This is a genomic window from Atlantibacter subterraneus (genome assembly GCF_007570865.1).
Classification (GTDB): Bacteria; Pseudomonadota; Gammaproteobacteria; order Enterobacterales; family Enterobacteriaceae; genus Atlantibacter; species Atlantibacter subterraneus.
Map to the genome: position 1 here is coordinate 1 of NZ_VLPS01000005.1, position 115,343 is coordinate 115,343.

A 115,343-nucleotide genomic window follows, 5' to 3' on the forward strand; every position below is an offset into this window, starting at 1 on the left:
TCGGGCTCATAACCCGAAGGTCGTCGGTTCAAATCCGGCCCCCGCAACCAACATCTAACACCCGTTCGGGTGTTTTTTTGTTTCTGACGTCTGAAAAAGTCAATTACCGCAGCGCAAGCGCCGCGGCATCAGGGTTTAACCGCGTCGCGCCAGCGTCGCCTCGCTGGTAAAGTAGGCTTTAATTCCCGCCAGAATCGACTCCGCCACTTCCTGCTGAAAGGCTGCGGTCTTCAGTTTACGCTCTTCTTCAATGTTGCTGATGAACGCCGTTTCCACCAAAATTGACGGAATATCCGGCGCTTTTAACACCGCAAACCCGGCCTGATCGACACGATTTTTGTGTAGCCGATTCACTTTGCCCATTCTGCTCAGCACTTCTTTGCCAAACTTCAGGCTGTCGGAAATCGTCAGCGACTGCACCATATCGAACATGGTGTGATCAAGATAGCGGTCGCCGCTTTTACTCACCCCACCCACCAGGTCAGCGGCGTTCTGGGTTTGTGCCAGATAACGCGCGGCGGTACTGGTCGCGCCTTTAGTCGATAGCGCAAACACCGAGGAGCCGCGCGCCGCACGGCTGGTAAACGCATCGGCGTGAATGGAAATAAACAGGTCGGCACGCTGCTTTTGCGCCTTAGCGACGCGCACTTTCAGCGGGATAAACACGTCTTCGTTGCGCGTCATATAAGCCTTCATATTCGGCTCTCTCTCGATGAGCGTGCGCAGACGACGGGCGATTTGCAGCACCACGTCTTTTTCCCGGGTTTTATATTTACCGATAGCGCCGGGATCTTCCCCACCATGGCCGGGATCGAGCATGATAACAATCGGCCTGTCGCGCCCGGCTTTACCGGGTTGTGGCCCGGTGTTGCTGGTTCCGGCTGGGGGGACTTTCTTGTCCAGCTCGCCATTGTTGTAATCTTCCAGCAATGCCAGCAGCGGATCCTGCTCGCTGTTGGAATTGACCGGATACAGGTCCATCACCAGTCGCTCTTTAAATTCTGCCACCGGTGCCAGCGCAAACAGATGCGGCGTGACGTTCTGTTTTAATTCGAACACCATGCGTACGGTTTTAGGATCGAACTGACCGACGCGCGCTGACTGGATAAACGGATCGTCAGTACGGATCTGGTTGCCGACCCCCTTGAGTACCGAGTTCAGGTTAACGCCTTCGAGATCCACCACCACGCGCGACGGATTACTCAGTGCAAACTGACGGTATTTAATTTGCCGGTTAGATTCCACCGTGACGCGGGTATAAGAAGACGCTGGCCACACGCGAACGGCGATCACCTGGCTGCTCGCGGCAAAGCCCGGCTGGCTTACGCTTAATAACCACATCGCGCCAGCCCCTTTGATTAACTGGCGGCGACTGAATAATTTACTGGAATCCGACATGCCTCTCCCGAGCACTAAAAAACTGTCACTGGCATAACAACTTAAAATCTGGACCAAAAACTTTAGCGAATGGCGTCCGGCCTGTCATCTATAAAAGGGTAAACATTGTGAGCACAAGGCCTGTTTAAGAATAACGTTGGCATGGTCTGGGCAAAAAAGCCGCTTGCGCCAGCGCCAATAAAAGAATAAAAATACACTATTTACGAATAAACATGCATTGAGAGGGTTTGCCGTGGTGAAGGAACGTAGAACCGAGTTGGTCGAGGGTTTTCGTCATTCTGTCCCTTATATTAATACCCACCGGGGTAAAACGTTTGTCATCATGCTGGGCGGCGAAGCCATTGAGCATGAGAATTTCTCCAGTATTGTTAATGATATAGGTCTGCTCCACAGTCTGGGCATCCGCCTGGTGGTGGTGTACGGCGCGCGCCCGCAAATCGATGCCAATCTGGCTGCGCATCACTGTGAACCGGTTTACCACAAGCATACCCGCGTTACCGACGCCAAAACGCTGGAGCTGGTTAAGCAAGCGGCCGGGCTGTTACAGCTTGATATCACCGCGCGCCTCTCTATGAGCCTCAGCAATACGCCGCTTCAGGGCGCGCATATTAATGTGGTCAGCGGTAATTTTATTATCTCCCAGCCGCTGGGTGTGGATGACGGCGTGGATTACTGCCACAGCGGGCGTATTCGCCGTATTGATGATGAGGCGATTAACCGTCAGTTAGACAACGGCGCGATTGTGCTGATGGGTCCGGTTGCCGTCTCCGTGACCGGTGAAAGTTTTAACCTCACCTCTGAAGAAATCGCCATGCAGCTCGCCAGCAAATTAAAAGCGGAAAAAATGATCGGCTTTTGCTCATCCCAGGGCGTGACCGACAGCGAGGGAAATATCATTTCCGAACTGTTCCCCAACGATGCCCAGGCGCGGATCGATGAGCTGGAAGCCGCAGGCGATTACCATTCCGGCACGGTGCGTTTCCTGCGCGGCGCGGTGAAAGCCTGCCGCAGCGGCGTGCGCCGCAGCCATTTGATTAGCTATCAGGAAGACGGCGCGCTGTTGCAAGAGCTGTTCTCCCGTGATGGCATCGGTACGCAAATCGTTATGGAAAGCGCCGAACAAATTCGTCGCGCTACCATCAACGACATCGGTGGCATCCTTGAACTGATCCGCCCGCTGGAGCAGCAGGGCATTCTGGTGCGCCGTTCGCGCGAACAACTGGAAATGGAGATCGACAAATTCACCATTATCCAGCGTGATAACCTGACTATCGCCTGCGCGGCGCTCTACCCGTTCCCGGAAGAGAAAATCGGCGAAATGGCCTGCGTGGCGGTGCATCCTGATTACCGAAGTTCGTCACGCGGTGAAGTTCTGCTGGAGCGCATCGCCAGCCAGGCGAAACAGATCGGCCTGAGCAAACTGTTCGTGTTGACCACGCGCAGCATCCACTGGTTTCAGGAGCGCGGCTTTACGCCGGTGGATATTGATTCGCTCCCGGAAAGCAAAAAAGAGATGTACAACTATCAGCGCCGTTCAAAAGTGCTGATGGCGGACCTGACATAAACTATTGCGAGAAATGCGTCAGCAGCCCGCTGCGCCGTTCGGTACGGGCGGCAACGGCCTGGCGCAGCACCCGTTCATCGCCATACAGCGATAGCTTTTCACGGGCGCGGGTAATGGCGGTATACACCAGCTCGCGCGTCAGTACCGGCGCATATTGATTAGGCAATATCAGCGCCGCGTGTTTGAACTCCGATCCCTGAGATTTATGCACCGTCATGGCCCAGGCGGTGTCGTGATCCGGCATGCGGCTGGGCGACACCGATTTAATCGTGCCGTCCGGCAGCGGAAACCAGACCCGCAGCCCCTGCCCGCGATTGAGCGCCACGCCAATATCGCCGTTAAACAGCCCAAGCGCACTGTCATTGCGGGATATCATCACCGGCCTGCCTTCATACCATTTTGAATGCGCCGACCGCGTGATTTTACGCTTGCGGATTAACGCCTGCTCCAGCTGCTCGTTGAGCCCGCTGACGCCATACGGCCCTTCACGCAGCGCGCACAGCAGCTGGAACTCGCTAAATTCGCGCAGAATATCCGCCGGTTCGGCCTGCGCATTCACCTGTTTCAAAAAGCGGTCGTAACCAGCAATCGCATCTTCAATCATAACGACATAATCTTCGCCACCGTTGAGCGGCTTCTGGCAGATGTCGGTAAAACCGTTGGCGAAAGCCTGATTCACGCCGTGATGATCGCTACAGTTCACCGCCTGCGCCAGCTGCCCGATGCCGGAGGAACTGTCGAAGCGGTAGCTGGTGCGCAGCAGGCACAGCGCGTCGCGCAGTTCGCTGGCGGCGGTAGAACTGGAATGCGGTACCGAACAGCCGGTCAACTGACTCAGCTCGGCAGCGCGTTCCGGCGTATAGGCGTCATGGGCGTAGTGGCAGATATCGCCCAGCACCGCGCCCGCTTCCACCGACGCCAGCTGATCGCGATCGCCCAGGAAAATCACCCGCGCGTGGGGCGGCAGCGCGGCGATTAAACGCGCCATCATCGGCAGGTCGATCATCGAGGCTTCATCCACTACCAGCACATCCAGATGCAGTGGATTGGATTCATGATGGCGCGCCCGCTGGCGGCCCGGCGTGACGCCAAGCAGACGGTGCAGAGTGCTGGCATCGTCGGGAAACGCCGCTTTTTGCGCGTCGCTGAGCGGTAAACTCGCCAGCGCGGAGCCTAAAGATTCCGTCAGACGCGCCGCGGCTTTCCCGGTGGGGGCCGCCAGTTTAATGCGCGGCGGCACATCATTGAGTTGAACCAGCGCGGCCAGCAGCTTCGCCACGGTGGTGGTTTTCCCGGTTCCCGGCCCGCCGGAAATCACCGATATACGGCGGGTCAACGCTACCGCCGCGGCGACCTTCTGCCAGTCAATGGCTTCCCGGGACGCAAATAATCCGTTTAATATTTCCGAAACCCGCGAGCCGTCCACCGTCATCACCCGGTTATGCTCGCGGAAAAACGCCGCAACGGCTTTTTCATGCCGCCACATGCGATGCAAATAAAGACATTCCCCTACCAGCTTAAGCGGCGTCGGCTCTTCGCCTTCGCTAACCGCATGGCTGCCAAGCAGCAGGCCGCGCCAGTCGCCCGGATTGCCCGCCGCCTCGAACAGCGTCTGCCAGAGCGGATCGCGCCGCAGACCTGCCGCGTCGTCGGGATTTAACCGGCTCAGCGGCATGCAAACGTGCCCTTCGCCCGCGTCGCGACTGACTAAAGCCGCAGCCAGCATCACCGCTGGCTGCTCGGCGGAAGCCACCATAAACGCGAACTGAACGTCCAGCGGACGCAGCAATTTCAGCTGTTGGGCCTGGTGGAGTAATTTATCCATTTTCATTGCGTCGCCAGCTCCTGACCTGCAAACAGCGCATCCATTTCATCAACTAACCTGGCATCTGGCCGGGTGGTAAAAATCCCGTTTGACGGCTGGCACGGGTCCACACCGCGCAGGAACAGGTAAATCACGCCGCCGAAATGCTGCTCGTAGTTATAACCGGGCAGCCGGTGGCGCAGGTAGCGGTGGAGCGCCAGGGTATACAGCTGATACTGCAAATCGTAGCGGTGGGACTGCATCGCCTGCGCCATCGCCTCGCGGGTATAGGCTTCGCTGCCCTCACCCAGCCAGTTCGATTTGTAGTCCAGCAGGTAATAACGCCCCTGCCAGCGGAACACCAAATCAATAAAGCCTTTTAGCATCCCGCGTACCTGGCGGAAATCCAGCGGCGGGCACGGCGCGGAGAGCGGATCGTAACGTCGGATTATCGCGTCGAGCCGCCGGGGATCGAGATCGGTGTCGATGGGTAAATAAAACTCCAGCTCAACCTGCTTATCCTTCGCGCCAAGTTGATTAAGGCTGGCACCGCTGTCGGTAAGCGGCGCGGCTAAAATCGCCTCGAACCAGCCGGAAAACACACCGGCCCAGTCGCCGTCGAATCCGCCCAGTTGCAGCTGTTCCGCAAGCCAGCCGGGATCGAGCTGTGCGGTAAAATCCAGGTTTTCAAACAGGCCGTGTAAAAAGGTGCCCGGCGACGCGCCGCGCGGAAAAGTGTGCGGCGTCATATCAGGGCTGACGGTTTCAACGCGATTGCCTGCGGCATCGATATCGAGGCGCGGCAACAGCAGCTGCGCAGCGCTGCCGCCGTGCTGCTGGAGCGCAGAGTAGCTGGTAACTCGCCAGCTGTCTTTCACTTCACGCTGAGGCTCACGGGCGTCCAGCTGCAAGGCGGGCGGCTGCGGGGGCTGCCAGGGTTGGGTATCAGGGTCAGCGGCAATTTCCAGCTTGATATCCTCGCCGCATAACGCTTCCAGACAGCGACGTAGCCCGGCGGCGTCCTGCGGTTCACCGCCCTGAATCAACCGGCCCAGCGCGCTTTGGTGCAGGCTGGTATCGCCTTTTTTCCCGCCCCGGCCTTTAAACAGCGGCGCAATGCCGATGCTGCAATGCCAGACGGAGCGGGTCAGCGCCACGTACAGCAAGCGTAAATCCTCCGCCAGACGCTCGGCTTCAGCCAGCTCCAGGCTCTCCTCACCGTTATCCAAATCCAGCACTGGCGCGAACGTGGCGCGATCGTGATAAAACGCCTGTTTCTGCTCGCGGTAATCGGCGATAAACGGCAGCCAGACCAGCGGGTACTCCAGCCCTTTCGACTTATGCACCGTCACGATCTGCACTAAATGCTTGTCGCTTTCCAGCCGGAGCTGCTGGCTTGAGGCATTGGCGTCCGGCTCGGCGATATGCTGGGACAGCCAGCGCAGCAGCGCCGGTTCGCTGTCGAGTTGCGCAGAGGCTTCCTGCAACAGCTCCGTCAAATGCAGCAGATCGGTTAAGCGCCGTTCGCCGCCGGGCGTCGCCAGCAGGTTTTCGGCAATCCGCCGTTCCACCATCAGTGCGCGGACCGTGGGCATCACGCCGCGCGCCAGCCAGATTTGCCGATAGCCGTCAAACTCTTCCACCAGCGTATCCCAGGCGTCCTCATCCTGATTGATGGCGTCGATGGCAGCGGCGTTCAGGCCGAGCATGCTGGTGGCGATAGCGCTGCGCAACGCGCTTTCCAGTTCAGGATTCAGGATCGCCTGCAATACCCACAGCAGGTCGAGCGCTTCCTGAGTCGAAAATACGCTGTCGCGGTTGGAGAGATATACCGACGGAATGTTCAGCGCTTCCAGCGCCTGGCGGATCACGGCGGCTTCAATGCGGTTACGCACCAGCACAGTGATATCGGACGCCTGAACCGGCCGTTGCTTATCGTTATCGCACAGCAGCGCCTTGCCCTGCGCGCCCGCATCCAGCCAGTCGCGAATTTGCCCGGCACAGAGGGTCGCCATGGTTTGTTGGTACTCGCTAACGCCAGCGCCTTCGCCATCCATTAGCCACAGGCGCATGGCCGATTGCGGCTGTCCGTTGAGTTCAAAGCGCAAGCCGTGATTCTTTTCGGCGGCGTTAACCTTCAGGAAAGGAATTTCTTTGAACATAAACGGCTGCGGGAGCTGGCTAAACAGCTGATTCACGCTTGCCACCATACCTGGCGCAGAACGCCAGTTTGTATCAAGCGTATAGTGAGCGCTAACTTCTCCACGGGCGCGCATATAGGTGAAGATATCCGCGCCACGGAAGGCGTAAATCGCCTGCTTGGGGTCACCAATCAACAGCAGCGCCGTGTCCGGCTGCTTATGCCAGATGCGGCGGAAAATCCGGTATTGCTGCGGGTCGGTATCCTGGAATTCATCAATCATCGCCGCCGGATAGCGGGCGCGTATCGCCTCGGCCAGCGCCTCGCCGCCCGGCTGGTGCAGCGCCTCATCAAGGCGGCTTAACATGTCGTCAAAGCCCAGCTCGCCACGACGGCGTTTTTGCATCGCCACGGTATAGCGAATCTCTTTGATGGCGCGGGCGAGCACCAGATCGCGCAGCGACAACGGCTCTGCCAGCAGCGCATCGATCTCGACAAATAGCGCATGGCGCGGCGGCTCGCCTTTTTTGGTTTTCTCATCCAGAGTCGACTGGGCGAATTTTTCCAGCGCGTCCGGCAATGCATAGGTTTGGGTCTCTTCACCGGCCCATGCGTTGACTTTATCCAGCCAGTTAGGCAGGTTGCGGCTGCTGTAGCTGCGCTTATCCACACCAGAACCGGCAATCAGCGGGCCAATATCATCTGCCGCCGCGCGCCACAGGGTTTTAACCCGCTCAAGCCGCTCGACGATTTTTTTATGGCGGCTTTCAATGGTCTCGTCTTCTGAGGGCGGCGCTTTCAACTGCGGCGCTTCACCCTGCAGATAGCTGTTGATCTCCTGCAGCAAGGCGTGCGGCCCCTGCCATAACTCGCTCACCGGGCGCGCCACTGATTTGTCTAACGGATAGCAGTGGCGACGCCAGAAATCCGCGCACGCCTGATAGCGCAGCAGGGACTCATCCTCAATCAGCTTTTGCTCAAACGGCATCCCGGATTCAAACGCGTTGAGATTGAGCATCCGCTGGCAGAAGCCGTGAATGGTAAAGATCGAGGCCTCATCCATCTGGCGCTCCGCCAGTAGCAGCGCCTGAGCCGCATCGTTCAGATCGGGAATTTCCGCTAACAGTCGCTGAAACAGCGGATTGTCAGTATGCCCGCGCAGACAGGCGATACGCAGCTCATGGATGTTGGTGCGGATACGGCCACGGAGCTCTTCCGTGGCCGCTTCGGTAAAGGTCACTACCAGCAGGGATTCCGGCATCAGGATGCGCGGATGGGCGGCGTCACCGCCCAGCCCCAGCAACAGCCGCAAATAGAGCGCGGCAATAGTATAGGTTTTCCCTGTACCGGCAGACGCTTCGATCAGCCGTTCACCAACCAGCGGTAAACGTAGTGGATCAAGGGGCTGCACGGTCTCATCGGTCATGGTTTCTCGCTTAACAGGGGCAAAGATTGTTGCAACGCACTCACGCTGTCCCAAATCTTGCCACCCTCAGGCGTCGCATACTCCGGCTTGCTGCTCTGGCTGCCGGAAACCTGCGACAGAATCGTCATGCCCTGAGGAGCGACCACGGCCTGGTGAAAAAAATCGGCCAGTTTTTGGGGCGTCAGCAGTTTAATTTCGGCGATTACTTTATCACGTGAATCAAACTTCATATTGCCCCGATCGAAATCTTTGCTGACGATTGACGCTTCCTGCGCCAGGGTTTGCGGCGCTTCCAGCATCTGATTAATCACGCCCTGCTGAATTTGCGTAAAGGTGGCGTTGTCCATTTCCCGCAACCGTTTTTCTGCGGTGGGGAAAAACGCCTGATAGCGCGCCCACAACGCCGCAGGTTGTTTATCACTGCTTTGCAGCAGGAAGCCCATCCCCCACTGGCGACCTACGCCCATCGGGAAGGCGAACACCGCGTAGCCTAACTGCTCTTCGGTGCGTAACTGGTTGTAGAACCACGGCTGGACGATTTGCCCCAGCATGGCGCTATAAGCCGAACTCACCGTCTCGCTGTAGCCGGTGGGGACAAATACTGCCGCCAGCGCGGAGTCGGTACTGCTACCGACTTTGTTAAAGATCGCCTGCTGCTTTTTATCCACCACAACGTCTTTATTACGGCACCATTCATTGCCGTGCGTCGCCAACTGCGTTTTCACCTGGCGCGCCAGGTCGGTAGCCTGTTGCGCAGTCATGTTACCCACCATCAAAAACTCAGGGCGGGCGTTGGCTTTCAACTGCTCACGGTAGCTCAGCACATCGGCAAGGGTAATCGACGGCAGCAGCGCCCGGCGCTCTTCGCGCTGGAAGTACGGCACCTGAGAAATCATCTGCACGGGCATAATCGCCTGATCGTAGGCTTTGCCCTTCTCGGCGGAATCCATCATCTGGGCGTACCAGGATTTCGCCTGCGCCAGCTGCTGCTCGTCCGGCGTAAAGCTGAAATAACCCTCAAGCAATGTTAAAAACAGTTTCGGCAAACGTTGGGTATAACCATCCGCGTTGACCATCAGGCCGTTGTTGGCGTTAGTAGAAAAACTGATCCCGCCTACTGAAGCCTGGTTGCTGAGCTGGTCAAGCGCCAGACCGGCAAGATAATCATTCAGTGCAAACAGCACCTGATTTTTGGCGCTATCCATGGCCTGAGGATTGCGCAGAATCACCGAAATATTTGCCTTCGGTTCGCTGGCGAAATAGCGGCTCGGCATATACACCACGCGCAAATCCTGTTCATCGATCAGCAGTTCCGGATGCTTATAGGCTTTATCCGCCTTGATCAGTGTAAAGTCGTCAGGAATGTAGGGGTTCAGCTCCGGCAGCTGTAGCTTGATGGACTGCGCTTTTTGCTGCCAGTTCGCCAGCGTCGTTGCAGGGATTTTTTCAACCTGATATGGCGCTTCCACAAAGTAGGCTTTTTTGTTGTGCGGCTCATTGGGGCTGATATACCAGATACGGGCGTTTTCCGGCGTCATCATAGTTAAGCGCGCATTAATCTCCTGCGGATCGAAGCGATCGGCGATATTGACCGCATCCAGCGTATGGGCGACAGGCACGCGGATCATGGTGTCCGCCAGCCATTCCACATAGCCCATATCGCGGGAAATAGACGGGTAACGGAAATCGAGATCCAACACATGCGCCAGTTCATCGAAGTAACGTTTATCGATGCCCTGGTCTTTTAATAAATTGATATAGCTAAATACCGCTGCGACAACCTCGTCGCGGTTTGCCAGCCCTCTATCCGTCAGGGTCACGGAGATAGCGAAAACGCCGCTGTTGCCGTTGACGATAGGATCGGAGTCGGCGCGCACGCCTTCCGCCAGCCCCTGCTTTTGCAGCCAGTCAGAGAGGGTGTCGGCGCTGCGGTTGCCGATCAGATAGCCAATCAGCTCATCCGTTTTACTGCGAAATTTATCGGTATTGTTATTGATGCGAAATTCAATGCGCACCACTTTGCGCGGCATCACTGGCACATAGTGGATAAATAGCCCTTTTTGCGCATCGGTCACTACCGGCACGTCGATAGTCGGCTTTTCGATATTTTTATTTGGTACCCGCCCGTAGGTTTGCGCCGCGATGCGCGCCAGTTCGGGCAGCGGTTTGTTGCTGTAAACCACCGCTTTCATCAGGTTGGCGGAATACCAGGTATCGCGAAACGCTACCAGCGCGTCGTGCAACGGATTACCCGGTTTATCGCTTAAGGTTTCCAGATTACCGCCGGAAAACTGCGATCCGGGGTGCTCAGGGTTGATAGTTTCTGCGCTGACCTGAGCCATGCGCATGCCGTCTCGCGAACGCGCCATGGTCAGTTCGGCATTCACCGCGTTTCGCTCGCGCTCCGCATAGGCTTTTGCCAGCGTCGGTTCGGCGATGGCGTCTGCCAGCCGATCCACGGCTCCTTCCAGCGCGTTGTTCTCGACTTCCAGATAAAACGCGGTGCGATAAGGCGCGGTACTGGCGTTATGGCTGCCGCCGTGCATCTTTAAAAATTCAGACAGGCTATCGGGCTGAGGGTATTTTTTCGATCCCATCAGCGTCATGTGCTCCAGGTAATGCGCCAGCCCCTGATGATCTTTCGGATCTTCCAGCGAGCCAACCGGCACCACCAGCGCAGAGAGCGATTTGACCGCCTGCGGGTCGTTTACCAGCAGGACCACCATGCCATTATCCAGGCGAATGGCCTGATACTGACGGGGATCTTTTTCACTTTTACGGATGGTTTCCTGAATCGGCTGCCAGCCAGTATCTGCCTGGCTGGCGGGTGCCCAGAGGGCAACGGAAAAGAAAAGCGCGGCTAACCAGGTGCGGCAATTAGGCATTCACGAACCTCATAATCACGAAACCTCTTGTGCTATTCATCATCAATTCAATGTCTTGTTATAACGGTGTTACCCGCAATCGTCGCACCCCTGTCCGGATGAGATGCGCATAGTAAATGAACGCCATCGACTGTGCAATTTTTATACAGTCATTCTGTTTGATTGAACCGAAATAAGGGCAATAAGTAACGCTGCGCCTGCTCGATAATAGCGTCGTAATAATCAGGCTCGAGCGTGCGCCACAGGCGTTGATACCACATGTCCGCCCCTTCACCTTCAATATTGTAATTACCGGTCCATGCCTGAATCAGCTTATTGCGCGCTTTTTGCTGGGTTTCGTCATCCCACAAAATGGCGTCAGTTTCTTTGTCATAGCAGGCTTTTAACCACTCGCCGCCGGACTGCGGCAAGACGATCAAGGGCTCGGTTAAGCCCGCCTTATAGCCTTCGATTAACATCAGCAAATACCCTTTCGCCTGCTCCGCATCCATAGGCGGAAAATGCCAGCGCGTGGATTTTCGCCCATACAACCGGCTACTGCCGTCACGACCACAGGCACAGTAGACAAGATGCTCCAGCCAAAGTTGCATGCCATGCTCAACCCGCAAAACCGAAGGCCGCCAGCGCAGCAGACCGTCCGCCTGAACCTGTGGTAGCCAGCCGGTAACGCGATGCCCGTCAATATGCAGGTCGATTTCCATGTTTTCGCTTTCGCAGCGCAGGGCGATGATCTCATCGGCCATAGTCTGCATTTCCGCCAGTTGCTCCTCCCAGAACAGTTCGCCGAACGGCCCGTAAGGCAGCGAACCGGCAGCCTTATAGCGGCGGAAAAGCGGTTCCGGATCCTGCTGTTCCACCAGCGTCGTGAGCAGATCCTGATTCAGATAAAATTTATCCAGACTGTCGAGGGTAAACGGCTCGCTGTCCATTAACTCCACTTCTTCGGCGTGGAAATTAACCCGCAGCCTCATCTGGAAGAAGGCCCGCACCGGGTGCCGCCAGAAACGCGCCAGTTGTTCCAGGGTGATTTCCGTGGTTTCAAACGGCGTTAGCGGGTGGATAAACGAGGGCTGCGCCTGCCCTTCTCCGCAGGCGGCGGGCAGCCATTCGCGGGCATAGCTCTGCCGCTCATCTCCCACGCGGAAATTTTCCGGCTCGAAGGGTGTACGCGGGTGCAGGCGCGTAATGTGTTGCTTAACGCGGCGGGCGCTGTCATCGCAGTTGAGCGACGCATCACCCGGCAGGTAATGGCTTTGCGCCACGTAATCCACCAGTTCCTCTACAAGTACCGAAGGATACCGCTCCGCATTGTCCTGCACCGAACGGCCAATGTAGCTGATGTAGAGCTGATGCTGTGCGGAAATCAGCGCTTCAAGGAACAGATACCGATCGTCGTCGCGACGGCTTCGATCGCCCTTGAGCGGTTTATCGCTCATCAGATCGAACCCCAGCGGCGACAGCGTGCGCGGGTAAACTCCGTCGTTCATACCCAACAGGCAGACCACTTTGAACGGGATGGAACGCATCGGCATCAGCGTACAGAAATTCACCGGCCCGGCTAAGAAACGCTGGCTGATACGCTCCTGATCGAGACGCGACGAAATCTCATCACGCAGCAGGCTCAGCGGCACCTCTTCACCGTAGTGGGAGGCGACTCCCTGCTCGATCATGGCTTGCCACTGCTGTTCGATCAGCGTTAACGCCGCTTCGGTTTCGCTATCCGGGTCAAAAAGGCTTTGCAGCAGGTCGCGGCACACCGGCAGCCATTCCACCAGCGGTCTGTCCTGGCTGAGGCCCGCGCGCCAGATGTTCAGCTGCATCAGCAGGTCCGCCAGGTTGCCTGCCAGTTCGGCAATCAAACCGCTCGACTCGTCATACGGCAGGATCGACTGCCACTCCCCAACGCGGCTCTCCATGGCATAACCCAACAGCATACGGGTCAGGCCGAAATGCCAGGTATGTTGGCCGGTTGCTGGCAGGTCGAACTCGCGGACGTTGTCGTCATCCATCCCCCAGCGTATCCCGGCTTCGGTGACCCACTGGCGTAGATAGCGCAACCCCTGTTCGTCGATGGCGAAACGCGCCGCCAGTGCCGGGACTTCCAGCAGCGCCAGGACGTCTTCCGCCGTAAAACGGCTATCCGGCAAGGAAAGCAGGGAAATAAAGGCCTGGAGTGCCGGATGCGCCTGGCGCGCCCGGCGGTCGGAAATCGCGTATGGGATCCGGCGGTTATCGCGCGCCGCGCCAAATACCGCCTGAATAAACGGGCTGTAGCTGTCGATATCCGCCACCATGACGATGATATCCCGCGGCGTGAGTTCGGGGTCCTCTTCCAACATTTTCAGCAAACGATCGTGCAGGATTTCTACTTCGCGCTGGGGGCTGTGGCAGACGTGGATCGTCAGGCTTTGATCGTCAGGATCTAATAGTCTTTTGCTTTCACTGTTCTCATAGGTCTCAAGCGTGACGCCTACCACCGCATGGTTTTCCAGCTCCAGTAAATCGTTCTGGATACGATGCAGCAGGTTATCCGGTGTTATATCCACAAAGGCATCCAGTTCCTGGAAACGTTCCAACCCGGAAAGCAAGTACAGATAATCGCGGCCCAGTTTTCCCCATGAGGCCAGCAGCGGATTGGCGGTCGCCTGCTCACCGTTATCGTTGAAAAGAGAAGATGCCAGCGCGCTGTCCTGAAACAGCGGCGTGTTTTCATCGCTGCGCGTTTTCTGACGCTGACGACTCAGCAGCCTCGCCAGGTAACTGGCGTCTTTAATGTCACCCCAGTAGTAGCGGCAGGGATTGGTAAACAGCAGATGGATATCAATATGCTTGCCCAGCGCCTGTAAGGCTTCAAGGTAGATCGGCGGCAGAGCGGAAATGCCGCAGATAAACACCCGTTCCGGTAAACCCGCAGGGCGCTCCGTTGCCGTCTCAAGGGTGGAAATAAAGCGCTGATAAAGATTGGCACGATGCCACTGCGGCTGATTCAACTGGTGGGTTAATTCCACCAGCGCTTTCCAGAGCGGCGCCTGCCATTGCTGTGATTCGCCAATCCCCTCTACACGCTCATCCACTTCCCAACGGGCAAGCCATGTTGGGCGGTAAACCAGATACTGGTCGTACAAATCCGCAATGCGCGCTGCGAGCTGAAAGCCCTTTCGTTTGTCCGTATCATCTTCAAGATAATGACGAAGCATGGCAAATTCGGGGCGTTCGAGCATTTGCGGCAGTAGCGTCATCAGTTTCCAGCTCATGCTCTGCTTGCTGAACGCGCTCTCCTGAGGAATGTCTTTCAATACACGTACGAACATATCCCAGATAAAGCTGGCGGGCAGCGGGAATTCAATGTTCGCCGCGATACCAAATTTTTGCGCCAGGGACATTTGCAGCCACTGTGCCATCCCGGTGCTTTGCACCAGCACCACTTCCGGATCGAAAGGATCGGGCTGAGGCTGTTGCTCAATGAGATACTCCATGAGCTCCTCAAGCACATCCAGACGATTCGAGTGGTAAACCCGCAACATGTAAACACCTCATCAGATAACTTACCGGCATTGCAAACGGGATAATTCACCTCGTCTGCCCGCTGGGCTGGTAACAATAACCGAAATGCTGACACATCCAGCCGTGGATGTCTGCCCCCGTGTAACCGTCCAGCCCGACGGCGGCGGCAGGGCTTCAGGCTCAACCTGCTGAGCGGCGATTCGCCACAGTTCCCGATACTGCCATAACGACTGGAAACTTAACGATAAACCCCGGTGATACCCCATCAATGCTGAGATCACGACACCATAAAGCACCAGCGCCACCAGGACCTCCGTCAGGCTAAACCCGGTGTCTTTGCGCGTTGTCAGGGAAGCTGGCATAGGGTTGCCTCGCTTAATGGACAACTGTCGATCCAGCCATGGGCAGGGAAAGCCAGGGTTGCCCCCTGTTTGCCCCAGCGCCACAGAGTGATTGGCTGACGATCGCTTATCCCCTGTGCCGCCAGCAGCACATCGCCTTTTTGCCCGGCCTTAAGGCATGCCCGCCAGCCTGTTGACTGCATAGTCTGGCATTGCCATTCACCGGTGGGCAGCCAGTTTAGCGTCGTTCCCCATGCCTGAGCTGATAGCGCCGCGTTAAATGCGCTGATGGCGTCGCGCTCATTCATCAGCAGCGGCGTCTGGGCGCGTAAATGCTGGTCGAGCCCGTGCAGTAATACGCCGCCTAATACCAGCAGCACCATCACCATGGCGATAGATGAAAATCCGCTTTGCCGGTTCACTGGTTATACCCAACGACCTGCTGGACGACGCTCAGGCTACGCGTTGGGTCCTGCGCCATAGCCGCTGACAGAGAGATCGTGATTAACGGTTTTAGCCCCGCCCGGGCAATTTGCGCCACGGTAAAATCGTCAACCCTGAACTGCCCGGGATCGGTCAACCGCTCCCAACCTTTGCCGGCGCACTGCGTCGCACCACGTTGGATCTCGATGCTTTTATCCCGCAGCCGGTAGCCGGTTTGTTCAGGCTCTGAGGCTGTGGCACCGTCCCATTTGCCATTATGATTGGCATCCCACTGCACAATCAGGCAGTGGCCGTCGTCGCGTATTTCCATTCCTTTGCCGGCACATTCGCCGTGACAGTATCCCGCCCGCTGCGCCTGCTTAGCGATACCGAAAGCCAGTTGCCATAAATCTTCGCGCATCAGGTTTAACTGGGATTGCTGTAGTACCGCGCGCTGAAGCGACGGCAGCAGCCGCATCGTTCCGATCATCAGAATACTGCTCAGCGACATCGCCACTAACACTTCAATCAGCGAAAAACCGCGCGGGGCTAACATGCCGCCCCCCTGGAGATATTGCAGGCGCGAATGCGGCCCCAGGCTGAAACAATGATGTTCCATTCGCCGCTGTCGTTACGCAGCCGGATATGCCCCGGCCAGGCGGTGTTGCGCAGGCCGAAAAACCCTAAACCCGGCGTTATCTCTGTAAGCTGAACGCCTGGCGATGAGATTGCGATATGCCAGGGCGAGCGCTGTTCGCAAGTTGCCTGCTCCTCCGTCTTACTGCCGATGCACCATCCCTCGCCCCTCTGGTGAGTCCATAACAGATGGTCGCGGTTATGCCAGTTAGCGTCTTCCCGCAAAAAGGTAACAAAATCCCTTACCTGAAGCGCGGCTTCGCGCAGCTGTTGCTGCTGCTTCCAGTCGCGCCAGCTGTAAATGCCCGCGCCAGCCAACGCGGTGACAATAACCATCACCACCATCATTTCCATTAGCGTAAATCCATCAGTGCGTATTTTCATGGCGGCACGGTGCCATAAAAAATGCGCGTCGATGAGCGCTAAAAAGCACAATTACGAGATATGCCGAAGGGTTTTAAGCTGAGTTGCAGTCTGTTGCAAAGGTTCGGGAAGCTGTCGCGCAGGGATGAATTTTAGGTGAAAAAAAACCGACGCATGGCGCGTCGGTTATGGCAGAGTGCGGTTAAATCGCGACGGGCGCTTTAATGCCAGGATGCGGGTCGTAACCTTCGATTTCGAAATCCTCGAAGCGGTAATCAAACAGCGATTCCGGCTTACGTTTGATAATCAGCTTCGGCAACGCACGCGGTTCACGCGTAAGTTGCAGATGCGTTTGCTCGAGGTGGTTGCTATACAGGTGCGTGTCGCCGCCGGTCCAGACGAAATCGCCGACTTCCAAATCGCACTGCTGCGCGACCATATGCACCAGCAAAGCATAGCTGGCGATATTAAATGGCAAACCAAGGAACACATCGCATGAACGCTGATAAAGCTGGCAGGAAAGTTTACCCTCCGCCACGTAGAACTGGAAAAAGGCGTGACAAGGTGCCAGCGCCATTTTATCCAGTTCCCCGACGTTCCAGGCGGAGACAATAATGCGCCGCGAGTCCGGATCGTTTTTCAGCTGGTTCATTACGTTGGCGATCTGGTCGATATGACGGCCATCCGGCGTTGGCCATGCCCGCCACTGCTTGCCGTATACCGGACCCAGATTGCCGTTCTCATCGGCCCACTCATCCCAAATGGAGACGTTATTTTCGTGCAGGTACGCGACGTTGGTATCGCCTTTTAAGAACCACAGCAGTTCATGAATGATGGAGCGCAGATGGCATCGCTTAGTGGTCACCAGAGGGAAACCTTCCTGAAGGTTAAAACGCATCTGGTGGCCGAAAATAGACAGCGTGCCCGTTCCGGTGCGATCGTTTTTTTGAGCGCCCTCGTCGAGGACCTTTTTCATCAATTCAAGATATTGTTTCATGGTTCGTTACGATACCTGTTGCTGCGGGCGGCGACGATAAGCCCAAACCATCATCGCGATGCCTGCGACGATCATCGGGATGGAAAGGATCTGGCCCATACTGATGTACTGCACCCAGGCGCCGGTAAACTGCGCATCTGGCTGGCGGAAAAATTCAACAATGATACGAAACGCGCCGTAGCCAATCAGGAACAAGCCAGAGACAGCCCCCATCGGACGCGGTTTGCGAATAAACACGTTGAGGATAATAAACAGTACGATACCTTCCAGCACCATCTCATACAGCTGAGAAGGGTGACGCGGCAGCACGCCGTAGGTATTGAAAATCGACTGCCATTCCGGATGGGTGGCAAGCAGCGCGATATCTTCACCGCGTGAGCCAGGGAACAGCATCGCGAACGGGAAGCCTGGATCGACGCGGCCCCACAGTTCACCGTTGATAAAGTTGCCTAAACGCCCTGCTCCCAGGCCAAACGGGATCAGCGGCGCAATAAAATCGGCAACCTGGAAGAAGGTGCGTTTGGTACGGCGCGCAAACCAAATCATCACGCAGATCACGCCGATCAGCCCGCCGTGGAAGGACATCCCACCGTCCCAGACTTTGAACAGATACAGCGGGTTATCGAGGAACAGCGGCATATTATAGAACAGCACATAGCCGATACGGCCGCCGAGGAATACCCCAAGAAAACCGGCGTATAACAGGTTTTCGACTTCGTTTTTAGTCCAGCCGCTGCCGGGACGGTTGGCGCGGCGGATCGCCAGCCACATGGCAAACACAAATCCTACCAGGTACATCATGCCGTACCAGTGGAGGGAAAGCGGCCCTATGGAAAAGATTACCGGATCGATATCGGGAAAATGCAGATACCCACTGTTCATAGTCATCATAACTCGTTGTTAATGCCGCTAAATTCAGGATGCGGGCTCAATGATGCACCCGGTAAGGGGCGCTCCCAAAGCAGCGAAGCATAGCATAAACGCCGGGCGGCTTGCCGTTGGGTTGATGTAAAAGATATGTAAGAAGCGGTATTACAAACCGCCGCGTATCAGGCCGCCCATGCCCCGACGCTCCATAAATGCCGCGACCTGGTGGCGCACTTCCGTCGCTAACTGCGCGTCAAGGCTACGTCTGGCAAGGGTTTGCGCCTCTTCCTGAGTAATATGGCGCAGCAAATATTTCACCCGCGCTACCGACCGACCGTTCATGGAAAGATGGCGGAAGCCTAAACCCACCAACAACGCCACGCACATGGGGTCGCCCGCCATTTCGCCGCACAGGCAGAGATCAATGCAATAACGCTGCGCTTCGCTGGCAATCATGCTCAGCGCCCGCAGCATAGCGGGATGCAGGCTGTCATACAGGTTCGCGACACGGGTATTGTTGCGATCCACCGCCAGCAGGTACTGCGTCAGGTCGTTGGTGCCAACAGAGATAAAATCGATGCGGTTAGTCAAATGCGGCAACATAAAGACCATGGACGGCACTTCCACCATCACGCCGAGGCGCGGACGGGGAATGGTGTAACCCAGCATCTCTTCCACTTCGCGACCGGCACGCTCAATCAGGCGGCGCGCTTCATCCACCTCGTCAATGCTGGTGACCATCGGCAGCAAAATATTAAGGTTACCGGTGGCGGCATTGGCGCGCAGCATCGCCCTGACTTGCACCAGAAATATTTCCGGTTGGTCGAGAGTAATCCGGATGCCGCGCCAGCCCAGGCAAGGGTTTTCCTCGCTGATCGGCATATAGGGCAGTTGCTTGTCTGCGCCGATATCCAGGGTACGCAGCGTGACCGGCTTATCGTTGAACATTTGCAACATGCCCTGATACTGCGCGACCTGCTCCTCTTCTGAGGGGAAGCCGCTTTGCAGCATAAAGGGGATTTCGGTGCGATAAAGCCCGATGCCGTCGATACGGCTACCGAGTTTTTCTTCGTGCTCCGGGCTTAACCCGGCGTTGAGCATAATCTGGACGCGTTCACCGCTTTTCAGCGCAGCGGGTTGGTCGACGTCGTCTTCCGCCAGGCGGCTGAGTTCGTTCTCTTCGCTGACCAACCGCTGGTATTCCTGCAACAACACCGGTTCAGGATCGACCAACAGTTCGCCGCGATAGCCATCCACCACCAGCATACGGGCATGCAGCACGGCAGGCTGAATATCTGCGCCCATCACGGTAGGAATACCCAGTGCGCGCACCATAATGGCGGCATGAGAGTTGGCCGCGCCGTCGCGCACTACCACGCCCGCTACACGATCCTGGGGAAGTTCCGCCAGCGTGGTAGCGGAGAGTTCATCCGCGACCAGAATAAAGCGTTCTGGCCAGGTATTCGGCCCCTGAATGGTATCGTCGAGGTGAAACAGCAGGCGCTGCCCCAACGCACGCAAATCGCCGGCGCGCTCTTTCAGGTAGTTATCGCTTAACGCGGCGAACTGCTCGGCAAATTTCTCAATAACTTTTTTGACTGCCCACTCTGCCACCGAACCTTTAGTGACTTCTTCGAACAGTTCCCGGCGCAGCCGTGGGTCGGATAGCAAGTGCGAGTAAAGATCGAAAATCGCCGCCGTCTCTTTTTGCGCGCTGGCGGCGTAGCGCTTGCTGTAGCGCCGGAACTCGCCGGAGGCTTCTTCGAGGGCGAAGGTGAGACGCTCACGCTCCAGGCCCGGGTCCAGCGTGGAGGCTTCAGACACCTGCTCGATTAACGGAACGGTCGAGTCCATCCAGCCCGGCGCTACGGCTACGCCCGGCGCGGCGGCGAGCGCGCGGATGCGGGTCTGGCGGTACTGGCCAAACAGCGCGTTGAGCTGGGTCTGGGAAAGAATCGCCGCCATTTGGGTGGCGAGCGTCACCAGGAAGGATTCTTCGCTTTCGTCGTACTGGCGCAGCTCACGCTGCTGAACCACCAGTACGCCAAGCAACTGGCGGCGCTGAATAATCGGCACGCCGAGAAAAGCGCGGAAGCGCTCTTCTTTCACGGCGGGAACATATTTAAAGCTGGGATGCTTTTGCGCGTCAGCCAGGTTGATCGGCTCAGCAAGCCGCCCGACAAGGCCAACGATGCCTTCGTCAAAAGCCAGCGTGACCGTGCGGCCGCGCGGCTTTTTCAGCCCCCGTGTTGCCATCAGGTAGTAGCAGCGACGATCGTTATCCGCCAGGTAGACGGAACACACTTCGGTGTCCATCGCCAGGCAAACGTCATTCACCAGGATATTCAGCGCTTCATTCAATCGCGGTGCGCTGGCTACCTTTTCAACTATTTCTCGCAACTGGGTCAGCATAGGCGTGTGGCTTAACCTCTTTTTCGTCGATAAGCAGGCGCGTGATGGCGCACTGGCGCTGCTTCCTGCAAAGCCATAACTACGCTGGCAAACTCTTTCATGACTCGACGGTACACATCGCGCTTAAAGGAGACTACCTGACGCACCGGATACCAATAACTAACCCAACGCCACCCGTCAAACTCAGGCGTACTGCTGGTCTGCATATTGATATCGGAATCATTGCTAATCAATTGCAGAAGAAACCATTTTTGCTTCTGGCCGATACAAACCGGCTTTGTGTCCCAACGCACCAAACGTTTCGGTAATTTATAACGCAACCAGTTTCGGGTTGTAGCGAGGATCCTGACGTCTTTTCGCTGTAATCCGACCTCTTCGAAAAGTTCACGGTACATGGCCTGCTCTGCCGATTCGCCGGGATTAATACCACCCTGCGGAAATTGCCAGGAGTGTTGGCCGAAGCGTCTCGCCCACATGACCTGTCCCTGACGATTACAAATTACGATACCAACATTTGGGCGGTAGCCATCATCATCGATCACCGGACTACCTCGATAAAAAACAAAATATCATCGATTGTTTCACACTCCTGAAAAACGGTAAACCACTATCCTGACGGGGCACAAAGGTATAACAATTGAATAACTCACAAAAAAAGATGAGGTTATGAACAGGCTGCGTCCAATACGGGGAATTTTATTCACTTTTTCTGTGGATATCGCTGTGAAGAAGTATCGAATTTCCCAGGGAAAACTCCGGATAACCTTTTGTACCTTGTCGCGGGCTCGCCAGGCATTTTTACGTTTATCATCGACTTAACAGAGGAATTTTTGTTGCTGCCTTTCATTACGTGATCCACATCACAAGGTTGATCCTTATTATGTTTAAAGATCGAACAACGTCGTTTTTATCCACAGTTTGTGCCCCTTACTTAAGCGTTAATTGTTCAAAAACTCGATATTGCTCGCACGTCAAGCCTGTAAATTGAACCAGTGTTAAGCAGTTTTACCAGTTATCCCATTTTTCTGTGGATAACATGGTGTAAGATCCTGTTTATTGTCAGTGACCTAATTTGGAAAACCCAATTAAGGCAGCGATTTTTACCCATGAATAACCTTTATTTCATCTTGTAAATCATTAGGTTAATATCGCCGCGCTGAAAGTTTTTCCCGCTGTGTATAAGCGGCCTGGTAACAGTACATTTTTTAACCAAAGGAAGTTTTATGATCGCTCCGCTGTCGGGTCCGCCAGAAAATGAGAGCCAGTTGTTAAGCCAGGCGCAGGCGCTGGCAGGCTATACGCTGAGCGAACTGGCCGCCCTGGCGAACATCCCCATTCCAAAGGATTTACGTCGCGATAAAGGATGGATTGGCGTGTTGCTGGAACGCTGGCTGGGCGCTACGGCGGGCAGTAAACCCGAGCAGGACTTCGCGGCACTGGGCGTAGAGCTTAAAACGATTCCCATTGACCGCTATGGACGCCCGCTGGAAACCACCTTCGTCTGCGTGGCGCCGCTGACCGGCAACACTGGCGTGGTATGGGAGACCAGCCATGTACGCCATAAGCTAAAACGCGTGTTGTGGGTACCGGTAGAAGGCGAACGCAGCCTGCCGCTGGCAGAGCGGCGCGTTGGCTCGCCACTGCTGTGGAGCCCTTCGCCCGCGGAAGAACAACAGCTACGTCTCGACTGGGAAGAGTTAATGGATTTAATTGTACTTGGCCAGGTGGAGCGCATTACCGCCCGGCATGGTGAAGTGTTGCAGCTTCGCCCCAAAGCGGCGAATAGCAAAGCATTAACGGAAGCGATTGGGATGCACGGTGAGCCGATTCTGACGTTGCCGCGCGGCTTTTATCTCAAGAAAAATTTCACCGCTGCGCTGCTGGCGCGCCATTTTTTATTGTAATCCACCCCGCCAGGACAGGTTTTTTTGCGCCACGCCATCCAACCGGGTTATGTATTTCTGTTACCCGTCCTCAACTTTGGTTGCAGTTTTTAAGACTTACCTGCTGTTTTCCTCCACTTTTTCCCGCTATTACTAAAGGGACATCACACCAATTTAGACGAGGCGCATAACAATGAAGAAATGGGCTGTAGCAATTTCTGCTGTCGGTTTGGCATTCGCCGTATCAGGGTGTAGCAGCGATTACGTTATGGCAACCAAAGATGGCCGGATGATCCTGACGGAAGGAAAGCCGCAGGTGGATGACGACACCGGCCTGGTTAGCTATCGCGATATCCAGGGTAATGAAATGCAGATTAACCGCAACGAGGTTTCTCAAATTATTGAACGTTGAAGTTAAAAAGGTCAGTTAATACTGGCCTTCGTTTTTTTAGCCCACACTCTTCCCCTTTTGTTTCCCCTCTGCCATGTTTATATCCCCCATAACCACAATAAAAGGTAAGCGGCTATGCAATATCACCGTATTCCCCACAGCTCGCTGGAAATCAGCACCCTGGGGCTGGGAACCATGACGTTTGGTGAACAAAATAGTGAAGCCGACGCCTGGGAACAGCTCGATTACGCCGTCAGCCAGGGCATTAATTTTATCGATGTGGCAGAGATGTATCCGGTGCCGCCGCGCCCGGAAACACAAGGGCTCACTGAAACTTATGTGGGCAACTGGCTGAATAAACGCGGTTTGCGCGACAAGCTGGTTCTCGCGACAAAAGTCAGCGGGCCGCCGCGGGCTGGCGATGCGGGTATCCGCCCCGATCAGGCGCTGGATCGCAAAAATATCCGTAACGCACTGGATGCCAGCCTGAAGCGCCTTCAGACCGATTATATTGATTTATACCAGGTTCACTGGCCGCAGCGCGCCACCAACTGCTTCGGCAAGCTGGGCTATAGCTGGAGCGACAGCGCGCCGCCGATTACGATTCTGGAAACGCTTGAAGCGTTAACTGAATTCCAGCGCGCCGGGAAGATCCGCTATATCGGTGTCTCTAACGAAACGCCCTGGGGCGTGATGCGCTATCTGCATCTGGCGGAAAAACACGATCTGCCGCGCATTGTCACTATCCAGAATCCCTACAGCCTGCTGAACCGCAGCTTTGAAGTCGGTCTGGCGGAGGTGAGCCAGTATGAAGGCATTGAACTGCTGGCCTACTCCTGCCTCGGGTTCGGTACCCTGACCGGCAAATACCTCAACGGCGCGAAGCCCGCTGGCGCACGCAATACCCTGTTCAGCCGCTTTACCCGTTACAGCAGCGAACAGGCCCAGAACGCTGTGGCAGCCTATGTTGAGATTGCGAAGCGCCATCATCTTGACCCGGCGCAGATGGCGCTGGCTTTTGTTCGCCAGCAGCGTTTTGTTGCCAGCACTCTGCTGGGCGCAACCACAATGGACCAGTTGAAAGCCAACGTCGAGAGCCTGAACGTGACGCTGGATGAGGCGGTGCTGGCTGAACTGGAAGCCGTTCATCAGCGCTATACCTACCCTTCGCCATAAAAATTAAGGGGCGGATATCCGCCCCTTGTCTTATACCTTCTGACGCCGCTGCCAGAGCCACAGCCCGGCGATCGCCAGCGCAAACAGCACGCCAAACCCTATACCGATACCCACGACCGGCAGGCCGACTTTCACCGCCAGCGAGTACAGGCCGAGCATTAACAGCATGGCGCTGTTTTCGCCCAGGTTTTGCACCGCAATGGCATTACCTGCACCGACCGAACGTTTCCCGCGGTCCTGAAGCAATGCATTAAGGGGCACCACGAAAAAGCCGCCGAAAATCCCCAGCAGCATAAGCAGCAGATAGGCCGGGAGCGGGGTTTGCTGAACGGCGAACGCGACAACCGCCACGCCGATTAAGATCCCGGCAGGCATACAGCGGGATACCGTTTCCAGAGTCACCAGCTTCGCCGCCGCACCGGCCCCCACCACGATCCCGATAGCGACCATGGCGTTGAGATAGGTTGGCGTAGCGTTGTCGGTAATGCCCAGCGCCACCGGCACCCACAGCACCAGCAAAAAGCGCAGCGTAACGCCCGCCCCCCAGAACAGGCTGGTACCCACCAGCGTGAAGCGGGTTTCGCCGTTGTTCCACAGCTGGCGACAGGCGGCAAAAAACTGCCGGACCATGGTAACAAGATTCCAGGATTGCCCCGGACGCGCCGCCGCCAGTTTAGGGATATACAGGTTCGCTACCACCGCGCCCGCATAAAACAGCGCGCAAACGCCGAGCGCTGCGCCGATGTGCCAGTCCGCCAGCACGCCGCCCGCTACCGACCCCATCAGGATCGCCGCAATGGTGGATGACTCCATCAGCCCGTTGGCTTTAACCAACTTGTCACCGGTCGTGATTTCCCCCAGGATGCCGTATTTCGCAGGCGAATAGGCCGCCGCGCCAACGCCAACCAGGGTATACCCGACAAACGGATTGAAACCGGTGGCGATAACCAGTGCGCCGATCAATTTCAGGCTGTTGGCAACCATCATCACCCGCCCTTTGGCGAAGCTGTCGGCAAACTGCCCGACAAACGGCGCGAACAGGATATACGCCCCGACAAACACCATCTGCAGCACCGGCTGGCTCCAGTCCGGATAAAACTGGGCTTTCAGTACCGCCAGGGTAGCGAACAGCAAGGCGTTATCGGCGAAAGCGGACAGGAACTGGGCGGCGATCACCGCCATCATTCCACGCGAGCGCAACGAGGTATCGGCAATGTCATGCATTTTGCTGTTCCTGTTCAACCATGCCTTTGAGGGTGACGAAATCAGGTTTGCCGCTGCCCAATACCGGCAACTGTTTCACAACGCGGATATCACGCGGCACCGCTAGCTCCGGTATACCGTGCGTACGGGCGTATTGCTGCAAGGCGTCGCGGGTTAATTCACCGTCGGTAGTAAACAGCACCAGCGCTTCGCCTTTGCTCGCATCCTGTTTTACCACGGTTGCGTGAAGCTTTTCTGGCGAAACGCCGGTCGCCATCTGTTCAACCATCTCCAGCGAAACCATCTCTCCGGCGATTTTGGCAAAGCGTTTGGCCCGACCCTGAATCTGGCAGAATCCTTGCTCGTCGAAGGCAACGATATCCCCGGTGTCGTACCAGCCATGCTCCAGCTCGCCCTGGGCATTTTCCGCTGTGGGCGCTTCCAGCACGCCGGGGTTTTCGACCCGCAGATAGCCTTTCATGATGTTCGGCCCTTTCAGCTGCAGCCGCCCGCCCTGTTCGATGCCCGGCACTTCAAGCAGGCGCGCGTCCATACCCGGCAAGATACGCCCGACGGTGTGAGGTTTTGCCGCCATCGGCACGTTAATTGATACCACCGGCGCGCACTCCGTGACGCCATAGCCTTCCAGAATGCGCAGGCCAAATTTGTCCTGCCAGATTTGCCGGGTGCTTTCCTGGAGTTTCTCCGCACCTGCCACCACGTAGCGCACCCGGAAGAAATCATACGGATTGGCGAAACGGGCATAGTTGCCGAGGAAGGTGGACGTCCCGAACAGCACCGTACAGTTACGGTCATAAACCAGTTCCGGAACGATGCGGTAATGCAGCGGGCTGGGATAGAGAAACACTTCCGCACCGGTAAACAGCGGTGTAAACAGCCCGACGGTTAAGCCAAAAGAGTGAAACAGCGGCAGCGCCGACATAAAGCGATCTTTCGCGGTGAAGTCGGCAATAGTGCGAATTTGTTCAACGTTCGCCAGCAGGCTTTTATGGCTATGCACCACGCCTTTTGGATTGCCTTCCGAGCCGGAGGTAAACAGCACCATCGCGGCGTCTTCCGGTTCCTGCTTCACCTGCGCCAGACGCGGCATCAATACCCGGGAGAAGATCCACAGTTTATCCGCGCCCGTGACGTCGCCCTTGAGATCTTCAAGGAATACCCAGCGCACCTGAGTGAGCTGCTCCGGTAAATGCCACAGCTTGCCTTTATCAAGGAACTGGCGCGAGGTAAACACGGTTTTGATTTGCGCGGCGGTGATAGCGCTGCTTAATCCTTTAACGCCCGCAGTGTAGTTCATCATCGCCGGGATGCGCCCGCGCACCGTTGCGCCGAGGATCACCGCCGCGCTGATGGCGGCGTTAGGCAGCATCAGCCCGATGGTTTCACGCGGCGCGCTGTATTTCTCCAGAATGCGCGCCACAAACAGCGTTTTGGTCAACAGTCCGCGATAGCTGTCGGGCTTGAAGTTAATATCTTCGATGCAGTGTTTGCCTGCACCATAGCGGTACTTTGCCGCCAGAAAAGCCTCGTACAGCGTCTCGCGCGGGCGCACCGCCATGCGCGCTTCCATCATGATCTGATGCAGCATTTCACCGGCAATTTTACGCCGTTCACGGGCGCGCGGTGCCTGCGGCATTTCCAGCGTGGTCGGCGGCAGTATATGAATATTAATGGTGGGGAACAGGCGCTGTTTTACCAGGCCTTTCAGGCGGCTGAAAAAAGTCAGTTCCGCGCCTTCGATACGAATCGGGACGACTGTTGCCTGGGATTTTGCCGCGACGAAACCCGCGCCCTCGTAGATTTTCATCAGCGAACCAGTCACCGTCAGACGGCCTTCCGGGAAAATCACCACCGGCCTGCCCTGCTCAATCAGGCGTACCAGATATTTCACCGACATCGGTTTGGTCGGGTCCAGCGGAACAAAATCAATCAGCGATTTTAACCAGCGCATGTACCACTGCTGGCTAATAGAGGTGTAAACCGCAAACACCGGGCGGCCAGGCAGAAACAGCGCCAGCAGGATACCGTCAATAAACGAGACGTGATTAGGGATAATCAGGACGCGGGGCGCGCTCAGCGAACGCGTGTCGCCATGAAGCCTGACCCGGAACAGAATGCGGCATAAAGCGCGAAAAAAACCGAAAAGCATCTCAACTCCCTTTGCATTAGCAATGAAAAATGGACATTTGCGGGCAGATTACACGAGATAACTCAGGTTGCGTTAGTGTAGCAGGGATAAAAAAAAACCTGCGCGTCTGCGCAGGTTGGTGCAAGTGTTGGAACGGAATTCTCACCAATCAATACCTCTGGGTCCTTTAATTCTGTAGCCCATAGCGCCGCTACGCCACGAGAAATACGCAAGGGAGATTGTTGAAGTGAAACCAGGTGTGTAAAAGCTCGCGGGGTGTAACAGATTGGTTGAGGCAAAAAAAAACCTGCGCATCCGCGCAGGTTGGTGTAATTCAAGTGAGCAGCAAAAACGTTGCTAACTCCACCTATCAATACCTCTGGGATAACTACTGTATCAGCAGCGCAATTTGGCTCGCCAGCGGCCAATCGCAACAGCCTACGGCAAAGTGTAACTAAAGGTTTTAACAGACATTATTACCGCCGTTTCGGTTACAAATACCGGGTATTTGTCTGTGTAACGCCGTCGTAGCGCCTTGTGTTTTTTCCGCCAATTTGCGACGTCACCATCAGCGGCGGCCTTGTGTCCGTGCCGGTTTTCCGTAAGACTTAACCTTGTGTAAACGCTTACCCTCAGGACAAAGTCATTTATGGCGACGATTAAGGATGTAGCGCGGCTCGCAGGAGTGTCTGTCGCCACGGTCTCACGAGTTATTAATGCTTCACCGAAAGCCAGCGACGCCTCGCGGGCGGCGGTGCAAAGCGCCATGGAACAGCTCAACTACCATCCGAACGCCAATGCGCGGGCGCTGGCCCAGCAAACCACAGAAACCATCGGGCTGGTGGTGGGTGATGTTTCCGATCCGTTTTTCGGTGCGATGGTTAAGGCGGTGGAACAGGTGGCCTACCACACCGGCAATTTCCTGCTGATCGGCAACGGCTACCATAACGAGCAAAAAGAGCGTCAGGCCATTGAGCAGCTTATCCGCCATCGCTGCGCGTCACTGGTAGTGCACGCCAAAATGATCCCCGACAGTGAACTGATCCTGTTGATGAAACAGATCCCCGGCATGGTGTTGATCAACCGGATCGTCCCCGGCTTCGAGAAACGCTGCGTGGCGCTGGACGATCGTTACGGCGCCTGGCTGGCGACCCGCCACCTGATCCAGCAGGGCCATACCCGCATCGGTTACCTGTGTTCCACTCATGCGATTTCCGATGCCGAAGACCGTCTACAGGGCTATTACGATGCCCTGAAAGAGCACGGTTTGCCCTGCAACGATCGCTTAGTGACGTTTGCCGAACCGGATGAAAGCGGCGGCGAACAGGCGATGACGGAACTGCTGGGGCGCGGCAAGCAGTTTACCGCCGTGGCGTGTTACAACGACTCAATGGCGGCAGGCGCGATGGGCGTGCTGAATGACAACGGCATCGATGTGCCGAAAGAGATTTCGCTGATTGGTTTTGATGATGTGTTGATTTCGCGCTACGTGCGCCCGCGCCTGACCACGGTGCGCTATCCCATCGTGACGATGGCGACCCAGGCGGCGGAGCTGGCGCTGGCGTTAGCGCAAAACCAGACGCCGTCGGAAGTGACGCATCTGTTTAGCCCTACCCTGGTGCGCCGCCATTCCGTTGCGGCGCTGGCCGAAAGCTAAAGCGCCTTGTGATACAGGTGAACGGTTTTATTCGGGTACTCCAGCCCATCGCCGATGTAGCCCCAGCCAAACCGTTCATAATAATCCCGGCAGGCGGAATAGAGGTAAAGCGCATCAAAACCGGCCTGGCGCGCCGCGCCCATCACATGCTCCTGCATAATTCCGCCTAAGCCTTTGCCCCGCGCCGCTTCATCAATGTACAGCGCCGCCAGCCACGGCGTGAGATCCTGGCGGCTGATCAGATCGCAACGCCACAACCCCACCGTTCCCAGCAGCTTATCGCCCTCCAGGGCGATAAAGGTCAGCGGCAGAGCGCCCGGCGTCTGGCTGTGATGAATGATATCGGCGAAAAAGGCGCGCGGCTGTTCCGGGCCAAACGCCTGCCACAGCCAGTCGATTACCCGTTCGGCATACTGTGGATACTGATAAAGCGGAACAATTTGCACGCCCTCTCCTCTGTTGGTAATTTGGCTGGCTTACAGCAGTTCCAGCGCCAGTAGCTCTTCGATAGTCTGACGACGGCGAATGAGTTTGGCCACACCGTTATCGAATAACACTTCCGGCAACAGCGGACGGCTGTTGTAGTTGGACGACATCGACGCGCCGTAAGCCCCGGTATCATGGAATACCAGATAATCACCGGTGGTGACGACAGGCAGCGCGCGGGTTTCCACTTTGCCGCCTTCCTGCTGAGTAAAAACATCGCCTGATTCGCACAGCGGCCCGGCAACCACGGTGTCAACGGTTTGCGCATCAGTCAGATCGCGACCATCAGCCGCCAGTGCCGTAATGTGGTGGTAGCTGCCGTACATGGCCGGGCGCATTAAATCATTAAACCCGGCATCCACCAGCACAAAATGCCGGGAACCCATGTTTTTCACGCTTCTTACCTGCGCCACCAGCACGCCAGATTCCGCAACCAGGAAACGGCCCGGCTCGATCTCCAGTTTTACCGCATGGCCGAGATGACGGGCGATTTGCTCGCGAGCGGCATTCCATAAGCCAAAATAGTGCGCGGTATCAATGGCCTCTTCGCCTTCACGATACGGGATCGATAAGCCGCCGCCCGCAGAGATGGCTTCCAGATCCTGGCCAAATTCAACCACCTGGCGCACCATCGCGCCACACACCTGCTCGAGATGGCCGTAATCCACGCCGGAACCGATGTGCATATGAATGCCGACCAGTTTCAGGCCATGACGCTGCATCACCGCCAGCGCCTGGGGCAGATCGCTATACCAGATGCCGTGCTTGCTGTTCTCGCCACCGGTGTTGGTTTTCTGGCTATGGCCGTGACCGAACCCTGGGTTGACGCGCAGCCAGACGCGGTGGCCCGGCGACACGCTGCCCAGTTGATCCAGCATATCCACCGAACCGGCATTAACCGGGATCTGGAGTTCACGCACTCGCTCCAGCGTCGCGGCGTCGATCACATCAGCCGTGAACACGATGTCATCCGGATGCCGTTGCGGATCGTAGCCCGCCGCCAGCGCACGCTCAATTTCACCCAGCGACACAGAATCCACCTTCACGCCCTGCTCGCGCATCAAGCGCAAAATATGGATGTTGGAGCAGGCTTTCTGGGCAAAACGCACTACGTCGAAGGCCTGAAGCTGGGCGATTTGCCGACGAATAATTGCCGCGTCGTAAACCCACACCGGGCAGCCAAATTCGGCAGGCAGGCGCAGTAAGTTATCGGCATTAAGGTCGGTGTCGTGCTGGTGCAGTGAACGTGGCATAGCGGGCTCCTGAATTCGTTTCGCTTATTACGCCACAGCGGTTAACGAAGAAAAAATATCGATTTCTACACAGTCTATGCAAATATGATATGGATAACGTGTTGTGATTATAAAGGATGCCCCTGATGCCCGCCGTAACGTTGCGCCATATAGAAATTTTCCATGCGGTAATGACGGCTGGCAACGTCACCGAAGCCGCCGCGCTGCTGCACACTTCGCAGCCCACGGTGAGCCGCGAGCTGGCGCGCCTCGAAAAGCTGACGGGCCTGCAACTATTTGCCCGCAGCCGGGGGCGGCTGCATCCCACCGTGCAGGGGCTGCGCTTGTTTGAGGAAGTGCAGCGTTCGTGGTACGGGCTGGACCGCATCGTCAGCGCGGCGGAAAGCCTGCGCCAGTTTCGCCAGGGTGAATTATCAATCGTCTGTCTGCCGGTATTTTCCCAGTCGTTTTTACCGTTGCTGGTGCAGCCGTTTCTGGCGCGCTATCCCGACGTCAGCCTGAATATCGTGCCGCAGGAGTCGCCGCTGCTGGAAGAGTGGCTTTCCGCCCAGCGTCACGATCTCGGGCTCACTGAAACCCTCACCACGCCTGCCGGAACGGAGCGCGTTCCGCTGTTGACGCTAAATGAAGTGTGCGTGTTGCCGCAGGGCCATCCGCTCGTGCAGAAGGATTTACTGACGCCCCAGGATTTCAACGGTGAGAATTACATTAGCCTGTCGCGTACCGACAGCTATCGACAGTTGCTGGACGCGCTATTTAGCGAGCACGACGTGAAACGTCGGATGGTGATGGAAACGCACAGCGCGGCGTCGGTGTGCGCGATGGTGCGCGCGGGCGCGGGGATATCCGTCGTTAACCCGCTTACCGCGCTGGACTATGCGGCAAGCGGCGTGGTGGTGCGGCGCTTCAGCATTGAGGTGCCTTTTACCGTGAGCCTGATCCGCCCGATACATCGCCCGGCGTCGGCGCTGGTTGATGCTTTTTGCGAGCATCTTCAGCGTAACCAGAACCTTTACACCACGCCACTGGAGGCGCTGCTTACGCCTCGCTAAGCATAAAATTGACCGCATCTTCCGCATGCAGCGCGGCGGTATCGAACAGCGGTAGCGGAGACTGCTGCTGATTGAGCAGCAGGCCGATTTCGGTACAGCCAAAAATTACGCCCTGCGCGCCCTGCTCCGCCAGCCGGGTGATAACCTGCTGGTAGTAACGACGGGATTCATCGCTAAACACGCCCAGGCACAGTTCCTGAAAGATGATCTGGTTGATGCGCTCGCGCTCGGCTTCATCCGGGATCAGCGTAGTGATGGCGAATTGCTCGGTTAACCTGCCGCGATAGAAATCCTGCTCCATGGTGTAGCGGGTGCCCAGCAGCGCAACTTTATCCATCCCACTTTGCGTAATGGCGCGGCCAGTCGCATCGGCGATGTGCAGAAATGGCAGCGAACAGGCCGCTTCGATATGTCCGGCCACCTTGTGCATGGTGTTGGTGCACAAAACGATGGCATCGGCCCCGGCTTTTTGCAGGCCGCAGGCGGCATCCGCCAGCATCTCACCGGCTTTATCCCAGTCGCCGCTCGACTGGCAGGCTTCGATGTCATGAAAATCGACGCTATGCAGCACCAGCTTTGCAGAGTGCAGCCCGCCGAGCCGGGCTTTTACGCCTTCATTAATAAACCGATAATAGGGAATCGTCGATTCCCAGCTCATACCACCAATCAGACCCAGGGTTTTCATTTTTCACCTCCGTAATCTTCAAGGTATAACAAAACCGCCTGCTGGCGGGAAGCGATAAACATTTGTGATCGGCGGCGCAGTTCACAGCCACAACTTATATTTAAATGAACGCCTGATATAGAATATTTGAAACGTTGTTTCACTAATTAGAGGCAAGCAGATGTTTATTCCCCATAACGCAACCAAACTGGAAGATTTAGGCGGCGGCGTGACCCGCAGGATCCTGGCCCATAACGGCAGAATGATGGCAGTGGAAGTGAATTTTCAGGAAGGCGCCGTGGGTGCAATGCACAACCATCCGCACGAGCAGCTGACCTACGTGCTGTCCGGCGAATTTGAATTCACCATCGGCGATGAAACCCGTCGCGTCACCGCAGGCGATACGCTGTATAAAGAGCCGCATATTATGCACGGCTGCGTCTGTATTAAAGCAGGCACCCTGCTGGATACCTTTACGCCGATGCGCGAAGATTTTCTTAAGTAAAAATGCATTTATCGCCGGGGAAACCCGGCATTTTTTTATCCAGTCCACAGCAAAAAGCCCGTCAGCGTTTCCACTGACGGGCTTTTACGCTTCTGGAGCGGATTAACGCGCCAGCCAGCCGCCATCTACTGCAACGGTGTAGCCGTTGATGTAGTCAGATGCGCTGGAGGCCAGGAATACGATCGGCCCCTGCAGATCGCTCGGCAGACCCCAACGGCCCGCCGGGATACGGTCCAGGATCTCAGCGCTACGCTGTTCATCAGCACGCAGCTGCTGGGTGTTGTTGGTGGCCATGTAGCCCGGTGCGATAGCGTTAACGTTGATGTTGTGCTTCGCCCACTCGTTAGCCATCAGGCGGGTGATCCCCATTACGCCGCTTTTAGAGGCGGTGTAAGACGGTACGCGGATACCGCCCTGGAAGGAGAGCATAGAGGCGATGTTGATGATTTTGCCGCCTTTACCCTGAGCAATAAACTGTTTGGCTACCGCCTGAGACATAAAGAACACGGATTTGATGTTCAGATTCATTACGTCATCCCAGTCGGTTTCGCTGAAGTTGATCGCATCTTCGCGACGGATCAGACCCGCGTTGTTAACCAGAATGTCGACATGGCCGAATTCTGCGACCGCACGCTCCAGCAGTTCCGGGATCGCGTCGATTTTACGCAGATCGGCTGTCAGGCTCAGGAAACGACGGCCCAGCGCGGTAACGCCTTCGATCGTCTCAGTCGGTTCTACAATGTTGATGCCGACGATATCGCAACCCGCCTGCGCCAGACCCAGCGCCATACCCTGGCCTAAGCCGGTATCACAGCCAGTCACAATCGCAACTTTACCTTCGAGAGAGAATGAATCCAAAATCATGGTGGTTTCCTTAGTGTTCCCGCCTGTCACAGACAGATGCATATTCACAACGGTGTACCTGACGCGATTGGTCGCGGATCAGTCGCAGTGTATTCACACCTGAACTGCCTACGGCCGGTTAACACCTTTCGCTATTTGTCGTTACCGTCAAAGCTTCAAAACGCTATTTCTTGCTACTGCAAAACATCGTTTCGTTTTCGTTTGTGGGATTATACTAGCCCCTCTAAAACACGTTTTCAATTATAACTAAAACAATGTTTCATTTTTTGAGGTACCAAAGTACGAATTTGGAATTAGGATCACGAAACCTCAGCAGCACCTTTTTGTTACGCCGATTAAACGCGTCCGTAGCCAGGTAATCGGCAGACGTTACCCGGCCCCGTAGTGGCTGTTTTGTTAACGCATAGAGAGTGTTTAAGTTCGGTTTTGCCAGGCCGAACGCATCACAGAAACGAACGCAGGCGGAAGGACGCCCATCTTAGGCAAAGGGCGCTTTTTCTCAAAACCGGGCGCTATCTGAAACCAGTCGGCGGTAAAGGGCAATTTCTCAATTTTGTTGAGATCAAATTTAGTGGGGCGGCAAAGCCCGGCGGTGTCTAGCTGCTCGTCAATCACAAATTCCCCGGGATAGACCTGCCCCGGCCCGGTTTTTTGGGATGTGCCGTAAGCGATAAGCACCGCCTGGAGCGCAGGAAAAGCATTCAGGATTAGCCCTGGCCGGGGCTTTGGCCCCGGCTGGCCCAATTCCTCATGTTGGGGAAAATGACACCAGACAATATCCCCGGCAGCGGGTAACGGGTTGAAGTTAATAGCCATAAGCGTCCTGCTTATTTAAATAACGGCGAGTCCAGGTCGTTCTCAGAGATATCGAGACCAGACAGGTTGCGAATAGCGGCATGCTGTTTTTCAGTCAGCGGGCCATCATCCGGTGCATAGGCAGGCAACACTTCTTTAGCCAGGTTGCGCAGCGCTTTATGAACCAGTTCGGTTTGATTCAATGCCAGTTCTTCCATCAGACGCACAAATGTCTCCTCACTAATGCCAAATTCATTGTCACGAGAACGTAACTGAAACAGAAATTTCTTTGGCGCACCTTTTTTTGCTACGGAATAAGGTTCTGCCGTCCCTGAATCGCTGTTGCCGCTCCCTGTCTTTTTGCTGGTTGATTTATCCGTCATCGTGTTCACCCTCTCACCGAGTTATATATACAAAGTATATAGCAACACGACGGAGGCAGCACGTATTTTGTACAGCTGGCTTAGCGTTCACTGGAAAATTAACAGGGAAAGACAGGGCGTCATAGCGGGATAAACCGAACCTACGAGACATCTCGCAAACAACAGAAGACAGTAAAGGATAAGTATCAGAGAGGCTTACGCGGCCAGACAGAGCCGCGTGGGTGGTTAATCGCGTTCAATCGCCAGCGCAACGCCCTGACCGCCGCCGATGCAGAGTGTCGCCAGCCCCTTGCGGGCATCGCGCTTCACCATTTCATGCACCAGCGAAACCAGAATACGGCAGCCGGACGCGCCGATAGGGTGGCCGAGCGCAATCGCGCCGCCGTTGACGTTGACTTTGCGCGGGTCCCACTCAAGCACTTTACCGACCGATAGCGCCTGCGCGGCAAAGGCCTCATTGGCTTCAATGAGATCAACATCGTTCAGCTGCCAGCCCGCCCGCTCAAGGCAGCGGCGCGTGGCGTATACCGGGGCGATACCCATTAAGGCCGGATCGACGCCGATGCTGGCGAAGGCGCGAATGCGTGCCAGCACGGGGAGATTGAGTTCTTCTGCGCGGCTGGCGCTCATCATCATTACCGCCGCTGCGCCGTCGTTAATTGTCGAGGCGTTACCCGCCGTCACGCTGCCGTGAGAATCAAATGCTGGCGCAAGGCTCGCCAGGCCCTCCGCGCTGGCATCGGTACGCGGCTGCTCGTCGGTATCTACCAGAACATTTTTGCCGGGCGCTAATTCCACTTCCACCGGCACGATTTCGTCACGAAAACGGCCGCTATCAATCGCCACGCGCGCCTTATGCTGGGAAGAGAGCGCATAGGCATCCTGAAGTTCGCGGCTGATGCCATATTCCCGCGCCAGATTTTCCGCCGTGACGCCAATGTGATAATCGTTGAACGCGTCCCACAGCCCGTCATGCACCAGGCTATCGATCAACTGGCTGTTGCCTAATTGCGCACCGGTGCGGCTGTCGGTGAGCACATGCGGGGCGCGGCTCATGTTTTCCTGGCCGCCCGCGATCACCACATCGGCTTCACCGCACTGAATCGCCTGAGTGGCAAGGTGCAGCGCTTTCAGGCCCGATCCGCACACGTCGTTAATAGTTATGGCTGAAACCGCCCAGGGCAGGCCGCTGTTAAGCGCGGTTTGCCGCGCTGGATTCTGCCCGGCCCCGGCCGTTAACACCTGGCCCAGAATCACTTCATCCACATCAAAAGGGTTGATGCCCGAGCGTTCAATCAGCGCTTTAACCACCACCGAGCCCAGCTCGACGGCAGTACGACGCGCAAGCGCGCCCTGGAAGCACCCGATAGGCGTTCGCGCTGCGCCGACAATCACCACATCTTTCATTTTCAACCTCTCAATGACAGGACTGAAATAGAGTAGCGATTGTTATCAAATAATTTCGTAAATGTTTAAAAAATGGTGAACAGAGTCACACAGTAAAAACGTATGACGTTAGCTGAAACGCGTATATGGCGGGAAACGAACAGGAAAAACAGAAATAAAACAGGCCACAAGCAATGACCTGTCGTTATGGGCAAGATGCCCCACGTGGTAACGCGGGGCGGGTTGGATCATCAGGCCGCAACGCTTTTCGGCTGAGAAGAGAGATGCCCTGCCCACAGGTTAGCGATCCATTTCACGCCCCGGGCGGTAAAACGCGCCTGAGAAAACGTGTGCTGGTTTTCACCCACGCCTGAACGCAGCGTGAAGTAGCCTGCCTGCATATGATGCGGTGGCGGCGTCAGCGTACCGTTGGTGCGATACATAATGTTGCGCTCCAGCAAAAACTGACGGAACTCAGGCTCTTTCACTTTCAGCATCTTACAAACCTGCCGGAACCCCAGCGAATCTTCAACCTGTATGAGATGGTCAAATAATTCCGCCTTTGGCAAGGTGATCGCCAGCTGCTGCTCTGCCATCTGGCGCTGCTCATACTGTTCCGCCCAGGCGCGCGCAGCAGCGGCCGGGTTGGTGAAGTCAGGGATCTCTGCGCGCTGTTCGCGCTCCTGCCACCAGTCCAGCACATTCGCCGTAAAACCAGGAGAAACGCGCGCGACGGCCAGCAGCGAATCACGCTTGTTCAACAGGTACTCCTGATAGCTCTCCCCTTCCCGCTCAAACTGGTTGATAACGAGGGGTTGCGACAGACGCTGAGCCGTTTCCAGACTTTTAATGATACGTTTCACTTCGCCGTGAGTTATGCCCGTCAACGTAGCAATTTCACGGCTGCTCATTGTGACTGATTGATCCAAAGAATGTCGGTTTAAAGAAGGATTCATCATAGGCCTCACCACTTACTCACAAACAGCAACACCCTGGCGGGTAGTAGAAATAGTATACAATGCACTGTTTAAATATCCAGTATTTTTTATGAACAATTTACCTTAGGGAAATCAGGTAATTCGCGCACTTTTCACTGGATGCCCATACAGTCACATTGTAAGAAAGCCTTATGTCGCGCCTCATTTTCGCCTCAGCTTGTCGTTCGGGTCTCGTGTTCAGGAGGGCGCGCCAAAGAGAAAATTGCCCGATGGGGCCATTAAGAACCCTACGAGCGCTGGGCAGGGATAACGCCAGGTCTGGAGCAGTTTTATTCTCACGATGTAATAATCCTATGAGGTAGTAATACAGGCTTTCGATGCGTGTAAATAAAAATTTACACGTTATTTTCAGGCCTAGCATTATATTGTCTAAAAATAATGACTTCGTTCTCAGTTTTCCTACCAGAATAAGTTCACATGAAAGTAAAAGAAAAAAACAGGAAACTGAAAATACCAACACTTTACATATTTAGCTATTAGCGAGGTATTTTAAGTTAAATCCTCACCTGGTAATTCATTGATTTTATATCGCTCTTTTAAAATACAGTGACTCAGGTCACGGGTTTTACAGATGTGCTAAAAAGATGGTTTGGCAAACTGTTGCCAGACTATTTCAACGGCGGAATGTTTAACGCATAATCGCTCTGCCTTAACATTTTACGAATATTTAAACAGGGTGCTAAACCCGGAAACTATTCCGCCTCGGAGTTCAGGCGGGACGATATGCTTTAAACCAATGAATACCACCCGATAAAACGGAGATAGTTAAATGAATTTTCCAGCAGAACCGTTCCGTATTAAAAGCGTTGAAACCGTTTCTATGATCCCACGCGATGAGCGTATTAAAAAAATGCAAGAAGCGGGCTACAATACTTTCTTATTAAATTCGAAAGACGTGTATATCGATCTGCTGACCGATAGCGGAACTAACGCCATGAGCGATAAACAGTGGGCCGGAATGATGATCGGCGACGAAGCTTATGCGGGTAGCGAAAACTTCCATCATCTGGAAAGAACGGTTCGTGAACTGTTCGGCTTTAAACATATTGTTCCTACTCACCAGGGGCGCGGCGCAGAAAACTTATTATCGCAACTGGCAATTAAACCGGGTCAGTATGTTGCGGGTAATATGTATTTCACCACCACCCGTTATCATCAGGAAAAAAATGGCGCGACCTTTATCGATATCGTTCGTGATGAAGCGCACGACGCCACGATTGAAGTTGCCTTCAAAGGCAATATCGATCTGAAAAAATTGCAGAAACTGATCGATGAAAAAGGCGCGGAAAATATTGCCTATATTTGTCTGGCGGTAACCGTTAACCTGGCAGGCGGCCAGCCGGTATCGATGGAAAATATGCGTGCCGTTCGCGAACTGACTGCCGCGCACGGAATTAAAGTGTTCTATGACGCCACCCGCTGCGTTGAAAACGCCTATTTCATTAAAGAGCAGGAAAAAGGTTACGAGAACACCAGCATCAAAGACATCGTTCATGAAATGTTCAGCTATGCCGACGGCTGTACCATGTCCGGTAAGAAAGACTGCCTGGTGAACATCGGCGGCTTCCTGTGCATGAATGATGATGAGATGTTCTCTTCCGCTCGCGAGCTGGTCGTGGTTTATGAAGGGATGCCTTCATACGGCGGTCTGGCGGGACGTGATATGGAAGCCATGGCAATTGGTCTGCGCGAAGCGATGCAGTATGAATACATCGAACATCGTATCAAGCAGGTTCGTTACCTCGGCGAAAAACTGAAAAGCGCGGGTGTTCCGATTGTCGAACCGATCGGCGGCCATGCGGTATTCCTGGATGCTCGTCGTTTCTGCCCGCATTTGTCACAGGATGAATTCCCGGCACAGAGCCTGGCGGCCAGCATTTATATGGAAACCGGCGTACGCAGTATGGAGCGCGGCATTATTTCCGCTGGACGTAATAAAGAGACCGGTGAACACCACAGACCGAAACTGGAAACCGTACGTCTGACTATTCCACGTCGTGTCTATACCTATGCACATATGGACGTGGTCGCTGATGGTATCATCAAGCTGTATAAGCACAAAGAAGATATTCGTGGCCTGAAGTTTGAATATGAACCGAAGCAACTGCGTTTCTTTACGGCTCGCTTTGATTACATCTAATTCAGTATTTGGCCCTGCCTCGTTGCAGGGCCTTTTTGTTTCTGAACGAGGCCGTTTAAAAATTGAGTATAAATGCTGTAAATAACAATATTTTTTTACAGGAACATTATTATGGGTATTCATAACCCCGCTCAAAATGGTACCCCTGGATTAACCAGTGGTGCAGTGCTCGTGATTGCCACCGTTATTGGCGGTGGCATGTTTTCTCTTCCGATTGCCATGGCCGGCGTATGGTTTACCGGCGCGACCGTAATTTTAATCGCTATTGCGCTGATGATGTTATTAACCGGTTTGATGTTAGTTGAAGTTAACCTGCATTTTGAACCCGGGGCCAGCTTTAATACCTTTACCCAGGAACTGCTGGGGAAGAAATGGAACATTGTTGTTGGTATCGCGTTTGGCTTTGTTTTATATATTCTCACCTATGCCTATATCTCTGGTTCGTCGGCAGTATTGAGCCAGACCCTTATGAAATATAGTGGGATCCATTTCCCGGCTAAATTTTCGGTTATTGTCGTTACGCTGTTTGTCGGCATTATTGCCTGGTATAGTTCCTTACTGGTTGGCCGTATTACCACAGTACTTATTCTCGGTAAGTTTATTGCTTTCTTTGCTACCTTTTCCGGGCTGGTCAGCCATATAGAGATCGCTAAACTGTTGGATAGCGCCTCCGTCGCCATACCGGGCACCAGCTATCTTCCCTATGTGCTGATGACATTACCGTTTTGTATTATTTCATTCGGCTTTCATGGCAACGTGCCAAGCCTGGTAAAACTCTACGGGAAGGACGGTGTGCCCAATATCACGCGCTCAATCGTGATTGGAACCGTGTTTGCGGTACTGCTGTATATCTTCTGGCTGGCCGTGACCATGGGGAACATTAGCCGCGCTTCGTTCTCGCCGATTATCGCTCAAGGCGGCAATATCGATGTCTTCGTTGAGGCCATCGGCGGAATTTTTACCAGCCGCTATATGGATCTTATCCTGACCTTCTTCGGAAACTTCGCTGTGGCAAGTTCATTACTCGCCGCGACGCTGGGGCTTTTTGATTACATTGCCGACCTGTTCCACTTCCCTAACGATCCGCTGGGCCGTTTTAAAACCACGCTGGTGACTTATCTTCCCCCGGCGTTTGTCTGTTTCTTTTTCCCTAACGGCTTCGTGTACGCCATAGGCTACGCCGGTTTAGCGTTCACCATCTGGAGCGTCATTCTGCCACCATTCCTGGTGAAAAGCGCACGGCGCCGTTATAGCTCGGCGATTTACACCGCTCCCTGTAATAACACAATGTTGAATCTGGTTATTGTCTGCGGCGTTATTGTCTATCTGACGGTCGTGCTTGACGTTCTCGGCTGGCTGCCAGCATTTAAGTAATTGAGGGTATTATGAAAAACGTATTATCAATCCAGTCCAGCGTGGTGTACGGCTACGCGGGTAATAAAGCCGCCGTATTGCCGATGCAGCTGTTGGGTATTGATGTCTGGCCTTTTCATACCGTGCAGTTTTCTAATCACACCCAATATGGGCACTGGCAGGGAATGGCGTTGCCGCCGGGCCAGTTAACTCATGTGATTGCCGGGCTGGAGCAAAACGATAAATTGCCTGAGTGCGATGCCGTTTTGTCGGGTTATCTCGGGGACAGCAGGCAGTGTGAAGAGGTGGCGCTGGCCGTGAATCAGGTGCGTCGTTATAACCCGAAAGCGCTCTATTTTTGCGATCCCGTCATGGGACATCCGGCAAAAGGTTGCGTGGTGGCTAACGGTGTCGATACGTTTTTCAAGAACGAAGCCATTGCGCTGGCAGACGTGATGGGCCCCAACTTACATGAACTGGAAATATTATCCGGCAAGACGTTGAATACCTTTGATGAGGTGGTGTATGCGGCACAGCAGCTGGTCGCACAAGGCGTCAGTAAAGTGTTAGTCAAACACCTGGGGAAATGTGCTAAAGATCCCGCCGCTTTCGAGATGCTTATGGTCACCGGACGGCAGGTTTTGCACATTGCACGCCCGCTGTATCTCTTCCCTAAGCAGCCAGTTGGCGTAGGCGATCTGACCTGTAGCGTTTTACTTGCAGGCTTGCTGAACGGCTTCGATGATATTACCGCGCTGGAGTATAGCGCTAATATTGTCGATGCCGTGATGCGCCATACCTGGCAGCGAGAAAGTTATGAGCTGGAACTGATTGAATCACGGCATTTCATCATGAATCCGGTGATTCGTTATGCAGCAATGAAACTGTAGCCGCATTAACCCGAGGTGAAGGATGTTTCTGACGCTTCTTAAAATTCAGTTTCCACTTGTGCACAGATTTGCATTACTGCGTATCCTGCTAATTACATTGCAGTTATCAGGGTTGCGAAAGAAGAAGCAATAAAAGGCAAAGTTGCACCCCGGTTTGTTGTGCGGGGTGCAAGCTTGCTAATGGCACGCTTAAGCCCGGAAATAACGCGGCGGGATCAACGCAGCAAAAGCATCGATTTTGTTGAGAAGTTTTTTGCAGAAAGACATTTTGCTAACCTCAGTGTGATACAGGTCACATATTGTACCCTTCCCGTTACGAAGCGCCAATATCCTCACGTCTTCCTTGTCAGTTTAAGTGTAAACCTGTCTGTAAATAATTTTGCTTTCGCTGCGTAATTATTTAACGTCCCATCCCTGGTAACCCGGCAATTTAGTAATTTAGCGGTAGCTTATGAACGGCAATAAGTTTGCCTTTTTGCATTTCGATGTAGTTCCCCTTTCGCAGCGCAGAAAGCATTTCAGCAATCACTGAGCGGGAGATATGAGTATGAGTTTGAATATAGTTAATGACGCCAATCTGAGAGCGCAGCTCTATGTCCCAACTTGCCATAGTTAATAATGTGGAACGAATTTGTGCGTAAGTTGAGGTGCCAATAAATTGTGCATCGCGCCATTCGAACCAGCGCATTTGATAAGTCTGCCAGTGACAAAATGACTTCCAGAGCCCCTGTTTATCAATAACATCCATCGCGCGACTGACGGGTAAGGAAAATCCGGTGCAGTTCGTTTTAGTCACGATCTTATAATTTAAGGGACTGGGGATAGGATCGCCGGATAAACTGAGTAATACAGGTGCAGCAAGGAGTTCAACATGGATATCATTGTTTTCTCTCCAGATATCCAAAAACCCTTCTTTAAAATACCAGCACTGTTGCTCGCCCTGCTCGTTAGAAAAACTTAATTCCTCACCTGCGGCAATACTAAAGCTCATAGCGCAAGGACTAAGATGGCTGCGAAGAATCTCTAAATGGCTTAACGGTTTTACCAAATCTAACATGTGATTAGTCCATTCACTGTCGAGAATCCATTCCACTGATTAAACAAATGCCCATCCAGAACAGGATGGGCATTGAATAACCACAATATCATTTATAACATCGCGATGATTACCAGGTGTATTTCACACCAACATTTGCTGCCCAATCCTGGTCAACGTCGCCGCCGCCCAGATAGTTAGCATCTGCATAGGTGCTGAAATTCTTGGTAAAGTTGAACTGACCGCCCAGACCAACACGGACTGCAGAACCTTCTACGCCGTTATCGATGTCATCACCGTTAACGTTAGCGCTGTTACCCGCATCGTCATAAACGTAAGCCAGTTTGCCATACGGAGTGAAGGACTGGTCGTTACCATAGTTGAAGGTATAACCAATATCAGCACCCAGTTCATAACGCAGGCTGTCATAAGACTGGCTGCCTACATCCATCTTGTTGCTTAACTGATAGTCATCGCCATCCTGGAACAGACCAGTGATGCTTGCATACGGAGTAAGGTATGCATTTTCATTGAACTGCCAGTCATAACCCGCTTTCAAGCCAAAGCCCCAGGCATCAGATGAAATGTCGCCAGAGACGGAATCACCGTTGCTCATTTTTGAGGTCAGGTCATTGCTGTAATGGCTGTAACTTAATGTCGTATCAACAAAGATGTTGTTCGGGAAGCGAGCTGACGTGTAGAAACGTGCAGATTGAGTATCCTGATCAACGTTGCCAGAACGATCGTCCAGGCTACCTTTACCAAAGCCAGCAGCCGCACCGACAGTCCATTTTGCGTTATTGCCATCAATCTGCTTATCAACACCAACCATGATGCCATTAACATCCTGGTCGTAGTTCAGCACATTGTTACTGCCGCTAAAGCTACCGCCATAATAGCTGACCCATGCACCGCCCTGGTCACCTGCGGTATGGCGGCCATTCGTCAGACGAGCAGCCAATACATCCTGTTCAAGATTCCAGATGTTGCTGTTAGCAGACGGAACGCTAAGCGCCATGTTCGCATAGTCAGTCAACTCTTGCTGATGCAGAGTAACGATATCGCCATTTTGTTGAGCTTCATAGGTGTATGCACCCAGATCCGCTTTGTTAGCCGCGGTGAAGCTTGCTGCAGTGTTTGCGTCGTTATCATATACGCGGATAATTTCTTTATCTTTGTATTGAGCTTCAGAACCAACGCCCGTTGCGTTATCGATACGAACTTTATAATTGCCCGCAACATCGCCATTCACAGCCAGGTGGCCATCGGAGTTCAGCGCAATCACACCATAATCGTAATTAGCGTCGTGAATATCGTTAGTGATATAACGGCCATTATTGAGATCTGAATTCAGTACATAATCGCGGCTTGCGATGTCAAATACACCGGCATTTGTCAGAACCATATTATTGGTATCAATCTGACCCAAGCCCAGATTCAACTGACTATGATTATCCACGGTGATGGTGTTGGCATAAAGGCTGGCAGTTTCTTCAAGCAGTGATGCCTGGCTGTAGCTGTCGATATGCAGGCTGTTAGTGGCAACTTCATAGCCTAAATCATAGGCATCGATAGAATTATTGGAATCACCGATGTTCAGCGAGGAACCATTGGTAAGAGTAATGCTATCTGCCAGCAGGCTTGAATCTTCAACATTTACTTTCGAGCCGTTGTTTACGACCAGATCATCAATGTTAGAAACTTTACGCGTATCCCACTCGGAGCCATTATCCAAAGTTACGTTAAAGATACCGCTCTGATAAACCGCGTTGCCGACAACATGATTTTCTTCGTCAAAAGCCGTACCGTCTGCACCGATACCATATACTGAGCTTGGCCAGATGCTATTCGGTTGATAATCATACAGCTCTGCAGTGGCTTCTACGTTGGAGAACGCAGCGCCGACCCATTTGCTGCCGTTAGTCAGCGTCAGATCAAGACGATCGGTATTATCCCAACCGTTAGAATCCATTACGCCATCGCCATTACGGTCGTATGCATCAACATGGACAATATTATTGTCTGCATCTATATAATCGTAGCCACCAAAGTTGTTATCAAAGGTGCTGGAGAACAGAACATCGCCAGTTAGCGTTGAATGATCAAACGTTGCAGTGGTCTGCATAGCGTTGTCAGAGCCAGAAGCGATAACGGCTAATGCTACATCATCCGGGTTGTAGCTATAACCATTACTATAATCGCTCGCTTTACCGGTACGTCCATAGAAACCTTCTGTACCCATATCACTCATGGAGCCAGAAGTGACCACTGAATCCTTCACTACAACGGTATCGTTGAAGATTTCAGTATTATTCCAGCCATCAGCAGCGGTAATGTCCTTATTGTCATTCCACTGATAACCCTGGCCGAGCATGATACCCGCAACTTTTGAATTATTCTGGATAACCAGGTCAACTTCCTGATCCAGCGTAATTGCAGTACCTAAATCAAAGGTATCGTAGGAAGCGGTTTCACCCGTCCCTGCGTTGTAATAGGTGTAATGTTCGTAGTTATCGTCGATAGTAGAGTTGTCGACAGTCAGGGCCAGACGATCATATGCATAGCCGTCAGCACGCCCATCAGCACATTCTACGGTCATACATTCGGAAGTGATCATGCCATTAATGTAGCTGTCTTTAATCGTCAACGAATTCGGGTTGGTATTACCCGCAACACCATCATCCAGATAGTAGGTTGAGATTACGCCATTAACCCGGGCCCCATTAATAACAGGGTAGATATTCCCGTTATAGTAGTTGGAGCCATAGTCATAGCCAACGTATCCCTGATACATTACTCCACCATTATAATAAAAGGTGTCATAATTCGTACCAGAAATATCAATAGTAGCAGATGCCTGAGAAGCGATTGCCATCGTACAAGCTATTGCTAATTGAGATACAACAAGTTTCTTATTCCAGCAGCGCATTTACCATCCCTCCTCAGGGATAAACTAAAGTTGGTCCATCAATTATGCGGTTTACTAAAAACTAAAAACGACACATAACACATGCATGTTCAATATTGAGAAAAGCACTAGCAGAGAAAATTATGCGCGTCGAAAGGGAAAAGGTTCAAACAAAGTTTATGGAAAGTCTGTTTTCAAACATTGAACCAAATAAGATTTAAGCTCACCTGCGTGTACGTAGCATATATAACAGAAAATGATTCAATAATGACAACCATATGTTTACCAGCGTCAGAAAACCTCGCCACGTCCTCACATGGGAGTGCCATAAGCCAATAAATCCACCGCTGGAGAAGAAAAAATTAAACATAAAGAACAATCACTTATAATATTGTAACTGAGAAATAAATCACTTGACCATAAAAAACCATGAATGCATTAGCAATTAACCATACAATTTTTTAATATGCTTAATACTGGATTGACCTATATTTTATTTTTCGGTGATTATTATTTGAAAAGATAAACCATTACAACCTCTCCCTTCAAAATTAATTCTCATAAATTCTTATAAGAACACCATTATAAAAGACTCACCATATAAAAAATTATGTAAACTGAAATGCAAAATCACAAAACATGTGATTTACATCTTGTTTTTCACAAGAAAAAATGCGCATAGTAAATTTTACGCAACGAAACAATAAAAATCATATATGGATTTAAAGAATTAGCAATGCCGCGCATCAATCTAAATTTAATACCCTTTGGACCGCATTTTCTGGAACCATTGATGCGTTTATTAAAAACTCACCTCGCTGCTATACTGGTTTGCAAGCAGTCCGTCGCGAACGTTAATTAATTTCACTCAAAAGGTTTCCATTTAAATAATGTAAAGTAAAAATTGTGTATTAAAAACTAAGACTAATTTCATCGCGTTTTTAAATTCAAATTAAAACAGTGCTTTTTTCGTATATGGACAATCAAACAGAGTTATGCAGTTATCGAACGCTGGCTCGAGCGCTTCTGTATCGTTTATGCAGAAAGTGATGAAATTGATACCGGAGAATAGAGCGAAAACGAGAATTACAAAGCAGCGAAGAGATGTTTCTGGAGCGGGTGAAGGGAATCGAACCCTCGTATAGAGCTTGGGAAGCTCTCGTTCTACCATTGAACTACACCCGCTTCGAGGTGTGCAAGGCATTATAGACCTTCACGGCCTTCAGGCAATACCTTGCTGATTAACTGATGCTCTTTTAAGCATTTAGCATGCAGGCGCTTTTCCCGGCGGCGGGAGATAGCGCTGCGGATCGATAGCCGTCGCGCGATAGCGAATCTGGAAATGAAGCTGCACCCCGTCTGCGCCGCTGCTTCCCATAGTGGCGATCTTCTCCCCCGCTTTCACTTTCTGGCCATTGTTGACCAGCAGCGTCTCGTTATGCGCATAGGCGGTGATGTAGTCTTCACCATGCTTAATCATCACCAGGTTGCCGTAGCCGCGCAGCTGGTTGCCTACGTAAACCACCGTTCCCGCACCCGATGCCACCACGGGCTGCCCGCGGGAGCCGGCAATATCAATGCCTTTATTACCCCCGTCCGCCGTGGAATACGGCAGGATCACTTTCCCGCTGGTCGGCCAGCGCCAGCAGCGTTGTCCCACCGGCGGCCATGACGATTGCGGCACGGCGGACGATGGCGTCACCGCTGCGGTTTTGCTGGAGGATTTACGGGAAGACGATGCGGTTTTCGTCGAGCCGTTCACTTTCAGCCGCTGCCCCACCTCAATGGTATAGGGCGCAGAGATGTTATTGAGCCGGGCCAGTTCTTTAACGCTGGTACCTGTCATCCGCGAAATCCGATACAGCGTATCCCCTCGTTTCACCGTATAAACAGATCCAGAATAGCTTCCAGGATCAGATGATTTATTGCCTGAACAGCCTGCGATTAGCAGCACTATTGCCAGGCCAACAGCGATTCGAAAGGAATTTCCAGACAGGCGTCCTGCGCTCAAAACAGATCCTCTTTAAAGACAAATGACGGTTTATCATAGCAGCCCAGCGCCGGATGCCCAATTCCTGCGCACGTTATGATACTTATCAGATTGAGAGTTTTCTGGTCATTATGATAACGAGACAACGTATCACCACTCCCGCTTTTCATTTATTCCCGGACATTTTTTAAGGTCATCACAGTTTACTTCTTGTCCAACGGGCATTTTCTCTTCTGGCGTAAATTTTGCCTGATCGTTCTATTGACTGAAGAACAGCGTCTGTCACATCAGGAGAGAGAAAAATGGAACAACGGGAAGCTGCCGCAACGGGCGAGCCCTGTATGCGTGTGGATGCCGTTGCTAAGGCAACGGGCCGCGCACGATATACTGACGATTATGTGATGGCAGGAATGTGCTATGCCAGATACGTTCGAAGCCCCATCGCTCATGGTTATGCCAGCAAAATTGATTGCACAGAGGCGAAAGCGCTCAACGGCGTACTCGCCGTGTTCACCTGGGAAGACGTGCCGGAGATCCCCTTCGCGACAGCGGGCCACGCATGGACATTAGATGCGGGCAAACGTGATGTCGCCGACCGCCTGCTGTTGACGCGCCACGTACGTCATTATGGCGATGGCGTCGCCATCGTGGTCGCCCGCGATGAACTCACCGCAGAAAAAGCGGCTTTATTAGTTAAGGTCGAGTGGGAAGAACTGCCGGTTATCACAACGCCTCACGCCGCGCTGGCCGAAGATGCCGTCGCGATCCACCCTTCCGGCAATACTTTGAAGTACAGCGAAATCATGGCGGGCGATCCGGTTAAGGTTATCGCCGACGCGGAGCATCAGGTCAGCGGCCATTATCAAACGCCGGTCATTCAGCATTGCCATATGGAAGGCGTAACCAGCTTTGCGTGGATGGAAGAGGATGCGCGCATCACCATTGTCTCCAGTACTCAAATTCCCCACATTGTTCGCCGCGTCGTCGCGCAGGCGCTGGATATCGCCTGGTCGCGGATCAGAGTGATTAAGCCCTACGTCGGCGGCGGCTTTGGCAACAAGCAGGATGTGCTGGAAGAGCCAATGGCGGCGTTCCTGACACTAAAACTGGGCGGCATTCCGGTAAAAGTGATGCTCAGTCGCGAAGAGTGCTTTACTGCCACCCGTACTCGCCACGCCTTTACTATCGACGGCCAACTCGGCATTTCCCGTGACGGCATCCTTAAAGGCTATATGCTGGATGTGCTGTCGAATACCGGGGCATACGCGTCCCACGGTCACTCCATCGCCGCAGCCGGTGGCAACAAAATTCCTTATCTCTACCCGCGTATCGCCTTTGGCTATCGCGCGACTACCTGTTACACCAATCTACCCTCAGCGGGGGCGATGCGCGGCTACGGCGCGCCGCAGGTAGTGTTTGCGCTGGAGGCGATGCTGGACGATGCCGCCGCCGAACTGGGCATCGACCCGGTGGAGATCCGCCTGCGCAACGCGGCGCGCGAAGGGGATCTCAACCCGGTCAATCAAAAGGTTATCCATAGCGCCGGGCTGCCGGAATGCCTGATACAAGGCCGCGAGATTTTCGAATGGGATAAACGCAAAGAAGCGTGCCAGGGCCAGCAGGGCAATCTGCGGCGCGGGGTGGGCGTGGCTTGCTTCAGCTATACCTCAAATACCTGGCCGGTAGGCGTGGAGATTTCCGGCGCGCGGCTGCTGCTTAACCAGGATGGCACCATCAACGTGCAAAGCGGCGCGACGGAAATCGGCCAGGGTGCCGATACGGTGTTCTCGCAGATGGTGGCGGAAACCGTTGGCGTACTGGTCAGTTCGGTGCGGGTTATTTCCACCCAGGATACCGACGTCACTCCGTTCGACCCGGGCGCATTTGCGTCGCGGCAAAGCTACGTGGCGGCCCCCGCTCTGCGCCAGGCGGCATTACAGATGCGTGAAAAAATCCTTCATCATGCCGCGCTGATGTTGCACCAGTCAGCGATGAATCTGACGCTAAACCGTGGTGACGTGGTGCTGACCGAGCGCCCCAACGCGCCGCTGCTGTCGGTTGCCGACATCGCTATGGATGCGTTTTATCACCCCGAGCGCGGCGGGCAGCTTTCCGCAGAGGCGTCGGTGAAAACCACCACCAACCCGCCTGCGTTTGGCTGCACCTTTGTCGATCTCACCGTGGATGTAGATCTGTGCAAAATCACCATTAACCGCATCCTCAACATGCATGATTCCGGGCACATCCTGAACCCGGTGCTGGCGGAAGGCCAGGTTCACGGCGGGATGGGCATGGGCATCGGCTGGTCGATATTCGAAGAGATGATCATTGATGAAAAAACCGGCGTGGTGCGCAACCCCAATCTGCTGGATTACAAAATGCCCACCATGCTGGATCTCCCCGAACTGGAATGCGGGTTTGTAGACACTCACGAACCGCAATCGGCCTACGGGCATAAGTCTTTGGGAGAACCGCCGATTATCCCGGTCGCCGCAGCTATACGCAATGCGGTACGGATGGCGACCGGCGTGGCGATTAATACTCTGCCGCTGACGCCGAAACGTCTGTTCAGTGAATTCCGCGAGGCGGGTCTGATTTAAGGATAACGCTATGTTTGATTTCGAAAGCTATCACCGCGCAACAGGGATTGCCGACGCGACGGCGCTGCTGGCGCAGCATCCGCAGGCGCGGCTGCTGGCTGGCGGCACGGACGTACTGATCCAACTGCATCATCATAATGCCCGCTATCGCCACGTGGTGGATATTCACGGTCTGGCAGCACTGCGCGGTATTGAAATGACTGACGCAGGCGGGCTGCGCATCGGCTCCGGCACCACCTTTACAGAACTGATTGAAAGCCCGCTGGTCAGACAGCATCTTCCGGCGTTAAGCGCCGCCGCCGCGTCTATTGCCGGGCCGCAAATCCGCAACGTCGCCACCTACGGCGGCAATATTTGCAACGGCGCCACCAGCGCCGATTCCGCCACGCCGTCGCTGATTTACGATGCCACACTGGAAATCGCTTCCGCTTCCGGCACGCGTTTTACTTCTGTTAACGGCTTCCATACCGGCCCCGGCAGCGTGGCACTGGAAGCGGGCGAGATACTGGTGGCGTTTCACTTCCCGCCACAGCCAACCTCCGGAGCAGGCAGCGCCCACTTTAAATATGCAATGCGCGACGCGATGGATATCGCCACCATCGGCAGCGCGGCGCGGTGCCTTATCAAAGACGGCAAATTTGATGAGTTACGACTGGCGTTTGGCGTCGCCGCGCCTACGCCAATCCGCTGTCTCCATGCTGAGCAGGCGGCGCAGGGCGCGCCATTAACGCAACAAACCCTGGCCGCTATCAGCGAAGCCGTGTTGCAGGACGTCTCCCCGCGCTCTTCCTGGCGCGCGGCCAAAGAGTTCCGTTTACATCTGATCCAAACCATGACCCGAAAAGTCGTCAGCGAAGCCGTAGAAAACGCGGGAGGGAAACTGCAATGAGAAATGAAGCCTGGATAACCGTTAACTGTTCGATTAACGGCGCGCCTTTCCGCTTTACCGCCTCGCCGGCGACGCCGCTGGCGGAGCTGCTGCGCGGTCAGGGTCTGCTGAGCGTAAAACAGGGGTGCAACGTCGGGGAGTGCGGTGCCTGCACCGTGCTGGTGGACGGCGTGGCGATCGACAGCTGCCTGTATCTGGCGGCATGGGTGGAGGGTAAAGCTATCCGCACAGTGGAAGGCGAATCCATCGGCGGGCAGTTATCTGCCGTTCAGCATGCCTATACCCGTTCTGGCGCGGTGCAGTGCGGCTTCTGTACGCCTGGGCTGATAATGGCGACGACCGCTTTACTGGCGAAACCGCACGCTCAGCCCTTTACGGTGCTGGAGATCCGCCAGGGCCTGGCGGGCAATCTATGCCGCTGTACCGGGTATCAGATGATTGTCGAAACCGTGCAAGCCTGCGATCGTCCGCAGGAATAAACCGCAGCGGGCACACAAAGTGCCCGCTTTTCATCCTGCCTGTAGCTCATATTTTTTAATTTTGCGATACAGGGTGGCAATGCCGATCCCCAACTCATCCGCCGCCTGTTTTTTATTGCTGTAGCGCGACAAAGCATCACGAATCATCTGTTTTTCCATCTCTTCCAGCGCCGTTCCGCCAGATTCGTCCACGCGCGGAGCCATGGCGAAAACCGCATCCATATCAGCATCCGCCAGCTTCACGCCGTTAGTCAGATTAGGCGGCAGCAGCGATGCGTCGATGACTTCCCCTGACGGCACCACGTTAATCAAATATTCAATGAGATTACTCAGTTCACGTAAATTGCCCGGCCAACGATAGCGTTTGAGGATTAGCATCACTTCCGGCGCTACGCCCGGGTAAACCAGGCCGATCCGTCGGGTATGAAGATGAAGGAAATAGTGGATCAACAGCTCCATATCATCCTGACGCTCGCGCAGCGGCGGCAAACTTACCGGGATCACATTCAGGCGGTAGTACAAGTCCTCCCGGAATTTCCCGTCGGCAATAAATTGTTCCAGATTCTGGTTAGTGGCGGAAATAATGCGAATATCCACCTGCACCGGATGGCTGGCCCCGATGGGCTGGATTTCCCGCGCTTCGATGGCGCGCAGCAGTTTAGCCTGGAGGGTAAGCGGCATATCGCCGATCTCATCCAGAAACAGCGTGCCGTGGTTGGCCGCCTGGATAAGCCCGGTCTTGCCGTTAGCGGATGCGCCGGTAAACGCGCCTTTCACATAGCCGAACAGTTCGCTTTCCAGCAGCTGTTCCGGAATGGCCGCGCAGTTAATGGCGATAAAGGGCTTATTTTTACGGTCGCTGAGCTGATGAATCGCCCTCGCCACCACTTCCTTGCCGGTTCCGCTTTCCCCGACAATCAAAATGCTCGACGGGCTGGGCGCGATACGGCTAATCAGGCGTTTTAGCTGGCGCATCGGGCGGCACTCTCCCACCAGATGTTCAATATGCGGTTCATCCTGGGCAATCGCCACGCCGGACGAGGTATGCGACTGATGAAACGCCATCAGAAACAGCTGGTGGTCCTGCACATGGTGAAGCTGCCCGATTATCAGTTCGCTTTTGTCATCGAACGTGACGATGTGCTGCATATGCCCCTGGGTAAAATTGCTTTCAAAGGTCAGCGGGCGGAAATTAACGGTCTGGCCGATCATATTTCCCTGGGTAACCCCAAGTATTTTCAAGGCGGTAAGATTAGCAAACTGCACGCGATTATCTTCCCCTACCACCAGCACCCCCTGATCCATATTTTCGATCATGGTGGAGAATATTTTGCGAATGCTGCCGCTGCCGTTTTGATCTTCCAGTAATTTAGAAACAAAAATTGTCGAAATATGACGAACATAATCAGAGAACTCATGCAGGTTATCATTAATATGCTCCTGCTGTTCATGCGTCACGGCGATAAGGCTAATCACGCCGACGCAGCTGTCCTGGAATATTACCGGCGTACCGAGAAAGGCTTTCTCCTTACAATTATCTTTGCTGGTACATCCTTCACATAATGGATCGTAACGTGAATGAGTTACCACCTTTTCCTGTTTGGTTTCCAGTACGTAACGCAATAAGCGTGAATTGGTGTTGAGTTTCTGACCAAGAAATTTGCCATAAGATCCGGTACCAGCCACCCGGCACAGGCTTTCATCAACAATCTCGACCTCGAGCTGCAACACGCTGGCGAGCATTCTGGCAAAACGTTGAATTGTAGGCTGAATCTGCATCAAAACGGATTGAGTGTTGGCGGGTATCATAGCTTAACCTTCGAATATCATTTCATTGGTTGATATTTATAAAGTCGCTTTTTTAATAATCTTTGCCCCATGATACTAACCTGGACGCTCTTGATATTGATAAAAACAGTTTTCCTTTATCATTCTCAGGTGGAATTATGGAAGAAACATCACATTTCTATATCAATATGAGAATAGCAGCGCCTGATTTATCAATTTGACGGCGCTTCTCGTTTAATCGGTAAATAATCCCTGTTTTATTCCCTCACTGCTAACAGCCTATAAATAAAGCCAAACGATTACGTATTAAATAATGGTTAATAAACGGCGTTAATTTGTGATTCATTTCTCATTATCTAAGCCATTATGGCCTGTTGCGTGGGTCGGTAATGATTCTGGCACAGTTATTGTTAAGACACAGATATCGCTGTGAATCGCGTTTCTCGATGCCCGGCTAATTCCATGCCTGACACAGCAAAATGCCACCTTGCCTATCATTCCACTACCAGGATCTAAAAATGAAAACTGTTAATGAGTTGATAAAGGATATCAATGCGCTGAACTCCCACCTCCACGAGAAAGACTTTTTGTTGACGTGGGAGCAAACGACAGATGAATTAAAACAAGTGCTGGACGTCGCAGCCGCGCTGAAAACGCTGCGCGCGGAAAATATTGCCACAAAGGTTTTCAATAGCGGTCTTGGCATCTCTGTGTTTCGCGATAATTCCACGCGTACCCGCTTCTCCTATGCTTCGGCGCTCAATTTGCTTGGCCTGGCGCAACAGGATCTCGACGAAGGAAAATCGCAGATTGCCCACGGCGAAACCGTGCGTGAAACCGCCAATATGATCTCGTTCTGCGCCGATGCCATTGGTATCCGCGACGATATGTATCTGGGTGCCGGCAACGCCTATATGCGCGAAGTGGGTGCCGCGCTGGATGATGGCTACAAACAGGGCGTGCTGCCCCAGCGCCCTGCCCTGGTCAACCTGCAATGCGATATCGACCACCCAACGCAGTCGATGGCGGACCTGGCCTGGCTGCGCGAGCATTTTGGCTCCCTGGAAAACATCAAGGGCAAGAAAATCGCCATGACCTGGGCCTACTCGCCCAGCTACGGCAAACCGCTGTCCGTACCCCAGGGGATCATCGGCCTGATGACCCGTTTTGGTATGGAAGTGACGTTGGCGCATCCGGAAGGCTATGACCTGATCCCGGACGTGATCGAAGTGGCAAAAAACAACGCCAAATCCTCCGGCGGCAGCTTCCGCCAGGTGACCAGCATGGAAGAAGCGTTCAAAGACGCCGACATCGTATATCCGAAGTCCTGGGCACCGTACAAAGTGATGGAACAGCGTACCGACCTGCTGCGCGCCAACGATCACGAGGGCCTGAAAGCGCTGGAGAAAGCCTGCCTGGCGCAGAACGCCAATCACAAAGACTGGCACTGCACCGAAGAGATGATGAAGCTCACCAAAAAAGGCGAGGCGCTGTACATGCACTGCCTGCCTGCGGATATCAGCGGCGTCTCCTGTAAAGAGGGCGAAGTTACCGAAGGCGTGTTCGAAAAATACCGCATCGCCACCTACAAAGAAGCCAGCTGGAAGCCGTACATCATCGCCGCCATGATCCTCGCGCGTAAATACGCCAAACCCGGCGTTCTGCTGGAACAGCTGCTGCAGGAAGCGCAAAAACGGATCAAATAATCCACTCCGCCGGCCTGCGGGCCGGCCTCTCTGCTCCCCATGATGTTTTGAAGGATAAGGATGGGATATGTCAGTTTTCGCATTGAAAATGGATATCGCCGATAACCGATTTTTTAACGGTGAAACCTCGCCGCTGTTCTCACAAAAACAGGCGCAGCAGGCCCGCCAGTTTCATCAGAAAATCGCGGGATATCAGCCAACGCCGTTGTACGCGCTGGATGAACTCGCCGGGCTGTTCGGCGTAAAAAAAATTCTGGTCAAAGATGAGTCCCAGCGCTTCGGGCTCAACGCATTCAAGATGCTGGGTGGCGCTTACGCCATCGCCCAGTTGCTGTGCGAGAAGTACCACATCAACATCGCTGATTTCTCGTTCGAGAAGATCAAAACCACCATCAGCGAAAAAATGACCTTCGCCACCACCACCGACGGCAACCATGGCCGCGGCGTGGCGTGGGCGGCGAAGCAGCTCGGCCAGAATGCCGTGGTGTATATGCCGAAAGGATCGGCCCAGGAACGCGTGGACGCCATCCTCAAGCTGGGCGCGGAGTGCATCGTCACCGATATGAACTATGACGACACCGTGCGCCTGACCATGAAAAACGCCCAGCAAAACGGCTGGGAAGTGGTGCAGGACACTGCCTGGGAAGGCTACACCACTATCCCGACGTGGATCATGCAGGGCTACGCCACCCTGGCGGATGAAGCTGTTGAACAGATGAATGCGATGGGCGTGAAGCCCACCCACGTCCTGTTACAGGCGGGCGTTGGCGCGATGGCGGGCGGCGTGCTCGGCTATCTGGTGGACGTCTACGGTCCGCGCAATCTGCACTCGGTGATTGTTGAACCGGAACTGGCCGACTGCGTTTACCGCTCCGGCGTCAAGGGCGAAATCGTCAACGTCGGCGGCGATATGGCCACCATCATGGCCGGTCTGGCCTGTGGCGAGCCAAATCCGCTGGGCTGGGAAATTTTACGCAACTGCGCTACCCAGTTTATTTCCTGCCAGGACGCCGTCGCCGCGCTGGGGATGCGGGTGCTGGGCAACCCGCTCGGCAACGATCATCGCGTGGTGTCTGGTGAATCCGGCGCGGTGGGCCTCGGGGTACTTGCCGCCGTGCATCACCACCCACAGCGCGATGCCTTAATGAAAAAACTGGGGCTGGATAAAGACGCCGTGGTGCTGGTGATCAGCACCGAAGGCGATACCGACGTGAAGCATTACCGCGAAGTGGTCTGGGAAGGCAAACACGGCATTCCGGGTTAATACCGCGCACTTTCACACTGACGAATTGACGCTCCCTGTCGGACGGGGAGCCTAAGACTGGAGAATCAGAGATGGCTAAGCATATTCCGTTCGCGCTCATTCTGGAAAAAGCGAACCACTACAAAGATGATATGACTCGTTTTCTACGCGACATGATCGCCATTCCCAGCGAGAGCTGCGACGAGAAGCGCGTTATTCACCGCATCAAGCAGGAAATGGAAAAAGTCGGTTTCGATAAAGTAGAAATCGACCCGATGGGCAACATTCTCGGCTACGTTGGCCACGGCCCGCGCCTGGTCGCCATGGATGCGCACATCGACACCGTCGGCATCGGCAACATCAAAAACTGGAACTTCGACCCGTATACCGGCATGGAAACCGATGAACTGATCGGCGGGCGCGGCGCGTCTGACCAGGAAGGCGGCATGGCGTCGATGGTTTACGCCGGGAAGATCATCAAAGACCTGGGCCTTGAAGACGAATACACGCTGCTGGTCACCGGCACCGTGCAGGAAGAGGACTGCGACGGTCTGTGCTGGCAGTACATCATTGAGCAGTCCGGTATCCGTCCGGAATTTGTGGTCAGCACCGAACCCACCGACTGCCAGATTTATCGCGGCCAGCGCGGGCGTATGGAAATTCGCGTCGACGTGCAGGGCGTCAGTTGCCACGGCTCCGCGCCGGAGCGCGGCGACAACGCGATTTTCAAAATGGGCCCAATCCTCAACGAACTCCAGGGATTGTCCCAGCGTTTAGGCCATGACGACTTCCTCGGCAAAGGCACATTGACCGTTTCGGAAATCTTCTTCACCTCTCCAAGCCGCTGCGCCGTGGCGGACAGCTGCGCGGTTTCCATCGACCGTCGTCTCACCTGGGGAGAAACCTGGGAAGGCGCGCTGGATGAAATCCGCGCCCTGCCGGCGGTACAGCAGGCTAACGCGGTGGTCTCGATGTACAACTACGACCGTCCGTCATGGACCGGTCTGGTTTACCCCACCGAGTGCTACTTCCCGACCTGGAAAGTGGAAGAAGATCACTTCACGGTTCGCGCGCTGGCAGCGGCCTATGAAGGCCTGTTCCATCAGCAGCCGGTAGTCGATAAGTGGACCTTCTCCACTAACGGCGTCTCGATCATGGGCCGTCACGGCATTCCGGTAGTCGGCTTTGGTCCGGGTAAAGAGCCTGAAGCCCACGCGCCGAACGAGAAAACCTGGAAAGCGCACCTGGTCACCTGCGCCGCCATGTATGCCGCCATCCCGCTGGCCTGGCTTGCTACAGAAAAACAATAATCATCGTGCTATCCCTCCGGCTTCAGCGCCGGAGGGATTTTGGAGTTTTTATGCGTGTACTGATTAAAAACGGCATCGTTGTTAACGCCGACGGCCAGGCCCGCCAGGACGTGCTGATCGAAAGCGGCCATATCCGCCAGGTCGCTCCCGCCATTAACCCCGAACTGCCCTGTGAAACCCTCGACGCCGAAGGGTGTTACGTGATGCCTGGCGGCATCGACGTGCATACCCATTTCAACATTGATGTCGGCATCGCCCGCAGCTGTGATGATTTTTTTACCGGTACCCGCGCCGCCGCGTGTGGCGGTACAACAACCATTATCGACCATATGGGATTTGGCCCGGCAGGCTGCAAACTGCGCCACCAGCTTGAGGTGTATCACGGCTACGCCGCCCATAAAGCGGTGATCGACTACAGTTTCCACGGCGTGATCCAGCATATCAACCACGCCATTCTCGACGAGATCCCGATGATGGTAGAGGAAGGGATCAGCAGCTTTAAGCTCTACCTGACCTATCAGTTCAAACTTAACGACGACGAAGTATTGCAGGCCCTGCGTCGGCTGAAAGATGCCGGCGCGCTGACCACGGTTCACCCGGAAAACGACGCGGCAATCGCCCGCAAGCGGGCCGAGTTTATCGCCTCCGGTAAAACCGCGCCGATGTACCACGCCCTCAGCCGTCCGCTGGAGTGTGAAGCCGAAGCCATCGCCCGGATGATCAACCTGGCGCATCTGTCAGGCGATGCGCCGCTGTATATCGTGCATCTCTCTAATGGCCTGGGGCTGGATTACTTACGGCTGGCGCGGGCGCAGCATCAGCCGGTGTGGGTGGAAACCTGCCCGCAGTATCTGCTGCTGGATGAGCGCAGCTACCAGGCGGAGGATGCGCTGAAGTTTATTCTCAGCCCGCCGCTGCGCAACGTGCGCGAGCAGGACAAGCTGTGGTGCGGCATCGCCGACGGGGCGGTGGACGTGGTGGCGACCGACCACTGCACTTTTTCCATGGAGCAGCGCCAGCGTCTGTCTGGCGGCGATTTCAGCCGCTGCCCGAACGGCCTGCCCGGCGTGGAAAACCGCTTGCTGCTGCTGTTCTCCCACGGAGTGATGAGCGGGCGCATTTCCCCCGAGCGCTTTGTCGCCCTGACCAGCGCCAACCCGGCCAAACTGTTCGGCCTGTGGCCGCATAAGGGCCAGATTGCCCCCGGCGCGGACGGCGACATCGTGATTATCGACCCGCGCCGTACCACCACCATTCGCCACGAAAACCTGCACGACAACGCCGATTACTCCCCCTGGGAAGGCATGGTGTGCCAGGGCGAAATTCGCCAGACCCTGTCGCGCGGCAATACCGTTTTCCGTGACGGCAAATTTACCGGTAGCCCCGGACAAGGGCGCTACCTGCGACGTAAACCGTTTAAACACCCCGTTCCCTGACCGGCAAAGTGGCGTAAACGGATGACCCCGAAACCCTACGAAGTGAGGAAAGGATGAGTAAGAAAATTGTTCTCGCCCTGGGCGGGAATGCCCTTGGCGACGATCTGGCCGGGCAGATGGCAGCGGTAAAAACCACCTCCCAGGCGATAGTCGATTTAATCGCCCAGGGCCATCAGGTGGTGGTGACACACGGTAACGGTCCACAGGTCGGCATGATCAACCTGGCGTTTGAAGCCGCCGCCAAAACCGAGGCGCATACCCCGATGCTGCCGATGTCGGTCTGCGTGGCGCTCAGCCAGGGCTACATCGGCTACGATCTGCAAAACGCGCTGCGTGAAGAGCTGCTTTCGCGCCAGATGCCGATCCCGGTCGCTACCCTGATTACCCAGGTCGAAGTGGACGCTAACGATCCGGCGTTTCTTAATCCCACCAAGCCTATCGGTTCCTTCTTTAGCGAGCAGGAAGCCGCGCGTTTAACCCAGCAGGGCTACACCATGAAAGAGGATGCCGGTCGCGGCTACCGGCGCGTGGTGGCCTCACCGAAACCGGTGGATATCATCGAGAAAGAGACCGTTAAAGCGATGATGGAAGCGGGCCACGTGGTGATCACCGCAGGCGGCGGCGGTATTCCGGTGATCCGCGAAGGCAATCACCTGCGCGGGGCCAGCGCGGTGATCGACAAAGACTGGGCCAGCGCCCGGCTGGCGGAGATGATCGACGCCGATATGCTGATTATCCTCACCGCTGTAGAAAAAGTGGCGATCAACTTTGGCAAGCCCAACGAGCAGTGGCTCGATCGCCTGTCGCTGAACGACGCCCAGCGCTTTATCGATGAAGGACATTTCGCCAAAGGGTCAATGCTGCCGAAAGTGGAAGCCGCCGCCGCGTTTGCCCGTTCACGTCCGGGCCGCGAGGCGCTGATCACCGTATTGAGCAAAGCGAAAGAAGGGATTGAAGGCAAAACCGGCACCATTATCAGCCAGTAAACTGTCATCCAGAAACAGCAAAGGGCGCCGCAGTGCCCTTTTTTATTATGGCGTTATGCCACTGTCAGGACATCCTGAGTAGATTTCACCCTTTGATGCATCAGGGTCATCAGCGCTTCCAGCACGCCGCCGCCGATGGCACGGGCCTTATCGGACACGCTGGTATAATCCGCCGCCGCGCCGCGCGGATCGATATCGCCGATTTTGAACCCGCCGCTCACCGCCAGGCCGTCGTTAAGCAAGCCGCGCACCATTCCCGCCAACGGCGCTTCGATGGGCGTGTCGCCAATATGGGCAATCACATCGCCTTCATTAACGATATCGCCCAGTTTGACAGACGCACGCATGATCCCGGCGACCGGCGCGCGGATCACCCGGCGCGAGGTGTGACCCATAATATTGCCCGGGATGCCGGTATTTTCCTGAGCCGCCCCGTTATAAATCACCTGCCCCAGCCAGTGCCCGCGATTGGTTTCGATCACCGCATGGCAATCTTTTCCGGCGGTAAAACCCGGCCCCAGCGCCAGGGTGATCGGTGCCATGCCGCAGTGGGTGCCGGTATTTTCTTTGGCGAGGATGGCATCTACCAGGCAACCCGGCTCCAGCACGTTCAGCGAGGTGCAATTCGGGTCGATCAGCACCGGCACTATCCCGCTGTCCGCCAGGGCAATCGCCTCTCTGGCGGAGGTGGTGCGTTTCGCCGTCACCCCTTCCACCACCATTTCGCCATCGAACACCGCCTGGGCAAACGCCACGGTACGGCGGATCACCGTAGGTTTATCCACTTCCAGCATGATCACTTTAAATCCGGCATGGAACAGGCGCAGCGCCACGCCGGTCGCGATATCCCCTGCCCCGCGGATCGCCACCCGCTGATGATGGGACGGATGCGCCGCCTGGCTCATCAGCCCACCCGACGCGTGGTTTTTAATCTGCAAAATTTCCGCTAACACGCTGATGGCGATTTCCTGCGGGGTTTCCGCGCCGATGTTATAGCCGACGGGTGCATGGAACTGAGCCAGCTGTTCTTCACTTAACCCGCTTTCACGCATCTGGCGGATAAACACCTGGGCTTTGCGGCGGCTGGCCAGCAAGCCAAGCCAGGCGACAGGCTGGGTAATCAGTTTATCCAGCGCTTCACGATCCTGGTTGTTGGTGGCGATCAGCACAAAGTTATCGGGCTTGATATCGAGGGCATCCACGGCGGCGGAAAACGACGCGGCGTGAAGCAGTTGCGTTGCTGGTGGGAAGAAATCCGGGTTAAGGCTTTCCGGGTAAATATCCGCCACTGAAATTTCGAACCCGAGCGGCTGCGCCGCCAGGGCAATCGCCCGGTTAACGTGGCCTGCGCCAATCAGTACCAGCCGGGGCCGCAGCCCGTGTACGCTGATGTACACTGACATCGCGCCGCCGCAGTCGGACCCGACCGCGTCGTCACCGTTGCGCGCCATGCGTCCGTGGAACAGCCGGGGTTTACGTTCGCGCATCGCCTCCAGCGCTTCGTCAATGACCCGGCGCTCCACCATGCCGCCACCGATAGTGCCGACGATGGAGCCATCCTGATGCACAATCATTTGCGCCGAATGACGCGGCGTGGAGCCGCGGCTATCGATAATTTGCGCCATGGCGAACGGGCAGTTTGTTTCTTCGAGTTTTGCAGCTTCAGTGAAAATATTCATTGTTACCTCAATAGAAATATCCATTCGGCGCCCCGTTAAACCTGGGCTGCTATCTCACCACTCTGCGCGTGACGGGCGGGGTTTCCTGTACCGCCCCCTGCCAGATCGCGTCCACGTTGGTCGCCTCCAGCATCTCTTTCAGGGTTTGCTGATTCTCATATTGAGAAACGCGATTGATAAACCAGATCCGGCGGCAACCCGGCGGAGCCCCTTTAAACAGCCCCTGCGGATGCTGAACCAGCCGCCGCATGGCTGGCAAATCTAGCCGGTCTCCGGCGTTAAGCCCGGTAATCGCGGCAAAATGCGCCCAACGATGAACGTTATCTGGCCCAACCGGCTTACCGAACAGGTTGCCGCCGGTGACCCCTATCACGCAGCTACTGGACTGAGGTATGCAAGGTTCATGCTCAGCGGGCGCTTTTATGGCAAAACCGCGAGCGCCGTCAGCTTCTATCAAAATGACATCCAGATCCTGTTGCGCAATCAGGCGGTCTATGATTTCCGGCGCAAATCCGCGCACTTTGTTACGGGCGGCATTCCAGCCTGAGAAACAGGCCATCAGCGGCGACTGAAAACGTTCAGCGGGAAGTTGCGCAGGATCGCGACAAAGCGTTACCGGGCAGGACGGATCGGGCAGATACATCTGGGTGGTGGTAGTAATAAGCACGCGCCTGCCGGAATGACAAAATAATCCGGCTAACCTAAACAGCGTGCTGGTTTTCCCCCCCGCGCCTACCAGACTGATTATTGCAGGCGTGGCAAATGCACTCACATCACATAACAAGACATCAGTATCCGGTATATTTTGGGTTATGGACATCGGGCTCCAGGAACATAAATAAAATGGTACCAATTGACTGCATAATTACCGCTGCGGGTCTTTCATCCCGAATGGGGCAATGGAAAATGATACTACCCTGGCGGGATGGCACAATGCTTGATGCAAGTATCAAAAATGCCCTGCAATTCTGTTCGCGCATTATTCTGGTCACCGGATTTCGCCACGAAGAACTTGCGCAACGATATATCCATGATCCACAAATATTCATTGTTTATAACCCTGACTATCAATCAGGGCTACTCACTTCCGTGCAGGCTGGCGCGGCGCAGGTGATGACAGAATATTGCTATCTCACCCATGGCGATCTGCCCTGCCTGCAACGCACTATTTTCAATAATCTCTGGCACTTGCGCGGCGATTATGCGCTTATGCCTCAATACCGTGGAAAGCCGGGCCACCCCATTTTACTGCCGCGTGAGCGCCTGTTACAGGCGGCCCGATTAACAGAAGTCCGTTCCATGCGCGAGGCATTAATGGCCGGAGAATATCGTTTCTGTGAAATGAATCACCCGGAAATAATTTTTGATGTTGATACGCCTGAAGATTTTATGGCGCTGCAAAATCAATATCGTGAAAATTAAACAACAGAACAGAATATGTGGATAATTATTATTCTTTCCGCGCACCGCTTATCATTATGATAACGATGCGTTAGTTTTGAGAAAATGCATTCTCCTGATGACACAGTATCCGGCCAATATAAACAGAGTGATTTTAATTCTCATTTGTGAGCTGTGAGATAATTCACAAACCCAGGCCAACTTTCGAGGCTTCTCACAAATCTGTTTATTACCCGCGCCCTGGATAAATAGCTGGTGCGATTGTTGCTCCTTTAACGTAATCCACCGGACGTTAAATCACTGCCGGTAATTCCGATTAAAAATGTAACGTTAAGGAGAGGGCTATGGGGGATATCATGCGTCCCGTCCCGTTTGAGGAACTTTTGACGCGCCTGTTCGATGAATACCACCAGCACCACACGATTTTTGGTATTCCTGAACAACAGTTTTATCAGACCGGGCATCACCAGCCGATTTCCGTGTTCGGCGAAACCTGCGCCACGCCCGTTGGCCCCGCTGCCGGACCGCATACCCAGCTTACCCAAAATATCGTCACCTCCTGGCTGACGGGAGGCCGTTTTATCGAACTGAAAACGGTACAAATCCTCGACCGGCTGGAACTGGAAAAACCCTGTATCGATGCGGAAGACGAGTGCTTTAACACCGAATGGTCCACCGAATTTACCCTGCTGAAAGCCTGGGATGAGTACCTGAAAGCCTGGTTTATCCTGCATCTGTTGGACGAAATGCTCACCGCGCGCGGCCCCGACGACGCCAAATCCTTTATCTTCAACATGAGCGTCGGCTACAACCTCGACGGCATCAAACAGCCGCCAATGCAGCAGTTTATCGACAATATGATGAACGCGGCGGATCACCCGAAATTTACCGAGTATCGCCAGACACTCAGGCGCTGGCTGACTAACCCGGCCTTTGCCGCCCGCCTGCCGGAAGCCAAACGCGAACAGCTCGCCAGCCTGGATGCGCGTATCCCGTCAACGCTGGTTCATGGTGTCACCCTCTCCACCATGCACGGCTGCCCGCCCAATGAAATTGAAGCCATCTGCCGCTATATGCTGGAAGAAAAAGGGCTGAATACCTTCGTTAAACTTAACCCGACGCTGCTGGGCTATCCGCGCGTGCGCGAAATTCTCGACACCTGCGGCTTTGACTATATCGGCCTGAAAGAAGAGTCGTTTGACCACGATCTGAAGCTCGATCAGGCGCTGGCGATGCTGCAACGGCTGATGACGCTGGCGAAAGAGAAACACCTCGGCTTCGGGGTAAAACTCACCAATACTCTTGGCACTATCAACAACAAAGGCGCATTACCGGGCGAAGAGATGTATATGTCAGGCCGCGCCCTGTTCCCGCTGTCGATCAACGTGGCGGCGGTGCTTTCCCGCGCCTTCAACGGCCAGTTGCCCATCTCTTATTCCGGCGGTGCCAGCCAGCTCACCATTCGCGATATTTTTGAAACCGGTATTCGCCCTATCACTATGGCGACCGATCTCCTGAAGCCTGGCGGCTATCTGCGCCTGTGCGAATGCATGCGCGAACTCGAAAAATCTGACGCCTGGGATATGCAGCAGGTCGACGTGGCGCGTCTTGATGAACTCGCCAAACGCGCGGTCAGCATGGAATACACCCAAAAACACTGGAAGCCGGAAGAGCGCATCGAAGTCGCCGACGGGCTGCCGCTCACCGACTGCTATGTCGCGCCCTGCGTCACGGCCTGCGCCATTAAACAGGATATTCCTGAGTACATCCGCCTGATGGGCGAGCAGCGCTATGCCGACGCACTGGAGCTGATCTATCAGCGCAACGCCCTGCCCGCCATTACCGGCCACATCTGCGATCACCAGTGTCAGTACAACTGCACCCGTCTCGACTATGACAGCGCGCTGAATATCCGCGAACTGAAAAAAATCGCGCTGGAGAAAGGCTGGGAAGCCTATAAGCAACGCTGGCATAAACCGGCGGGTTCCGGTTCACGTCATCCGGTGGCGGTGATTGGCGCAGGCCCGGCGGGTCTGGCGGCGGGTTATTTCCTGGCACGCGCCGGGCATCCTGTGACGCTGTTCGAGCGCGAGAAAAACGCCGGCGGCGTGGTGAGAAATATCATTCCGCAATTCCGCATTCCTGGCGAACTAATCCAGCACGATATCGATTTTGTTACCGCCCACGGCGTGAAAATCGAATACGGCTGCGACCCGCATCTGACGGTGGATAAACTGCAACAGCAGGGCTTCCACTATGTGCTGATCGGCACCGGCACCGAGAAAAATAGCGGCGTTAAACTGCGCGGCGATAACTGCAACATCTGGAAATCATTACCGTTTCTGCGCGAATACAACCTCGGCACAAACCTTGAACTCGGCAGGCATGTGGTGGTGGTCGGCGCAGGTAACACCGCCATGGACTGCGCGCGCACCGCGCTGCGCGTGCCGGGCGTTGAGAAAGTCACCGTGGTGTACCGTCGTTCATTGCAGGAGATGCCCGCCTGGCGCGAAGAGTACGAAGAAGCGCTGCATGATGGCGTGCAGTTCCAGTTCCTCAGCAACCCGGAACAGTTTGACGCCGACGGGACCCTGACGGTGCGCGTGATGGCGCTGGGCGAACCCGATGCCAAAGGCCGCCGCCGCCCGGTTGAAACCGATGAAATTCGCACCATGCAGGTAGACAGCCTGATCACCGCCATCGGCGAACAGCAGGACAGCGATGCCCTGCGCGCCATGGGCGTCCCTCTGGATGACAATGGCTGGCCGGTGGTTAATCACTTCGGTGAAACCAGCCGCCCGGACGTGTTCCTGATTGGCGACGTACAGCGCGGCCCGTCCTCGATTGTGTCCGCCATCGGCAACGCCCGTCGCGCCAGCGATACGATCCTGACGCGGGAGAATATCCGCTCCCATCAGAACGATAAGCGCTGGAATAACGTCAACCCGGCGGAAGTTTACCGTCGTAAGGGAGCCATCTCGGTGGCGCAGGTGGATAAAGACGATCGCGACGCCTTTGTGGCCCAGGAAGCCGAGCGCTGCCTGGAGTGTAACTACATCTGCAGCAAGTGCGTGGACGTCTGCCCGAACCGCGCCAACGTCTCCATCGCCGTGCCTGGCTTCCAGAATCGCTATCAGACGCTGCATCTCGACGCTTACTGCAACGAATGCGGCAACTGCGCCCAGTTTTGTCCGTGGCAGGGCAAACCGTACAAAGACAAAGTCACGGTGTTCAGCCTGCCGGAAGATTTCCGCAACAGCGTTAACCCGGGCTTCCTGGTGGACGACAGCCGGGTGCATATCCGTCAGGGCGAACAAACCTGGGAATTGACCATCGGCAGCGATGGCCAGTTCCGGGATGTACCCGCCGGATTGGATGACATGTGCCGCATCATCAGCCATGTACACCAGCACCATCACTATCTGTTAGGCCGGGTGGAGGCGTAATCATGCTTATTTTAAAAAATGTCACCGCCGTGCAACTGCATCCGGCGATGGTAATGGAAAACGTCGATATCGCCATCGACGGCGAGGAGATCCTGGCGATCGGCCCGGCGCTAACCCAGCGCTTCCCGGACGCGTCATACAAAGAGATGCATGGCCGGGTGGTGATGCCCGGCATCGTCTGTTCGCACAACCATTTTTACTCGGGGCTGTCGCGCGGGATTCAGGCGAAGATCGATCCCTGCCCGGACTTTATCTCCACGCTAAAAAACCTCTGGTGGCGGCTGGATCGGGCGCTGGATGAGGAATCGCTCTACTACAGCGGCCTGATTTGCTCGCTTGAAGCGATCAAAAGCGGCTGCACCGCGGTCATCGATCATCACGCATCACCTGCTTACATCACCGGCTCGCTGGACACGCTGCGCAACGCCTTTATCAAAGTCGGGCTGCGCGGGATGACCTGCTTCGAAACCACCGATCGCAACGGCGGGCTGAAGGAGCTACAGGCGGGCGTTGAAGAGAATATCCGCTTCGCGAAGCATATTGATGCGGCGAAAGAGAGAGGCCAGCAGCCGTACCTGGTAGAGGCCCATATCGGCGCGCATGCGCCCTTCACCGTCCCGGATGCCGGTCTGGCAATGCTCAGCGAAGCGGTTAAAGTCACCGGGCGCGGGCTGCATATCCATGCGGCGGAAGACAGCTACGACGTCTCTCACAGCCATCACCATTACGGCAAAGACCTGCTGGCACGGCTGGCGGAATATGATCTTATTGATAGCAAAACGCTGATCGCCCACGGGCTGTATCTTTCCGCCGATGATATCAAGCTGCTGAACGATAAAGACGGCTTCCTGGTGCATAACGCCCGTTCCAATATGAATAACCACGTGGGCTATAACCACCAGCTCACCACGATTCGTAACCTGGCGCTCGGCACCGATGGCATCGGCTCGGATATGTTTGAAGAGATGAAATTCGCCTTCTTCAAGCACCGCGACGCCGGTGGCCCGCTGTGGCCGGACAGTTTCGCCCGCGCACTCACCAACGGTAACGCGCTGCTGAGCCGCAACTTCCACGCCAAATTTGGCCGTCTGGAAGCCGGATACAAAGCGGACCTGACCATTTGCGACTACGCCTCTCCGACGCCCCTGCTGCCAGAAAACGTTGCCGGGCATATCGCGTTCGGCCTCGGCTCATCGAGCGTGCACAGCGTGATGGTGAACGGCGTGATGGTCTATGAAGATCGCCAGTTCGCCTTTGATTGTGAGCCCGTCTATGCGCAAGCAAGAAAAGTCGCCGCCCGGATGTGGCAACGCATGGATGCACTGAATTAAAACCTGCCGCCTCCCGGCTAGCGGGAGGCGAAAAACGAGGGTGAATTATGATTGAGCAATTTCTTACACCAGGCTCCGTTGAGCAGGCGCTGGAACTTAAGCAGCGTTATCAGGACGATGCCGTCTGGTTTGCGGGCGGCAGTAAGCTGAATTCCGCGCCGGGCCGCACTGAAAAAACCGTGGCAATTTCGCTTCAGAGATTGTCCCTCGACTGGATCGACTGGGATAACGACTGCCTGCGCATCGGCGCAATGACGACGCTGCAAACGCTGCGCGACAGCCATCATCTGCCTCCCGCACTGTATGAGGCGTTGGGTTTTATTTACTCCCGCCACCTGCGCAACCAGTCCACCTTAGGCGGAGAAATCGCCGCCATTGAGCAGGAATCGGTGCTGATCCCGGTCCTGCTGGCGCTGGATGCCGTACTGGTGTTTGGCGACGGCGAAACCGAGGCGCTGGAGAGTTACCTCGCGCAGCCCACCGGCCGCCTGATTACCGAAATCATTATTAAAGACCCTTACCGCGCCTGCTCTACCCGCAAAATTAGCCGCTCCCAGGCTGGCCTCACCGTATTAACCGCTGCCGTGGCAATCGACGAAGACAACAACCTGCGCATCGCGCTGGACGGCGTGGCGGATCGCCCATTGCGATTACGGGATGTGGAGGCGCAGCGGCTGGACGGCGAGCGGCTTGAAGCTGCCGTTGGCGCGGCGATTTTCCCGCGTGACGATGTGCGCGGCAGCGTGGCCTACAAGCGTTATATCGCCGGAGTGGTCGTCGCTGACCTGTACGCGGACTGCCAGCAGAAGGGAGAGGAAATCCAATGATTATTCAATTTACGCTCAACGGCAGCGCGCATCAGCTTGATGCTCATCCGGGCACTAACGTTCAGAAGCTGCTGTTTGGGCTGGGAATGCACTCGGTGCGTAACAGCGACGACGGCTTCGGCTTCGCCGGTTCGGACGTGATTCTGTTTAATGGACGCCTGATTAACGCGTCGCTGCTGATTGCCGCCCAACTGGAAAACGCCCACATCAAGACGGCGGAATCATTAGGCAAGTGGAACCAGCTCAGCCTGGTGCAGCAGGCGATGGTCGACGTCGGCGTAGTCCAGTCAGGCTATAACGATCCTGCCGCCGCGCTGATCATTACCGAATTACTGGATCGTATCGCCACACCGACCCGCGATGAGATCGACGATGCACTCTCTGGACTGTTCAGCCGCGACGCCGGCTGGCAGCAGTATTATCAGGTAATCGATCTGGCGGTAGCGCGCAAAGCCGATCCCAACGCCACCTGCACCGTTGCGCCCACCTTCCGTGACGATCTGGCGGTAGTCGGTAAGATCCACCCAAAAACCGACGCTGCTAAAATGGTGCAGGCCAAACCCTGCTACGTGGAAGATCGCATTACGCCGGATGCCTGCACCATCAAAATGCTGCGCAGCCCTCATGCCCACGCGCTGATTACCCATCTTGACGTCAGTAAAGCCGAAGCGCTACCCGGCGTGGTGCACGTGATCACCTGGCGCAACTGTCCGGATATTTACTACACCCCCGGCGGGCAAAGCGCCCCGGAACCTTCGCCGCTTGACCGCCGCATGTTCAGTAAAAAGCTGCGTCACGTGGGCGACCGCGTCGCGGCAGTGGTCGCGGAAAGCGAAGAGATCGCCTTGCAGGCACTGAAGCTTATCGACGTGCAATACAAGGTGCTCAAACCGGTGATGTCGATTGATGAAGCCATGGCGGAAGACGCGCCGGTGGTTCACGACGAGCCGGTGGTGTATGTCGCGGGCGCGCCGGATACCCTGGAAGAAGACAATAAAAAAGCCGTCCAGCGCGATGAGCATATGATCATCAACTTCCCGATTGGCTCGCGCCCGGCGAAGAATATTGCCGCCAGCATTCACGGTCACATCGGCGACGTTGAGCGCGGCTTTGCCGAAGCGGACGTGATTATCGAGCGCACTTATTCGTCCACCCAGGCCCAGCAGTGCCCGACCGAAACTCACATTTGCTTTACCCGCATGGACGGCGACCGGCTGGTGATCCACGCTTCGACCCAGGTGCCGTGGCACGTGCGTCGCCAGGTAGCGCGCATTGTCGGCCTGAAGCAAAACAAAGTGCACGTGATCAAAGAGCGCGTAGGCGGCGGCTTCGGGTCGAAACAGGATATTTTGCTGGAGGAAGTGTGCGCCTGGGCCACCTGCGTGACGGGCCGCCCGGTCTGGTTCCGCTACACCCGTGAAGAAGAGTTTATCGCCAACACCTCACGCCACGTGGCAAAAGTCACCGTGAAGCTGGGCGCTAAAAAAGACGGGCGCTTAACCGCCATCAATATGGATTTTCGCGCCAACACCGGGCCGTTCGGCAACCATTCACTGACGGTGCCCTGTAACGGACCGGCGCTCTCGCTGCCGCTCTACCCGTGCGATAACGTCGATTTCCAGGTAACGACCTACTACAGCAACATCTGCCCAACCGGGGCCTATCAGGGCTACGGCGCGCCGAAAGGCAACTTCGCCATCACCATGGCGCTGGCGGAACTGGCGGAACAGTTGCAGATTGACCAACTGGAGATTATCGAGCGCAACCGCGTTCACGAAGGCCAGGAGCTGAAGATCCTCGGCGCGATTGGCGAAGGTAAAGCACCGACCTCGGTGCCCTCCGCCGCCAGTTGCGCGCTGGAAGAGATCCTGCGCCAGGGCAGAGAGATGATCCAGTGGGATTCGCCGAAACCCAGCGAAGGCGACTGGAAGATTGGCCGCGGCGTGGCGATCATCATGCAGAAATCTGGGATCCCGGATATCGATCAGGCCAACTGCATGATCAAACTGGAATCTGACGGCACCTTTATTGTTCACTCCGGCGGTGCGGATATCGGCACCGGGCTGGATACGGTGGTCAGCAAGCTTTCTGCGGAAGTGCTGCGCTGCCCGCTGGAAGATGTGCATGTGATTTCCGGCGATACCGACCACGCGCTGTTTGATAAGGGCGCTTATGCTTCGTCCGGCACCTGCTTCTCTGGCAACGCGGCGCGCATGGCTGCTGAAAACCTGCTGAAGAAAATCCAGTTCCACGGCGCGCAAATGCTGGGCGAACCGGAAAGCGACGTCACCATTGTTGCGCCTGGCATCGTGCGCGGTAAGAAAGGCGAAGTGACCTACGGGCAGATCGCCCATAAAGCGGAAACCGGCACCGGTTTCGGCACACTGGTGGCAACGGCCTGCTATATCACGCCGGAATTCGCCTTCCCGTACGGGGCCAACTTTGCCGAAGTGGCGGTGAATACCCGCACCGGGGAGATCCGGCTGGATAAATTCTATGCCCTGCTCGACTGCGGCACGCCGGTTAACCCGGATCTCGCCCTGGGGCAGATCTATGGCGCAACAATGCGCGCTATCGGTCACAGCCTGATGGAAGAGATTATTTACGACGCCGAAGGCCATCCGATTACCCGTGATTTACGCAGCTACGGCGCGCCGAAGATTGGCGACATCCCGCGTGACTTCCGTGCGGTGCTGGTGCCAAGCGATGACAAAGTCGGGCCATTCGGCGCGAAATCCATCTCTGAGATTGGCGTAAACGGGGCAGCTCCCGCCATCGCTACCGCCATTCATGACGCCTGCCAGGTCTGGCTGCGGGAATGGCACTTCACCCCAGAGAAGATCCTCAGCGCATTAGGAAAATTGTAATTGTGCAGGCCGCTTCGGCGGCCTGTTACCAACGATTCAATGCCTCACAACATAAGCGTCTGCATAAAGAGCGTGTACCGGCTCAGGGCTGGCTGTACCTGAAATTCGGGTGGTTTAGAGCAGATTTTTATTAATTGAATCAGATGATCAAATTTACTTATTGAGGTGAAGGGATGTCTGATATATCGCACAAAGGTTCGGATCTTATTTATGAGTTAGAAGATAATCCACCGTTCCACCAAACCCTGATTGGCGCCATCACCCATCTGCTGGCGATTTTTGTCCCGATGGTGACCCCCGCGCTGATTGTCGGCGCCGCGCTGCAACTCTCAACTGAAACCACCTCTTATCTGGTCTCCATGGCGATGATCGCCTCCGGCGTCGGTACCTGGCTCCAGGTGAATCGCTATGGGCATATCGGCTCGGGTTTACTGTCCATTCAGTCGGTCAATTTCTCGTTCGTGACCGTGATGATTGCGCTGGGCAGCAGCATGAAGAGCGACGGTTTGCATGAAGAACTGATTATGTCGGCGCTGCTGGGCGTGTCGTTCGTCGGCGCGTTTTTAGTGGTCGGTTCCTCGTTTATTCTTCCCTACCTGCGCCGGGTTATCACCCCCACCGTCAGCGGCGTGGTGGTGCTGATGATCGGCCTGAGCCTGATCAAAGTCGGCATTATCGATTTCGGCGGTGGGTTCGCCGCAAAAAGCAGCGGCACCTTCGGCAACTATGAAAACATCGGCGTCGGCCTGCTGGTGCTGCTGGTGGTGATCGGCTTTAACTGCTGCCGCAGCCCGCTGTTGCGCATGGGCGGCATCGCAATTGGCCTGATTGTTGGCTACATCGTGTCATTTTGTCTGGGCATGGTGGATTTCAGCAGCATGCGCAACCTGCCGCTGGTCACCGTCCCGATCCCGTTCAAATACGGTTTTGAATTCAACTTTCACCACTTCCTCGTGGTCGGCACCATTTATCTGCTGAGCGTGCTGGAAGCCGTCGGGGATATCACCGCCACCGCGATGGTCTCGAACCGCCCGATCAAAGGCGAAGAGTATCAGTCGCGCCTGAAAGGCGGCGTGCTGGCCGACGGGCTGGTATCAGTCATCGCCTCCGCCGTAGGCTCGCTGCCGCTGACCACGTTTGCCCAGAACAACGGCGTGATCCAGATGACCGGCGTGGCCTCCCGCTACGTGGGGCGGTTTATCGCCGTGATGTTAGTTGTCCTTGGCCTGTTCCCGAGCATTGGGCGCTTCTTTACTACCATTCCCGCGCCGGTACTGGGCGGCGCGATGACGCTGATGTTCTCAATGATCGCCATCGCCGGGATCCGCATCATCATCACCAACGGCCTGAAACGCCGCGAAACCCTGATCGTCGCTACCTCGCTAGGGCTGGGCCTCGGCGTTTCCTACGATCCGGCGATCTTCCAGGTGCTGCCGGCCTCCATTTACGTGCTGGTTGAAAACCCCATTTGCGCAGGTGGCCTGACCGCCATCCTGCTGAATTTGTTGATTCCGCTCGGGCAGCAGCAAGAAGAGCCGGTGCCCCATGCGGTTGAAGAACTGGATTAACCACTAAGGAGTCGATCATGTCAGGCGAACAGACGCTAAAAGCCGTGCGCGGGAGCTTTCTCGATATTACCCGCACCGTTGAACATCCCGAGGAAATCGAGTCCGCGTTGCGCTTTGTGGAAGACGGGCTGCTGTTGATCCGCGACGGTAAAGTGGCGTGGTTTGGAGAATGGGAAGCCGGGAAAGCGCAAATTCCCTCCTCGATTCGCGTGCGCGATTACCGGGGCAAAATCGTGGTGCCGGGGTTTGTCGACACCCATATTCACTATCCGCAAAGTGAAATGGTCGGGGCCTACGGCGAGCAGCTGCTGGAGTGGCTGAATAAACACACCTTCCCCACCGAGCGCCGCTATCAGGATGCGGAATACGCCCGGGAAATGTCGACCTTCTTCCTCAAACAGCTGTTACGCAACGGCACCACCACGGCGCTGGTATTCGGTACGGTACACCCGGAGTCGGTGGACGCGCTGTTCGAGGCCGCCAGCCAAATCAATATGCGGATGATCGCCGGGAAAGTGATGATGGACCGCAACGCCCCGGACTATCTACTGGACGACGCCGAAAGCAGCTATCTGCAAAGCAAAGCGCTGATTGAGCGCTGGCATAAAAATGGTCGTCTGCTGTACGCCATCACCCCGCGCTTCGCCCCGACCTCCACGCCGGAGCAGCTGGCGATGGCGCAGCGGCTGCGCGAGGAGTATCCCGACACCTGGCTACATACCCATCTTTGCGAAAACAAGCAGGAAATCGCCTGGGTGAAAGAACTGTTCCCGGAACACGACGGCTATCTGGATGTGTATCACCAGTACGGGCTAACCGGCAAACGCAGCGTGTTCGCCCACTGCGTACACCTTGAAGAAAAAGAGTGGGATTGCCTGAGCAAAACCGGCTCCAGCATTGCCTTCTGCCCGACCTCCAACCTCTATCTCGGCAGCGGCTTGTTCAATCTTCAGCAGGCGTGGCGCAAAAAAATCAAAGTGGGCATCGGCACCGATATCGGCGCGGGCACCACCTTCAACATGCTCCAGACGCTGAACGAGGCTTATAAAGTGGTGCAGCTACAGGGCTATCGGCTCTCCGCTTACGAGGCATTTTATCTGTCGACGCTGGGCGGCGCGCATTCGCTGGGGCTGGACCACTGCATCGGCAACTTTACGCCCGGCAAAGAGGCCGACTTTGTGGTGCTGGAACCCACCGCCACCCCACTCCAGCAGCTGCGCTACGACAATTCCGTCTCACTGGTCGACAAGCTGTTTGTGATGATTACGCTCGGCGACGATCGTTCGATTTACCGTACTTACGTCGATGGCCGTCTGGTTTATGAACGCACCTGATTATTACAATGTTAACTGAGGGCATTCTTATGTCTGGCGATACGCTACACACACCCAATACCGCGCAGCCGCGCAGTGCACTGGACCATTTTTTCAAAATCTCCGAGCGCGGCAGCACCACGCGCCAGGAGATACTGGCGGGTTTAACCACTTTTCTGGCGATGGTCTATTCGGTCATCGTGGTGCCGGGGATGTTAGGCAAAGCAGGCTTTCCGCCTGGCGCAGTTTTTGTCGCAACCTGTCTGGTGGCGGGCTTTGGCTCGCTGCTGATGGGGCTATGGGCGAACCTGCCGATGGCCATCGGCTGCGCCATTTCTCTTACCGCGTTTACCGCCTTCAGCCTGGTACTCGGCCAGCAGATCAGCATTCCGGTGGCGCTGGGCGCGGTATTTCTGATGGGGGTGATTTTCACCGCCATTTCCGTAACCGGTGTGCGCACCTGGATCTTACGTAATCTGCCGATGGGCATCGCCCATGGCACCGGGATCGGCATTGGCCTGTTCCTGCTGCTGATTGCCGCCAACGGCGTCGGCATGGTGATCAAAAATCCGCTGGAAGGTTTACCGGTTGCACTGGGCGCGTTTACCTCTTTCCCGGTGTTGATGAGCCTGCTGGGGCTGGCGATGATCTTCGGGCTGGAAAAATCGCGCATTCCCGGCGGGATCCTGCTGGTGATTATCGGCATTTCGATCATCGGGCTGATTTTCGATCCGGCGGTGAAATACCACGGGCTGGTGGCGATGCCGAGCCTGAGCGGTGAAGACGGCAAGTCGCTGATCTTCAGCCTCGATATTATGGGCGCGCTACAGCCGCACGTGCTGCCCAGCGTGCTGGCGCTGGTGATGACCGCGGTGTTTGACGCCACCGGCACCATCCGCGCCGTGGCGGGCCAGGCGAACCTGCTGGATAAAGATAATCAGATTATCAACGGCGGCAAGGCGCTAACCAGCGACTCGGTGAGTTCGATTTTCTCCGGGTTAGTGGGCGCAGCACCGGCGGCGGTGTATATCGAATCGGCGGCGGGGACGGCGGCGGGCGGTAAAACCGGCCTGACGGCGGTGGTGGTCGGCGCGCTGTTTCTGCTGATCCTGTTCTTATCACCCCTGTCGTATCTGATACCGGGTTACGCTACCGCGCCTGCGCTGATGTACGTTGGCCTGCTGATGCTGAGTAACGTTTCAAAACTCAACTTCAACGACTTTATCGACGCCATGTCCGGCCTGGTGTGCGCGGTGTTTATCGTACTGACCTGTAACATCGTCACCGGGATTATGCTGGGCTTCGTAACGCTGGTGGTTGGTCGGGTGTTTGCCCGGGAATGGGATCGCTTAAACATCGGCACCGTCGTGATTGCCGCCGTATTAGTGATTTTCTACGCCGGAGGCTGGGCGATTTAACGATCTGAGCAACAAAAAAACCCGCTTCGCGAAGCGGGTTTTTTATTGGCGGTAACTAAACGGCCAGCTGGCTTGCGGCGTTGCGCTCAAACATCGCCAGCATATCCCGCGCTGCCTGATGCCCGGCCGCCATCGCCGTGACCACCAAATCCGCGCCGTGGACCGCATCGCCCCCGGCAAACACGTTATCGCGGGTGGTTTGCGTTGCCAGCCGCCGCGTACCGCCGGTAATGATTAACCCGTCGTCGTCGCGCCGCACGCCGCTGCCCTGCAACCACGGCATAGCGTGAGGCCGGAAGCCGAACGCCATAATCAGCACATCGGCAGGCAGTTCAAATTCAGAACCGGCTATCGGCTGGGGACGCCGCCGCCCATCGGGGCCCGCTGCGCCCATTTCGGTGCGAATCAGCCCAATGCCGCTCACCTGACCACGTGCATCGCGGGCGATATACTGCGGCTGGACGTTAAATAAAAACTCCACGCCCTCCTCCCGGGCGTTGGTCACTTCTTTACGCGAGCCGGGCATACTGGCTTCATCCCGACGATAGGCGCAGGTGACGCTGGCCGCCTCGCGCCGCACCGAGGTACGCAGGCAGTCCATGGCGGTATCCCCGCCGCCCAGCACGACTACCTGCTTGCCTTTCAGCTCGGTCCACGGGTAGTCGGATGAATCCTCCAGCCCCATTACTCGCCGGGTATTGGCGATTAAAAACGGCAGCGCCTGAATAACGCCCGGCGCGTCTTCATGCTCCAGCCCGGCGGTCATCAGTCCATAGGTGCCCATCGCCAGGAATACGGCGTCGTACTCTTCGGTTAGCTGATGGAACGACATATCGCGGCCAATCTCGCAGTTAAGATGAAACTGAATGCCCATCTCGCTGAAGATTTCGCGCCGCTGGCTGAGCAGCGATTTATCCAGTTTGAACGGCGGAATACCAAAGGTCAGCAGCCCGCCGATTTCCGGATGGCGATCGAACACGTCAACCTTCACGCCTTCGCGCGCCAGGAAGTCGGCGCAGCCCAGCCCGGCAGGCCCCGCGCCGATCACCGCCACGCGCTCCCGGCGCGGCAGTGCGGCAACAAAGCTGGGCCGCCAGCCCATTTTCAGCGCGCTATCGGTGATATAGCGTTCGATATTGCCGACGGTCACCGCACCGCTGCGGTTTTTCAGGGTGCAGGCCCCTTCACACAGGCGATCCTGTGGACAAACGCGACCACAGATTTCGGGTAACGAGCTGGTCTGGTGGGAAAGCTGTGCCGCCTCTTTAATTCGCCCCTGCTGAACCAGGCGGATCAAATCAGGAATGGCGTTATGCACCGGGCAGGTCCAGTTGCACCAGGCTTTCTGCGCACAGTACAGGCAGCGCTCGCTTTCATAGCTGGCCTGCGCCTCGTCCAGCCCATGGTAGATTTCATCAAAATGGGTTTTGCGCTCGGCGGCGGCGCGCTTTTCGGCCCCCTTGCGCGGCGGTTTACGCAGGATGATTTTATTCTGCGGCTCCGGCATAAACCCCTGCGGGTTCGCCGCCTGTAACTGACGGGCGCGGCGCAGTTTGCCAAGCCCGTTGCCGTCCATGATGCGTAACGCCTGGGTCGGGCAGTGAGAAACGCAGGCGGGCTGGGCGCTCTCTACCGACTGGCATAAGTCGCATTTTTGGGCCAGCAAACCCTTTTCATCAGCCGTAACGACAACATCAATCGCGCCAAACGGGCAGGCCACCAGGCAGCTCTTACAGCCGATACAGCGCGTTGAATCCAGTTGGATAGCGTCGTTGTCATAGTGCAGCGCCTCCACCGGGCAACTCTTGACGCAGGGCGCGTCCAGGCAGTGCTTACAGGTCACCGCGCTGCTGTGTTCGCCGTTGAATATGACGCGAATGCGCGGCAAAAAATCGCTGCGCTGCTGCGGCCAGCCGTCGTTATGCGCAACCACACAGGCAACCTCACAAGCGCGACAACCGATACACTCCCTGCTATCGGCGACAATCAATCTGTTCATAGGCATCCTTTATGTTTCGGTTTGTGAAATTACGTTTCTGGAAACAATGCAAGAACCGGGCGATGTTGTGATTTCCCGTTCGGGAGAGTGAAATGTTGTGAATACGGTCAAATTAATCGCGCCAGAACTGTGGCAAGCGGTTTTCTTCGGCAGGGGTTACGCTCTCAGAATGAGAGGCGGAAATGATGCGTAAAGAACGATTTTATCCTCACGCGATCCTGAGATAAGCGATCCACAATGAATCGCCGGTTTTATCAATCTGAGAATCCCCGGTTTTATCAAATGCAAACGCTTGCGTCGCTCCTCTGCCTGACGGCGATTCCAGGCGGCAACTTTGTGAACTCCCCCGCGTTTTAACCACTTCCTTTGCCCTGAACGAAAAACTGGCACTTTCTGAGCATGGTGTCACGGGTTGGCAACCGTAATCACATCACGGCAGATCCGGGTCGTCTCAGACCGTCGTCAGAGGAAGCCGTATTCACGCAGGCAGCGCCTGGTCTGCTCGCGGGTTAACAAAAGGATGGAATTCATGAGTACGCTTGATTCACGACCACAAACGCTCCCTCAGGATAACGCCGCGCCGACGGACGAAGTCGACCGCGTGTTGTCCCCGGCAAAACTGTGCATTCTCGGATTACAGCATGTGCTGGTGATGTATGCCGGCGCGGTGGCGGTGCCACTAATGATTGGCGACCGGCTTGGGCTGGATAAAGAAACCGTCGCGCTGTTAATCAGTTCCGATCTGTTCTGCTGCGGCGTGGTCACGCTGCTGCAATGCCTGGGCGTGGGCCGATTTATGGGGATCCGCCTGCCGGTAATTATGTCGGTAACCTTCGCCGCCGTAACGCCGATGATCGCCATTGGCCTGAACCCGGATATCGGTCTGACGGGGATCTTCGGCGCGACGATCGCAGCAGGCGCTATCACCACGCTGCTGGCTCCGGTAATTGGTCGTTTGATCCCGCTGTTTCCGCCGCTGGTCACCGGCGTGGTGATCACCTCGATCGGGCTGAGCATTATTCAGGTAGGTATCGACTGGGCGGCGGGCGGCAAAGGCAATCCGCACTACGGCGCGCCGGTTTACCTGTGCATCTCGTTTGCCGTGCTGCTGTTTATCCTGGTGGTGACCCGCTTTGCTAAAGGATTTATGTCTAACGTGGCGGTACTGCTGGGGATTGTGTTTGGCTTTGTGCTGTCGCTGATGGTCAATGAAGTGAATCTGGCGGGCCTGCATGATGCCAAATGGTTTGCCATCGTCACGCCGATGGCGCTGGGTACGCCGGTGTTTGATCCGGTGTCGATCCTCACCATGACCGCCGTGTTGATTATCGTGTTTATCGAATCAATGGGGATGTTTCTGGCGCTGGGGGAAATCGTCGGGCGCAAACTGACGTCGCAGGATATCGTGCGCGGCCTGCGGGTGGACGGCGTCGGCACGCTGTTCGGCGGATTGTTTAACAGCTTTCCGCACACCTCGTTTTCACAAAACGTCGGGTTGGTGAGCGTGACCCGCGTCTACAGCCGCTGGGTGTGCGTGGCGGCGGGGATCATTTTGATACTCTTCGGTATGGTGCCGAAAATGGCGGTGCTGGTGGCGTCTATTCCGCAATTCGTGTTGGGCGGCGCGGGGCTGGTGATGTTCGGAATGGTGCTCGCCACGGGCATTCGCATTCTCGCCCGCATCAACTACACCACTAACCGTTATAACCTTTATATTGTGGCCATCAGCCTGGGCGTGGGGATGACGCCGATGCTGTCGCACAACTTTTTCTCGCAGTTCCCCGCCATGCTCCAGCCGCTGTTGCACAGCGGGATCATGCTGGCGACCTTTAGCGCGGTGACGCTAAACCTGTTTTTCAACGGTTACCATCCGCAAACCGGCCTGGCGGAAGAGCCATCCTGCGTCAGCGGGAAATCGGTGAGAACGGTGCGGATGTGGCTGCTGCTGCGCAAAGTGAAGAAGAACCGGGACGAGTGAAATAAAAAAAGGCACCGGTCCTGAAAACCGGTGCCTGTTGCAGAGCAGAAAACTTATTTAACCGGACGCATCGCCGGGAACAGGATCACGTCGCGGATGGTGTGGCTGTTGGTGAACAGCATAACCATACGGTCGATACCAATGCCCAGACCTGCGGTCGGCGGCAGACCGTGCTCCAGCGCGGTCACGTAGTCTTCGTCGTAGAACATCGCTTCGTCGTCGCCCGCATCTTTGGCATTCACCTGATCCTGGAAACGCTGCGCCTGATCTTCCGCATCGTTCAGCTCGCTGAAGCCATTGCCGATTTCACGGCCACCGATAAAGAATTCAAAGCGGTCGGTAATTTCCGGGTTCTCGTCGTTACGACGCGCCAGCGGAGAGACTTCTGCCGGGTATTCGGTGATGAAGGTCGGCTGGATCAGATGCGCTTCCGCTACTTCTTCGAAGATCTCGGTCACGATACGGCCCAGGCCCCAGCTCTTCTCAACCTTGATGCCGATGGATTCAGCAATCGCTTTGGCGGAGTCGAAGTTGTCCAGATCGGCCATATTGGTTTCCGGACGGTATTTCTTGATCGCTTCGCGCATGGTCAGTTTTTCGAACGGCTTGCCGAAGTCGAACACTTCATCGCCGTAAGGCACTTCGGTTTTGCCCAGCACGTCCTGCGCCAGGGTGCGGAACAGCGATTCGGTCAGCTCGATCAGATCTTTGTAATCCGCATACGCCATATAGAGTTCCATCATGGTGAACTCAGGGTTATGACGCACCGAGATGCCTTCGTTACGGAAGTTACGGTTGATTTCGAACACGCGTTCGAAGCCGCCAACCACCAGACGCTTCAGATACAGTTCCGGCGCGATACGCAGGTACATGTCCAGATCCAGCGCGTTGTGATGGGTGATAAACGGACGGGCAGACGCGCCGCCAGGGATCACCTGCATCATCGGGGTTTCCACTTCCATAAAGCCACGGCCCACCATGAACTGACGGATGCCCGCCAGAATCTGGGAACGCACTTTGAAGGTGTTGCGGGATTCATCGTTGGAGATGAGATCCAGGTAACGCTGACGGTAGCGCGCTTCCTGATCCTGCAGGCCGTGGAATTTGTCCGGCAGCGGGCGCAGGGCTTTGGTCAGCAGACGCAGTTCCGTACAGTGGATCGACAGCTCGCCGGTTTTGGTTTTAAACAGCTTGCCGCGTGCCGCCAGGATATCGCCCAGATCCCACTTTTTAAACTGCTCGTTGTAAACGCCTTCCGGCAGATCGTCGCGGGCAACGTACAGCTGAATGCGGCCGCCAACGTCCTGCAGGGTCACGAAAGAGGCTTTACCCATAATGCGGCGGGTCATCATACGACCGGCCACCGCTACTTCAACGTTCAGCGCTTCCAGCTCTTCGTTTTCTTTGCCATCGAATTCAGCGTGCAGTTGGTCAGAGGTGTGGTCGCGACGGAAGTCGTTCGGGAATGCGACGCCCTGCTCACGCAGCTGCGCCAGCTTGTCGCGACGGGTCTGGAGTTCGTTATTAAGATCGGCTACCGCATCAGCGTTCTGCGCGTGTTGTTCAGACATGTTGGTTCCTCATAACCCTGCTTTCAAACTTGCTTCGATGAATTTGTCCAGATCGCCATCCAGCACCGCCTGCGTGTTACGGGTTTCAACACCGGTACGCAGATCTTTGATGCGGGAATCATCCAGTACGTAAGAGCGGATCTGGCTGCCCCAGCCGATATCCGATTTGTTGTCTTCCAGCGCCTGTTTCTCAGCGTTTTTCTTCTGCATCTCAAGCTCATACAGCTTCGCTTTCATCTGCTTCATGGCCTGATCTTTGTTCTTGTGCTGAGAACGGTCGTTCTGGCACTGCGTCACCGTACCGGTCGGAATGTGGGTGATACGCACCGCGGATTCCGTACGGTTAACGTGCTGGCCGCCCGCGCCGGATGCGCGGTAAACGTCGATGCGCAGATCCGCCGGGTTGATTTCGATATCGATATCGTCATCCACTTCCGGGTAGACAAACGCAGAACTGAACGAAGTATGGCGACGGCCACCGGAGTCAAACGGGCTCTTACGCACCAGGCGATGAACGCCGGTTTCAGTACGCAACCAGCCGAACGCGTATTCGCCGGAGATCTTGATGGTGGCGGATTTAATACCGGCCACTTCGCCTTCGGATTCTTCGATGACTTCGGTTTTGAAGCCGCGCGCTTCAGCCCAGCGCAGGTACATACGCAGCAACATGCTGGCCCAGTCCTGGGCTTCGGTGCCGCCGGAACCGGCCTGCAGGTCGAGATAGCAGTCGGCGCTGTCGTATTCGCCGGAGAACATGCGGCGAAATTCCAGCTGCGCTAATTTGGCATCGAGCTGCTCCAGCTCAACAACGGCTTCGTTGAAGGTTTCTTCATCGTCGGCTTCCACCGCCAGTTCCAGCAGGCCGGAAACATCTTCCAGGCCCTGGTTTAGCTGGTCCAGCGTATCGACGATGGCTTCCAGCGACGAGCGCTCTTTACCCAGCGCCTGGGCGCGTTCGGGCTCGTTCCAGACGTCAGGCTGTTCGAGTTCAGCGTTTACTTCTTCGAGACGTTCTTTCTTTGCATCGTAGTCAAAGATACCCCCTAAGAACGTCGGTGCGCTCGGTGAGGTCCTGAATACGGTTTTTTACCGGGTTAATTTCAAACATGGTCAGTATGATCTTTAAGTGATGACGGTAGTCAGAATGCGGTCGTAAGGGCGAAAGTTTACCGGAAATTCGCCCTTTTTTATAGCGAAACTGGCGTTAAAGCGGCCAGAGATGGTCGATTATTAGCTGCAGGCTGCGATTGCCGCGAAACTCGTTGATATCCAGCTTGTAAACGATTTCCACCTCGCGCACGCCCGCGTCGGGCCAGCGGGCGGTATCAACGTTAAAGGCGATGCCATCTAACAGCGGGCCGCCCTGCGCCGGTTCCAGCATGACTTTGAGGTGCCGCTCGCCCACCAGCCGCTGCTGCAACAGGCGAAAACGGCCGTCAAACGCCGGTTCCGGGAACGCCTGGCCCCACGGTCCGGCATCACGCAGCATCTCTGCGATTTCCAGCGTCATCTCCTGGGGCTGTAGCGGGCCGTCGGACCACACTTCCCCTTCCAGTAACGCCGGGTCGAGCCATTGCTCTACCAGTTCAGCGAAGCGCTGCTGGAAGGCCTCGATTTTTGAGGCTTCCAGCGACAGGCCCGCCGCCATGGCGTGGCCGCCGAATTTAAGTATCAGTCCCGGATTCAATGTATCGAGGCGCTCCAGCGCATCGCGCAGATGCAGCCCCGGAATCGAACGGCCTGAGCCTTTAAGCGTGCCGTCGCCCGCAGGCGCAAAGGCGATGACCGGACGATGGAACCGCTCTTTGATGCGCGATGCCAGAATACCCACTACGCCTTGGTGCCACTCGGGATGATAAATCGCCAGCCCGACCGGCAGTTCGTCAGCGCTTTTCAGGCAGGCGTCGCACAGCGCCAGCGCTTCTGCCTGCATGCCCTGCTCGATCTCTTTACGCGTCTGGTTTAACGCGTCCAGTTCATTCGCCAGCACCCGGGCCTCGCCAGGGTTATCGCACAGCAGCAGCGCCACGCCCACCGACATATCGTCCAGCCGCCCGGCAGCATTCAAACGCGGCCCGAGAGCGAATCCCAGATCGCTTGCCGCCAGCTTTTGCGGATCGCGGTTGGCGATTTCCAGCAGCGCGCGAAGGCCCGGTCGGCATTTCCCGGCGCGGATGCGGCTCAGTCCTTGCCAGGTCAAAATGCGGTTATTGGCGTCGAGCGGCACCACGTCCGCCACGGTGCCTAATGCCACTAAATCGAGATATTCCGCCAGATTGGGAATGGCGATACCCTGCTCGTCAAACCAGCCTTTGTCGCGCAGGTGGCTGCGCAGCGCCAGCATCAGGTAAAACGCCACGCCAACGCCCGCCAGCGATTTCGACGGAAATTCACAGTCCGCCAGGTTGGGATTGATGATGGCTTCGGCGGCCGGTAGCGTCGCCCCCGGCAGGTGGTGATCGGTCACCAGCACCGGAATACCGTAGCGGTGCGCGTGCTCGACCCCTGCATGGGAAGAGATGCCGTTGTCCACCGTCATGATCAGCTCAGCGCCCAGCGCTTTGGCCTGATCCACCACTTCCGGGCTTAAGCCGTAGCCGTCTTCAAAACGGTTTGGCACCAGATAACCGATCTCTTTCCCGCCAAGGCTGCGCAGCGCCAGCACGCTGAGCGCGGTGCTGGTTGCGCCGTCGGCGTCAAAATCACCCACCACCACAATGCGCTGCCCGGTTTTAAACGCCTGATACAGCATTTCAACGGCGGCGTTGATGCCGGTTAGCTGCTGCCAGGGCAGCATGCCTTTTACGCTGCGCTCAAGATCTTGCGCGCCGCGCACGCCCCGGCTGGCATACAGCCGTTTTAGCAGCGGCGAAAGCATCGGCGGCAGCACGGCGGTTTCATCCACCGTTCGCCGACGGAGTTGCGATTGTTGCGTCACCCGTTATTGCCCGCTGGTCTGTTTCTGATGTTCGTCAAGGAAGGCTTTCATCTCTTTCGGCCCCTGATAGCCCGGCACCACATAGCCATTGCTTAGCACAATCGCCGGGGTACCGGTCACGCCGAACTGCACGCCCAGCGCGTAGTGATCGGCGATGTCGATATCGCAGCTGGCGGCGGGTACGGATTTGCCGCTCATGGCATCATCAAAGGCTTTATTGCGATCTTTGGCGCACCAGATGGATTTCATGTCTTTCTCCGCCTGGCTCTGGATGCCCTGACGCGGGAACGCCAGATAACGCACGGTGATACCCAGCGCGTTATAGTCTTTCATCTCTTCGTGAAGTTTGTGGCAGTAGCCGCAGGTGATGTCGGTGAACACGGTGATCACGTGTTTTTCCTGCGGGGCTTTATAAACAATCATCTCTTTTTCAAGCTGGACGAGTTTGCCCATCAGCAGCTTGTTGGTCACATTGACTGGCGAACTGCCGCTGACGTCATACAGCGGCCCCTGGATAATGTGTTTGCCGTCTTCGGTGACATACAGCACGCCGCTACTGGTCAACACGGTTTTCAGGCCGGGCACCGGAGACGCCTGAATATCCGCGCTTTGCACGCCCAGTTTCGCCAGAGATTGCTTAATGACCGCATCGTCAGCGTGAACCATACCGGAAACAGTGGCTGCCAGTAGCGTCAGCAGCATAAAGCCTTTTTTCATAACATGTCCTTTAGTCAGCAAGCACTTACGCACGCGGGTGATGCTGTTGATGAAGTTGCCGCAGGCGTTCAGTCGCCACGTGCGTATAAATTTGGGTTGTTGATAAATCGCTATGGCCCAGCAGCATTTGTACTACGCGCAGATCCGCACCGTGATTAAGCAAATGCGTGGCGAAGGCATGGCGTAAAACGTGAGGCGAGAGTTTATCGCTATCAATACCTGCCAGTGTGGCGTAATGCTTAATGCGATGCCAGAAAGTCTGGCGCGTCATTTGTTGCGCGCGGTTACTCGGGAACAGCACATCGCTGGACTGGCCGTTAAGCAGCCACGGGCGGCCATGTTCAAGATACTGCTCCAACCAGTGCACCGCCTCTTCGCCCAGCGGCACCAGACGCTCTTTGTTGCCTTTCCCCACCACGCGCACCACGCCCTGACGCAGGCTGATATCGCTCATCACCAGCCCCACCAGTTCAGACACGCGTAGCCCGGTGGCATAAAGCACTTCGAGCATCGCCTTGTCGCGAAGTTCAATCGGGTTGCCTTCCAGCGCGGGGGCCTGCAACAGTCTGTCAACCTGCGCTTCGCTTAAATCCTTCGGTAAGCGCTGGGGCAATTTCGGCGAGGCCAGTTGAGCGCTGGGATCGTCCGGGCGAATTTTTTCCCGGTACAGATGCTGGAACAGCCGACGAACCGCGCTGAGCAGGCGCGCAGAACTGGTGGCTTTATAGCCGCCGTCGACGCGTTCGGCGAGCAACCCCTGGAGATCATCACGACCGGCGGAAAGTAAATCCCGCTCGTGGTGATGAAGCCACTGCACCAGCATCGTCAGGTCCCGACGATAGGCGCTAAGGGTATTTTCCGACAGATTGCGCTCCAGCCAGAGCGCATCCAGAAACTGTTCGACGCGGGTAAGATCCTGTTCCACACGAGCCTCTCGTTTATCATGCAGGGTTGCATTATGCATGATAGCGGCCGCGATCTGGTACACTGAGCCACCCGCACAGCAAGAAATGAGATGTAATCGCGATGAAAATGGGTCTTTTTTATGGTTCCAGCACCTGTTACACCGAAATGGCGGCGGAAAAAATCCGCGACATTATCGGGCCGGAGCTGGTGACGTTACATAACCTGAAAGATGACGCCCCGGTGCTGATGGCGCAGTACGATGTGTTGATCCTCGGCATTCCGACCTGGGATTTTGGTGAGATTCAGGAAGACTGGGAAGCCGTCTGGGACCAACTGGACACGCTGGATCTCGACGGAAAAATCGTTGCGCTGTACGGCATGGGCGACCAGCTTGGCTATGGCGAATGGTTCCTCGACGCCCTCGGCATGCTGCACGATAAACTGCTGCCAAAAGGTGTGAAGTTTGTGGGCTACTGGCCGACAGAAGGATATGAATTTACCAGCCCGAAACCGGTGATTGCTGATGGTCAGCTTTTCGTCGGCCTCGCGCTGGATGAAACCAATCAGTACGATCTTAGCGATGAGCGTATTGAACAGTGGTGCGAGCAGATACTGGCGGAAATGGCCGAGCATTTCTCCTGAGTGATTATAACGGGCGGCCGCTTTGCGGTTGCTGTAACAGCACCCGGCGCAAATCGCGCCATTCACTGGCATCCATGCTGTCCGCCGCCAGCCATAAATGCTGGCTGCGTTGAGTGCCTGGATGCCGCAAGCGCAGCAGCATACCGCTTTGCAGCATCCACGGCGCGCCTATCAGCTCCCATTCCACACCCTGCCAGCGCAGCCGATAATCCATCGTCAGTTTTACCTCGCCCTGCAGCGAATGAATACGCCGCTGGCTGCGCACGCAATCAAACACTACCAGCGACAGTAAAACCAACCAAACCGGCATATAACTCAGCGGCCAGGGCAGCAGTAAGATCACCGCTGCGACAATGCCGTGCAGCATGAGGGAAAACCACTGTGCGCGCCACGAGACGCGCAGATCAGATTGCCACAGGACCACGATCCCGGTTCCGCGTCTGAATCAGTTGCACCATGCGCTGCAGCTCAGGGTCCGCAGGCTTACCGTGATTCATTAACCAGTTAAAAAGATCGGGGTCATCGCATTCGAGCAGGCGAATAAACACGTGTTTATCGTCATCGCTCAGAGCATCGTACTCGTGTTCAAAGAACGGCATGATAGAGATATCCAGCTCACGCATCCCGCGACGGCACGCCCAGTGAATACGGGCTTTATTGTTAATATCCATGACTGCTTTCCTGGGTAATCACTCTGGAAGATGCCAGCTAGTGTAACTCTTTTTCGGCACTTCATTTAATGGAATGTTGTCATTTACGCGTCACCTTCCAAAAAACCTTATTAAAAATGAAACTATTAGGCGATTTTTGCGTGAAAGCGCGTAAAACAAAAAGACGGCACGAATGGCAATATCAAAGCGCTTGCAATGTCTTGTGGCTCTTTTACCATTAGTCTCATTCGACTCTGCATCATGAACCGGGGCACTTTTATGGCATTTAATCCGTTTCCACCGCGTCAGCCAACAGCTGCCGCTCGACTGCCTTTAACGCTGATTTCTCTTGAAGACTGGGCGCTGGCGACTATTACCGGCGCTGATAGCGAGAAGTATATGCAAGGCCAGGTGACTGCAGATCTTGCGCTGATGACGGAAAACCAGCATTTGCTGGTGGCTCACTGCGATGCAAAGGGCAAAATGTGGAGCAATCTGCGCCTGTTTCGCCAGAATGACGGCTTCGCCTGGATCCAGCGCCGCAGCGTGCGCGACGCCCAGCTCACCGCACTGAAAAAGTATGCCGTGTTCTCGAAGGTGACTATCGCGCCGGACGACAATGCGGTGCTGTTAGGCGTGGCCGGTTTCCAGGCGCGCGCCGCGCTGGCGAACCACTTTTCGTCCCTGCCGGACGCAGATAACCCAGCGGTCCATGTTGACGACACCACCCTGCTGTGGCTGCCGCTGCCTGCGGAGCGTTTTCTGCTGATTACCACAGAAGAGAAAGCCCAGCAGCTCACTGAAAGCCTGCGTGGTGAAGCGCAGCTTAATGCCAGCCAGCAGTGGCTGGCGCTGGATATCGAAGCCGGTTATCCGATTATCGATGAAGCCAACAGCGCGCAGTTTATCCCTCAGGCGACCAACCTTCAGGCGTTTGGCGGCATCAGCTTTAAAAAAGGCTGCTATACCGGCCAGGAGATGGTGGCACGTGCGAAATTCCGCGGTGCCAACAAGCGCGCGCTCTGGACGCTGGTCGGTAACGCCAGCCGCACGCCTGCGCCAGCGGAAGATCTGGAATTAAAAATGGGTGACAACTGGCGTCGTACCGGGACCGTGCTGGCCGCCGTGAAGCTGGATGACGGCACCGTGCGCGTTCAGGTAGTGATGAATAATGACATGGAAAGCGCCAGCGTCTTCCGGGTGCGTGATGAACCCAGCCATACCCTGGCGATTGAGCCGCTGCCGTATTCGTTAGAAGAAGCGTGATGACAGGCCCCTCGCAGACCGCGAGGGGTGTTTTTTAATGCTGGCCGACGTACAGATAAATCGCCAGGAAGTGGCACACGCTGCCGCCCAGCACAAACCCGTGCCAGATTGCGTGGTTGTACGGAATACGTTTACATACGTAGAAAATTACGCCCAGCGAATAGACAATCCCGCCAGCCGCTAACAGCGTGACTCCACCAAGCGCGAGTTTTTCCGTTAACTGATAAATCACAATCAGCGACAGCCAGCCCATCGCCAGATAAGTCACCAGCGACAGCACCTTAAAGCGGTGCGCGATGGTTAATTTAAACAGTATGCCCAGCAGCGCTAATCCCCAGATGACAATCATCAGGGTGCGCGCCAGCGGTGAATCAAGCCCCACCAGTAAAAACGGCGTGTAGGTCCCGGCAATCAGCAAATAGATTGCGCAGTGGTCGAACTTTTTCAGCCAGATTTTTGCTCTGGCATGGGGGATGGCGTGGTACAGCGTTGACGCCAGAAACAGCAAAATCATGCTGCCGCCGTACAGGCTGTAGCTGGTGATCGCCATAACGTTAGCGTTGGCATCCACCGCCTGGATCAGCAGCAGTACTAATCCAACGATCCCAAACACCAGCCCGATACCGTGGCTGATGCTGTTGGCTATTTCCTCAGCCAGTGAATATCCCTTCTCAATTAATGGTTTGCTAACCATAAGGCGACTCCGGGGAAACTGAATATAAAAGCAGCTTCACTAGCCTAATTGAGAATGATTTCAGTGTACACCTGTTCGCTAAAATATTTATTTTACCGGGTGTGTACGGCGGGGGAGCACTGCCAAAAGCTATGCAGAAACCACTTCGAAAGCAATTACATATAACTGCGTCACGCCGGGGTAAATGTCGTTAATAACATCGCGCAGTACTTCAAGCGTCATATTCTCCTGATGGGCATGTTCGTCGGTTAATGCGCTCAACGGCGTTGGCGTGACGCTCAGAACCTTGATGGTGCAGAAATAACCGTCGTCCTCGTAGCGCCCTACCCGCAGAATTTGCTCCGGTTCGAAGTGCGCCTCGCTCTCGTCGCGAATAGTGATGGTTTTACGACCGGCCAGAATGTCGCTCTCAAAGCGCTGAAAGAAGGTGATATCGTTCATAGGGTTCTCATTAACATCATGTTCAGGATGCGGGGATATTACCTTTCCCGGGGTGGGTTCAACACCACAATTCCAGTATCCTTGAACCAGTGCATGAAAAAGGATCGCTCGCCGTGACGATATTCACCCATTCCGCCGTCGCCAGCCTGAATAACATCGAAATGATGGTCTATAACTACGTCATTAAAAATCGCGACAAAGTGATGTATATGACCATCCGCGAGCTGGCTGAAGCGGTGGGAGTTTCAACGACCACGGTGCTGCGCTTTTGCCGCAAGCTCAACTGCGACGGTTACTCCGAATTCCGGGTGCGCTTTAAGCTTTATCTGGAACAAAACGAACCTCAGCAGGCCAGCTTCGGGGCCAGCGAGATCATCAGCTTTTTCCGCAGCGTGAATAACGACGAGTTTGAGCAACTGCTGGATCGGGCCGTGGATATCATCCTGGCCTCAGAACGGATTATTTTTGTCGGCGCGGGAACCTCCGGTTCGCTGGCAAAATACGGCGCGCGCTTTTTCTCCAACGTCGGGAAATTCAGCAATCATATTGACGATCCCTACTTCCCGGTGACCAACGATATGGCGAAAAATGCGCTGGCGATTGTCCTGTCGGTTTCCGGCGAAACGGCGGAGATCCTGCGCTTCGCCAGCCAGTTCAGCCTGCATCATTGCAAAGTGCTGTCGATCACCAGCCACGATAACTCATCGCTGGCGAAACTGGCCGATTTTAATCTCTCGTGGCACATCCCCCAGACCCGCATCGCGGGCGTTTACGACATCACCACCCAAATCCCGGTGGTCTATATTCTTGAGACTCTGGGCCGCAAAATCGCCGGTAAAATGGGGGAATAAAACACCCTGTTTTCTGGCGGTGACAAGTCACAACTTGTTGATTTTGTTATATCGTGACATTTGCTTTTCCTTTTGCCAGACTCGCCTTCAACTCCTGTCTCACTACGTTCTGGGATATCTACGATGAAAAAACTGACTTTACCCAAAGACTTTTTATGGGGTGGCGCGGTCGCCGCGCACCAGGTTGAAGGCGGCTGGAATAAAGGCGGCAAAGGCCCCAGCATTTGCGACGTGTTGACCGGCGGCGCGCACGGCGTTCCGCGTGAAATCACCGCCAGCGTGGAAGCGGGAAAATACTATCCCAATCATGAAGCCGTGGATTTCCATGGCCGCTACAAAGAAGATATCAAGCTGTTCGCGGAGATGGGCTTTAAATGCTTCCGCACCTCCATCGCCTGGACGCGTATTTTCCCGAATGGCGATGAGCAAACCCCAAACGAAGAGGGTTTACAGTTCTACGACGACATGTTCGACGAGCTGTTGAAGTACAACATCGAGCCGGTGATCACCCTGTCCCACTTCGAAATGCCGCTACATCTTGTACAGCAATACGGCGGCTGGACACACCGTAAAGTGGTTGATTTCTTTGTGCGCTTCGCCGAAGTGGTGTTCGAGCGTTACAAGAACAAGGTCAAATACTGGATGACCTTTAACGAGATCAACAATCAGCGCAACTGGCGCGCCCCGCTGTTCGGCTACTGCTGTTCCGGCGTGGTATACACCGAGCATGATAATCCGGAAGAGACCATGTATCAGGTGCTGCATCACCAGTTCGTTGCCAGCGCGCTGGCGGTGAAAGCGGCCCGTGGCATCAACCCGGCGATGAAGGTCGGCTGCATGCTGGCAATGGTGCCGCTGTACCCGTTCTCCTGTAAGCCTGAAGATGTGATGTTTGCCCAGGAATCGATGCGCGAGCGTTATGTCTTTACCGACGTGCAACTGCGCGGCTACTACCCGTCCTATGTACTGAACGAATGGGAGCGTCGCGGCTTCAACATCAATATGGAAGACGGCGATGAGCAGGCGTTGCGTGAAGGCACCTGCGATTATCTGGGCTTCAGCTATTACATGACCAACGCGGTGAAAGCCGAGGGCGGCAGCGGCGATGCGCTATCCGGTTTCCAGGGCAGCGTCCCGAACCCGCATGTAAAAGCGTCCGACTGGGGCTGGCAGATTGACCCGGTTGGCCTGCGCTACGCGCTGTGCGAACTGTATGAGCGCTATCAGAAGCCGCTGTTTATCGTTGAGAATGGCTTCGGCGCGTACGATAAGGTGGAAGACGACGGCAGCATCAATGACGATTACCGTATTGATTACCTGCGCGCCCACGTTGAAGAGATGATCAAAGCGGTGACTTACGACGGCGTGGATCTGATGGGCTATACCCCGTGGGGCTGCATCGACTGCGTATCCTTCACCACTGGCCAGTACAGCAAGCGTTACGGCTTTATCTATGTGAATAAACACGACGATGGCACCGGGGATATGTCCCGCTCCCGCAAGAAAAGCTTTAACTGGTATAAAGACGTCATCGCCAGCAACGGCGAAAAACTGTAATCCAGCCAGGGGCCTTAGCGCCCCTTTTTATTGTGCAATCATTAACTACATTGATGAAACCTATCCCAATGATAGGCCCGGCTTGTAAAATTTATTGATACCCATCAAGGGGTAGAATTCCCGCACTGACACTATGCCCTTTCAGGAACCAGATAGTTTTCGGTCTCTGAGACCTCATTCACCTTGAAGGGATAATAAGATGAAAAACCTCACTAAACTGGCGCTGGGTATTGTGGGCGTCGGTCTTGTAGGCTATCTCGGGCTCGTGGCGTATGTCTATCACCACGACAGCGAGCGTAATAGCCGTGCTTTGACTCAAACCTCTGCTTCACCGCAAAACAACAAAGTGCTGGCGATCATGCGCGACAAAGGGTGTGACTATTGCCATACCGTGTCCAGCGATCTGCCGTTCTATTCCTCACTGCCCGTCGCGAAGCAGCTGATGAATTACGACATGCATCTTGGCTACAAATCGTTCAACCTCACTCCGCTGCGCCAGAGCCTGATTGACGACACGCCCGCGCTGCAAAGCGATTTGACCAAAATCGAATGGGTGATGGAGCATCAGACCATGCCGCCGACGCGTTACACCGCCCTGCACTGGGACGGCAAAATGAGCGACGAAGAGCGTGGCGTGGTGCTCGACTGGATCAAGGCCCAGCGCCTGAAGTATTACGCTGCTGACGACATGGCGGAGCAGCACCGCAACGAGCCGGTCCAGCCGATCCCGCAAACCGTCCCTTACGATGCGCGCAAAGCCGCGCTGGGCTTCCGCCTGTATCACGATCCGCGCATCTCCGATGACAACTCCATCTCCTGCGCCAGCTGCCACCAGCTCGGCGCGGGTGGCGTGGATGGCCGTAAAACCTCAACTGGCGTGCGCGGCGAAATCGGGCCGATTAACGCCCCAACTGTGTTTAACTCGGTGTTTAACGTGGTGCAATTCTGGGATGGCCGCGCGCCGGACCTGAAAGCCCAGGCAGGTGGACCGCCGCTCAACCCGATCGAAATGGCGTCTAAATCCTGGGATGACATCACCGCCAAACTCAATCAGGACGCGATCCTCAAGCGCGATTTCAGCGCCGTCTATCCGGAGGGCTTAAGCGGCGACACCATTACCGACGCCATCGCCGAGTTTGAGAAAACGCTGATTACCCCCAACTCGCCGTTCGATAACTATCTGCGCGGCGATGAAAACGCGCTGACCGCCCAGCAAAAACAGGGCTGGAAGCTGTTCAAAGACAACAAATGCGCCACCTGCCATACCGGGGTAATCCTTGGCGGAAGAACCTTTGAACCGCTGGGCCTGAAGAAAGAGTTCACGTTTGGCGACGTACTGCCAGCGGATATTGGTCGTATGAACGTCACCCATGACGAACGCGACCGCCTGCGCCAGAAAGTGCCGACGCTGCGTAACATCGCACTCACCGCGCCGTATTTCCACCGTGGCGACGTGGCGACTCTGGATGAAGCGGTAAAACTGATGCTGCGTTACCAGGTGGGCACCGAACTGCCGCAGTCCGATGTGGACGACATCGTGGCATTCCTGCAAAGCCTGAACGGCGTGTATAAACCCGCGCCGCTGGAGTAACCCTACCGCCGCCCGCAAGGGCGGCTACTTGCCCCCCGCTAGATCGATAAAGCTGCCGGTCACGTAAGACGCGCTGTCGCTTACCAGCCAGGCGATGGCCTGCGCCACTTCTTCCGGCTGCCCGCCACGCCGCATCGGGATAGCAGGCGCAACGCGATCCACTCGCCCCGGCTCGCCGCCGGAGGCATGCATCTCGGTATAGATAAAGCCTGGCCGCACGCCGTTAACGCGGATCCCCTGCGCCGCCACTTCCAGCGACAGCCCGATGGTCAGCGTGTCTACCGCGCCCTTCGACGCCGCATAGTCAACGTATTCCCCCGGCGACCCCAGCCGCGCCGCCACCGAAGAGACATTAACAATCGCCCCGCCGCTGCCGCCGTGTTCGGTGGACATCCGCTTTACCGCTTCCCGGCAGCATAAGAAATAGCCGGTCACGTTGGTGGACAGCACGCGATTAATCCGCTCGGCAGTGAGGTATTCAACGCGGCACTGGGTAGCAAGAATGCCCGCATTGTTAACCAGAACGTTAACCGGTCCCCAGGCCTCGTCGATGGCGGTAAACATCGTCACCACCTGCTGCTCGTCAGAGACATCTGCCTGCCAGGCCAGGGCTTCGCCGCCCGCCCGCGTGATTTCTTCAACTACCTCCTGCGCGGCCTGCCGATCGCGATGATAATTCACCACCACCCTCAGCCCTTGTTGCGCCAGTAATAGCGCAGTGGCTTTGCCAATTCCCCGGCTGCCGCCGGTAATCAATGCAATGGACATAAAATCTCCCAAAAAAATAAGGGCACCGAAGTGCCCTTACAGGATAAAACAACGCGCTGCGTTACTGATATTCGCTCATCGGCACGCAGGAGCAGAACAGATTACGGTCGCCGTACACATCGTCCAGACGCTTAACCGTCGGCCAGTATTTATTGGCGTGGCCTGCCGGGAACACCGCCAGCTCGCGGCTGTACGGGTGCGCCCACTCTTCGGCCAGTTCGTTCTGGGTATGCGGCGCGTTAACCAGCGGGTTATCGTCCAGCGGCCATTCGCCTTTCGCCACGCGATCGATCTCCTCGCGAATGGTCAGCATCGCATCAATAAAGCGGTCCAGTTCCAGTTTGCTTTCCGATTCGGTCGGCTCAACCATCAGGGTGCCGGCTACCGGGAACGACATGGTTGGCGCGTGGAATCCGTAGTCGATTAAACGCTTGGCGATGTCCAGCTCGCTGATGCCGGTCTGCTCTTTCAGCGGACGAATATCAAGGATGCACTCGTGTGCCACGCGGCCATCGCGCCCGGTATACAGCACCGGGAACGCGCTTTTCAGACGCGTCGCAATGTAATTGGCGTTGAGGATCGCCGTCTGGCTGGCACGCTTAAGACCCTGGGCACCCATCATGCGGATGTACATCCAGCTGATAGGCAGGATCGACGCGCTGCCGAACGGTGCGGCGGAAACCGCACCCTGACGGGTCAGCATACCTTCAATCTGTACCACGCTGTGGCCCGGCACAAACGGGGCCAGATGCGCTTTCACGCCGATCGGACCCATGCCCGGGCCGCCGCCGCCGTGCGGAATACAGAAGGTTTTATGCAGGTTAAGGTGCGAGACATCCGCGCCGATATGGCCTGGTGTGGTGATGCCCACTTGGGCGTTCATGTTCGCGCCGTCGAGGTAAACCTGGCCGCCAAACTGATGCACCACGTTGCATACTTCGCGAATGGTCTCTTCGTACACGCCGTGTGTCGACGGATAGGTCACCATGATGCACGACAGCTGGTCGCCCGCCTGCTCGGCTTTGGCGCGTAGATCGGTCAGATCGATGTTGCCCTGCTTATCGCACGCCACGACCACCACCTGCATCCCCGCCATCTGCGCAGACGCCGGGTTGGTGCCGTGAGCAGACGCCGGGATCAGGCAGATATCGCGATGGCCTTCGTTGCGGCTTTCATGATAGTGACGGATAGCCAGCAGACCGGCGTATTCGCCCTGCGCACCGGAGTTCGGCTGCATGCACAGCGCGTCGTAACCGGTGAGTTTCACCAGCCAGTCGGAGAGCTGCGCGATCATCTGATGATAGCCTTCGGCCTGATCTACCGGGCAGAACGGATGTAACTCGGCAAATTCCGGCCAGGTGATGGGGATCATTTCCGCCGCCGCGTTAAGCTTCATGGTGCAGGAGCCCAGCGGGATCATCGCCTGGTTGAGCGCCAGATCTTTACGCTCCAGAGCGTGCATGTAGCGCATCATCTCGGTTTCGCTGTGATAGCGGTTAAACACCGGGTGAGTCAGGATCGCGTCCTGGCGCAGCATGGCGTCCGGGATCGAGCGGCTGTCGTGCGCCACGTCTTTATCCAGCTCGCTGATATCCAGCCCGTGGTTGTCGCCCAGCAGCACGTCAAACAGGTTCAGCAGATCCTGACGGGTGGTGGTTTCATCAAGGGTGATACCCACCGCGTTCAGCACGTCGCTGCGCAGGTTGATTTCTTTGGCCTGGGCACGGCTCAGCACCGCGGCTTTATCAGCGATTTCGACGCACAGCGTGTCGAACCAGCTGCTGTGGCGCAGTTTCAGGCCTTTATGTTGCAGGCCCGCCGCCAGGATATCGGTCATACGGTGGATGCGATCGGCGATGCGCTTCAGGCCTTTCGGGCCGTGGTAAACCGCATACAGGCTGGCGATATTGGCCAGCAGCACCTGGGAAGTACAGATGTTGGAGTTGGCTTTCTCGCGGCGGATATGCTGTTCGCGGGTCTGCATCGCCATACGCAGCGCGGTGTTGCCCGCCGCATCTTTAGAAACGCCGATGATGCGGCCAGGCATAGAGCGTTTATGCTCATCGCGCGCGCCGAAGAACGCCGCATGCGGGCCGCCGTAGCCCATCGGTACGCCGAAGCGCTGGGCGGAGCCGAATACGATATCCGCCCCCTGATGGCCCGGCGCAGTCAGCAATACCAGCGCCATAAAATCAGCGGCCACGCTGACCACCACTTTGCGCGATTTCAGTTCAGCAATCAGCGCAGCGTAATCATGCACTTCGCCCGTGGTGCCGACCTGCTGCAACAGCACGCCGAACACGTCCTGATGGTCGAGCACTTTATGCGCGTCATCGACAATCACGTCAAAGCCAAAGGTTTCGGCGCGGGTACGCACCACGTCCAGCGTCTGCGGGTGTACGTCAGCCGCCACGAAGAAGCGGTTCGCGCCCTTGAGTTTGCTGACGCGTTTGGCCATTGCCATGGCTTCCGCCGCTGCAGTGGCTTCATCCAGCAGCGAGGCCGACGCGATGTCCATGCCGGTCAGATCGATGGTCACCTGTTGGAAGTTGAGCAGTGCTTCAAGACGGCCCTGGGAAACTTCCGGCTGGTACGGCGTATAGGCGGTGTACCAGCCCGGATTTTCCAGCATATTGCGCAGGATCACCGGCGGCGTGTGCACGGCGGCATAGCCCATACCGATAAAGGTTTTAAAACGTTTGTTGCGGGCGGCGATGGCTTTCAGTTCAGCCAGCGCCGCGAATTCGGTGGTCGCCTCGCCGATAGCGGGCGGCGTCGCCAGCTGAATGTCCGCCGGGACAATTTGCGCCGTCAGGGCATCAAGGGAGTCCGCGCCAACGGTTTTGAGCATGGTGTGTAGCTGCTCGCTATCCGGGCCGATATGACGGTCAATAAACGCGTCGCGGTTTTCCAACTGGTCGAGGGTCTGGGTCATGAGCGAGGGTTCCTGAAACGTGCAGTGAATCGGTTGGTAACGGGTGATACTCGAAAAACTGTTCATGTTGCAGAAGCCAGCGCCCCTGCAACATGAATGATGACGCGTATTTATTCGTCTTCTAACAGCGCTTCGTAGCCTGCGGCATCCAGTAACGCTTCAACTTCAGATTCGTCGCTGGCTTTGATACGGAAGATCCAGCCTGCGCCATACGGCTCGCTGTTCACCTGCTCCGGGGAGTCGCTCAGGGCGTCGTTTACCGCAACGATTTCCCCGCTGATGGGCGCATAAATGTCGGATGCCGCTTTCACGGATTCCGCGACCGCGCAGTCATCGCCCGCGCTGACGGTCGCGCCAACGTCCGGTAGATCGACGAATACCATGTCGCCCAGCAGTTCCTGCGCATGTTCGGTAATACCTACGGTGTAAGTGCCGTCCGCTTCTTTGCGCAGCCACTCATGCTCTTTGCTGTATTTCAGTTCACCTGGCACATTGCTCATTTCTTTTTCTCCGAATAACAAAACAGTTACTGAACCACCGGCTTACCGGCGCGAACAAAAATCGGTTTAGTGACGATAACCGGCATTTCACGGTTGCGGATCTGCACAATGGCGGTATCGCCAATCCCGGCCGGAACTCGCGCCAGCGCGATACTGTAGCCCAGCGTTGGCGAGAACGATCCGCTGGTGATCTTGCCTTCCTGTACATTGCCCTGTGCATCGGTGAACCGCACCGGCAGGTCATTACGCAGTACGCCTTTCTCTTTCATCACCAGGCCAACCAACTGGTCGGTGCCTTTCTCTCGCTGGGACTCCAGCGCTTCACGGCCAATAAAATCACGATCTTCCGGCTGCCAGGCAATCGTCCAGCCCATATTGGCTTCCAGCGGGGAAACGCCTTCGTCCATCTCCTGACCGTAAAGATTCATGCCGGCTTCCAGACGCAGCGTATCGCGCGCACCAAGCCCGCACGGCTTCACGCCCGCTTCAACTAACTGGCTCCAGAACGCGGCGGCTTTTTCCGCTGGCATCGCAATTTCATAGCCCGCTTCGCCGGTATAGCCGGTAGTGGCGATAAACAAATCCCCCGCCTGGACGCCAAAGAACGGCTTCATGCCGTCTACGGCCTGGCGCTGTTCGTCGGTAAACAGGGTTGCAGCTTTCTGTTTCGCCTGCGGGCCCTGAACGGCAATCAGCGCCAGGTCGTCGCGAACGGTGATGTCGATGGAATAGGGTTCAGCGTGCTGGGTGATCCAGGCGAGGTCTTTTTCACGGGTGGCGGAGTTAACAACGAGGCGGAAATAATCTTCAGTGAGGAAATAAACAATCAGATCGTCAATCACGCCGCCGGAGGCATTAAGCATCCCGCTGTACAGCGCTTTACCCGGCTGGGTGAGCTTCGCCACGTCATTCGCCAGCAGATAGCGCAGGAATTCGCGGGTGCGCTCGCCATGCAGGTCGACGATGGTCATGTGGGAAACATCGAACATCCCGGCGTCGCTGCGCACCGCGTGATGCTCATCAAGCTGCGAGCCGTAGTGCAGCGGCATCATCCAGCCATGGAAATCCACCATGCGCGCGCCGCAAAGCGTATGTTGTTCGAACAAAGGAGTCTGTTGAGCCATCTTTTCCTCTTTCAGTCAGCAGAGGCTAATTGCCTCTTTACTACTGGACGAAACCCGGCGTCGGCATCATTCCCGCCGCCGACGCAAACGTTACCTTTGGCCTGAAGTTACCATCTAACGCAGGGACAAACCACACGCGAAAATGGGTCATTACATTAGCTTATGACCAAAATGGGAAAAGAAGGCTACAGTGGAATTCACTGGAAAAATGCGAATACAGGCACATAAACGCAACATAATCGGCAGGGATTTTTTACGGGTAAGCATTTACGTCGGAAATTCGGACGAAATCGCTGAAACTGAAAAATCGCCACATTAAAAAAACTAATTCGAAAAATCCGGTCAAATTAGAATAATTCAAATGAGGGAAGGCTTCCCTTTTCAGCGCCGGAAAAGGGAAGTGTGATCGAGTTAACGTAACCAGTCAGGCAGGTCGTTAAGCCCCATCGCTTCGCGAATGAGCTGCGGTTTTACCCCAGGCAGGGTATCCGCCAGTTTGAGCCCAACGTCGCGCAGCAGTTTTTTGGCAGGATGGCTACCGGCAAACAGTTCGCGAAACCCCTGCATGCTGGCCAGCATCACCGCCGCGCTGTGCTTGCGGCTGCGCTCGTAACGGCGCAGGTAGAGGTGCTGCCCAATATCCTTGCCCTGCTTGTGCAGACGGCGGATCTCGGCAATCAGCTCTGCCGCATCCATAAAACCAAGGTTGACGCCCTGTCCGGCGAGCGGATGAATGGTATGAGCCGCATCGCCCACCAGCGCCAGACGGTGCGCAGCGAACTGGCGGGCATAACGCCCGGTCAGCGGATAAATTTGCCGATCGCTTTCCACCGAACACAGGCCGAGGCGGTTATCAAAGGCGATGCACAGTTCCTGATTAAAGGTGTCGGCATCGCACTGCTGCAAGCGCTCTGCCTCTTTCGGCGGCAGTGACCAGACGATGGAGCACAGTCTGGGATCGGGCAACGGCAGAAACGCCAGGATGCCTTCGCCATGGAAAATCTGCCGCGCCACCGCGCCGTGCGGTTCGGTGGTACGAATGGTCGCCACCAGCGCATGATGACGGTAATCCCAGAACGTCAGCGGGATATCGGCACGGTTGCGCAGCCAGGAGTTGGCACCATCGGCACCCACCACCAGCCGCGCCGTGAGCATACTGCCGTCCTGCAATGTCAAAAAGGCTTCATTCTCACCAAACGCCACCTGCTGTAGCTGCGACGGGGCGATCAGCGTGGTGTCCGCGTTGCGGGAGGCTTTATCCCACAGCGCCTGGTGGACCACGCTATTTTCGATAATATGCCCCAGATGACTGTAGCCCATGCTTTTATCGTCGAACGCGATGCGCCCGAAGCTGTCTTTATCCCACACTTCCATGCCATGATAGCGGCTAACCCGCTGTTCCAGAATGGATTGCCAGACGCCAAGTTTTTCCAGCAGTTTTTCGCTGGCCGCGTTAATGGCGGAAACCCGCAGCGCGAAAGGCGCATCCGCCGCCAGCGGTTGCGGACGCTGCTGTTCGAGCACCGCGACGCGTAAGCCGCTGCCCTGCAATCCACACGCCAGCGCCAGCCCGACCATTCCGCCGCCTACAATCGCCACATCTACGCTTTGCACATTTGTCTCCTTAGCGCGCAACCCAACCCAGAGTCCGCCTTGCCAACGCATCGCGCGCTGGCGTGAATATCTCAACGCCGATTAATCCTACATTCCGCCCGACCACCAGCGGCGACCAGTGGTTGGCAAACAGATGCACCAGCCCGTCGGTCACGCCGACGGTGGCATCGCGATCCGGTTCGCGCTGGCGCTGCCAGCCGTTAAGCACCGCAAATCCGCCAATGTCCTGCCCGGCCTGCCAGGCCTGCGCCACGTTTTCCGCCAGGGTGATCACATCGCGCATCCCGAGGTTAAACCCCTGTCCGGCGATAGGATGCAGCGTCTGCGAGGCATTGCCCACCAGCGCAACGCGATGGGAGACCGACGATTCTGCGCGGCTCAACACCAGTGGATAGGCGCTTCTGGCCCCCGCATGGGTAATGCGGCCCAGTCGCCAGCCGAACGCTTTCTGAAGCTCATCGCAAAACCGCGCATCACTCCAGTCCAGCACCTGTTGGTTTTCCAGCGGATGGCACCACACCAGCGAACAGCGTCCCTGGGCCATCGGCAATACCGCCAGCGGCCCATGTTCGGTAAAGCGCTCGAACGCGCGGCCACGGTGCGGTTGCGCGGTGGTGACGTTAGCGATCACCGCGAGCTGTTGATAAGGAATATTTTGCCAGCGGATGCCGCACTGCTCGCCAATAAAGGAACGCGAACCGTCCGCCGCCACCAGCAGCGCGCCGCGGATCTGCTGGCCGTTAGACAGGGTGACATCAACGTGCTGCTCGTCGCGCGTCACGCTCATTACTCTGGTTGGGCAGTGCAGCGTCACGCCGCGCGCGCGCTTGAGCAGCGAAAACAGCCGCTGACCGACTTCGTGCAGCTCAACCACCTGCCCCAGCGCATCAATCTGATAATCCCGCGCTTCGATGGTGACAAACCCGGCGTGACCGCGATCGCTGACGTGTACCGTTTCAATGGCGGTGGCGCAGTCGGCCAGATTTTGCCAGATGCCGATGCGCGCCAGATGCGCCACGGTACCCTGGGCCAAAGCGATGGCGCGGGCGTCAAACCCTGGATGCGCGGTGCTGGAAGGCGGCGTGGCCTCAACCAGATGCACCGCCAGCTTGCCTTGGGTTAAGTGGGAAATCGCCAGCGCCAGGGTCGCGCCCGCCATTCCGCCGCCGACGATGATGATGCTCATGGCTGTTTCGCCGCAGCCATGAGCGCTTCGATATCATCGGGGCGCTTCACCACGCTTGCCGTCAGGTTTTCATTACCGGTTGCGGTGATCAGGATGTCGTCTTCAACCCGAATGCCGATGCCGCGATACTGCGGCGGCACGTCGGCGTCCGGCGCGATATACAGACCCGGCTCGACGGTGATCACCATGCCCGGCTCCAGGGTGCGGGAGCGATCCGGGCCGTACACGCCCACGTCATGCACATCCAGCCCCAGCCAGTGGCTTAAGCCATGCATAAAGTAAGGACGGTGGGCGTTTTCGCTAATGAGCAGATCGACATCGCCTTTCAGGATGCCCAGTTTCACCAGGCCGGTAACCATGATGCGCACCACCTCCTGAGTGACCTCCTGCATGGAGGTGCCAGGACGATACCGCTCAAGCGCCGCATCCAGCGAGGCCAGCACGATGTCATAGATTTCGCGCTGCGGCTGGGTGAATTTACCGTTGATCGGGAAGGTCCGGGTGATGTCGCCCGCGTAGCCCTGGTATTCGCAGCCCGCGTCAATCAGCACCAGTTCGCCATCCTGCAACGGCGATTCGTTTTCGGTGTAATGCAAAATGCAGCCGTTTTCGCCGCCGCCCACAATAGTGTTGTAAGACGGGAAGCGTGCGCCGTGGCGGTTGAATTCGTGAAGGATTTCGCCTTCTAGCTGATATTCAAACATCCCCGGACGGCATTTCTCCATGGCCCGGGTGTGGGCCAGCGCGGTGATTTCTCCGGCGCGGCGCAGCACGGCGATCTCTTCTTCGGATTTGAACAGGCGCATTTCATGCACCCACGGACGCCAGTCGGTAAGCGTGGCGGGCGCAGTGAGATTCTGGCGCGAACCGCGACGCAGTTTATCCAGCGCGTGGAACACGGCCACGTCGGCAAAATCGTACTGGCCCTGGGCGTGGTACACCACGTCGAGACCATTTAACAGTTGAAACAGCTGCTCGTTGAGCTCATCCCAGGCCAGCGCGCGATCCACCGCCAGTTTTTCCGGCGCGGCCTCCTGCCCCAAACGACGGCCAAACCAGATTTCGGCAGTTTTATCGCGCACCCGGTTAAACAACACGCTGTGGTTGTGAGTATCGTCGCTTTTGATCAGCACCAGCAGGGCTTCGGGTTCGTTAAACCCGGTGAAGTACCAGAAATCGCTGTTCTGGCGGAAAGGGTATTCGCTGTCGGCGCTGCGGGTCATTTCCGGCGCGGCGAAAATCAACGCGGCGCTGCCCGGCGCCATTTTTGCCAGTAACTGCTGGCGACGACGAAGGAATTCCTGTTGTGTCATGGCGCCTCCTACGCGGTGACGAAAATTAATGGAGCGTCGGTTTACGCACTTCCGGCGCGGTCGGCTGCTGCTGGCGACTAAAGGTGTCGTGGCAAAGCAGCGCGGCAACGCGGACGTACTCGACAATCTCTTCAAGAGACATTTCTAATTCTTCCTGATCCTCTTCTTCATCGTAACCCAGCTGGGCGATGTTGCGCAGATCGTCGATCGCTTCGCCGGTCTCGCCGGTGACTTTATCCAGCTTAGTCTGGGTTACGCCGAGGCCCAGCAGAAAGTGGTTAACCCAGCCCGCCAGCGCATCGGCGCGGTCGAATACCGAGACGTCATCCCCTTCCGGCAGGTAGAGCTGGAACAGGAAACCGTCGTCTTCCAGCGAATCGCTGGTGGCGGAGTGCATCTGACGCAGCGCCTGCGCCAGGTTCTGGCCGAAGGCCAGACCTTCGTTGGTCAGGTCGTGCAACAACGGCTGCCAACTGCTGTCATTATTGCCACCGCACAGCATCCCACTGATGAGGCCATGCATTTCGGCGGGCGTCAGTCCTACACCCTGTTGGGTGAGTAGCTGGTTAACGTCATCGTAACCAGGTAAAGCGTTCTGTATAGACATGCGCATTCATCGTCGTTGGGAGGAAAAGTTCGTGTTATGCTACCACTTTGGGCCCTGGGGATACCAGAAAAGGGCTTGTATCTTCATATAAGGGTAGCTATAGTGTCGCCCCTTCGCAGCCCCGGCTGCGATAGCAGGCGAGTCAACAGCAGGAAGGTGGAATGTCTGCACAACCAGTCGATATCCAAATTTTTGGGCGTTCACTGCGGGTGAATTGTCCGCCTGAACAAAAAGATGCGTTGAATCAGGCTGCAGAAGAGCTGAATCAACGGTTGCAAGATTTAAAAGTTCGCACTAGAGTCACAAATACCGAGCAGTTAGTCTTCATCGCAGCACTCAACATTTGCTATGAACTAACGCAGGAAAAGGCCAAGACTCGTGACTACGCTGAAAGCATGGAACAGCGTATCAGAATGCTCCAGCAGACCATTGAACAGGCATTACTTGAGCAAGGTCGCATAAGTGAGAGAACGGGGCCGAAGTTTGAATAACACTTCAGGGTTTACTATGGTAGAGTGACCGTGAAGAAAAAATTTCTCTGAGATGTTCGCAAGCGGGCCAGTCCCCTGAGCCGATATTTCATACCAACAGAATGTGGCGCTCCATGGTTGGTGAGCATGCTCGGTTCGTCCGAGAAGCCTTAAGACCATGACGACACATTCACCTTGAACCAAGGGTTCAAGGGTTACAGCCTGCGGCGGCATCTCGGAGATTCCCTTCCCTACCCAATCAGCCTTACCAACAGCGACACCTTCACACTGAAGGATACTGTTTCATGACCCAACAACCTTTACCCATTTCCCCACGCCAGCAAATCCGCCAGCAGATCAGACTACGCCGAAAAGCGCTTACCTGGCAGCAACAGTTGCATGCCGCGCAGCAGGGTGCCGCACGCATGATGGCCTTCGCGCCGGTTGTTGAGGCGCACACCGTGGCGTTGTTTCTCTCTTTTGATGGCGAACTGGATACCCGCCCCTTAATTGAAGGGCTGTGGCGCGCGGGGAAAAAAGTCTATTTGCCGGTGCTGCATCCGTTTAGCCCGGGAAACCTGCTGTTTCTGCGCTACTTCCCCGACAGCGATCTGGTGCTCAATCAGTTTAAAATTCATGAGCCGGTGCTGGATGTGCGCCACGTTTTACCGCTCCACAAGCTCGATGTGCTGGTCACCCCACTGGTAGCGTTTGATTCCGTCGGGCAGCGTCTCGGCATGGGCGGCGGTTTTTATGATCGCACTTTGCAGAACTGGCGCGCACACGGCCTGTTCCCGGTAGGCTACGCCCACGACTGCCAGCACGTGGAATCACTGCCGGTTGAAGAGTGGGATATCCCATTGCCCGCCGTGATCACCCCGACTGCCACCTGGCAATGGCAATAAAAAAGCCCACCGAAGTGGGCTTAGCGCGTTAAAAAATTCAGAAAAATCAGTACAGCAGGCGCGCGCGGATAGTGCCCGGGATCGCTTTCATCGCCTGTAGCGCATTGAAGGCAACATCTTCTTCCGCATCAATATCAATCACCACATAACCCATTTGCGACGTGGTTTGCAGATACTGGGCCGCAATGTTCACGCCCTGTTCGGCGAAGATCTGGTTGATAGCGGTGAGAATGCCTGGACGGTTTTCGTGAATGTGCAGCAGACGGCTGACGCGGCCTTCGTGCAGCGGCAGCGATACTTCCGGGAAGTTCACGGCAGACAGGGTTGAGCCGTTATCGGAGTATTTCGCCAGTTTACCCGCCACTTCCAGACCGATGTTTTCCTGCGCTTCCTGGGTAGAGCCGCCGACGTGCGGCGTCAGGATCACGTTATCGAATTCGCACAGCGGCGAGTTAAACGGATCGCTGTTGGTAGCCGGTTCGGTCGGGAATACGTCAATGGCCGCCCCCGCCAGATGTTTGCGTGACAGCGCATCGCACAGCGCCGGGATATCTACCACGGTGCCACGTGCGGCGTTGATCAGCAGCGAGCCCGGCTTCATCAGCGCCAGCTGTTCCGCGCCGATCATATCTTTGGTCGAGGCGTTTTCCGGCACGTGCAGGCTGACCACGTCGCTCATATTCAAAAGCTCGGAGAGATACTGCACCTGCGTGGCGTTGCCCAGCGGCAGTTTGCTTTCGATATCGTAGAAATAGACGTGCATGCCCAGCGATTCCGCCAGAATGCCCAATTGGGTGCCGATGTGGCCGTAACCGATAATGCCCAGCTTTTTACCACGCGCTTCAAAAGAGCCCGCCGCCTGCTTGTTCCAGATACCGCGGTGCGCTTTGGCGTTCGCTTCAGGAATGCCGCGCAGCAGCAGCAGCAATTCGCCGATCACCAGTTCGGCGACCGAACGGGTATTAGAGAATGGTGCGTTAAACACCGGCACGCCGCGACGCGCCGCCGCCTGCAAATCAACCTGATTGGTGCCGATGCAGAAACAGCCTACCGCCACCAGTTTTTCCGCCGCAGCGAAGATCTCTTCAGTCAGATGAGTACGGGATCGCAGGCCGATGAAATGGGCATCACGGACGGACGCTTTCAGTTGCTCGCTGTCCAGCGCGCCTTTGTGATATTCGATATTGGTATATCCTGCTGCGCGCAGGCTATCGATGGCTTTCTGGTGAACACCTTCCACCAGTAAGAATTTAATCTTGTCTTTTTCCAGTGATACTTTTGCCATTTCCCGACCCTGTTATTCTGAGCTGATGTTGTGCTGGGTAATAAGTCACCCTTCTGCCAACATATCAAAATTTCGCGGCCCGGCAATATGAACGTTTGCGTCACGATTTTGAAGAAATATCATCCAACTGCAAAAGCCAGAATAAAATATTGCCCGAAAGAATAAAGACGAAAGGAATGACAGGAGTGTGTCGAAATTGTGACAGATGTCACCAAATTTCGTGGGGGGGAATTTTTTTCTGAAACAGGGCACTTTCGTGCCCCACTCAGATCATTTTACGATGGTTTTCACGCCGTCGGCGGTACCGATCAGTGCCACATCTGCGCCACGATTAGCGAACAGCCCCACGGTCACCACGCCCGGAATACTGTTAATGGCATTCTCCAGCGCCACAGGGTCGATGATTTCAAGGCCATGCACGTCAAGGATCACATTGCCATTATCGGTCAACACGCCCTGGCGGTACTCCGGTCGGCCACCGAGTTTAACCAGCTGACGCGCCACGCAGCTGCGTGCCATCGGGATCACTTCCACCGGCAGCGGGAATGCGCCAAGGATATCCACTTGCTTGGAGGCGTCCGCGATGCAGATAAACTTCTCCGCCACCGAAGCAATGATTTTCTCGCGGGTTAACGCCGCGCCACCGCCTTTGATCATCTGCATATGGCCGTTGATCTCGTCGGCACCGTCAACATAGATGCCCAGCGAATCCACTTCATTGAGATCGTAAACGGTAATGCCGAGCGCCTTGAGCTTTTCAGTGGAAGCATCAGAGCTTGAAACCGCGCCATCGATTTGATGCTTGATGGTGCCAAGCGCATCAATAAAGTGTGCGGCGGTCGATCCTGTACCGACTCCTACGATGGTGCCGGGCTGCACGTACTGGAGCGCCGCCCAACCCACTGCTTTTTTCAGTTCATCCTGCGTCATGGTCTTTTGCCTGTGGTATGAAATCTGTGGCGCATTATAGAACAAGGCGTGACGAAAAGGGGTATCTATTGGCGCGGCAAATCTCTACCAGATTCTGTTTTTGTCGGTAACGCCGGGAAAATTATGTCATAGTGCCCGGTAGTGCAGATTATCAGGAATTCAGGAGCTACCCCGAGACATGAAACGCCCGGACTACAGAACATTGCAGGCGCTGGACGCAGTCATTCGTGAACGCGGTTTTGAGCGCGCGGCGCAGAAGCTGTGCATTACTCAATCGGCGGTATCACAGCGGATAAAGCAACTGGAGAATCTGTTCGGCCAGCCGCTGCTGGTGCGTACCGTGCCGCCCCGCCCCACTGAACAGGGGCAAAAGCTGCTGGCGCTGCTGCGCCAGGTGGAGCTGCTGGAAGATGAGTGGCTGGGAGATGAGCAGACCGGTTCGACCCCGCTGCTACTCTCACTGGCGGTCAACGCCGACAGTCTGGCGACGTGGCTGCTGCCGGCGTTAGCGCCGGTACTGGTCGATTCACCCATTCGCCTCAATCTTCAGGTTGAAGACGAAACCCGCACCCAGGAACGCCTGCGGCGCGGCGAGGTGGTGGGGGCGGTGAGTATTCAGCCCCAGCCGCTGCCGAGCTGTCTGGTGGATCAACTGGGGGCGCTTGATTACCTGTTTGTGGGTTCGAAAGCCTTTGCGGAACGCTATTTCCCCAACGGCGTCACTCGCGCCGCGTTGCTGAAAGCGCCCGCCGTGGCGTTCGACCATCTGGACGATATGCACCAGGCGTTTCTACAGCAGAATTTCGACCTGTCGCCCGGCAGCGTGCCCTGCCACATCGTCAACTCCTCTGAAGCCTTTGTGCAGCTGGCGCGTCAGGGCACCACCTGCTGTATGATCCCCCATTTGCAGATTGAAAAAGAGCTGGCAAGCGGCGAGCTGATCGATTTGACGCCGGGGCTATTCCAGCGCCGGATGCTTTACTGGCACCGCTTTGCGCCAGAAAGCCGCATGATGCGCAACGTCACCGATGCGCTGCTGGAATACGGTCATAAGGTGTTGCGCCAGGTGTAAAAAAACCCGCCGGTTGGCGGGTTTGTTGTTATTACTGCGCGGTTTGCGAAGGGGTTGTTGTCGCAGGCTGCGACTGCGTGGTGCCCTGCCCCTGGCCAGGCTGGAGTTCAAACACCACATCCACCTGATCGTCAAACTGGATGGTCGGCTGCTCGTAGGTTTCCTGAGCCGAAACCGCTGGCGCGGCGTCCGCTTTCATCATGCGAACCATTGGGCTCGGCTGATAGTTGGAAACGTGATAACGCACGCTGTAGACCGGGCCGAGTTTGCCTTTGAAGCCTTCCGCAAGCTGCTGCGCCTGGTGGGTGGCATCGTCAATCGCCGCTTTACGCGCTTTATCTTTATACTGCTCCGGGTCGGCTACGGCTAACGAGACCGCGCGGATTTCGTTGAGGCCTGCTTTTAACGCCCCGTCAAGCAGGTTGTTAAGCTTGTCGAGCTGGCGCACGGTCACTTCAACGGTGCGGATCGCGCGATAGCCTTTAAGAATGCTTTTGCCGTTCTGGTAGTCGTAATCCGGCTGAGTGCGCAAGTTCGCCGAATTGATATCTTTTTTCTCTACCCCGTTTTCCTGCAGGAAAGTGAGGTATTGCGCAACGCGATCGTCAGCCTGCTTTTTGGCTGCGGCGGCGTCTTTAGCGGAAACATTCACTTCGATAGCGAGTGTCGCGATATCCGGCACTGCATCGACGCTGGCCGTCCCTGACGTCACGATATGTGGTCCGTTCGGCAGTTCGTTTGCCTGCACGCCACCCGCGCCTAATCCAATCATTGCCGCCAGGGCCATCACTTTAAACTTCACTGTTCTTCCTCCGTGTACGTTCCAGATCACACGCCCGGGAATAACACGAGCGCCACGTGCAAGCTTAGCCGCTGGCGGACGAAAGTCTATAAGAGAAAGATTAGTTAATCAGTTGTGACAGATGGTTAACGCCATCTTTCGCCAGTTGGCAAGCAATCACCCACATCACCAGCCCGACTACGCCATTGATAATTCGCTGCGCTTTAGCCGTGCGCAGACGCGGCGCCAGCCAGGCGGCCAGCAGCGCGAGTCCGAAAAACCACAGGAACGACGCGCTGACCGTGCCTAACGCAAAGGCGCGTTTTGGCCCTTCGGCCAGTTGGCTGCCTAAACTGCCCAACACCACAAAGGTATCGAGATAAACATGCGGATTTAGCCAGGTCACCGCTAATAGCGTACCGATAATACGCATTCGGCCCTGGCGCATCACTTCGGCGTTGGCCAGTTCGATATTGTGGCTCATGGCGGTGCGAAACGCGCCCCAGCCGTACCACAGCAAAAAACCAACGCCGCCCCAGGTGACCAGCGCCAGCAGCCAGGGGGACTGCATCAGGATCGCGCTGCCGCCAAAAATCCCCGCGCAAATCAGCGCTAAGTCGCTGATGGCGCACAGCAACGCAATCATTAAATGGTACTGGCGGCGAATGCCCTGGTTCATTACAAAGGCGTTTTGCGGGCCTAATGGAAGGATCATGGCCGCACCAAGAGCAAGCCCTTGAAAATAATAACTTATCACACTGCTTTCCTGAAATTCACGAGAGGGATGGCAAGTGTAATGCGCCACGCTCATTAGCTCTAACGCAAAGTTTTAATCGCTAATAAGCATGGCTAATAGCTTCAGGCAAAAGAAAGCCAGCGAAACGCTGGCTTAGGGATTATTGCGCGTCGGTGGGTTTATCCAGTGACGTCGGTTTGATGTCCTGCGCCGTGGTCTCGGTGATGATAGACGGCTGCTTCGGCTGGGGCTTCTCTGCCCGCACCTGTTCCTGCTTAGGCTGCGCCAGCTGTTTGACGTTCACATCCATCTGCGGATACGGGATGCTGATGCCCTCGGCGTCCAGCGCTTTTTTCGCGCGCTCAAGGATATCCCAGTAAACGTCCTGCAAATCGCTGCTTTTGCTCCAGGCACGCACCACAAAGTTGATGGAGGAAGCGCCCAGCTCGTTCATGCGCACCGTTCTTTCACGATCCGGCAGGATACGCTCATCGGACATCACGATATCGGTCAGGATCTCGCGGACGCGGTCAATATCCGCGTCGTAAGACACGCCGATCACCAGTTCGTTACGGCGCACCGGCTGGCGCGAAAAGTTGATGATGTTACCCGCGATAATTTTACCGTTCGGCACCACCACATACTTACCGTCGGCGGTAATCAGCGTGGTCGAGAAAATCTGCACGTGCTGTACGGTGCCCGCAATCCCGCCGAGATCGACATACTCCCCGGCGCGGAAAGGCCGGAAGGTGACCAACAGTACGCCTGCCGCCAGGTTCGACAGCGACCCCTGCAGCGCCAGGCCCACCGCTAAACCCGCCGCACCCAGCACGGCGATGACCGAGGCCGTTTGCACGCCCACGCGCCCCAGCGCGGCAATCAGGGTAAACGCGATAATGCCGTAGCGCACCAGTGCGGACAGGAAATCCGCCACGGTGGCATCGATATGACGCGCCAGCATCAGCTTGTTGACGGTATTGGAAATCGCGCGCGCCACAATCATCCCCACGATGATGATCGCGATGGCCGCAACGATATTGACTAAATAACTCAACAGCAGCGCCTGGTTGGTCACCAGCCAGTCACCAGCACCGTTGATGCTGTCGACAACGTTCAAATCTTCCATTTACGGTTCCTTTTGCTATCGCTAAATTTGGCTTTCATTGCCCCGCTGGGCTTTGAATCATGGTTTATAAAGGGTAAACAAAAACGCTGGAGTGTGCCAAGTCGGTCACAGAAATGGGATGCTGTGGCGGGTAATACCGGGAAAATTAACAAAAAACCCGCACAAGGCGGGTTTTATATACGGGCGTTAGCGCAACAAATTACAGAACGTCAACCGCGTTCAGTTCTTTGAAAGCCTGCTCCAGACGAGTGATCATAGAAGTCTGGGCAGAACGCAGCCATACGCGCGGATCGTAGTATTTCTTGTTCGGCTGATCTTCGCCTTTCGGGTTGCCCAGCTGACCTTGCAGATACGCCTCGTTAGCTTTGTAGTAGTTCAGAATACCTTCCCAGGTCGCCCATTGGGTATCGGTATCGATGTTCATTTTGATCACGCCATAGCTGACGGAATCTTTGATTTCCTGAGCGGAAGAACCGGAACCGCCGTGGAACACGAAGTTCAGGCTGTTGTGCGGCAGGTTGTGTTTTTTGGACACATATTCCTGAGAATCGCGCAGGATGGTCGGGGTCAGTTTGACGTTGCCCGGCTTGTAAACGCCGTGAACGTTACCGAAAGAAGCCGCAATGGTGAAGCGCGGGCTGATGGCGTTCAGTTTGGTGTACGCGTAATCCACGTCTTCCGGCTGGGTGTACAGTGCGGAAGCGTCCATGTGGCTGTTGTCCACGCCGTCTTCTTCACCACCGGTGCAACCCAGTTCGATTTCCAGCGTCATGCCGATTTTGGACATGCGCTCCAGGTATTTAGAGCAGATTTCGATGTTCTCTTCCAGAGACTCTTCAGACAGGTCGATCATGTGAGAAGAGAACAGCGGTTTGCCGGTAGCGGCGAAGTGTTTTTCACCTGCATCCAGCAGACCGTCGATCCACGGCAGCAGTTTCTTCGCGCAGTGGTCGGTATGCAGGATCACCGGCACACCGTAGTGTTCAGCCATCTGATGTACGTGATGCGCGCCAGAGATCGCGCCAAGAATCGCAGCCTGCTGCCCTTCTGCTTTCAGGCCTTTGCCCGCGATAAACGCAGCGCCGCCGTTAGAGAACTGAACAATGACCGGAGCTTTAACTTTTGCAGCGGTTTCCAGCACTGCGTTGATGGAGTCGGTGCCTACACAGTTAACCGCTGGCAGAGCAAAGTTATTCTCTTTAGCCACCTGGAAGATTTTCTGTACGTCATCACCCGTGACTACGCCCGGTTTTACGAAATCAAAAATTTTAGACATGTTTAGGTTGTCCTGTATCGTCGACCATCTTTTACCCGTTGTTTTTCGCGCCGCTGGCGTGATGGCTAAACTGGCGCATCTGAAACCGAAGTTTCAAATCAGCGCATCGTTTTGCCGCCTTCCTGCGACCTGAAATCCATTGGGTAGAAAAGTTATTTGAAAATCAGGCGGGTTTCCCCGCCTGTTCAACGCTTACTTCTTAGCACGCTCTTCGAGCATAGCTACGGCTGGAAGCACTTTGCCTTCCACGAACTCAAGGAATGCGCCGCCGCCAGTAGAGATGTAGGAAATTTTGTCAGAAATACCGAACAGATCGATAGCTGCCAGCGTATCACCGCCGCCAGCGATGGAGAACGCGTCGCTGTCTGCGATAGCGTTAGCTACGATTTCGGTACCTTTACGGAAGTTAGGGAATTCGAACACGCCAACCGGACCGTTCCACAGAATGGTTTTAGCGTTTTTCAGGATTTCCGCCAGTTTCTGCGCGGAAACGTCGCCAATATCCAGGATCTGCTCGTCGTCTTTCACGTCGGTAACAGATTTCAGGGTAGCGTCTGCGGTTTCAGAGAACTCGGTAGCCACGCGAACATCGGTCGGAACCGGGATATCGCAGGTGCTCAGCAGGCGTTTCGCTTCATCAACCAGATCGGCTTCGTACAGGGATTTACCCACGTTGTGGCCCTGGGCAGCAACGAAGGTGTTAGCGATGCCGCCGCCGACGATCAGCTGATCGGCGATTTTAGACAGCGAGTCCAGTACGGTCAGTTTGGTAGACACTTTAGAACCGCCAACGATAGCCACCATCGGGCGAGCCGGCTCTTTCAGCGCTTTACCCAGCGCTTCCAGTTCGTCAGCCAGCAGTGGGCCAGCGCACGCTACGTCTGCAAATTTGCCCACGCCGTGGGTAGAGGCCTGCGCGCGGTGCGCAGTACCGAATGCGTCCATGACGAACACATCGCACAGCGCGGCGTATTTTTTCGCCAGGGTTTCGTCGTCTTTCTTCTCGCCTTTGTTAAAGCGAACGTTTTCCAGAACCACTAACTCGCCTTCAGCCACTTCTACGCCGTCCAGGTAGTCTTTAGCCAGACGTACCGGGTTGGAGAGTTTGTCTTTCAGGTAGTTAACAACCGGCAGCAGAGAGAATTCTTCGTTGTATTCACCTTCGGTCGGGCGACCCAGGTGGGAGGTAACCATCACTTTAGCACCCTGTTTCAGGGCCAGTTCGATGGTCGGCAGCGATGCGCGGATACGGGCATCAGAAGTCACTTTACCTTCTTTAACCGGCACGTTCAGATCGGCACGGATCAGTACGCGTTTACCTGCCAGATCCAGATCGGTCATCTTAATTACAGACATGGTGAATCCTCTCGTTGATTCTTAAAGTTTTGCAGGCACAAATTGCGCCTTACCGGAAACCTTGAGCGGCCATCGCTAACGTCGTGTCGAGCATTCGGTTAGCAAAGCCCCATTCATTATCACACCAGACCAGGGTTTTGATCAGATGCGAACCGCTGACCCGCGTTTGAGTGCCATCGATAATGGCGCTGTGCGGATCGTGGTTAAAATCACTTGAGACCAACGGTAACTCCGTATAGTCAACTATACCACGAAATGTCTCTCGCGCCGCTTTTTGCAGCAACCCGTTGACTTCACAGGCTTTAACCGCTTTGTTCACCGTCACGCTTAAATCGATAGCGGTGACGTTTATGGTCGGCACACGCACGGCAATGGCCTCAAAACGGTCGTTAAATTTGGGAAAAATACGCGTAATCCCCGCCGCCAGGCGCGTATCCACCGGAATAATCGACTGGCTGGCCGCCCGCGTACGACGTAAATCAGAATGCCAGGAATCGATAACTTGTTGATCGTTCATGGCCGAATGAATCGTCGTCACGGTTCCGGAATCAATATCAAAGGCTTCATCAAGCAGCTTGATCACCGGAATAATACAGTTGGTGGTGCATGAAGCGTTGGAGACAATGCGATGCTCCGCCCGTAGCGCGTCATGATTGACGCCGTACACCACTGTAGCATCTAAATCATTGCCGCCGGGGTGGGAGAAAAGTACCTTTTTCGCCCCCGCCGCCAGATGGGCTTCGCCATCAGCGCGCGATCCGTACACCCCGGTACAATCCAGCACCACATCAATACCCAGCTCACGCCAGGGCAAATTCTCAATGTCACCTTGATGAAGAAGCCGGATGACGTCATCACCAATCCAGAGTTGTTCACATTCCTGGCGAACATCCCAGGAAAAGCGTCCGTGCGTGGTGTCGTACTTTAACAAGTGCGCCATGCCCTGGGCATCGGCCAACTCGTTGATCGCCACCAGTGTGATTTCCGCACGACGCCCGGATTCGTATAACGCGCGAACCACGTTGCGCCCAATGCGCCCGAACCCGTTTACCGCAATGCGTAGTGTCATAGATCCCCTGCAAGACATTCCAGGTGAAAGAAGTGGCTGACAGGGTAATGCAGCGACGTCACCAGGGGAATGCTTGCCGACCATAAACCTAAGCTAATCGTTTATTTGTCGAGCGAAATACAAACTGAAACGCTTCAGCTAGGATAAGCGAAACGCGGAATAAAAGATATTCATCAGGCGTGAACAAAAACTGATATCTGATCCACATCACACTTTCCTGCAAATCTGACCGGCAAATTATTCCAATAGCAGAATTATCGCCAGGCTTTGCCGAATTCCT

At 55.6% G+C, this 115,343-nt stretch carries 91 protein-coding genes, 1 tRNA gene and 1 other RNA gene; 37 read left to right on the forward strand and 56 right to left on the reverse strand.

Annotated elements, in window-relative coordinates; all coding sequences use genetic code 11:
• Positions 1 to 135: 135 nt before the first annotated feature.
• Entirely contained in the window at positions 136 to 1,398 is a 1,263-nt protein-coding gene (amiC, locus tag FND52_RS09915) for an N-acetylmuramoyl-L-alanine amidase AmiC (RefSeq protein ID WP_144130677.1), read from the reverse strand.
• A gap of 232 nt (positions 1,399 to 1,630) precedes the next feature.
• Between amiC and argA the strand changes: the two genes are divergently transcribed.
• The gene (argA, locus tag FND52_RS09920) at positions 1,631 to 2,962 is read left to right on the forward strand and encodes an amino-acid N-acetyltransferase (RefSeq protein WP_125295281.1); all 1,332 of its coding nucleotides are present in this window, start codon (positions 1,631 to 1,633) and stop codon (positions 2,960 to 2,962) included.
• A 1-nt stretch (position 2,963) separates the two neighbouring features.
• Here the strand turns inward: argA and recD are convergent, their stop codons facing one another.
• From recD to rppH, 12 genes are all read right to left on the reverse strand, one after another.
• A complete protein-coding gene (gene recD / locus FND52_RS09925; protein WP_144130678.1) occupies positions 2,964 to 4,793 on the reverse strand; it encodes an exodeoxyribonuclease V subunit alpha in 1,830 nt (609 codons plus the stop codon).
• Entirely contained in the window at positions 4,790 to 8,332 is a 3,543-nt protein-coding gene (recB, locus tag FND52_RS09930; RefSeq protein ID WP_144130679.1) for an exodeoxyribonuclease V subunit beta, read from the reverse strand. Before recB ends, recD begins: the two co-directional genes overlap by 4 nt.
• Complete coding sequence (gene ptrA / locus FND52_RS09935; protein ID WP_144130680.1) at positions 8,329 to 11,217, reverse strand: pitrilysin; 2,889 nt, start codon at positions 11,215 to 11,217, stop codon at positions 8,329 to 8,331. Before ptrA ends, recB begins: the two co-directional genes overlap by 4 nt.
• Before the next feature lie 149 nt (positions 11,218 to 11,366).
• Positions 11,367 to 14,741, reverse strand: coding sequence for an exodeoxyribonuclease V subunit gamma (recC, locus tag FND52_RS09940; RefSeq protein WP_144130681.1), 3,375 nt, complete (start codon positions 14,739 to 14,741; stop codon positions 11,367 to 11,369).
• Positions 14,742 to 14,762: 21 nt separating this feature from the next.
• Entirely contained in the window at positions 14,763 to 15,083 is a 321-nt protein-coding gene (locus FND52_RS09945) for a prepilin-type N-terminal cleavage/methylation domain-containing protein (protein ID WP_125295286.1), read from the reverse strand.
• Positions 15,068 to 15,484 carry a DUF2509 family protein gene (locus FND52_RS09950; protein WP_144130682.1) on the reverse strand — a complete coding sequence of 139 codons (417 nt, stop codon included), beginning with the start codon at positions 15,482 to 15,484 and terminating at the stop codon, positions 15,068 to 15,070. Before FND52_RS09950 ends, FND52_RS09945 begins: the two co-directional genes overlap by 16 nt.
• The gene (locus FND52_RS09955) at positions 15,481 to 16,041 is read right to left on the reverse strand and encodes a prepilin peptidase-dependent protein (protein ID WP_144130683.1); all 561 of its coding nucleotides are present in this window, start codon (positions 16,039 to 16,041) and stop codon (positions 15,481 to 15,483) included. The genes FND52_RS09950 and FND52_RS09955 overlap by 4 nt, the downstream gene beginning before the upstream one ends.
• Positions 16,035 to 16,505, reverse strand: a complete 471-nt coding sequence (locus FND52_RS09960) for a prepilin peptidase-dependent protein (protein WP_144130684.1) — start codon at positions 16,503 to 16,505, stop codon at positions 16,035 to 16,037. Before FND52_RS09960 ends, FND52_RS09955 begins: the two co-directional genes overlap by 7 nt.
• 181 nt (positions 16,506 to 16,686) lie before the next feature.
• Positions 16,687 to 17,481: a thymidylate synthase gene (thyA, locus tag FND52_RS09965; protein ID WP_144130685.1), complete on the reverse strand. Its 795-nt coding sequence runs from the start codon at positions 17,479 to 17,481 to the stop codon at positions 16,687 to 16,689.
• 6 nt (positions 17,482 to 17,487) lie between these two features.
• Positions 17,488 to 18,363, reverse strand: a complete 876-nt coding sequence (gene lgt, locus FND52_RS09970; RefSeq protein WP_125295349.1) for a prolipoprotein diacylglyceryl transferase — start codon at positions 18,361 to 18,363, stop codon at positions 17,488 to 17,490.
• Positions 18,364 to 18,513: 150 nt separating this feature from the next.
• Entirely contained in the window at positions 18,514 to 20,760 is a 2,247-nt protein-coding gene (gene ptsP / locus FND52_RS09975; protein ID WP_125295291.1) for a phosphoenolpyruvate--protein phosphotransferase, read from the reverse strand.
• Positions 20,761 to 20,771: 11 nt separating this feature from the next.
• On the reverse strand, positions 20,772 to 21,302 hold the full coding sequence (gene rppH / locus FND52_RS09980) for an RNA pyrophosphohydrolase (RefSeq protein ID WP_125295292.1): 531 nt from the start codon (positions 21,300 to 21,302) through the stop codon (positions 20,772 to 20,774).
• Positions 21,303 to 21,743: 441 nt separating this feature from the next.
• Between rppH and FND52_RS21935 the strand changes: the two genes are divergently transcribed.
• The 4 genes from FND52_RS21935 (at position 21,744) to FND52_RS09995 (ending at position 24,210) form a co-directional block, all read left to right on the forward strand.
• Positions 21,744 to 21,893, forward strand: coding sequence for a hypothetical protein (locus tag FND52_RS21935; protein WP_376749936.1), 150 nt, complete (start codon positions 21,744 to 21,746; stop codon positions 21,891 to 21,893).
• A 90-nt stretch (positions 21,894 to 21,983) separates the two neighbouring features.
• Positions 21,984 to 22,664, forward strand: a complete 681-nt coding sequence (gene mutH / locus FND52_RS09985) for a DNA mismatch repair endonuclease MutH (protein WP_125295293.1) — start codon at positions 21,984 to 21,986, stop codon at positions 22,662 to 22,664.
• Between the two features lie 172 nt (positions 22,665 to 22,836).
• Positions 22,837 to 23,055 carry a YgdI/YgdR family lipoprotein gene (locus FND52_RS09990; protein ID WP_125295294.1) on the forward strand — a complete coding sequence of 73 codons (219 nt, stop codon included), beginning with the start codon at positions 22,837 to 22,839 and terminating at the stop codon, positions 23,053 to 23,055.
• Between the two features lie 114 nt (positions 23,056 to 23,169).
• A complete protein-coding gene (locus FND52_RS09995; RefSeq protein ID WP_125295295.1) occupies positions 23,170 to 24,210 on the forward strand; it encodes an NADP(H)-dependent aldo-keto reductase in 1,041 nt (346 codons plus the stop codon).
• Positions 24,211 to 24,240: 30 nt separating this feature from the next.
• Here the strand turns inward: FND52_RS09995 and lplT are convergent, their stop codons facing one another.
• Positions 24,241 to 25,434: a lysophospholipid transporter LplT gene (lplT, locus tag FND52_RS10000; protein WP_144130686.1), complete on the reverse strand. Its 1,194-nt coding sequence runs from the start codon at positions 25,432 to 25,434 to the stop codon at positions 24,241 to 24,243.
• Positions 25,427 to 27,583 (reverse strand): bifunctional acyl-ACP--phospholipid O-acyltransferase/long-chain-fatty-acid--ACP ligase, encoded by a 2,157-nt coding sequence (aas, locus tag FND52_RS10005; RefSeq protein ID WP_144130687.1) that lies wholly within the window; start codon positions 27,581 to 27,583, stop codon positions 25,427 to 25,429. Before aas ends, lplT begins: the two co-directional genes overlap by 8 nt.
• Before the next feature lie 628 nt (positions 27,584 to 28,211).
• On the opposite strand from aas, the gene galR reads away from it, so the two are divergent.
• Positions 28,212 to 29,219: an HTH-type transcriptional regulator GalR gene (galR, locus tag FND52_RS10015; RefSeq protein WP_125295299.1), complete on the forward strand. Its 1,008-nt coding sequence runs from the start codon at positions 28,212 to 28,214 to the stop codon at positions 29,217 to 29,219.
• Here the strand turns inward: galR and FND52_RS10020 are convergent.
• Positions 29,216 to 29,665 (reverse strand): GNAT family N-acetyltransferase, encoded by a 450-nt coding sequence (locus tag FND52_RS10020; protein WP_144130689.1) that lies wholly within the window; start codon positions 29,663 to 29,665, stop codon positions 29,216 to 29,218. The two genes, galR and FND52_RS10020, sit on opposite strands and share 4 nt — an antisense overlap.
• Positions 29,666 to 29,695: 30 nt before the next feature.
• Positions 29,696 to 30,958 carry a diaminopimelate decarboxylase gene (gene lysA, locus FND52_RS10025; RefSeq protein WP_125295301.1) on the reverse strand — a complete coding sequence of 421 codons (1,263 nt, stop codon included), beginning with the start codon at positions 30,956 to 30,958 and terminating at the stop codon, positions 29,696 to 29,698.
• Positions 30,959 to 31,083: 125 nt separating this feature from the next.
• Between lysA and FND52_RS10030 the strand changes: the two genes are divergently transcribed.
• Positions 31,084 to 32,010: a LysR family transcriptional regulator gene (locus FND52_RS10030; protein WP_144130690.1), complete on the forward strand. Its 927-nt coding sequence runs from the start codon at positions 31,084 to 31,086 to the stop codon at positions 32,008 to 32,010.
• Here FND52_RS10030 and FND52_RS10035 read toward each other — a convergent pair.
• Positions 31,997 to 32,695 carry an aspartate/glutamate racemase gene (locus FND52_RS10035; protein WP_144130691.1) on the reverse strand — a complete coding sequence of 233 codons (699 nt, stop codon included), beginning with the start codon at positions 32,693 to 32,695 and terminating at the stop codon, positions 31,997 to 31,999. The two genes, FND52_RS10030 and FND52_RS10035, sit on opposite strands and share 14 nt — an antisense overlap.
• Positions 32,696 to 32,855: 160 nt before the next feature.
• On the opposite strand from FND52_RS10035, the gene FND52_RS10040 reads away from it, so the two are divergent.
• On the forward strand, positions 32,856 to 33,179 hold the full coding sequence (locus FND52_RS10040; RefSeq protein WP_144130692.1) for a cupin domain-containing protein: 324 nt from the start codon (positions 32,856 to 32,858) through the stop codon (positions 33,177 to 33,179).
• A 102-nt stretch (positions 33,180 to 33,281) separates the two neighbouring features.
• Here the strand turns inward: FND52_RS10040 and kduD are convergent, their stop codons facing one another.
• The 5 genes from kduD to FND52_RS10065 form a co-directional block, all read right to left on the reverse strand.
• Positions 33,282 to 34,043: a 2-dehydro-3-deoxy-D-gluconate 5-dehydrogenase KduD gene (gene kduD / locus FND52_RS10045; protein WP_043865925.1), complete on the reverse strand. Its 762-nt coding sequence runs from the start codon at positions 34,041 to 34,043 to the stop codon at positions 33,282 to 33,284.
• Positions 34,044 to 34,457: 414 nt separating this feature from the next.
• Positions 34,458 to 34,859 carry a type II toxin-antitoxin system PemK/MazF family toxin gene (locus FND52_RS10050; RefSeq protein ID WP_144130693.1) on the reverse strand — a complete coding sequence of 134 codons (402 nt, stop codon included), beginning with the start codon at positions 34,857 to 34,859 and terminating at the stop codon, positions 34,458 to 34,460.
• Between the two features lie 11 nt (positions 34,860 to 34,870).
• Positions 34,871 to 35,221, reverse strand: coding sequence for a hypothetical protein (locus FND52_RS10055; protein ID WP_144130694.1), 351 nt, complete (start codon positions 35,219 to 35,221; stop codon positions 34,871 to 34,873).
• Positions 35,222 to 35,446: 225 nt separating this feature from the next.
• Positions 35,447 to 36,628 carry an acetyl-CoA C-acetyltransferase gene (locus FND52_RS10060; RefSeq protein ID WP_125295307.1) on the reverse strand — a complete coding sequence of 394 codons (1,182 nt, stop codon included), beginning with the start codon at positions 36,626 to 36,628 and terminating at the stop codon, positions 35,447 to 35,449.
• 230 nt (positions 36,629 to 36,858) lie between these two features.
• Complete coding sequence (locus tag FND52_RS10065; RefSeq protein ID WP_125295308.1) at positions 36,859 to 37,566, reverse strand: phage antirepressor KilAC domain-containing protein; 708 nt, start codon at positions 37,564 to 37,566, stop codon at positions 36,859 to 36,861.
• An 808-nt stretch (positions 37,567 to 38,374) separates the two neighbouring features.
• Here FND52_RS10065 and FND52_RS10070 point away from each other — a divergent pair.
• From FND52_RS10070 to pdxY, 3 genes are all read left to right on the forward strand, one after another.
• Positions 38,375 to 39,745: a tyrosine phenol-lyase gene (locus FND52_RS10070; protein WP_125295309.1), complete on the forward strand. Its 1,371-nt coding sequence runs from the start codon at positions 38,375 to 38,377 to the stop codon at positions 39,743 to 39,745.
• A gap of 111 nt (positions 39,746 to 39,856) precedes the next feature.
• On the forward strand, positions 39,857 to 41,119 hold the full coding sequence (locus tag FND52_RS10075; protein ID WP_125295310.1) for an aromatic amino acid transporter: 1,263 nt from the start codon (positions 39,857 to 39,859) through the stop codon (positions 41,117 to 41,119).
• A gap of 11 nt (positions 41,120 to 41,130) precedes the next feature.
• Entirely contained in the window at positions 41,131 to 41,988 is an 858-nt protein-coding gene (gene pdxY, locus FND52_RS10080) for a pyridoxal kinase PdxY (RefSeq protein WP_144130695.1), read from the forward strand.
• A gap of 430 nt (positions 41,989 to 42,418) precedes the next feature.
• Here pdxY and FND52_RS10085 read toward each other — a convergent pair whose 3' ends face one another.
• The 4 genes from FND52_RS10085 to actS form a co-directional block, all read right to left on the reverse strand.
• Complete coding sequence (locus FND52_RS10085; RefSeq protein WP_125295312.1) at positions 42,419 to 43,045, reverse strand: helix-turn-helix domain-containing protein; 627 nt, start codon at positions 43,043 to 43,045, stop codon at positions 42,419 to 42,421.
• 109 nt (positions 43,046 to 43,154) lie between these two features.
• Positions 43,155 to 45,953: an autotransporter outer membrane beta-barrel domain-containing protein gene (locus tag FND52_RS10090; RefSeq protein WP_125295313.1), complete on the reverse strand. Its 2,799-nt coding sequence runs from the start codon at positions 45,951 to 45,953 to the stop codon at positions 43,155 to 43,157.
• 1,090 nt (positions 45,954 to 47,043) lie between these two features.
• Positions 47,044 to 47,117: transfer RNA gene (locus tag FND52_RS10095), tRNA-Gly, on the reverse strand.
• A 79-nt stretch (positions 47,118 to 47,196) separates the two neighbouring features.
• A complete protein-coding gene (gene actS, locus FND52_RS10100) occupies positions 47,197 to 47,943 on the reverse strand; it encodes an amidase activator ActS (protein WP_125295314.1) in 747 nt (248 codons plus the stop codon).
• A 281-nt stretch (positions 47,944 to 48,224) separates the two neighbouring features.
• On the opposite strand from actS, the gene xdhA reads away from it, so the two are divergent.
• Genes xdhA through xdhC form a run of 3 tightly spaced genes read left to right on the forward strand, consistent with a single transcriptional unit; the run spans position 48,225 to position 51,890 of the window.
• Entirely contained in the window at positions 48,225 to 50,522 is a 2,298-nt protein-coding gene (gene xdhA / locus FND52_RS10105) for a xanthine dehydrogenase molybdenum-binding subunit XdhA (RefSeq protein WP_125295315.1), read from the forward strand.
• Positions 50,523 to 50,532: 10 nt separating this feature from the next.
• Positions 50,533 to 51,411: a xanthine dehydrogenase FAD-binding subunit XdhB gene (gene xdhB / locus FND52_RS10110; protein ID WP_125295316.1), complete on the forward strand. Its 879-nt coding sequence runs from the start codon at positions 50,533 to 50,535 to the stop codon at positions 51,409 to 51,411.
• Complete coding sequence (gene xdhC / locus FND52_RS10115; RefSeq protein ID WP_144130696.1) at positions 51,408 to 51,890, forward strand: xanthine dehydrogenase iron sulfur-binding subunit XdhC; 483 nt, start codon at positions 51,408 to 51,410, stop codon at positions 51,888 to 51,890. The genes xdhB and xdhC overlap by 4 nt, the downstream gene beginning before the upstream one ends.
• A 30-nt stretch (positions 51,891 to 51,920) precedes the next feature.
• On the opposite strand, the gene FND52_RS10120 is transcribed toward xdhC, so the two are convergent.
• Positions 51,921 to 53,699 (reverse strand): sigma-54 interaction domain-containing protein, encoded by a 1,779-nt coding sequence (locus tag FND52_RS10120; protein ID WP_144130697.1) that lies wholly within the window; start codon positions 53,697 to 53,699, stop codon positions 51,921 to 51,923.
• A 497-nt stretch (positions 53,700 to 54,196) separates the two neighbouring features.
• Here FND52_RS10120 and ygeW point away from each other — a divergent pair, with 497 nt between their 5' ends.
• The 5 genes from ygeW (at position 54,197) to arcC (ending at position 60,359) form a co-directional block, all read left to right on the forward strand.
• On the forward strand, positions 54,197 to 55,384 hold the full coding sequence (gene ygeW, locus FND52_RS10125; protein WP_144130698.1) for a knotted carbamoyltransferase YgeW: 1,188 nt from the start codon (positions 54,197 to 54,199) through the stop codon (positions 55,382 to 55,384).
• Positions 55,385 to 55,451: 67 nt separating this feature from the next.
• A complete protein-coding gene (gene dpaL / locus FND52_RS10130; RefSeq protein ID WP_144130699.1) occupies positions 55,452 to 56,648 on the forward strand; it encodes a diaminopropionate ammonia-lyase in 1,197 nt (398 codons plus the stop codon).
• A 71-nt stretch (positions 56,649 to 56,719) separates the two neighbouring features.
• Positions 56,720 to 57,937 (forward strand): YgeY family selenium metabolism-linked hydrolase, encoded by a 1,218-nt coding sequence (locus tag FND52_RS10135; protein WP_125295321.1) that lies wholly within the window; start codon positions 56,720 to 56,722, stop codon positions 57,935 to 57,937.
• A gap of 50 nt (positions 57,938 to 57,987) precedes the next feature.
• Positions 57,988 to 59,373 carry a dihydropyrimidinase gene (hydA, locus tag FND52_RS10140; RefSeq protein ID WP_125295322.1) on the forward strand — a complete coding sequence of 462 codons (1,386 nt, stop codon included), beginning with the start codon at positions 57,988 to 57,990 and terminating at the stop codon, positions 59,371 to 59,373.
• Positions 59,374 to 59,426: 53 nt separating this feature from the next.
• The gene (gene arcC, locus FND52_RS10145; RefSeq protein ID WP_125295323.1) at positions 59,427 to 60,359 is read left to right on the forward strand and encodes a carbamate kinase; all 933 of its coding nucleotides are present in this window, start codon (positions 59,427 to 59,429) and stop codon (positions 60,357 to 60,359) included.
• Between the two features lie 53 nt (positions 60,360 to 60,412).
• Here the strand turns inward: arcC and yqeB are convergent, their stop codons facing one another.
• Together yqeB and yqeC are read right to left on the reverse strand one after the other, a co-directional pair.
• Positions 60,413 to 62,038 (reverse strand): selenium-dependent molybdenum cofactor biosynthesis protein YqeB, encoded by a 1,626-nt coding sequence (yqeB, locus tag FND52_RS10150; protein ID WP_144130700.1) that lies wholly within the window; start codon positions 62,036 to 62,038, stop codon positions 60,413 to 60,415.
• Positions 62,039 to 62,087: 49 nt separating this feature from the next.
• Positions 62,088 to 62,858, reverse strand: coding sequence for a selenium cofactor biosynthesis protein YqeC (gene yqeC / locus FND52_RS10155; RefSeq protein ID WP_144130701.1), 771 nt, complete (start codon positions 62,856 to 62,858; stop codon positions 62,088 to 62,090).
• A gap of 23 nt (positions 62,859 to 62,881) precedes the next feature.
• On the opposite strand from yqeC, the gene FND52_RS10160 reads away from it, so the two are divergent.
• The 8 genes from FND52_RS10160 (at position 62,882) to FND52_RS10195 (ending at position 76,209) form a co-directional block, all read left to right on the forward strand.
• A complete protein-coding gene (locus tag FND52_RS10160; RefSeq protein WP_144130702.1) occupies positions 62,882 to 63,460 on the forward strand; it encodes an NTP transferase domain-containing protein in 579 nt (192 codons plus the stop codon).
• A gap of 323 nt (positions 63,461 to 63,783) precedes the next feature.
• Complete coding sequence (gene ygfK, locus FND52_RS10165; RefSeq protein WP_144130703.1) at positions 63,784 to 66,885, forward strand: putative selenate reductase subunit YgfK; 3,102 nt, start codon at positions 63,784 to 63,786, stop codon at positions 66,883 to 66,885.
• 2 nt (positions 66,886 to 66,887) lie between these two features.
• A complete protein-coding gene (gene ssnA, locus FND52_RS10170; protein WP_144130704.1) occupies positions 66,888 to 68,216 on the forward strand; it encodes a putative aminohydrolase SsnA in 1,329 nt (442 codons plus the stop codon).
• A 47-nt stretch (positions 68,217 to 68,263) separates the two neighbouring features.
• Entirely contained in the window at positions 68,264 to 69,043 is a 780-nt protein-coding gene (ygfM, locus tag FND52_RS10175; RefSeq protein ID WP_125295329.1) for a molybdopterin-dependent oxidoreductase FAD-binding subunit, read from the forward strand.
• The gene (locus FND52_RS10180; RefSeq protein WP_144130705.1) at positions 69,040 to 71,910 is read left to right on the forward strand and encodes a molybdopterin-dependent oxidoreductase Mo/Fe-S-binding subunit; all 2,871 of its coding nucleotides are present in this window, start codon (positions 69,040 to 69,042) and stop codon (positions 71,908 to 71,910) included. The genes ygfM and FND52_RS10180 overlap by 4 nt, the downstream gene beginning before the upstream one ends.
• A gap of 173 nt (positions 71,911 to 72,083) precedes the next feature.
• Positions 72,084 to 73,478, forward strand: coding sequence for a nucleobase:cation symporter-2 family protein (locus FND52_RS10185; RefSeq protein WP_144130706.1), 1,395 nt, complete (start codon positions 72,084 to 72,086; stop codon positions 73,476 to 73,478).
• A 17-nt stretch (positions 73,479 to 73,495) separates the two neighbouring features.
• Entirely contained in the window at positions 73,496 to 74,812 is a 1,317-nt protein-coding gene (gene guaD / locus FND52_RS10190) for a guanine deaminase (RefSeq protein WP_144130707.1), read from the forward strand.
• Between the two features lie 29 nt (positions 74,813 to 74,841).
• On the forward strand, positions 74,842 to 76,209 hold the full coding sequence (locus FND52_RS10195; RefSeq protein WP_125295333.1) for an NCS2 family permease: 1,368 nt from the start codon (positions 74,842 to 74,844) through the stop codon (positions 76,207 to 76,209).
• A 55-nt stretch (positions 76,210 to 76,264) separates the two neighbouring features.
• On the opposite strand, the gene FND52_RS10200 is transcribed toward FND52_RS10195, so the two are convergent.
• Positions 76,265 to 78,208 (reverse strand): FAD-dependent oxidoreductase, encoded by a 1,944-nt coding sequence (locus tag FND52_RS10200; protein ID WP_144130708.1) that lies wholly within the window; start codon positions 78,206 to 78,208, stop codon positions 76,265 to 76,267.
• Between the two features lie 529 nt (positions 78,209 to 78,737).
• On the opposite strand from FND52_RS10200, the gene FND52_RS10205 reads away from it, so the two are divergent.
• The gene (locus FND52_RS10205; RefSeq protein WP_144130709.1) at positions 78,738 to 80,186 is read left to right on the forward strand and encodes a nucleobase:cation symporter-2 family protein; all 1,449 of its coding nucleotides are present in this window, start codon (positions 78,738 to 78,740) and stop codon (positions 80,184 to 80,186) included.
• Between the two features lie 53 nt (positions 80,187 to 80,239).
• On the opposite strand, the gene lysS is transcribed toward FND52_RS10205, so the two are convergent.
• The 5 genes from lysS to xerD form a co-directional block, all read right to left on the reverse strand.
• Positions 80,240 to 81,757 (reverse strand): lysine--tRNA ligase, encoded by a 1,518-nt coding sequence (gene lysS, locus FND52_RS10210; RefSeq protein WP_144130710.1) that lies wholly within the window; start codon positions 81,755 to 81,757, stop codon positions 80,240 to 80,242.
• A gap of 9 nt (positions 81,758 to 81,766) precedes the next feature.
• A protein-coding gene (gene prfB, locus FND52_RS10215) for a peptide chain release factor 2 (RefSeq protein WP_125295337.1) occupies positions 81,767 to 82,865 on the reverse strand; the annotation gives its coding sequence in 2 pieces (ribosomal slippage) (positions 81,767 to 82,789 and positions 82,791 to 82,865; 1,098 coding nt in all).
• A 96-nt stretch (positions 82,866 to 82,961) separates the two neighbouring features.
• Positions 82,962 to 84,695 (reverse strand): single-stranded-DNA-specific exonuclease RecJ, encoded by a 1,734-nt coding sequence (gene recJ / locus FND52_RS10220; protein WP_144130711.1) that lies wholly within the window; start codon positions 84,693 to 84,695, stop codon positions 82,962 to 82,964.
• Between the two features lie 3 nt (positions 84,696 to 84,698).
• Positions 84,699 to 85,412, reverse strand: a complete 714-nt coding sequence (gene dsbC / locus FND52_RS10225; protein WP_125295339.1) for a bifunctional protein-disulfide isomerase/oxidoreductase DsbC — start codon at positions 85,410 to 85,412, stop codon at positions 84,699 to 84,701.
• Between the two features lie 25 nt (positions 85,413 to 85,437).
• Complete coding sequence (xerD, locus tag FND52_RS10230; RefSeq protein WP_125295350.1) at positions 85,438 to 86,337, reverse strand: site-specific tyrosine recombinase XerD; 900 nt, start codon at positions 86,335 to 86,337, stop codon at positions 85,438 to 85,440.
• A 101-nt stretch (positions 86,338 to 86,438) separates the two neighbouring features.
• Between xerD and fldB the strand changes: the two genes are divergently transcribed.
• Positions 86,439 to 86,960: a flavodoxin FldB gene (gene fldB, locus FND52_RS10235; RefSeq protein WP_144130712.1), complete on the forward strand. Its 522-nt coding sequence runs from the start codon at positions 86,439 to 86,441 to the stop codon at positions 86,958 to 86,960.
• 4 nt (positions 86,961 to 86,964) lie between these two features.
• Here fldB and FND52_RS10240 read toward each other — a convergent pair whose 3' ends face one another.
• Both FND52_RS10240 and sdhE read right to left on the reverse strand, forming a co-directional pair.
• Entirely contained in the window at positions 86,965 to 87,384 is a 420-nt protein-coding gene (locus tag FND52_RS10240) for a protein YgfX (protein WP_144130713.1), read from the reverse strand.
• Positions 87,365 to 87,631 (reverse strand): FAD assembly factor SdhE, encoded by a 267-nt coding sequence (gene sdhE / locus FND52_RS10245; protein WP_125295342.1) that lies wholly within the window; start codon positions 87,629 to 87,631, stop codon positions 87,365 to 87,367. Before sdhE ends, FND52_RS10240 begins: the two co-directional genes overlap by 20 nt.
• Before the next feature lie 258 nt (positions 87,632 to 87,889).
• On the opposite strand from sdhE, the gene ygfZ reads away from it, so the two are divergent.
• Positions 87,890 to 88,876: a tRNA-modifying protein YgfZ gene (gene ygfZ, locus FND52_RS10250; RefSeq protein WP_144130714.1), complete on the forward strand. Its 987-nt coding sequence runs from the start codon at positions 87,890 to 87,892 to the stop codon at positions 88,874 to 88,876.
• Positions 88,877 to 88,910: 34 nt separating this feature from the next.
• Here the strand turns inward: ygfZ and trhA are convergent, their stop codons facing one another.
• Together trhA and yqfB are read right to left on the reverse strand one after the other, a co-directional pair.
• On the reverse strand, positions 88,911 to 89,570 hold the full coding sequence (trhA, locus tag FND52_RS10255) for a PAQR family membrane homeostasis protein TrhA (RefSeq protein ID WP_125295344.1): 660 nt from the start codon (positions 89,568 to 89,570) through the stop codon (positions 88,911 to 88,913).
• A 129-nt stretch (positions 89,571 to 89,699) separates the two neighbouring features.
• Positions 89,700 to 90,011, reverse strand: coding sequence for a N(4)-acetylcytidine aminohydrolase (gene yqfB / locus FND52_RS10260; RefSeq protein WP_144130715.1), 312 nt, complete (start codon positions 90,009 to 90,011; stop codon positions 89,700 to 89,702).
• Positions 90,012 to 90,130: 119 nt separating this feature from the next.
• Here yqfB and FND52_RS10265 point away from each other — a divergent pair, with 119 nt between their 5' ends.
• The 3 genes from FND52_RS10265 to FND52_RS10275 all read left to right on the forward strand — a co-directional run bounded on the left by FND52_RS10265 (position 90,131) and on the right by FND52_RS10275 (position 94,010).
• Positions 90,131 to 90,862, forward strand: coding sequence for a MurR/RpiR family transcriptional regulator (locus tag FND52_RS10265; RefSeq protein ID WP_144131002.1), 732 nt, complete (start codon positions 90,131 to 90,133; stop codon positions 90,860 to 90,862).
• Between the two features lie 123 nt (positions 90,863 to 90,985).
• Positions 90,986 to 92,419, forward strand: coding sequence for a 6-phospho-beta-glucosidase (locus FND52_RS10270; RefSeq protein ID WP_125295346.1), 1,434 nt, complete (start codon positions 90,986 to 90,988; stop codon positions 92,417 to 92,419).
• Between the two features lie 199 nt (positions 92,420 to 92,618).
• Complete coding sequence (locus tag FND52_RS10275; RefSeq protein ID WP_144130716.1) at positions 92,619 to 94,010, forward strand: cytochrome-c peroxidase; 1,392 nt, start codon at positions 92,619 to 92,621, stop codon at positions 94,008 to 94,010.
• Positions 94,011 to 94,034: 24 nt separating this feature from the next.
• Here the strand turns inward: FND52_RS10275 and FND52_RS10280 are convergent, their stop codons facing one another.
• The 8 genes from FND52_RS10280 to FND52_RS10315 form a co-directional block, all read right to left on the reverse strand.
• Positions 94,035 to 94,778, reverse strand: a complete 744-nt coding sequence (locus FND52_RS10280) for an SDR family oxidoreductase (protein ID WP_144130717.1) — start codon at positions 94,776 to 94,778, stop codon at positions 94,035 to 94,037.
• A 61-nt stretch (positions 94,779 to 94,839) separates the two neighbouring features.
• Entirely contained in the window at positions 94,840 to 97,713 is a 2,874-nt protein-coding gene (gcvP, locus tag FND52_RS10285; protein ID WP_144130718.1) for an aminomethyl-transferring glycine dehydrogenase, read from the reverse strand.
• Between the two features lie 110 nt (positions 97,714 to 97,823).
• On the reverse strand, positions 97,824 to 98,213 hold the full coding sequence (gene gcvH, locus FND52_RS10290) for a glycine cleavage system protein GcvH (protein ID WP_144130719.1): 390 nt from the start codon (positions 98,211 to 98,213) through the stop codon (positions 97,824 to 97,826).
• A 26-nt stretch (positions 98,214 to 98,239) separates the two neighbouring features.
• Positions 98,240 to 99,337: a glycine cleavage system aminomethyltransferase GcvT gene (gene gcvT / locus FND52_RS10295; protein WP_125293257.1), complete on the reverse strand. Its 1,098-nt coding sequence runs from the start codon at positions 99,335 to 99,337 to the stop codon at positions 98,240 to 98,242.
• Positions 99,338 to 99,748: 411 nt separating this feature from the next.
• Positions 99,749 to 100,951 (reverse strand): FAD-dependent 2-octaprenylphenol hydroxylase, encoded by a 1,203-nt coding sequence (gene ubiI / locus FND52_RS10300; RefSeq protein WP_125293256.1) that lies wholly within the window; start codon positions 100,949 to 100,951, stop codon positions 99,749 to 99,751.
• Between the two features lie 10 nt (positions 100,952 to 100,961).
• A complete protein-coding gene (gene ubiH, locus FND52_RS10305; RefSeq protein WP_144130720.1) occupies positions 100,962 to 102,137 on the reverse strand; it encodes a 2-octaprenyl-6-methoxyphenyl hydroxylase in 1,176 nt (391 codons plus the stop codon).
• Positions 102,134 to 103,450: a Xaa-Pro aminopeptidase gene (gene pepP, locus FND52_RS10310; RefSeq protein WP_144130721.1), complete on the reverse strand. Its 1,317-nt coding sequence runs from the start codon at positions 103,448 to 103,450 to the stop codon at positions 102,134 to 102,136. Before pepP ends, ubiH begins: the two co-directional genes overlap by 4 nt.
• A gap of 25 nt (positions 103,451 to 103,475) precedes the next feature.
• The gene (locus tag FND52_RS10315) at positions 103,476 to 104,057 is read right to left on the reverse strand and encodes a YecA/YgfB family protein (RefSeq protein WP_125293253.1); all 582 of its coding nucleotides are present in this window, start codon (positions 104,055 to 104,057) and stop codon (positions 103,476 to 103,478) included.
• A 161-nt stretch (positions 104,058 to 104,218) separates the two neighbouring features.
• Between FND52_RS10315 and zapA the strand changes: the two genes are divergently transcribed.
• From zapA to FND52_RS10330, 3 genes are all read left to right on the forward strand, one after another.
• Positions 104,219 to 104,548: a cell division protein ZapA gene (zapA, locus tag FND52_RS10320; RefSeq protein ID WP_002434440.1), complete on the forward strand. Its 330-nt coding sequence runs from the start codon at positions 104,219 to 104,221 to the stop codon at positions 104,546 to 104,548.
• A gap of 41 nt (positions 104,549 to 104,589) precedes the next feature.
• Positions 104,590 to 104,773, forward strand: a non-coding RNA gene (ssrS, locus tag FND52_RS10325) — 6S RNA.
• A 59-nt stretch (positions 104,774 to 104,832) separates the two neighbouring features.
• Positions 104,833 to 105,432, forward strand: coding sequence for a 5-formyltetrahydrofolate cyclo-ligase (locus FND52_RS10330; RefSeq protein ID WP_144130722.1), 600 nt, complete (start codon positions 104,833 to 104,835; stop codon positions 105,430 to 105,432).
• A 46-nt stretch (positions 105,433 to 105,478) separates the two neighbouring features.
• On the opposite strand, the gene serA is transcribed toward FND52_RS10330, so the two are convergent.
• Together serA and rpiA are read right to left on the reverse strand one after the other, a co-directional pair.
• Positions 105,479 to 106,717: a phosphoglycerate dehydrogenase gene (gene serA / locus FND52_RS10335; protein WP_125293251.1), complete on the reverse strand. Its 1,239-nt coding sequence runs from the start codon at positions 106,715 to 106,717 to the stop codon at positions 105,479 to 105,481.
• Positions 106,718 to 106,987: 270 nt separating this feature from the next.
• Complete coding sequence (rpiA, locus tag FND52_RS10340) at positions 106,988 to 107,647, reverse strand: ribose-5-phosphate isomerase RpiA (protein WP_183170162.1); 660 nt, start codon at positions 107,645 to 107,647, stop codon at positions 106,988 to 106,990.
• A gap of 178 nt (positions 107,648 to 107,825) precedes the next feature.
• Between rpiA and argP the strand changes: the two genes are divergently transcribed.
• Positions 107,826 to 108,719, forward strand: a complete 894-nt coding sequence (gene argP, locus FND52_RS10345; RefSeq protein WP_125293249.1) for a DNA-binding transcriptional regulator ArgP — start codon at positions 107,826 to 107,828, stop codon at positions 108,717 to 108,719.
• Positions 108,720 to 108,750: 31 nt separating this feature from the next.
• Here argP and FND52_RS10350 read toward each other — a convergent pair whose 3' ends face one another.
• From FND52_RS10350 to epd, 6 genes are all read right to left on the reverse strand, one after another.
• Positions 108,751 to 109,521 carry an oxidative stress defense protein gene (locus FND52_RS10350; RefSeq protein ID WP_125293248.1) on the reverse strand — a complete coding sequence of 257 codons (771 nt, stop codon included), beginning with the start codon at positions 109,519 to 109,521 and terminating at the stop codon, positions 108,751 to 108,753.
• A gap of 100 nt (positions 109,522 to 109,621) precedes the next feature.
• Positions 109,622 to 110,257 carry an arginine exporter ArgO gene (argO, locus tag FND52_RS10355; protein WP_144130723.1) on the reverse strand — a complete coding sequence of 212 codons (636 nt, stop codon included), beginning with the start codon at positions 110,255 to 110,257 and terminating at the stop codon, positions 109,622 to 109,624.
• Positions 110,258 to 110,396: 139 nt separating this feature from the next.
• Complete coding sequence (mscS, locus tag FND52_RS10360; RefSeq protein ID WP_125293246.1) at positions 110,397 to 111,362, reverse strand: small-conductance mechanosensitive channel MscS; 966 nt, start codon at positions 111,360 to 111,362, stop codon at positions 110,397 to 110,399.
• A 199-nt stretch (positions 111,363 to 111,561) separates the two neighbouring features.
• Positions 111,562 to 112,638, reverse strand: coding sequence for a class II fructose-bisphosphate aldolase (gene fbaA, locus FND52_RS10365; RefSeq protein ID WP_144130724.1), 1,077 nt, complete (start codon positions 112,636 to 112,638; stop codon positions 111,562 to 111,564).
• Between the two features lie 192 nt (positions 112,639 to 112,830).
• Positions 112,831 to 113,994 (reverse strand): phosphoglycerate kinase, encoded by a 1,164-nt coding sequence (gene pgk, locus FND52_RS10370; protein WP_144130725.1) that lies wholly within the window; start codon positions 113,992 to 113,994, stop codon positions 112,831 to 112,833.
• Between the two features lie 49 nt (positions 113,995 to 114,043).
• Complete coding sequence (gene epd, locus FND52_RS10375) at positions 114,044 to 115,063, reverse strand: erythrose-4-phosphate dehydrogenase (protein WP_125293243.1); 1,020 nt, start codon at positions 115,061 to 115,063, stop codon at positions 114,044 to 114,046.
• Between the last annotated feature and the right edge of the window lie 280 nt (positions 115,064 to 115,343).

Bases quoted from the DNA above. Each gene is read 5' to 3' on its own strand.
- gcvP (WP_144130718.1), bottom strand. From the start codon at position 97,713: ATGACCCAGACCCTCGACCAGTTGGAAAACCGCGACGCGTTTATTGAC.
- FND52_RS10330 (WP_144130722.1), top strand. From the start codon at position 104,833: ATGACCCAACAACCTTTACCCATTTCCCCACGCCAGCAAATCCGCCAG.
- FND52_RS10160 (WP_144130702.1), top strand. From the start codon at position 62,882: ATGGTACCAATTGACTGCATAATTACCGCTGCGGGTCTTTCATCCCGA.
- FND52_RS10035 (WP_144130691.1), bottom strand. From the start codon at position 32,695: ATGAAAACCCTGGGTCTGATTGGTGGTATGAGCTGGGAATCGACGATT.
- yqeC (WP_144130701.1), bottom strand. From the start codon at position 62,858: ATGTCCATAACCCAAAATATACCGGATACTGATGTCTTGTTATGTGAT.
- yqeB (WP_144130700.1), bottom strand. From the start codon at position 62,038: ATGAATATTTTCACTGAAGCTGCAAAACTCGAAGAAACAAACTGCCCG.
- arcC (WP_125295323.1), top strand. From the start codon at position 59,427: ATGAGTAAGAAAATTGTTCTCGCCCTGGGCGGGAATGCCCTTGGCGAC.
- FND52_RS10050 (WP_144130693.1), bottom strand. From the start codon at position 34,859: ATGGCTATTAACTTCAACCCGTTACCCGCTGCCGGGGATATTGTCTGG.
- FND52_RS10090 (WP_125295313.1), bottom strand. From the start codon at position 45,953: ATGCGCTGCTGGAATAAGAAACTTGTTGTATCTCAATTAGCAATAGCT.
- FND52_RS10200 (WP_144130708.1), bottom strand. From the start codon at position 78,208: ATGAACAGATTGATTGTCGCCGATAGCAGGGAGTGTATCGGTTGTCGC.
- FND52_RS10040 (WP_144130692.1), top strand. From the start codon at position 32,856: ATGTTTATTCCCCATAACGCAACCAAACTGGAAGATTTAGGCGGCGGC.
- FND52_RS10055 (WP_144130694.1), bottom strand. From the start codon at position 35,221: ATGACGGATAAATCAACCAGCAAAAAGACAGGGAGCGGCAACAGCGAT.
- pepP (WP_144130721.1), bottom strand. From the start codon at position 103,450: ATGACACAACAGGAATTCCTTCGTCGTCGCCAGCAGTTACTGGCAAAA.
- xdhC (WP_144130696.1), top strand. From the start codon at position 51,408: ATGAGAAATGAAGCCTGGATAACCGTTAACTGTTCGATTAACGGCGCG.
- FND52_RS10205 (WP_144130709.1), top strand. From the start codon at position 78,738: ATGAGTACGCTTGATTCACGACCACAAACGCTCCCTCAGGATAACGCC.
- FND52_RS09960 (WP_144130684.1), bottom strand. From the start codon at position 16,505: ATGAAAATACGCACTGATGGATTTACGCTAATGGAAATGATGGTGGTG.
- FND52_RS10135 (WP_125295321.1), top strand. From the start codon at position 56,720: ATGGCTAAGCATATTCCGTTCGCGCTCATTCTGGAAAAAGCGAACCAC.
- aas (WP_144130687.1), bottom strand. From the start codon at position 27,583: ATGCTTTTCGGTTTTTTTCGCGCTTTATGCCGCATTCTGTTCCGGGTC.
- fbaA (WP_144130724.1), bottom strand. From the start codon at position 112,638: ATGTCTAAAATTTTTGATTTCGTAAAACCGGGCGTAGTCACGGGTGAT.
- pgk (WP_144130725.1), bottom strand. From the start codon at position 113,994: ATGTCTGTAATTAAGATGACCGATCTGGATCTGGCAGGTAAACGCGTA.
- FND52_RS10070 (WP_125295309.1), top strand. From the start codon at position 38,375: ATGAATTTTCCAGCAGAACCGTTCCGTATTAAAAGCGTTGAAACCGTT.
- ygeW (WP_144130698.1), top strand. From the start codon at position 54,197: ATGAAAACTGTTAATGAGTTGATAAAGGATATCAATGCGCTGAACTCC.
- serA (WP_125293251.1), bottom strand. From the start codon at position 106,717: ATGGCAAAAGTATCACTGGAAAAAGACAAGATTAAATTCTTACTGGTG.
- ygfZ (WP_144130714.1), top strand. From the start codon at position 87,890: ATGGCATTTAATCCGTTTCCACCGCGTCAGCCAACAGCTGCCGCTCGA.
- thyA (WP_144130685.1), bottom strand. From the start codon at position 17,481: ATGAAACAATATCTTGAATTGATGAAAAAGGTCCTCGACGAGGGCGCT.
- FND52_RS09955 (WP_144130683.1), bottom strand. From the start codon at position 16,041: ATGTTAGCCCCGCGCGGTTTTTCGCTGATTGAAGTGTTAGTGGCGATG.
- gcvT (WP_125293257.1), bottom strand. From the start codon at position 99,337: ATGGCTCAACAGACTCCTTTGTTCGAACAACATACGCTTTGCGGCGCG.
- FND52_RS09990 (WP_125295294.1), top strand. From the start codon at position 22,837: ATGAAGAAATGGGCTGTAGCAATTTCTGCTGTCGGTTTGGCATTCGCC.
- lplT (WP_144130686.1), bottom strand. From the start codon at position 25,434: ATGCATGACATTGCCGATACCTCGTTGCGCTCGCGTGGAATGATGGCG.
- yqfB (WP_144130715.1), bottom strand. From the start codon at position 90,011: ATGAACGATATCACCTTCTTTCAGCGCTTTGAGAGCGACATTCTGGCC.
- mutH (WP_125295293.1), top strand. From the start codon at position 21,984: ATGATCGCTCCGCTGTCGGGTCCGCCAGAAAATGAGAGCCAGTTGTTA.
- fldB (WP_144130712.1), top strand. From the start codon at position 86,439: ATGAAAATGGGTCTTTTTTATGGTTCCAGCACCTGTTACACCGAAATG.
- mscS (WP_125293246.1), bottom strand. From the start codon at position 111,362: ATGGAAGATTTGAACGTTGTCGACAGCATCAACGGTGCTGGTGACTGG.
- FND52_RS09995 (WP_125295295.1), top strand. From the start codon at position 23,170: ATGCAATATCACCGTATTCCCCACAGCTCGCTGGAAATCAGCACCCTG.
- ygfK (WP_144130703.1), top strand. From the start codon at position 63,784: ATGGGGGATATCATGCGTCCCGTCCCGTTTGAGGAACTTTTGACGCGC.
- FND52_RS10275 (WP_144130716.1), top strand. From the start codon at position 92,619: ATGAAAAACCTCACTAAACTGGCGCTGGGTATTGTGGGCGTCGGTCTT.
- FND52_RS10185 (WP_144130706.1), top strand. From the start codon at position 72,084: ATGTCTGATATATCGCACAAAGGTTCGGATCTTATTTATGAGTTAGAA.
- FND52_RS10085 (WP_125295312.1), bottom strand. From the start codon at position 43,045: ATGTTAGATTTGGTAAAACCGTTAAGCCATTTAGAGATTCTTCGCAGC.
- FND52_RS10120 (WP_144130697.1), bottom strand. From the start codon at position 53,699: ATGATACCCGCCAACACTCAATCCGTTTTGATGCAGATTCAGCCTACA.
- argP (WP_125293249.1), top strand. From the start codon at position 107,826: ATGAAACGCCCGGACTACAGAACATTGCAGGCGCTGGACGCAGTCATT.
- rpiA (WP_183170162.1), bottom strand. From the start codon at position 107,647: ATGACGCAGGATGAACTGAAAAAAGCAGTGGGTTGGGCGGCGCTCCAG.
- ygfM (WP_125295329.1), top strand. From the start codon at position 68,264: ATGATTGAGCAATTTCTTACACCAGGCTCCGTTGAGCAGGCGCTGGAA.
- ptrA (WP_144130680.1), bottom strand. From the start codon at position 11,217: ATGCCTAATTGCCGCACCTGGTTAGCCGCGCTTTTCTTTTCCGTTGCC.
- sdhE (WP_125295342.1), bottom strand. From the start codon at position 87,631: ATGGATATTAACAATAAAGCCCGTATTCACTGGGCGTGCCGTCGCGGG.
- ubiH (WP_144130720.1), bottom strand. From the start codon at position 102,137: ATGAGCATCATCATCGTCGGCGGCGGAATGGCGGGCGCGACCCTGGCG.
- recB (WP_144130679.1), bottom strand. From the start codon at position 8,332: ATGACCGATGAGACCGTGCAGCCCCTTGATCCACTACGTTTACCGCTG.
- FND52_RS10195 (WP_125295333.1), top strand. From the start codon at position 74,842: ATGTCTGGCGATACGCTACACACACCCAATACCGCGCAGCCGCGCAGT.
- lysS (WP_144130710.1), bottom strand. From the start codon at position 81,757: ATGTCTGAACAACACGCGCAGAACGCTGATGCGGTAGCCGATCTTAAT.
- galR (WP_125295299.1), top strand. From the start codon at position 28,212: ATGGCGACGATTAAGGATGTAGCGCGGCTCGCAGGAGTGTCTGTCGCC.
- lgt (WP_125295349.1), bottom strand. From the start codon at position 18,363: ATGAACAGTGGGTATCTGCATTTTCCCGATATCGATCCGGTAATCTTT.
- ptsP (WP_125295291.1), bottom strand. From the start codon at position 20,760: ATGCTGACCCAGTTGCGAGAAATAGTTGAAAAGGTAGCCAGCGCACCG.
- FND52_RS09945 (WP_125295286.1), bottom strand. From the start codon at position 15,083: ATGCCAGCTTCCCTGACAACGCGCAAAGACACCGGGTTTAGCCTGACG.
- trhA (WP_125295344.1), bottom strand. From the start codon at position 89,570: ATGGTTAGCAAACCATTAATTGAGAAGGGATATTCACTGGCTGAGGAA.
- dpaL (WP_144130699.1), top strand. From the start codon at position 55,452: ATGTCAGTTTTCGCATTGAAAATGGATATCGCCGATAACCGATTTTTT.
- amiC (WP_144130677.1), bottom strand. From the start codon at position 1,398: ATGTCGGATTCCAGTAAATTATTCAGTCGCCGCCAGTTAATCAAAGGG.
- zapA (WP_002434440.1), top strand. From the start codon at position 104,219: ATGTCTGCACAACCAGTCGATATCCAAATTTTTGGGCGTTCACTGCGG.
- hydA (WP_125295322.1), top strand. From the start codon at position 57,988: ATGCGTGTACTGATTAAAAACGGCATCGTTGTTAACGCCGACGGCCAG.
- FND52_RS10180 (WP_144130705.1), top strand. From the start codon at position 69,040: ATGATTATTCAATTTACGCTCAACGGCAGCGCGCATCAGCTTGATGCT.
- pdxY (WP_144130695.1), top strand. From the start codon at position 41,131: ATGAAAAACGTATTATCAATCCAGTCCAGCGTGGTGTACGGCTACGCG.
- ssnA (WP_144130704.1), top strand. From the start codon at position 66,888: ATGCTTATTTTAAAAAATGTCACCGCCGTGCAACTGCATCCGGCGATG.
- FND52_RS10065 (WP_125295308.1), bottom strand. From the start codon at position 37,566: ATGATGAATCCTTCTTTAAACCGACATTCTTTGGATCAATCAGTCACA.
- FND52_RS10280 (WP_144130717.1), bottom strand. From the start codon at position 94,778: ATGTCCATTGCATTGATTACCGGCGGCAGCCGGGGAATTGGCAAAGCC.
- gcvH (WP_144130719.1), bottom strand. From the start codon at position 98,213: ATGAGCAATGTGCCAGGTGAACTGAAATACAGCAAAGAGCATGAGTGG.
- FND52_RS10060 (WP_125295307.1), bottom strand. From the start codon at position 36,628: ATGAAAGATGTGGTGATTGTCGGCGCAGCGCGAACGCCTATCGGGTGC.
- dsbC (WP_125295339.1), bottom strand. From the start codon at position 85,412: ATGAAAAAAGGCTTTATGCTGCTGACGCTACTGGCAGCCACTGTTTCC.
- epd (WP_125293243.1), bottom strand. From the start codon at position 115,063: ATGACACTACGCATTGCGGTAAACGGGTTCGGGCGCATTGGGCGCAAC.
- kduD (WP_043865925.1), bottom strand. From the start codon at position 34,043: ATGATTTTGGATTCATTCTCTCTCGAAGGTAAAGTTGCGATTGTGACT.
- guaD (WP_144130707.1), top strand. From the start codon at position 73,496: ATGTCAGGCGAACAGACGCTAAAAGCCGTGCGCGGGAGCTTTCTCGAT.
- lysA (WP_125295301.1), bottom strand. From the start codon at position 30,958: ATGCCACGTTCACTGCACCAGCACGACACCGACCTTAATGCCGATAAC.
- recD (WP_144130678.1), bottom strand. From the start codon at position 4,793: ATGAAAATGGATAAATTACTCCACCAGGCCCAACAGCTGAAATTGCTG.
- FND52_RS10270 (WP_125295346.1), top strand. From the start codon at position 90,986: ATGAAAAAACTGACTTTACCCAAAGACTTTTTATGGGGTGGCGCGGTC.
- recC (WP_144130681.1), bottom strand. From the start codon at position 14,741: ATGTTGCGGGTTTACCACTCGAATCGTCTGGATGTGCTTGAGGAGCTC.
- xdhB (WP_125295316.1), top strand. From the start codon at position 50,533: ATGTTTGATTTCGAAAGCTATCACCGCGCAACAGGGATTGCCGACGCG.
- FND52_RS10030 (WP_144130690.1), top strand. From the start codon at position 31,084: ATGCCCGCCGTAACGTTGCGCCATATAGAAATTTTCCATGCGGTAATG.
- FND52_RS10075 (WP_125295310.1), top strand. From the start codon at position 39,857: ATGGGTATTCATAACCCCGCTCAAAATGGTACCCCTGGATTAACCAGT.
- FND52_RS10315 (WP_125293253.1), bottom strand. From the start codon at position 104,057: ATGTCTATACAGAACGCTTTACCTGGTTACGATGACGTTAACCAGCTA.
- xdhA (WP_125295315.1), top strand. From the start codon at position 48,225: ATGGAACAACGGGAAGCTGCCGCAACGGGCGAGCCCTGTATGCGTGTG.